Source organism: Streptomyces sp. NBC_00203, from assembly GCF_045206325.1.
Lineage (GTDB): Bacteria > Actinomycetota > Actinomycetes > Streptomycetales > Streptomycetaceae > Streptomyces > Streptomyces lutosisoli.
Map to the genome: position 1 here is coordinate 7035805 of NZ_CP108126.1, position 114085 is coordinate 7149889.

The 114085-nt window shown below is 69.8% G+C and carries 102 protein-coding genes, 2 tRNA genes and 1 riboswitch; of the genes, 62 read left to right on the forward strand and 42 right to left on the reverse strand.

What is annotated here, in order from left to right:
• The first annotated feature begins 7 nt into the window (after positions 1 to 7).
• The 4 genes from OG975_RS31575 (at position 8) to OG975_RS31590 (ending at position 3371) form a co-directional block, all read left to right on the forward strand.
• Positions 8 to 1120 (forward strand): SDR family oxidoreductase, encoded by a 1113-nt coding sequence (locus OG975_RS31575; RefSeq protein ID WP_330307181.1) that lies wholly within the window; start codon positions 8 to 10, stop codon positions 1118 to 1120.
• Positions 1121 to 1398: 278 nt separating this feature from the next.
• Positions 1399 to 1860, forward strand: coding sequence for a molybdenum cofactor biosynthesis protein MoaE (locus OG975_RS31580; protein ID WP_327431580.1), 462 nt, complete (start codon positions 1399 to 1401; stop codon positions 1858 to 1860).
• A gap of 113 nt (positions 1861 to 1973) precedes the next feature.
• Positions 1974 to 2177: a hypothetical protein gene (locus OG975_RS31585; RefSeq protein ID WP_406332729.1), complete on the forward strand. Its 204-nt coding sequence runs from the start codon at positions 1974 to 1976 to the stop codon at positions 2175 to 2177.
• Positions 2178 to 2273: 96 nt separating this feature from the next.
• A complete protein-coding gene (locus OG975_RS31590; protein WP_406332730.1) occupies positions 2274 to 3371 on the forward strand; it encodes a PDZ domain-containing protein in 1098 nt (365 codons plus the stop codon).
• A 90-nt stretch (positions 3372 to 3461) separates the two neighbouring features.
• Here the strand turns inward: OG975_RS31590 and OG975_RS31595 are convergent, their stop codons facing one another.
• Positions 3462 to 4004 (reverse strand): PPA1309 family protein, encoded by a 543-nt coding sequence (locus OG975_RS31595; RefSeq protein ID WP_406332731.1) that lies wholly within the window; start codon positions 4002 to 4004, stop codon positions 3462 to 3464.
• A 163-nt stretch (positions 4005 to 4167) separates the two neighbouring features.
• Here OG975_RS31595 and OG975_RS31600 point away from each other — a divergent pair, with 163 nt between their 5' ends.
• The 4 genes from OG975_RS31600 (at position 4168) to OG975_RS31615 (ending at position 9762) form a co-directional block, all read left to right on the forward strand.
• Positions 4168 to 7143 (forward strand): UPF0182 family protein, encoded by a 2976-nt coding sequence (locus OG975_RS31600; RefSeq protein ID WP_406336553.1) that lies wholly within the window; start codon positions 4168 to 4170, stop codon positions 7141 to 7143.
• Positions 7144 to 7186: 43 nt separating this feature from the next.
• Positions 7187 to 7260, forward strand: a tRNA-Met gene (locus tag OG975_RS31605).
• A 315-nt stretch (positions 7261 to 7575) separates the two neighbouring features.
• Positions 7576 to 9435: a sel1 repeat family protein gene (locus OG975_RS31610; RefSeq protein WP_406332732.1), complete on the forward strand. Its 1860-nt coding sequence runs from the start codon at positions 7576 to 7578 to the stop codon at positions 9433 to 9435.
• Between the two features lie 253 nt (positions 9436 to 9688).
• Positions 9689 to 9762 (forward strand) — tRNA-Met (locus OG975_RS31615).
• Positions 9763 to 9875: 113 nt separating this feature from the next.
• On the opposite strand, the gene OG975_RS31620 is transcribed toward OG975_RS31615, so the two are convergent.
• Positions 9876 to 10292, reverse strand: a complete 417-nt coding sequence (locus tag OG975_RS31620; protein ID WP_406332733.1) for a Fur family transcriptional regulator — start codon at positions 10290 to 10292, stop codon at positions 9876 to 9878.
• Between the two features lie 126 nt (positions 10293 to 10418).
• On the opposite strand from OG975_RS31620, the gene OG975_RS31625 reads away from it, so the two are divergent.
• Entirely contained in the window at positions 10419 to 11888 is a 1470-nt protein-coding gene (locus tag OG975_RS31625) for a catalase (protein ID WP_406332734.1), read from the forward strand.
• Positions 11889 to 11985: 97 nt separating this feature from the next.
• Here OG975_RS31625 and OG975_RS31630 read toward each other — a convergent pair whose 3' ends face one another.
• Both OG975_RS31630 and hisN read right to left on the reverse strand, forming a co-directional pair.
• Positions 11986 to 12378 (reverse strand): cyclic nucleotide-binding/CBS domain-containing protein, encoded by a 393-nt coding sequence (locus tag OG975_RS31630; RefSeq protein WP_406332735.1) that lies wholly within the window; start codon positions 12376 to 12378, stop codon positions 11986 to 11988.
• Between the two features lie 173 nt (positions 12379 to 12551).
• A complete protein-coding gene (hisN, locus tag OG975_RS31635; RefSeq protein ID WP_406332736.1) occupies positions 12552 to 13352 on the reverse strand; it encodes a histidinol-phosphatase in 801 nt (266 codons plus the stop codon).
• Between the two features lie 464 nt (positions 13353 to 13816).
• Between hisN and OG975_RS31640 the strand changes: the two genes are divergently transcribed.
• On the forward strand, positions 13817 to 14425 hold the full coding sequence (locus OG975_RS31640; protein WP_406332737.1) for a TetR/AcrR family transcriptional regulator: 609 nt from the start codon (positions 13817 to 13819) through the stop codon (positions 14423 to 14425).
• A gap of 4 nt (positions 14426 to 14429) precedes the next feature.
• Here OG975_RS31640 and OG975_RS31645 read toward each other — a convergent pair whose 3' ends face one another.
• Positions 14430 to 16118 (reverse strand): ABC transporter family substrate-binding protein, encoded by a 1689-nt coding sequence (locus tag OG975_RS31645; protein ID WP_406332738.1) that lies wholly within the window; start codon positions 16116 to 16118, stop codon positions 14430 to 14432.
• A gap of 197 nt (positions 16119 to 16315) precedes the next feature.
• Between OG975_RS31645 and OG975_RS31650 the strand changes: the two genes are divergently transcribed.
• Genes OG975_RS31650 through OG975_RS31660 form a run of 3 tightly spaced genes read left to right on the forward strand, consistent with a single transcriptional unit; the run spans position 16316 to position 19997 of the window.
• Complete coding sequence (locus OG975_RS31650; protein WP_406336554.1) at positions 16316 to 17302, forward strand: ABC transporter permease; 987 nt, start codon at positions 16316 to 16318, stop codon at positions 17300 to 17302.
• On the forward strand, positions 17299 to 18201 hold the full coding sequence (locus tag OG975_RS31655; protein WP_406332739.1) for an ABC transporter permease: 903 nt from the start codon (positions 17299 to 17301) through the stop codon (positions 18199 to 18201). The genes OG975_RS31650 and OG975_RS31655 overlap by 4 nt, the downstream gene beginning before the upstream one ends.
• Positions 18198 to 19997, forward strand: a complete 1800-nt coding sequence (locus tag OG975_RS31660) for a dipeptide ABC transporter ATP-binding protein (protein ID WP_406332740.1) — start codon at positions 18198 to 18200, stop codon at positions 19995 to 19997. The genes OG975_RS31655 and OG975_RS31660 overlap by 4 nt, the downstream gene beginning before the upstream one ends.
• Before the next feature lie 19 nt (positions 19998 to 20016).
• Here OG975_RS31660 and OG975_RS31665 read toward each other — a convergent pair whose 3' ends face one another.
• The 4 genes from OG975_RS31665 to OG975_RS31680 all read right to left on the reverse strand — a co-directional run bounded on the left by OG975_RS31665 (position 20017) and on the right by OG975_RS31680 (position 23757).
• Complete coding sequence (locus tag OG975_RS31665; protein ID WP_327431592.1) at positions 20017 to 20340, reverse strand: multidrug efflux SMR transporter; 324 nt, start codon at positions 20338 to 20340, stop codon at positions 20017 to 20019.
• 168 nt (positions 20341 to 20508) lie between these two features.
• Complete coding sequence (rsgA, locus tag OG975_RS31670) at positions 20509 to 21519, reverse strand: ribosome small subunit-dependent GTPase A (protein ID WP_406332741.1); 1011 nt, start codon at positions 21517 to 21519, stop codon at positions 20509 to 20511.
• A gap of 16 nt (positions 21520 to 21535) precedes the next feature.
• Entirely contained in the window at positions 21536 to 22876 is a 1341-nt protein-coding gene (gene aroA, locus OG975_RS31675) for a 3-phosphoshikimate 1-carboxyvinyltransferase (RefSeq protein WP_330307192.1), read from the reverse strand.
• A 158-nt stretch (positions 22877 to 23034) separates the two neighbouring features.
• Positions 23035 to 23757 carry a M50 family metallopeptidase gene (locus tag OG975_RS31680; RefSeq protein WP_406332742.1) on the reverse strand — a complete coding sequence of 241 codons (723 nt, stop codon included), beginning with the start codon at positions 23755 to 23757 and terminating at the stop codon, positions 23035 to 23037.
• 50 nt (positions 23758 to 23807) lie between these two features.
• Here OG975_RS31680 and OG975_RS31685 point away from each other — a divergent pair, with 50 nt between their 5' ends.
• The 10 genes from OG975_RS31685 (at position 23808) to OG975_RS31730 (ending at position 34134) form a co-directional block, all read left to right on the forward strand.
• Complete coding sequence (locus OG975_RS31685) at positions 23808 to 24623, forward strand: SOS response-associated peptidase (protein ID WP_406332743.1); 816 nt, start codon at positions 23808 to 23810, stop codon at positions 24621 to 24623.
• A gap of 1 nt (position 24624) precedes the next feature.
• Positions 24625 to 25275 (forward strand): alpha/beta family hydrolase, encoded by a 651-nt coding sequence (locus OG975_RS31690; RefSeq protein WP_406332744.1) that lies wholly within the window; start codon positions 24625 to 24627, stop codon positions 25273 to 25275.
• A gap of 255 nt (positions 25276 to 25530) precedes the next feature.
• Positions 25531 to 26214 carry an RNA polymerase sigma factor SigR gene (sigR, locus tag OG975_RS31695; RefSeq protein WP_327431598.1) on the forward strand — a complete coding sequence of 228 codons (684 nt, stop codon included), beginning with the start codon at positions 25531 to 25533 and terminating at the stop codon, positions 26212 to 26214.
• On the forward strand, positions 26211 to 26513 hold the full coding sequence (gene rsrA, locus OG975_RS31700; RefSeq protein WP_327431599.1) for a mycothiol system anti-sigma-R factor: 303 nt from the start codon (positions 26211 to 26213) through the stop codon (positions 26511 to 26513). Before sigR ends, rsrA begins: the two co-directional genes overlap by 4 nt.
• 180 nt (positions 26514 to 26693) lie before the next feature.
• Positions 26694 to 28067: an HD-GYP domain-containing protein gene (locus OG975_RS31705; protein WP_406332745.1), complete on the forward strand. Its 1374-nt coding sequence runs from the start codon at positions 26694 to 26696 to the stop codon at positions 28065 to 28067.
• Positions 28064 to 29356: an HD-GYP domain-containing protein gene (locus OG975_RS31710; protein ID WP_406332746.1), complete on the forward strand. Its 1293-nt coding sequence runs from the start codon at positions 28064 to 28066 to the stop codon at positions 29354 to 29356. The genes OG975_RS31705 and OG975_RS31710 overlap by 4 nt, the downstream gene beginning before the upstream one ends.
• Positions 29357 to 29509: 153 nt before the next feature.
• A complete protein-coding gene (locus tag OG975_RS31715; protein ID WP_406332747.1) occupies positions 29510 to 30490 on the forward strand; it encodes a tetratricopeptide repeat protein in 981 nt (326 codons plus the stop codon).
• Positions 30491 to 30675: 185 nt separating this feature from the next.
• The gene (gene def / locus OG975_RS31720) at positions 30676 to 31326 is read left to right on the forward strand and encodes a peptide deformylase (RefSeq protein WP_327431603.1); all 651 of its coding nucleotides are present in this window, start codon (positions 30676 to 30678) and stop codon (positions 31324 to 31326) included.
• Between the two features lie 352 nt (positions 31327 to 31678).
• Complete coding sequence (gene cyc1 / locus OG975_RS31725) at positions 31679 to 32764, forward strand: epi-isozizaene synthase (RefSeq protein WP_406332748.1); 1086 nt, start codon at positions 31679 to 31681, stop codon at positions 32762 to 32764.
• Positions 32761 to 34134: a cytochrome P450 gene (locus tag OG975_RS31730; RefSeq protein WP_406332749.1), complete on the forward strand. Its 1374-nt coding sequence runs from the start codon at positions 32761 to 32763 to the stop codon at positions 34132 to 34134. Before cyc1 ends, OG975_RS31730 begins: the two co-directional genes overlap by 4 nt.
• A 59-nt stretch (positions 34135 to 34193) precedes the next feature.
• On the opposite strand, the gene OG975_RS31735 is transcribed toward OG975_RS31730, so the two are convergent.
• The 10 genes from OG975_RS31735 to OG975_RS31780 all read right to left on the reverse strand — a co-directional run bounded on the left by OG975_RS31735 (position 34194) and on the right by OG975_RS31780 (position 47570).
• Positions 34194 to 35159, reverse strand: a complete 966-nt coding sequence (locus OG975_RS31735; protein WP_406332750.1) for a GlxA family transcriptional regulator — start codon at positions 35157 to 35159, stop codon at positions 34194 to 34196.
• A gap of 217 nt (positions 35160 to 35376) precedes the next feature.
• The gene (locus OG975_RS31740) at positions 35377 to 35856 is read right to left on the reverse strand and encodes a hypothetical protein (RefSeq protein ID WP_406332751.1); all 480 of its coding nucleotides are present in this window, start codon (positions 35854 to 35856) and stop codon (positions 35377 to 35379) included.
• 137 nt (positions 35857 to 35993) lie between these two features.
• Positions 35994 to 38075 carry a putative Ig domain-containing protein gene (locus tag OG975_RS31745; RefSeq protein WP_406332752.1) on the reverse strand — a complete coding sequence of 694 codons (2082 nt, stop codon included), beginning with the start codon at positions 38073 to 38075 and terminating at the stop codon, positions 35994 to 35996.
• A gap of 404 nt (positions 38076 to 38479) precedes the next feature.
• Positions 38480 to 39493 carry a ribonucleotide-diphosphate reductase subunit beta gene (locus tag OG975_RS31750; protein WP_406332753.1) on the reverse strand — a complete coding sequence of 338 codons (1014 nt, stop codon included), beginning with the start codon at positions 39491 to 39493 and terminating at the stop codon, positions 38480 to 38482.
• A complete protein-coding gene (locus OG975_RS31755) occupies positions 39493 to 41892 on the reverse strand; it encodes a ribonucleoside-diphosphate reductase subunit alpha (RefSeq protein ID WP_406332754.1) in 2400 nt (799 codons plus the stop codon). The genes OG975_RS31750 and OG975_RS31755 overlap by 1 nt, the downstream gene beginning before the upstream one ends.
• 143 nt (positions 41893 to 42035) lie before the next feature.
• A riboswitch (cobalamin riboswitch) is annotated at positions 42036 to 42128 on the reverse strand.
• 171 nt (positions 42129 to 42299) lie between these two features.
• Positions 42300 to 43910 carry a monocarboxylate uptake permease MctP gene (gene mctP / locus OG975_RS31760; RefSeq protein ID WP_406332755.1) on the reverse strand — a complete coding sequence of 537 codons (1611 nt, stop codon included), beginning with the start codon at positions 43908 to 43910 and terminating at the stop codon, positions 42300 to 42302.
• Positions 43907 to 44170: a DUF3311 domain-containing protein gene (locus OG975_RS31765; protein ID WP_406332756.1), complete on the reverse strand. Its 264-nt coding sequence runs from the start codon at positions 44168 to 44170 to the stop codon at positions 43907 to 43909. Before OG975_RS31765 ends, mctP begins: the two co-directional genes overlap by 4 nt.
• Positions 44171 to 44298: 128 nt before the next feature.
• Positions 44299 to 44520: a YbdD/YjiX family protein gene (locus tag OG975_RS31770; RefSeq protein ID WP_406332757.1), complete on the reverse strand. Its 222-nt coding sequence runs from the start codon at positions 44518 to 44520 to the stop codon at positions 44299 to 44301.
• Positions 44492 to 46675 (reverse strand): carbon starvation CstA family protein, encoded by a 2184-nt coding sequence (locus OG975_RS31775; protein ID WP_406332758.1) that lies wholly within the window; start codon positions 46673 to 46675, stop codon positions 44492 to 44494. Before OG975_RS31775 ends, OG975_RS31770 begins: the two co-directional genes overlap by 29 nt.
• Before the next feature lie 130 nt (positions 46676 to 46805).
• Positions 46806 to 47570, reverse strand: coding sequence for a GntR family transcriptional regulator (locus tag OG975_RS31780; RefSeq protein ID WP_327431614.1), 765 nt, complete (start codon positions 47568 to 47570; stop codon positions 46806 to 46808).
• A 404-nt stretch (positions 47571 to 47974) separates the two neighbouring features.
• On the opposite strand from OG975_RS31780, the gene OG975_RS31785 reads away from it, so the two are divergent.
• From OG975_RS31785 to OG975_RS31800, 4 genes are all read left to right on the forward strand, one after another.
• Positions 47975 to 49258 (forward strand): extracellular solute-binding protein, encoded by a 1284-nt coding sequence (locus OG975_RS31785; RefSeq protein ID WP_406332759.1) that lies wholly within the window; start codon positions 47975 to 47977, stop codon positions 49256 to 49258.
• Positions 49259 to 49413: 155 nt separating this feature from the next.
• Positions 49414 to 50400: a carbohydrate ABC transporter permease gene (locus tag OG975_RS31790; RefSeq protein ID WP_406332760.1), complete on the forward strand. Its 987-nt coding sequence runs from the start codon at positions 49414 to 49416 to the stop codon at positions 50398 to 50400.
• 5 nt (positions 50401 to 50405) lie between these two features.
• Positions 50406 to 51272, forward strand: coding sequence for a carbohydrate ABC transporter permease (locus OG975_RS31795; RefSeq protein ID WP_330310283.1), 867 nt, complete (start codon positions 50406 to 50408; stop codon positions 51270 to 51272).
• A gap of 9 nt (positions 51273 to 51281) precedes the next feature.
• Positions 51282 to 52793, forward strand: a complete 1512-nt coding sequence (locus OG975_RS31800) for a glycoside hydrolase family 3 protein (protein ID WP_406332761.1) — start codon at positions 51282 to 51284, stop codon at positions 52791 to 52793.
• A gap of 183 nt (positions 52794 to 52976) precedes the next feature.
• Here the strand turns inward: OG975_RS31800 and nagB are convergent, their stop codons facing one another.
• Positions 52977 to 53762 (reverse strand): glucosamine-6-phosphate deaminase, encoded by a 786-nt coding sequence (gene nagB, locus OG975_RS31805; RefSeq protein ID WP_406332762.1) that lies wholly within the window; start codon positions 53760 to 53762, stop codon positions 52977 to 52979.
• Between the two features lie 163 nt (positions 53763 to 53925).
• Positions 53926 to 54678: an SDR family oxidoreductase gene (locus tag OG975_RS31810; protein WP_406332763.1), complete on the reverse strand. Its 753-nt coding sequence runs from the start codon at positions 54676 to 54678 to the stop codon at positions 53926 to 53928.
• A gap of 96 nt (positions 54679 to 54774) precedes the next feature.
• Here OG975_RS31810 and OG975_RS31815 point away from each other — a divergent pair, with 96 nt between their 5' ends.
• Together OG975_RS31815 and OG975_RS31820 are read left to right on the forward strand one after the other, a co-directional pair.
• Positions 54775 to 55467 carry a TetR/AcrR family transcriptional regulator gene (locus tag OG975_RS31815; RefSeq protein WP_406332764.1) on the forward strand — a complete coding sequence of 231 codons (693 nt, stop codon included), beginning with the start codon at positions 54775 to 54777 and terminating at the stop codon, positions 55465 to 55467.
• Positions 55468 to 55890: 423 nt separating this feature from the next.
• Complete coding sequence (locus OG975_RS31820; RefSeq protein ID WP_330310284.1) at positions 55891 to 57357, forward strand: PAS domain-containing sensor histidine kinase; 1467 nt, start codon at positions 55891 to 55893, stop codon at positions 57355 to 57357.
• A 218-nt stretch (positions 57358 to 57575) separates the two neighbouring features.
• Here OG975_RS31820 and OG975_RS31825 read toward each other — a convergent pair whose 3' ends face one another.
• Together OG975_RS31825 and OG975_RS31830 are read right to left on the reverse strand one after the other, a co-directional pair.
• A complete protein-coding gene (locus OG975_RS31825; RefSeq protein WP_006380970.1) occupies positions 57576 to 57833 on the reverse strand; it encodes a WhiB family transcriptional regulator in 258 nt (85 codons plus the stop codon).
• A gap of 318 nt (positions 57834 to 58151) precedes the next feature.
• Positions 58152 to 59120: a diacylglycerol kinase family protein gene (locus tag OG975_RS31830; RefSeq protein WP_327431622.1), complete on the reverse strand. Its 969-nt coding sequence runs from the start codon at positions 59118 to 59120 to the stop codon at positions 58152 to 58154.
• Positions 59121 to 59301: 181 nt separating this feature from the next.
• Between OG975_RS31830 and OG975_RS31835 the strand changes: the two genes are divergently transcribed.
• Positions 59302 to 59754, forward strand: coding sequence for a hypothetical protein (locus OG975_RS31835; RefSeq protein WP_406332765.1), 453 nt, complete (start codon positions 59302 to 59304; stop codon positions 59752 to 59754).
• Positions 59755 to 59770: 16 nt separating this feature from the next.
• Here the strand turns inward: OG975_RS31835 and OG975_RS31840 are convergent, their stop codons facing one another.
• The 3 genes from OG975_RS31840 to OG975_RS31850 all read right to left on the reverse strand — a co-directional run bounded on the left by OG975_RS31840 (position 59771) and on the right by OG975_RS31850 (position 61931).
• Positions 59771 to 60922 carry an RNA polymerase sigma factor SigF gene (locus tag OG975_RS31840; protein ID WP_406332766.1) on the reverse strand — a complete coding sequence of 384 codons (1152 nt, stop codon included), beginning with the start codon at positions 60920 to 60922 and terminating at the stop codon, positions 59771 to 59773.
• A complete protein-coding gene (locus OG975_RS31845) occupies positions 60919 to 61332 on the reverse strand; it encodes an anti-sigma regulatory factor (protein WP_406332767.1) in 414 nt (137 codons plus the stop codon). Before OG975_RS31845 ends, OG975_RS31840 begins: the two co-directional genes overlap by 4 nt.
• A gap of 338 nt (positions 61333 to 61670) precedes the next feature.
• On the reverse strand, positions 61671 to 61931 hold the full coding sequence (locus tag OG975_RS31850) for a UBP-type zinc finger domain-containing protein (RefSeq protein WP_406332768.1): 261 nt from the start codon (positions 61929 to 61931) through the stop codon (positions 61671 to 61673).
• Positions 61932 to 61992: 61 nt separating this feature from the next.
• Between OG975_RS31850 and OG975_RS31855 the strand changes: the two genes are divergently transcribed.
• The gene (locus OG975_RS31855; protein ID WP_406332769.1) at positions 61993 to 63588 is read left to right on the forward strand and encodes a Na+/H+ antiporter; all 1596 of its coding nucleotides are present in this window, start codon (positions 61993 to 61995) and stop codon (positions 63586 to 63588) included.
• Between the two features lie 72 nt (positions 63589 to 63660).
• Here OG975_RS31855 and OG975_RS31860 read toward each other — a convergent pair whose 3' ends face one another.
• The 3 genes from OG975_RS31860 to OG975_RS31870 form a co-directional block, all read right to left on the reverse strand.
• Positions 63661 to 64605 (reverse strand): 1-aminocyclopropane-1-carboxylate deaminase/D-cysteine desulfhydrase, encoded by a 945-nt coding sequence (locus tag OG975_RS31860; protein ID WP_406332770.1) that lies wholly within the window; start codon positions 64603 to 64605, stop codon positions 63661 to 63663.
• A 114-nt stretch (positions 64606 to 64719) separates the two neighbouring features.
• A complete protein-coding gene (locus OG975_RS31865; protein WP_406332771.1) occupies positions 64720 to 65310 on the reverse strand; it encodes an N-acetylmuramoyl-L-alanine amidase in 591 nt (196 codons plus the stop codon).
• A gap of 134 nt (positions 65311 to 65444) precedes the next feature.
• Positions 65445 to 65678: a hypothetical protein gene (locus OG975_RS31870; protein ID WP_327431630.1), complete on the reverse strand. Its 234-nt coding sequence runs from the start codon at positions 65676 to 65678 to the stop codon at positions 65445 to 65447.
• Between the two features lie 264 nt (positions 65679 to 65942).
• On the opposite strand from OG975_RS31870, the gene OG975_RS31875 reads away from it, so the two are divergent.
• From OG975_RS31875 to OG975_RS31910, 8 genes are all read left to right on the forward strand, one after another.
• Complete coding sequence (locus tag OG975_RS31875) at positions 65943 to 67349, forward strand: family 2B encapsulin nanocompartment shell protein (RefSeq protein WP_406332772.1); 1407 nt, start codon at positions 65943 to 65945, stop codon at positions 67347 to 67349.
• 112 nt (positions 67350 to 67461) lie between these two features.
• Entirely contained in the window at positions 67462 to 68628 is a 1167-nt protein-coding gene (locus OG975_RS31880) for a family 2 encapsulin nanocompartment cargo protein polyprenyl transferase (RefSeq protein WP_406332773.1), read from the forward strand.
• 378 nt (positions 68629 to 69006) lie between these two features.
• The gene (locus tag OG975_RS31885) at positions 69007 to 69615 is read left to right on the forward strand and encodes a GNAT family N-acetyltransferase (protein WP_406332774.1); all 609 of its coding nucleotides are present in this window, start codon (positions 69007 to 69009) and stop codon (positions 69613 to 69615) included.
• A 72-nt stretch (positions 69616 to 69687) separates the two neighbouring features.
• On the forward strand, positions 69688 to 69888 hold the full coding sequence (locus OG975_RS31890) for a hypothetical protein (protein ID WP_406332775.1): 201 nt from the start codon (positions 69688 to 69690) through the stop codon (positions 69886 to 69888).
• Positions 69889 to 69993: 105 nt separating this feature from the next.
• The gene (locus OG975_RS31895; protein ID WP_406332776.1) at positions 69994 to 70419 is read left to right on the forward strand and encodes a YciI family protein; all 426 of its coding nucleotides are present in this window, start codon (positions 69994 to 69996) and stop codon (positions 70417 to 70419) included.
• Between the two features lie 5 nt (positions 70420 to 70424).
• Positions 70425 to 71651: an RNA polymerase sigma factor gene (locus tag OG975_RS31900; RefSeq protein ID WP_406332777.1), complete on the forward strand. Its 1227-nt coding sequence runs from the start codon at positions 70425 to 70427 to the stop codon at positions 71649 to 71651.
• 10 nt (positions 71652 to 71661) lie between these two features.
• Positions 71662 to 72015, forward strand: coding sequence for a DUF952 domain-containing protein (locus OG975_RS31905; protein ID WP_406332778.1), 354 nt, complete (start codon positions 71662 to 71664; stop codon positions 72013 to 72015).
• Positions 72015 to 72266 carry a hypothetical protein gene (locus OG975_RS31910; RefSeq protein WP_406332779.1) on the forward strand — a complete coding sequence of 84 codons (252 nt, stop codon included), beginning with the start codon at positions 72015 to 72017 and terminating at the stop codon, positions 72264 to 72266. Before OG975_RS31905 ends, OG975_RS31910 begins: the two co-directional genes overlap by 1 nt.
• Before the next feature lie 21 nt (positions 72267 to 72287).
• Here OG975_RS31910 and OG975_RS31915 read toward each other — a convergent pair whose 3' ends face one another.
• From OG975_RS31915 to OG975_RS31935, 5 genes are all read right to left on the reverse strand, one after another.
• Positions 72288 to 73040 (reverse strand): VOC family protein, encoded by a 753-nt coding sequence (locus OG975_RS31915; RefSeq protein WP_406332780.1) that lies wholly within the window; start codon positions 73038 to 73040, stop codon positions 72288 to 72290.
• Between the two features lie 15 nt (positions 73041 to 73055).
• Entirely contained in the window at positions 73056 to 73910 is an 855-nt protein-coding gene (locus OG975_RS31920) for a hypothetical protein (protein WP_406332781.1), read from the reverse strand.
• Positions 73911 to 73987: 77 nt separating this feature from the next.
• Complete coding sequence (locus OG975_RS31925; RefSeq protein ID WP_406332782.1) at positions 73988 to 74404, reverse strand: VOC family protein; 417 nt, start codon at positions 74402 to 74404, stop codon at positions 73988 to 73990.
• A gap of 10 nt (positions 74405 to 74414) precedes the next feature.
• Positions 74415 to 74840 carry a helix-turn-helix transcriptional regulator gene (locus OG975_RS31930; RefSeq protein ID WP_330307234.1) on the reverse strand — a complete coding sequence of 142 codons (426 nt, stop codon included), beginning with the start codon at positions 74838 to 74840 and terminating at the stop codon, positions 74415 to 74417.
• 77 nt (positions 74841 to 74917) lie between these two features.
• Complete coding sequence (locus OG975_RS31935; protein ID WP_406332783.1) at positions 74918 to 75886, reverse strand: LysR family transcriptional regulator; 969 nt, start codon at positions 75884 to 75886, stop codon at positions 74918 to 74920.
• 123 nt (positions 75887 to 76009) lie between these two features.
• On the opposite strand from OG975_RS31935, the gene OG975_RS31940 reads away from it, so the two are divergent.
• Positions 76010 to 77296 carry an MFS transporter gene (locus tag OG975_RS31940; RefSeq protein ID WP_406332784.1) on the forward strand — a complete coding sequence of 429 codons (1287 nt, stop codon included), beginning with the start codon at positions 76010 to 76012 and terminating at the stop codon, positions 77294 to 77296.
• A gap of 45 nt (positions 77297 to 77341) precedes the next feature.
• Here OG975_RS31940 and sodN read toward each other — a convergent pair whose 3' ends face one another.
• The gene (gene sodN / locus OG975_RS31945; RefSeq protein ID WP_023546844.1) at positions 77342 to 77737 is read right to left on the reverse strand and encodes a superoxide dismutase, Ni; all 396 of its coding nucleotides are present in this window, start codon (positions 77735 to 77737) and stop codon (positions 77342 to 77344) included.
• A gap of 145 nt (positions 77738 to 77882) precedes the next feature.
• Between sodN and sodX the strand changes: the two genes are divergently transcribed.
• The gene (gene sodX / locus OG975_RS31950; RefSeq protein WP_406336555.1) at positions 77883 to 78317 is read left to right on the forward strand and encodes a nickel-type superoxide dismutase maturation protease; all 435 of its coding nucleotides are present in this window, start codon (positions 77883 to 77885) and stop codon (positions 78315 to 78317) included.
• Here the strand turns inward: sodX and OG975_RS31955 are convergent.
• Complete coding sequence (locus OG975_RS31955) at positions 78221 to 78850, reverse strand: CGNR zinc finger domain-containing protein (RefSeq protein ID WP_406332785.1); 630 nt, start codon at positions 78848 to 78850, stop codon at positions 78221 to 78223. The genes sodX and OG975_RS31955 overlap by 97 nt on opposite strands.
• 100 nt (positions 78851 to 78950) lie before the next feature.
• On the opposite strand from OG975_RS31955, the gene OG975_RS31960 reads away from it, so the two are divergent.
• The 3 genes from OG975_RS31960 (at position 78951) to OG975_RS31970 (ending at position 81122) form a co-directional block, all read left to right on the forward strand.
• Positions 78951 to 79727 carry a class I SAM-dependent methyltransferase gene (locus tag OG975_RS31960; protein WP_406332786.1) on the forward strand — a complete coding sequence of 259 codons (777 nt, stop codon included), beginning with the start codon at positions 78951 to 78953 and terminating at the stop codon, positions 79725 to 79727.
• Positions 79728 to 79854: 127 nt separating this feature from the next.
• Positions 79855 to 80343 carry a sigma-70 family RNA polymerase sigma factor gene (locus OG975_RS31965; RefSeq protein WP_406332787.1) on the forward strand — a complete coding sequence of 163 codons (489 nt, stop codon included), beginning with the start codon at positions 79855 to 79857 and terminating at the stop codon, positions 80341 to 80343.
• On the forward strand, positions 80340 to 81122 hold the full coding sequence (locus OG975_RS31970; RefSeq protein WP_406332788.1) for a hypothetical protein: 783 nt from the start codon (positions 80340 to 80342) through the stop codon (positions 81120 to 81122). Before OG975_RS31965 ends, OG975_RS31970 begins: the two co-directional genes overlap by 4 nt.
• A 71-nt stretch (positions 81123 to 81193) precedes the next feature.
• Here OG975_RS31970 and OG975_RS31975 read toward each other — a convergent pair whose 3' ends face one another.
• Genes OG975_RS31975 through OG975_RS31985 form a run of 3 tightly spaced genes read right to left on the reverse strand, consistent with a single transcriptional unit; the run spans position 81194 to position 83910 of the window.
• Positions 81194 to 81955 (reverse strand): amino acid ABC transporter ATP-binding protein, encoded by a 762-nt coding sequence (locus OG975_RS31975; protein WP_406332789.1) that lies wholly within the window; start codon positions 81953 to 81955, stop codon positions 81194 to 81196.
• Positions 81955 to 82920 (reverse strand): amino acid ABC transporter permease, encoded by a 966-nt coding sequence (locus tag OG975_RS31980; RefSeq protein WP_406332790.1) that lies wholly within the window; start codon positions 82918 to 82920, stop codon positions 81955 to 81957. Before OG975_RS31980 ends, OG975_RS31975 begins: the two co-directional genes overlap by 1 nt.
• Positions 82921 to 82947: 27 nt before the next feature.
• A complete protein-coding gene (locus OG975_RS31985; protein WP_406332791.1) occupies positions 82948 to 83910 on the reverse strand; it encodes an ABC transporter substrate-binding protein in 963 nt (320 codons plus the stop codon).
• A gap of 541 nt (positions 83911 to 84451) precedes the next feature.
• Here OG975_RS31985 and OG975_RS31990 point away from each other — a divergent pair.
• Positions 84452 to 85675 (forward strand): NADP-dependent malic enzyme, encoded by a 1224-nt coding sequence (locus OG975_RS31990; RefSeq protein ID WP_406332792.1) that lies wholly within the window; start codon positions 84452 to 84454, stop codon positions 85673 to 85675.
• Positions 85676 to 86032: 357 nt separating this feature from the next.
• On the forward strand, positions 86033 to 86998 hold the full coding sequence (locus tag OG975_RS31995; protein ID WP_327431653.1) for a zinc-binding dehydrogenase: 966 nt from the start codon (positions 86033 to 86035) through the stop codon (positions 86996 to 86998).
• A 103-nt stretch (positions 86999 to 87101) separates the two neighbouring features.
• Here OG975_RS31995 and OG975_RS32000 read toward each other — a convergent pair whose 3' ends face one another.
• On the reverse strand, positions 87102 to 88214 hold the full coding sequence (locus OG975_RS32000) for a helix-turn-helix transcriptional regulator (protein WP_406332793.1): 1113 nt from the start codon (positions 88212 to 88214) through the stop codon (positions 87102 to 87104).
• Position 88215: 1 nt separating this feature from the next.
• Positions 88216 to 89187 carry a DUF4097 family beta strand repeat-containing protein gene (locus tag OG975_RS32005; RefSeq protein ID WP_406336556.1) on the reverse strand — a complete coding sequence of 324 codons (972 nt, stop codon included), beginning with the start codon at positions 89185 to 89187 and terminating at the stop codon, positions 88216 to 88218.
• Between the two features lie 165 nt (positions 89188 to 89352).
• On the opposite strand from OG975_RS32005, the gene OG975_RS32010 reads away from it, so the two are divergent.
• The gene (locus OG975_RS32010; RefSeq protein WP_406332794.1) at positions 89353 to 90192 is read left to right on the forward strand and encodes a hypothetical protein; all 840 of its coding nucleotides are present in this window, start codon (positions 89353 to 89355) and stop codon (positions 90190 to 90192) included.
• Positions 90193 to 90404: 212 nt separating this feature from the next.
• Here the strand turns inward: OG975_RS32010 and OG975_RS32015 are convergent, their stop codons facing one another.
• Positions 90405 to 90590, reverse strand: coding sequence for a DUF6104 family protein (locus OG975_RS32015; RefSeq protein WP_018102711.1), 186 nt, complete (start codon positions 90588 to 90590; stop codon positions 90405 to 90407).
• Between the two features lie 163 nt (positions 90591 to 90753).
• Between OG975_RS32015 and OG975_RS32020 the strand changes: the two genes are divergently transcribed.
• From OG975_RS32020 to OG975_RS32090, 15 genes are all read left to right on the forward strand, one after another.
• The gene (locus tag OG975_RS32020) at positions 90754 to 91209 is read left to right on the forward strand and encodes a CU044_2847 family protein (protein ID WP_406332795.1); all 456 of its coding nucleotides are present in this window, start codon (positions 90754 to 90756) and stop codon (positions 91207 to 91209) included.
• A complete protein-coding gene (locus OG975_RS32025; RefSeq protein WP_406332796.1) occupies positions 91206 to 93473 on the forward strand; it encodes a trypsin-like peptidase domain-containing protein in 2268 nt (755 codons plus the stop codon). The genes OG975_RS32020 and OG975_RS32025 overlap by 4 nt, the downstream gene beginning before the upstream one ends.
• A gap of 157 nt (positions 93474 to 93630) precedes the next feature.
• Entirely contained in the window at positions 93631 to 94659 is a 1029-nt protein-coding gene (locus OG975_RS32030) for an AAA family ATPase (RefSeq protein ID WP_406332797.1), read from the forward strand.
• 7 nt (positions 94660 to 94666) lie between these two features.
• Positions 94667 to 98077 (forward strand): SAV_2336 N-terminal domain-related protein, encoded by a 3411-nt coding sequence (locus OG975_RS32035; protein WP_406332798.1) that lies wholly within the window; start codon positions 94667 to 94669, stop codon positions 98075 to 98077.
• Positions 98078 to 98129: 52 nt separating this feature from the next.
• Positions 98130 to 98315: an FxSxx-COOH cyclophane-containing RiPP peptide gene (gene fxsA, locus OG975_RS32040; protein ID WP_327431661.1), complete on the forward strand. Its 186-nt coding sequence runs from the start codon at positions 98130 to 98132 to the stop codon at positions 98313 to 98315.
• Between the two features lie 205 nt (positions 98316 to 98520).
• Entirely contained in the window at positions 98521 to 99720 is a 1200-nt protein-coding gene (locus OG975_RS32045) for an FxsB family cyclophane-forming radical SAM/SPASM peptide maturase (protein WP_406336557.1), read from the forward strand.
• Positions 99720 to 101246, forward strand: a complete 1527-nt coding sequence (locus OG975_RS32050) for an aKG-HExxH-type peptide beta-hydroxylase (RefSeq protein WP_406336558.1) — start codon at positions 99720 to 99722, stop codon at positions 101244 to 101246. Before OG975_RS32045 ends, OG975_RS32050 begins: the two co-directional genes overlap by 1 nt.
• Positions 101247 to 101501: 255 nt before the next feature.
• Positions 101502 to 104513, forward strand: a complete 3012-nt coding sequence (fxsT, locus tag OG975_RS32055; protein WP_406332799.1) for an FxSxx-COOH system tetratricopeptide repeat protein — start codon at positions 101502 to 101504, stop codon at positions 104511 to 104513.
• 131 nt (positions 104514 to 104644) lie between these two features.
• Positions 104645 to 105061: a CU044_2847 family protein gene (locus tag OG975_RS32060; RefSeq protein ID WP_406332800.1), complete on the forward strand. Its 417-nt coding sequence runs from the start codon at positions 104645 to 104647 to the stop codon at positions 105059 to 105061.
• Positions 105058 to 106002 carry an AAA family ATPase gene (locus OG975_RS32065; protein ID WP_406332801.1) on the forward strand — a complete coding sequence of 315 codons (945 nt, stop codon included), beginning with the start codon at positions 105058 to 105060 and terminating at the stop codon, positions 106000 to 106002. The genes OG975_RS32060 and OG975_RS32065 overlap by 4 nt, the downstream gene beginning before the upstream one ends.
• A gap of 8 nt (positions 106003 to 106010) precedes the next feature.
• Positions 106011 to 107912, forward strand: a complete 1902-nt coding sequence (locus OG975_RS32070) for a magnesium chelatase (RefSeq protein ID WP_406332802.1) — start codon at positions 106011 to 106013, stop codon at positions 107910 to 107912.
• 43 nt (positions 107913 to 107955) lie between these two features.
• Positions 107956 to 109218, forward strand: coding sequence for a CHAT domain-containing protein (locus OG975_RS32075; RefSeq protein WP_406336560.1), 1263 nt, complete (start codon positions 107956 to 107958; stop codon positions 109216 to 109218).
• 617 nt (positions 109219 to 109835) lie between these two features.
• Complete coding sequence (gene fxsT, locus OG975_RS32080; protein WP_406336562.1) at positions 109836 to 112784, forward strand: FxSxx-COOH system tetratricopeptide repeat protein; 2949 nt, start codon at positions 109836 to 109838, stop codon at positions 112782 to 112784.
• Between the two features lie 131 nt (positions 112785 to 112915).
• Complete coding sequence (locus OG975_RS32085; RefSeq protein ID WP_327431664.1) at positions 112916 to 113362, forward strand: nuclear transport factor 2 family protein; 447 nt, start codon at positions 112916 to 112918, stop codon at positions 113360 to 113362.
• A gap of 50 nt (positions 113363 to 113412) precedes the next feature.
• Positions 113413 to 114045, forward strand: a complete 633-nt coding sequence (locus OG975_RS32090) for a nuclear transport factor 2 family protein (protein ID WP_406332803.1) — start codon at positions 113413 to 113415, stop codon at positions 114043 to 114045.
• Positions 114046 to 114085: the final 40 nt, after the last annotated feature.

The following is a 114085-nucleotide window of genomic DNA, read 5'->3' on the forward strand; positions in this document are numbered from 1 at the left end:
ACGCCCGGTGAGTTCCCCAGATCCGCAGGTTCGCGCAGCGCGAAACCACTCAACCAGCTCGCTCCCGCGCGGGCCCGTCGTCGCGGTCACCGGCGCCGCGTCGGGCGTGGGCGCGCTGCTCACCGAGCGGCTGGCCGCCAGCGAGGAGATCAAGCAGGTCATCGCCATCGACGAGCGGCGTGGCGAGTGCGCGGACGCGACATGGCACATCCTGGATGTGCGGGACCCCGCGATCGCCGAGAAGCTGCGCGGGGCCGATGTCGTGGTGCATCTGGCGCTCGATCTCGACCTGGAGACGGACGCGGCGGCCCGGACGGCGTACAACGTCCGGGGGACCCAGACCGTGCTCACCGCCGCCGCCGCGGCCGGGGTCCACCGGGTGGTGCTGTGCACCTCGGCCATGGTCTACGGGGCGCTGCCCGACAACGAACTGCCCCTCTCCGAAGACGCCGAATTGCGGGCGACGGCCGAGGCCACCGGGGTCGGTGACCTGCTGGAGATCGAGCGGCTGGCGCGCCGCGCGCCGCGGGCCCATCCGGGACTTAATGTCACCGTTGTGCGGCCCGGTGTGCTCGTCGGGGGTACCGATACCGCTCTGACCAGGTATTTCGAGTCGCCTCGGCTGCTGGTGGTGGCGGGGTCCCGGCCCGCCTGGCAGTTCTGCCACGTCGAGGATCTGTGCAGTGCTCTGGAGTACGCCGTCGTCGAGAAGGTGGAGGGGGAGCTGGCCGTCGGGTGCGACGGGTGGCTGGAGCAGGAGGAGGTCGAGGAGCTGAGCGGGATTCGGCGGATGGAGCTGCCGTCCGCGGTCGCTCTCGGGGCCGCGGCTCGGCTTCACCGGATTGGGCTCACTCCTTCGCCCGCCGGGGATCTGGCGTACACGATGTATCCCTGGGTGGTGAGTGGGAGCCGGCTGCATGACGCCGGGTGGCGGCCGCAGTGGACCAATGAGGAGGTTCTGGCGGAGCTGCTGGAGGAGGTTGCCGGGCGGCATACGGTGGCTGGGCGGCGGCTGGGGCGGAAGGATGCGACTGCGGCGGGGGCTGCGGGGGCGACGGTGGCTCTGCTGGGTGCGGCTGCGGTGGTTCGGCGGGCTCGGAAGGCTCGGCGGCGGATCTGAGTGCGGGTTGGGCCGGACAGGGGTTTTCGCCCCCGCCGCCCCTACCCGTCCCATCGCCCAGGGGCTCCGCCCCTTCGACCCCGTTCGGTTGTGTTTTGGCTGCGGGACGGTGGGGGCTGGTCGCGCAGTTCCCCGCGCCCCTGAAGGCTCGGGGCTGCGCCCCGTCGCCCCCGCTTCGGCCTGAACGGGCTCGTTGTAGGAGGCTCCAAAGGTCTACGTGTCCGTGCCGGGGGAAAGGTCTATTTCCTGTTGTCAGTGGGGTGGGGCACGATGGGTTCATGGCACCCATGAACGACCATCCCGGTGAGCAGGCGGCGCAGGACGCGATCAAGTTGATCGGCATTCGTGAGACGCCGCTCTCGCTGGACGAGGTGTTCAAGGCGGTGGGGGACGACGCCGCCGGGGGGACCGCGCTGTTCGTGGGGAGTGTGCGGAATCACGACGGGGGCGCTGACGTCGATGAGCTCGGATATTCGTGTCATCCCAGTGCCGAGGCCGAGATGCGGCGGATCGCCGAGAAGGTGGTCGCCGAGTATCCGGTGCGGGCGTTGGCCGCTGTTCACCGTGTGGGTGAGCTGGCCGTCGGGGATCTCGCGGTCGTCGTCGCTGTTTCGTGCCCGCATCGGGGTGAGGCGTTCGAAGCCTGTCGCAAGCTCATCGATGACCTGAAGCACGAAGTGCCCATCTGGAAGCACCAGAAGTTCTCCGACGGTACGGAGGAGTGGGTCGGCGCTTGTTGAGCCGCACCCGCCTTCCGGTTGCGTAACCAGGGCCCTGCCGCGAGCGTTAACAATGCGGATGGTTAATCTGCTGATCAGTCAGTTGCGGTCGCTCATGGGGTTGGGAGGTCGACATGGCGGCGCTTGCCTGGTTGCTGATTCCGCTCATGGCTGCGATCGGTGCCGGACTGTGGGGCAGTTGGGCCGGCCGGAATCGCAAGGCGGCGGGAGACGGCGTCGAGCTCGCGGGCTACACGCGCTTCCGTGAAGCCATGGAGAAGGCCGAGGCCATGGAGAGGGCCCAGGTGAGGGAGAAGTCCCACTCCGACGCCGTCTGAGGCCTACGGGCTCCGGTCCCGTACGCAGGGTCCCGGCCGACCCCGTACGGACGGCCCCGAGGGTGCGCTGACAGCACCGTCCCGTACTGTCGTTCCATGCCACGCCGCACCGCGACGATGCTCGCCTCCACTCTGATCCTGATCGCGCTCCTGTGCGCGGGAGTGTTCATCAAAGTGCCCTACTCGGAGATGTCACCGGGCCCCACGGTGAACACGCTGGGCGATCACGACGGCGAGCCGGTGCTGCAGATCACCGGGCACAAGACGTATCCGGCCACCGGGCACCTGAACATGACCACGGTCCGGGTCACCAGCGCCGACTACAACATGAATCTTGTCGAGGCGGTCTATGGGTGGCTCGCGCACGACAACAAGGTCGTGCCGCACGACACGCTCTACCCGGACGGCAAGACCGAGGAGCAGTCGACGCAGGAGAACGCCGAGGAGTTCAGCCAGTCCCAGGAGAGCGCCAAGGTGGCCGCTCTGAAGGAGCTGGACGTCCCGGTGAAGTCCTGGGTGATCGTCTCCACCGTGCTCAAGGACTCCCCGTCCGAAGGCAGGCTGCATGCCGGAGACGTCATCAAGGCCGTCGACGGTACGACGGTGAAGGCGCCCGACGACGTCGCGAAGCTGGTCACCAAGCACAAGCCGGGCGACAAGGTCGTCTTCACGATCGTGCCCGCCAAGGAGCAGGCCGCCGCCGAGAAGGAGAACAAGACGGCGACCGCGACCAAGGACGTGACCATCACGACGACGAAGTCCGACGACAGCGGTACTGATCGGGCGATCGTCGGGATCTCGGCCGGCACCGATCACACGTTCCCGTTCACCATCGACATCAAGCTCGCCGATGTCGGCGGACCGAGCGCGGGCCTTATGTTCGCGCTCGGCATCGTGGACAAGATCACCCCGGGGAACCTCACCGGCGGCAAGTTCGTGGCCGGCACCGGCACCATCGACGACGACGGCAAGGTCGGCCCCATCGGTGGCATCGAGATGAAGACGGTCGGCGCGCGCGAGAAGGGCGCCCAGTACTTCCTGACGCCCAAGGACAACTGCGCGGCCGCCGCGAAGGACACCCCCGACGGGCTCACGCTCGTCAAGGTCAACACCATCGACGACGCGATGAGCGCCCTCAAGGACATCAGCTCGGGCAAGACGGCCGACCTCCCGAAGTGCACCACCAAGGGCTGACCGCGCCGGCTCCGAGCTCGTACGTCGATGGGGGCGCACCCGACACCGGGTGCGCCCCCATCGACGTAGAAGAAAGCCTTGTACGAGAGATCAGTCCGCGAACGTCGTCGACAGTGCCTCGGCCAGGCCCGGCACCAGGTTCGACCCCGTGAGCACCTCCGTCGGCGCGTCCTTCTCGCGCAGGCGGAGCGCCGAGTCGCGGGTACCGTCGCGCAGGACGCCGACCGTCATGCGGACCTCCTGGCGGGCGGGGTGCTCGGCGACCCACTTGGTGAGCTTCTTGCCGCTCAGGCCCGCCGGGACGGACGCCTCCGCGGACGGCGGCAGCATCAGCCGCTCCACCGTGAGCGCGCAGCCGACCACGGCGTCCGGCCAGGCGATGGTGCCGAGGAACTCGTCCAGCGGCTTGTCGGCAGGGATCTCGTCCTGCTCGATGGGGGTGAGACCGGTGGTCTCCGGCTCGTCCTGCAGGCCGAGCTGGGCCGCGAGGCCGGGTTCCTGGGCCCGCAGTCGCGCGGTGTCTACGAGGGCGAAGAGGCGAGCGGGCTGGTCCCAGCCGAGGCCGGAGGCGTACTCGTCGATCTCGAGTACGGCCCGGGTGAGCGGGCTCGCTGCCATGGGAGTGTTGGACATGGTCACAATCCTGCCTCGTTAGTACCCGGAACCGGGAACCGAGTAAAGCGTGAGTAAGTTGCATAGATGAGGCTCCACGATCACGGAGCCTTGCGGACGGTCCACCATCACGGGGGCCTGACGGATCAACAGCGACTTCGAGGTGCGCACCTTGGCTTTCCAGATGCCGGACCGCGGCGGAGGCCCGACGGGGCCACGGATCAGAGTGGGCCGACCGTCCCGGCGTGTCCGGACCCTGCTCATGACGCTGGGCGTACTGGCCGTGCTGGCCATGGCCTTCGTCATGTTCGCGGGGTTCTGGACGGACTGGCTCTGGTACCGGTCGGTTCACTATTCGTCCGTCTTCACCACCACTCTGTGGACCAAGATCGGACTCTTCTTCGTCTTCGGCCTGCTGATGGCGGCCTCGGTCGGCGTGAACATCTGGCTGGCTCACCGGCTGCGCCCGCCGCTGAGCGCCATGTCGATGGAGCAGCAGAGCCTCGACCGGTACCGGATGGGCATCGCGCCCTACAAGAAGTGGCTGCTGCTCGCCATCACCTCCCTGGTCGGGCTGATCGCCGGCGCATCAGCCTCGGGCCAGTGGCGTACGTGGCTGATGTGGGTGAACGGGGTTCCCTTCCACCAGAAGGACCCCCAGTTCCACCTCGACGTCAAGTTCTACGCCTTCGACCTGCCCTGGTACCGCTTCCTGCTCGGCTTCGGCTTCGCCGCCGCGGTGCTCTCGCTGATCGCCGCCGCGCTCACGCACTACCTGTACGGCGGGCTGCGGGTCACCAGCCCGGGGGCGCGTGCCACGGCTGCGGCCACCGGTCATCTCTCTGTGCTCCTCGGCATCTTCGTCGCGCTGAAGGCGGTCGCCTACTGGCTCGACCGGTACGGACTCGCGGTGAAGTCCAGCGACTTCAAGGCGACCGGCAACTGGACGGGCCTCAGATACGTCGACGCCCACGCGTATCTGCCCGCCAAGACGATCCTGTTCTGCATCGCCGTCATCTGCGCGCTCCTGTTCTTCGCCACCCTGTGGCGGCGCACCTGGCAGCTGCCCGTCATCGGCTTCGGCCTGATGGTGCTCTCGGCGATCCTCATCGGCGGCCTGTACCCGGCGATCGTGCAGAAGTTCCAGGTCCAGCCGAACGAGCAGGCCAAGGAAGCGCCGTACGTCGAGAAGAACCTGAAGGCGACCCGCGAGGCGTACGGGATCGACGGTACCCAGGTCTCGGAGTACGCGGGCACCAGCGACACGAAGGACAAGACCAAGCTGCGCGAGGACGCCGACACCACGGCGAGCATCCGTCTGCTGGACCCGAACATCGTCTCGCCGACGTTCCAGCAGCTGCAGCAGATGAAGAACTACTACGCGTTCCCGACCAATCTGGACGTCGACCGGTACAGCAAGGACGGCAAGGACCAGGACACGGTCATCGGTCTGCGCGAGCTGAACCTCAACGGCATTCCGAAGAACAACTGGATCAACGACCACTTCCGCTACACCCACGGATACGGCGTCGTCGCCGCCAAGGGCACCACGGCGACCTCCGGCGGCCGGCCCGTGTTCACCGAGTCCGACCTGCCGTCCAACGGCGACCTGGGGACGTACGAGCAGCGGGTCTACTACGGCGAGAAGACCACCCAGTACTCGATCGTCGGCGGTCCCCAGAAGGAGATCGACTACTCCGACGACAACGGTGAGAAGACCACCAGCTACAAGGGCAAGAGCGGGATAAGCCTCTCCAGCCCGATCAACCGGGCCGCGTACGCCGTGGCGTTCGGTGAGCCGCAGATCCTCTACTCGGGCGCGATCGGCGAGGGTTCCCGGATCCTCTACAACCGCACCCCCAAGGACCGCGTCGAGGCGGTGGCCCCCTGGCTGACCATCGACGGCGACGCCTACCCGGCCGTGGTGGACGGGAAGATCCAGTGGATCGTCGATGCCTACACGACGACCAACGGCTACCCGTACGCCTCCCGCACCACCCTGGGCGACACGACCGCCGACTCGCTCACCGCGACGAACAACCAGCGCGCGGTGGTGGCGCAGCAGAACCAGGTCAACTACATCCGCAACTCGGTGAAGGCGACCGTCGACGCGTACACCGGCGAGGTCAAGCTCTACCAGTGGGACACCAAGGACCCGGTCCTCAAGACCTGGATGAAGGCGTTCCCGAACACGGTGCAGCCGAAGACCGCGATCTCGCAGTCGCTCATGGACCATCTGCGGTACCCGCAGGACCTGTTCAAGGTCCAGCGCGAGCTGCTCACCCGCTACCACGTGAAGGACGCGCAGACGTTCCTCAGCGGCAGCGAGGTGTGGCAGGTCCCGGACGACCCGACCAACAAGTCGGGCAACGCGGTGCCGCCGTACTACCTGAGCATGAAGATGCCCGACCAGAAGGCCCAGACGTTCTCGCTGACGACGACGTTCACGCCGAACGGCCGCGACAACCTGAGCGCCTTCATGTCGGTCAACGCCGAGGCGGGCACCAGCGATTACGGCAAGATCAGAATCCTGAAACTGCCGACAAGCGAACCCGTCGACGGGCCTAAACAGGTCCAGAGCCAGTTCAACTCCGAACAGGACATCGCCGAGTCGATCAGACTCCTCAAGGGCGGCGACTCGGACATCGAGTACGGCAATCTGATGACGATCCCGCTCGACGGAGGACTGCTCTACGTGGAGCCCGTCTACGTACGCGGCAATCAGCTGAAGTACCCACTGCTGCGCAAGGTGCTGGTGACCTACGGAGGCAAGACCGCCTTCGAGAACACGCTCGACGCGGCGCTCAACAAGGTCTTGGGAGAGGACGGTTCGACCGCCCAGCCACCGGGCGAGGGGACCACGACTCCGCCCACGTCGAGCAATCCGACGGTCCAACAGGCGCTGAACGACGCCCAGAAGGCCTTCGATCAGGGCCAGGAAGCCCTGAAGAAGGGCGACTGGAAGGCGTACGGCGTGGCACAGAAGGATCTTGAGGACGCGCTGAAGCGGGCCGAGGAGGCGCAGGCCAAGGCCGACAAGACCAGCGGCAGCAGTGGCAGCGGCGGTAGCAAGAGCAGCGACAAGAGCAGTCCCAGCAGTAGTCCCAGCAGTACTCCCAGTAGCAGCCCGAGCAGCGACAAGAGCTCCGGCAGCGGCTGAGTCAGGGGCACCCCCGCGCCGTGGTACGGTTGCAACACAACGGCGCGGGGTGGAGCAGCTCGGTAGCTCGCTGGGCTCATAACCCAGAGGTCGCAGGTTCAAATCCTGTCCCCGCTACTGAAGTCGAAGGCCCGGATCCTGATCATGGATCCGGGCCTTCGACGTGTGTGTCCGGGGCCTTCGGTGTGTGTGTCCGGGGCCCAGGGGTGCGTCTGCGGGTTCTTGAGGTGTGTCTCTGGGCTCTCGGGGTGTGCGAACGCCGCGCCGAGGCGCCCGTGGTGACCTGGCGACTCTTGTGAAGTGCTGCGCCATGCGGGGGGAGTTGGGAAATCTGTGTTTGACTTGTCTCTCTGTGGGCATGTCGACAAAACGCTGAAGTGACCTCACTGGCTGCGGTATACCAGGTGTACCCAGGTTGCAGGTGGTGCGACGATGGACGTTATGGGGGACAAGGCAACTCTGTTGGATACAGGGCGGTTTGCGCAGTCTGCCGACTTTGCGCGGCCTGCGGATTTCACGCAGCCTTCCGACCGGGACGAAACCGGCGAGGCTGCCGAGGAAGCACGCCAGCGGCTCGCCGCCGAAGCCGGCGACGTCGAGGCGATGAGCGTCCTCGGAGCCATGCTGCTGCGCCGCGGTGATCTCGACGGAGCCGAGCCTCAGCTGCGCGCTGCGACCGCCGAAGGCGATCGCGCCGCCGCCAACAACCTGGGTGTCCTCCTGCACCAGCGCGGGTACGCCGACGACGCCGCCGGATGGTGGCGGATCGCCGCCGTCGCGGGCTCCGCGGCCGCCGCGCACGCGCTCGGGCGCCACCACCGCGAGCGCGGCGACGAGCCCGCCGCCGAGTACTGGCTGCGCCAGTCCGCCGAGCAGGGGCACGCCCTCGGCGCGTACGCGCTCGCCGATCTGCTGGAGCACCGCAGTGACGTGGGCGCCGAGCAGTGGATGCGGGCCGCCGCCGAGCGCGGGCACCGTGAGGCCGCCTACCGGCTGGCGCGTGCGCTTGATCGCAAGGCCGTGGACGCGGGCGAGATCGGCGGCGACAACGGTGTCATCGGAGTGATCGGTGCCGCCGGCGAAGACGCCGAGCAGTGGTACCGGCAGGCCGCCGCGCGCGGGCACCGGCGGGCCGCGCTGCATCTCGGGGCGATTCTGGAGAAGCGCGGTGAGCTGAGAGAGGCCGGGCGCTGGTATCTCACGTCCGCCAAGGACGGGGAGGCGCGTGCCGCTTGTGCGCTCGGATTCCTGCTGCGGGACGCGGGGGACACCGAGAGCGCGGCCGTGTGGTGGCTGCGGGCCGCGCAGGACGGTGACGGGAACGCCGCCAACGCGCTGGGAGCGCTGCACGCCGAGCGCGGTGAGACGCAGACCGCGGAGCGGTGGTACCGGGCCGCGATGGACGCGGGCGATGTGAACGGGGCGTACAACCTCGGGCTGCTCTGCGCCGAGCAGGGGCGGACCGCGCAGGCCGAGCAGTGGTACCGGCGGGCCGCGTACGCGGGGCACCGGGAGGCGGCGAACGCGCTGGCCATTCTGCTGCTTCAGGTCGGGGACTCGGCCGGGGCCCAGCCGTGGTTCTCCAAGGCCGCGGAGGCGGGGAGCGTCGACGCCGCTTTCAATCTCGGGATCCTGCATGCCGGGCGGGGGACCGAGGAGGACGACGCGGCCGCGCTGCGGTGGTACGAGCGGGCCGCCGCCGACGGGCACACCGAGGCGGCGCTTCAGGTCGCCATCGCCCGGTTGCGGGAGGGGGACGAGCGAGGGGCTGAGCGGCATCTGCGGTGTGCGGCGGGGGGTGGCAGTGCCGAGGCCGCGTACCGGCTTGCGGCGGTGCTTGATGCCCGGCGGCCGCCGTCGCCCGCGCATGAGCTGGGGGAGCCGGCGCAGGAGAAGAGCGAGTGCGAGGAGTGGTACGAGCGGGCGGCGTCCCAGGGGCATCGGCGGGCGCAGGTGCGGGTCGGGATGCTGGCCGCTGCGCGGGGCGATGTGGTGGAGGCGGCTCGGTGGTACCGGGAGGCCGCGGAGGCCGGGTCTCGGAACGGGGCGTTCAATCTCGGGCTGCTGCTGGCTCGGGAGGGGAGTGAGCCTGAGGCGGCGCTGTGGTGGGCTCGGGCCGCCGATGCGGGGCATGGGCGGGCGGCGCTTCGGCTGGCGCTTGTGTATGCGCGGCGGGGGGAGTTGGCGGAGGGGAAGCGGTGGGCTGACCGGGCCGTTTCTCTTGGGCCTGCGGAGGTTTCTGAGCGGGCGGCTCGGTTGCGGGACGCTCTGCGGGAGGAGCTGTCTGCGTGACGGTGGCTCTGGGGTGGGGGCTGGCGTGGAAAGGGTTTCGCCCCCGCCGCCCCTACCCGTCCCATCCCGTTCCTGGGGCTCCGCCCCAGACCCCGTTCGGTTGTGTGTTGGGTGCGGGTGGGTGGGGGCTGGTCGCGCAGTTCCTCGCGCCCCTTTCTGGGGGCTGCGCCCCCAGACCCCGCTGTCGGTCTGAACGGCGGAGGTAAGGGATTTGCGCTGGTCCACACGGTTGACGTAGTGTTCAGTTTGTCGACGCGGGGTGGAGCAGCTCGGTAGCTCGCTGGGCTCATAACCCAGAGGTCGCAGGTTCAAATCCTGTCCCCGCTACTGAAACCGAAGGCCCGGATCCTGATCATGGATCCGGGCCTTCGGTGTTTGTTGGCGTTCGGTGGTAGCGAAAAGCCCCGGCACCCTCAGGTGCCGGGGCTTTCGTGGAGTTTTTAGGCCGCCGCGCAGTTCGGGCAGACGCCGCGGTACGTCATTTCGACGTCCGAGACCGTGAAGCCGAAGCGCTCCGAGTCCGGGAGGTCGGCGAGGGGGTTGCCGCTCGGGTGGACGTCGCGGATCGCGCCGCACTGGGCGCAGACCAGGTGGTGGTGCGGGCGGTGCGCGTTCGGGTCGTAGCGCTTGGCGCGCTTGTCCGTGGCGACTTCCAGCACCTCGCCGAGCGAGACCAGCTCACCCAGCGTGTTGTAGACGGTCGCCCGGGAGATCTCGGGCAGCTTGACGACGGCCCGGGCATGCACCTCGTCGGCCGTCAGATGGACGTGATCGCCGTCGAGGACCTCGGCCACGACACGCCGCTGCGCGGTCATTCGCCATCCGCGTCCGCGCAGTCGTTCCAACAGGTCACTCATACAGACCAGCCTAACAGCAAGGTGACCAGATCCCGAACAGGTGTGAATTTGGAAGTCCACTTGACTTAGATATTGTCCATTGTAGGATCTAGTTCGATATTGGGTGATGGGCAGGACTGGGCAGGAATGACGCAGGAGGCGCACGTGACGCAGGGACCGCTTACGACGGAGGCCGGCGCGCCGGTGGCCGACAACCAGAACAGCGAGACCGCGGGCGTCGGCGGGCCCGTCCTCGTTCAGGACCAGCTGCTGCTGGAGAAGCTCGCGCACTTCAACCGTGAGCGCATTCCGGAGCGGGTCGTGCACGCACGGGGCGCCGGTGCGTACGGCACCTTCACGCTGACCCGTGACGTCTCGCAGTGGACCCGTGCCGCGTTCCTCTCCGAGGTCGGCAAGCAGACCGAGACCTTCCTGCGCTTCTCGACCGTCGCCGGCAACCTCGGCTCCGCCGACGCCGTGCGCGACCCCCGCGGCTGGGCGCTGAAGTTCTACACCGAGGAGGGCAACTACGACCTCGTCGGCAACAACACCCCGGTGTTCTTCATCAAGGACGCCATCAAGTTCCCCGACTTCATCCACACGCAGAAGCGCGACCCGTACACCGGGTCGCAGGAAGCCGACAACGTGTGGGATTTCTGGGGGCTGTCCCCCGAGTCCACGCATCAGGTGACCTGGCTCTTCGGTGACCGCGGGATTCCCGCCTCGTATCGCCACCTCAACGGGTACGGCTCGCACACGTACCAGTGGAACAACGAGGCCGGCGAGGTCTTCTGGGTCAAGTACCACTTCAAGACCGACCAGGGCATCAAGAACCTCACCCAGGACGAGGCCAACAAGCTCGCCGGTGAGGACCCCGACTCCCACCAGCGCGACCTGCGCGAGGCCATCGAACGCGGTGACTTCCCGTCCTGGACCGTGCAGGTGCAGATCATGCCGGCGGCCGAGGCGGCCACGTACCGCTTCAACCCGTTCGACCTCACCAAGGTGTGGCCGCACGAGGACTACCCGCCGGTCGAGATCGGGAAGCTCGAGCTCAACCGCAACCCGGAGAACGTCTTCGCCGAGGTCGAGCAGAGCATCTTCTCGCCCGCTCACTTCGTACCGGGTATCGGGCCCTCGCCCGACAAGATGCTCCAGGGGCGGCTCTTCGCCTATGGCGACGCCCACCGCTACCGCGTCGGCATCAACGCCGACCACCTGCCGGTGAACCGGCCGCACGCCACCGAGGCGCGCACCAACTCGCGTGACGGCTTCCTGTACGACGGGCGCCACAAGGGTGCGAAGAACTACGAGCCCAACAGCTTCGGCGGTCCCTTCGAGACGGGCAGGCCGCTGTGGCAGCCGGTCGCGGTCACCGGATACACCGGTGACATCGCCGCCCCCGTCCACTCCGAGGACGACGACTTCGTGCAGGCGGGCAACCTCTACCGGCTGATGTCCGAGGACGAGAAGGGGCGTCTGATCGAGAACCTGGCGGGCTTCATCGCCAAGGTCTCCCGTGACGACATCGCCGAGCGCGCGATCGACAACTTCCGCCGGGCGGACGGCGACTTCGGCAAGCGGCTGGACGCCGCGGTCCAGGCCCTGCGCGGCTGACAAACAGCACTGGAACGCTTGTCGTGGCCGGCGGGCCGGTTCCCTTTTGGGGTCCGGCCCGCTCGCACGTGGGTGTGGGTGTGGGTGTGCGGAGGGTCTACGCCGGTACGTGCTGCCGTACCGGGGCCCAGCAGCGGATGATGTCGCGGACCGAGACGATGCCGACCGGGCCGTTGCCGTCGAGCACGATCAGATGGCGGAAGCCGCCGTGCGACATCGCCGTCGCGGCCTCATCCAAGGTCCAGGCGGGTGCGGCGAAGACGACGTCGGTGGTGGTGTGGGTGCCTGCGGTCTCGGTGTCCGGGTTCTGGCCCAGGGCGAGTGAGTTGAGGATGTCGCGCTCGGTGATGATTCCGAGGCCGCTGGAGTCCTCGTCGTGGACGACGGCCGCGCCTACGCGGCGTGCGGACATCAGGCGGGCCGCCTGGCGGAGGGTGTGTGCCGGGCCGATGGTGAGGACCACCGTGCTCATGGCGTCGCGGACGAGCATGGACGGAGCCACCTCCTACGAATCCGATGGGCTTGTCCCACGGGGTGGGCTTGCGCACGGATTCACAAGTTCACAAGTGGGGGGACTCTCAGAGTCGCAGTTAAAGGGAGGGTCAACAAGGGGGCGCGTGCGGTGAGTTCGGGGGCGCCCGGAGGTGCCCCGGGAACCCCAGCTCAGTACCGCTGGTTCAGGTAACCCAGCAGTTCGTCGTGGAGGATGCCGTTCGACGCGGCCGCGTTGCCGCTGTGCGGGCCCGGGCGGCCGTCCAGGCCGGTGAAGGAGCCGCCCGCCTCGGTCACCACGATCGCGGTCGCCGCCATGTCCCAGAGCGAGAGCTCGGGCTCCGCGCAGATGTCCACCGAGCCCTCGGCGACCATCATGTACGGCCAGAAGTCGCCGTATCCGCGGGTGCGCCAGACGGCCTTCGTGAGGTCGAGGAAGCCGTCGAGGCGGCCCTGGTCCTCCCAGCCGGACAGGGACGAGTACGCGAAGGACGCGTCGGCCATGCGGGAGACCTTGGAGACCTGGAGGCGCGAGGCCGAGGTGAGGCTGCGGCCGGTGAACGCGCCGTGGCCCTTCGCGGCCCACCAGCGGCGGCCCAGGGCGGGCGCCGAGACCACGCCGACGACGGGCTGGTAGCCGCCCTCGCCCGCCTCCATCAGGGAGATCAGCGTGGCCCAGACGGGGACGCCGCGTACGTAGTTCTTGGTGCCGTCGATCGGGTCGATGACCCAGCGGCGGGGGCCCGTGCCCTCGATGCCGTACTCCTCGCCGAGGATCGCGTCGCGTGGCCTCGCCCGCTGGAGCTGGCCGCGGATGAGCTCCTCGGCGGCCTTGTCCGCCTCGCTCACCGGCGTCATGTCCGGCTTGGTCTCGACCTTCAGGTCGAGTGCCTTGAACCGGGCCATCGTCGCGGCGTCGGCGGCGTCCGCGAGGACGTGGGCGAGACGCAGGTCATCGTGGTAGTCGGGCATGAGCGAACCGTATCTGCCCGTTCTGGGATCGGGCCACAGGGGCCCGGGATCATCCCGGTTTCGGTTCCGCCCCGTTTCGGTTCCGGGTTTTGGCTGCTGCTCACCGTTTTCGGCTGCGGGCCGTCTTGGGTTCGCGCGCGGATCGTTGTCGGTTCGCCTGCGGGCCGTCGTGGGTTCGCCTGCGGATCGTTGTGGGGCGGGGCCGGGTCGGAGGTATCCGTCCTCGGTCTGGCACGGAATCGGTTGGGTTCCGAGGAACCGGCGTTGACGCGCCATCCGCTGCGGGCGGACACCTCCGCCCCGGCCCCTTCTCGCCGTTCGCGGGCACCTGTTGTCGGGGGCTTGCGTTCCGGATTGGGTGCGTGCGAGCCGTTGTTTGCGCCCCTTGGGGCCGCCGCGAACCCTTGACAGTGCCTCTGCGCGCGTCAAATCTGAGCTGCAGAGCCGCTCGCCCCAGGGAGGCGATGATGCCTGCAGCGCGGGAATCCCTCTTGGACGCCGCATATACGGCGCTCGTGCGTCGTGCTTGGTCTGCCGTACGGATGGTCGATGTGGCCGCCGTGGCCGGAGTGTCACGTCAGACGCTCTACAACGAGTTCGGGAGTAAGGAGGGGCTCGCGCGTGCCCTTGTGCGGCGGGAGGCCGATGGCTATCTCGCGGGGGTCGACCGGGCCCTGGCCGCTCATGCGGATGCGCGGGAGCGGCTGGTCGCCACCGCTGAGTGGACCGCGTCGGCCGCGCGGAGCAACGTCTTGGTGAGGGCGATGCTGACGGGGTGCTGGAGTGAGCGGCTGCCCTCGCCGACGTTGTCGGCGGTGCCTTCGTCTTCCGCGGTGCCCGCGCAGCGACGGGCCGACGGGCCGTTGCCCTCGCCCTCCGACTTCGTGGCGCTGGTACGGGACCGGGCCGCTGCCGCGCTCTTCGGCTCCAAGGCGGACACGTCCGAGCTGGTCCGCTCCTGCGAGCTTGTCGCGCGTATCGCCTTGTCCTGTGTGTCGGCGCCGCCCGGTGAGGGCGGGGTCACGGATCTGGTGAAGGCCGCGTTGACCCCGTCCCACCGGCTCGGCGTGTAGAGGGTTACTTCTTCTTGAGCCAGCCGACCTTGGTGAAGTCGTCGTCCGCCAGTCCGCCCGCGCCGTAGTTGGCGAGGTTCGAGCGGACTGCCAGGACCTGGGGGCGCTGGTAGAGCGGGATGGAGTGGCCGAGGGCCCAGATCTTGGTGTCGGCCTCGTTGTAGAGCTTGGCCTGTTCGGTGGTGTCTGTGGTCTCGCCCGCCTTCTTGAGGAGGGCGTCGATGGCCGGGGAGCCGACCGAGCCGTAGTTCTCGTACAGGTTCTTGCCGGACGTCTGGCGGTAGATCGGGTACGCCTCGGAGCGGAAGGTCTGGTCGACCCAGCGGAAGCTGACCAGGTCGAAGTTGCCGATGGTGACGTACTTGGAGAAGTAGTCGTTCGTGGGGACCTTCTTGATGGAGACCTTGATACCGATCGCGGCCAGCTGTGCCTGGATCAGCTCGGCCTGGTCCTCCTGGGCCGACGTGCTGCCCGCGCTGAGGGTGTAGGTGAGGGCGAGCTGCTTGCCGTTCTTGGCGCGGGTGTCGCCCTTGAGCTTCCAGCCGGCCTCGTCGAGGAGTTTGCCGGCCGCCGTCACGTCGTAGGTGCCGTACGTACCGGAGTTGTCCTGGTAGCCCGCCTGGTTGGGCATGAAGAAGTGGCTGCCGTACGTCTTCAGCTGGACCGGGAGGTCCTTGCCGAAGGCAGTGGCGATGGACTTGCGGTCGATGGCGTGCTGGATCGCCTGGCGGACCTTGACGTCCTTGAGCGGGCCGCGGGCGCCGTTGAGGGTGATGTGGACCTCGTCCCAGCGGGCGCCGGTGCGGATGTCCGTGTCGGCGGCCTTCGCCAGGCGCTTGTAGTCCTCGGGGAGGATCGCGGAGGCGTAGTCGATCTCCTTGTTGAGGTACGCGTCCGTCCAGGCCGTGTAGTCCAGTGCGCGGAAGACGACCGAGTCCAGCTTGGGCTTCGTGCCCCACCAGTTGGGGTCCGGGACCGCGGTGATCGTCTGGGCCGTTTTGTCGTACGAGGAGATCTTGAAGGCTGCGCCTGTGACCGGGATCTTCTCCGTCCAGCCCTTGTTGAACTTGGCGGGGGTGTCGATGCCCGCGGCGGGGAGGAGGGGGTCGAAGAGGCGCTTCCAGTCGGCGTACGGGGAGGAGAAGGTGATCTTCACCTGGTGGGCGTCGGCGCCCTGTTCGACCGCGCTGATCTGGTCGTAGCCGGAGGTGTTGGCTGCCTCGTAGTCCTTGTTCGTGCCGTTGGTGGCCTTCCAGAGCGCGTTGAAGTCGCGCCAGCTCAGCTGTTTCCCGTCGGACCACTTGGCTTTGGGGTTCAGCTTGTATACGACGGTCTGGGGGCTGGTGGAGGTCACCGCGGCGGAGAGCAGGAAGTCCGTGCTGGGGTGGACCTCGCCGCGTGCGTCGGCGGTGAAGAGGCTGGGTTCGACGAGTTCGTTGATCGAGGCGGCGTCGCCCTGGTTGCCGTTGGCGGTGTAGCGGTTGAAGTCCGCGATCCACTGGGAGATCGCGAGCTTGAGGGTGCCGCCCTGCTGGATGTCGGCGAGCGGGTGGGCGTTGATCTGCTGGCTGCCGGCCGGGGCGGCGCTCTTCTGTGCCTGGGGCTTGTCGTCGCCGGACGAGCCGCAGCCGCTCACCAGCAACGCGGCGGCCGCGGTGGCGGCGACCAGGGCCCCGGCGGGGGTTCTGCGCATGTCGGTGTCCTTTGTGGGATGTCCCCATGGGGCCCAGGAGGGGTGTCCCCGGGGGCTCCTGCGGGGTCCGGCGGGAGCCGGTGGTCATCGGTGAATGCGCCGAACGTAGAACGGCTACGGCAGTCGGGGGAGCCGTTCTGGACTGCTGTCATGTTCTCTTCATAGTGGTGCAACAGTGGGGCGGAAGGATGCGTGATGTGCCTGCCTATCTGGCCAAACGCCTCGGCTACTACGCCGTCCTGCTGCTGGCCGCCGTCTGCCTCTCCTATCTGCTGGCCTCGTTCGCGCTCGACCCGCGCGAGTACTACGAGGGCCGGCAGCCACCCGTCTCCGCGAGCGCGGTCGATCACCATCTGACCGAGATCGGGGTGAACGACCACGAGCCGCTGCTCACCCGCTTTCTGCGCTGGGCGGGGCACGCGGTGCGCGGTGATCTGGGGAGGACGATCGACGACACGTCCGTGAACGCGGAGTTCGGGCGGCGCATCGGCGTCAGCCTGCGGCTGCTGCTCGCGGGGACCGTGCTCGGTACGGTCGCCGGTGTGCTGGTCGGGGCCTGGACCGCCGTGCGCCAGTACCGCTTCAGCGACCGGGCCGTGACGCTCGCGTCGTTCGCGCTGCTGTCGACCCCCGTGTTCCTGCTGGCGATTCTGCTCAAGACCGGCGCCATCTGGTTCAACCAGACGACGGGGACGGATCTCATCCAGTTCACGGGGGAGAAGAGCCCGGGGCTGGGGGGCGGGTTCTGGGCCGTGCTCAAGGACCGGGCCGTGCATCTGCTGTTGCCGACGCTGTCCGTCGCGCTGTTCGCCATCGCCAGTTACAGCCGGTATCAGCGCAACACCATGCTCGACGTCCTCGGGTCCGACTATCTGCGCACGGCGCGGGCCAAGGGGCTCGGCCGCCGGACGGTGCTGCTCAAGCACGGGCTGCGGACGGCGCTCATCCCGATGTCGACGTATTTCTCGTACGGCTTCCTGGCGCTGTTCACCGGTGCCACCTTCACGGAGACGATCTTCGGCTGGCACGGGATGGGGGAGTGGTTCGTCTCCTCGATCGGCAAGAACGACGTCAACTCCGTCGTCGCCGTCAATGTGTTCGCCGCCGTGACCGTGCTGCTGTCCGGCTTCCTCGCCGACGTGCTGCACGCCGCCCTCGACCCGCGTATCCGGCAGGCGTCATGACCACGATCACTGCCGCGGTGGTACGTCCGGTGGGCCGCGGGTCCGTCGTGCTGCGCCGCTTCCTGCGCAACCGGGGCGCGCTCGCCGGAGCCGTCGTCCTCGTGCTGCTGTTCCTGCTGGCCTTCGTCGGACCGTACGTCACCCCGTGGTCGTACAGCCACATCGACTACACCGCGCTGCGGTCGGGGCCCAGCGCCGAGCACTGGTGGGGGACCAACCGGATCGGGCAGGACGTGTTCGCGCAGACCGTGCGGGGGCTTCAGAAGTCCTTGCTCATCGGGTTGCTGGTCGCCGTCTTCTCCACCGGGCTCGCCTCGCTCGTCGGTGCGTGTGCCGGGTACTTCGGCGGGTGGGCCGACCGGGCGCTGATGTTCTTCGTGGACCTGCTCCTCGTCTTCCCGTCCTTCCTCATCATCGCGATCATCTCGCCGCGGCTGCGCAGTGGCGGCTGGTTCGCGTTCGTGGGCCTGCTCGCCGTGTTCGGGTGGATGATCACCGCGCGGGTGGTGCGGTCCATGACGCTGTCCCTGAAGGAGCGGGAATTCGTGCGAGCGGCGCGGTTCATGGGGGTCGGGCCGTTCCGGATCATCTGGCGGCATGTGCTGCCGAACGTCGCCTCCTTCCTGATCATCGACGCGACCATCGCGGTGGGCGGGGCCGTGATGAGCGAGACCGCGCTGTCGTACTTCGGGTTCGGGGTGCAGGCGCCGGACGTCTCACTGGGGACGCTCATCGCCTCCGGGACCGGGGCGGCAGTGACGTACCCCTGGATGTTCTTCTACGCGGCCGGGCTGCTGGTCGTGTTCGTCCTGGCGGTGAACCTGGTGGGGGACGGGCTGCGGGACGCGCTGGACCCGACCGCGCGCAGCCGTCCACGGAAGAAGGGGGCGAGGCGGTGACCCGGCCGGTGCTCGAAGTGGCCCGTCTCGACGTCGACTTCGACGGCAGGCCCGCCGTCCGTGACGTCGGCTTCTCGCTGGCGCGGGGCGAAGTCCTCGGCCTGGTGGGCGAGTCGGGGTCGGGGAAGTCCGCCACCGCGCTCGCCGTTCTCGGGCTGCTGCCGGACAACGCGGCCGTACGAGGGTCCGTACGGCTCGACGGACAGGAGCTGATCGGCGCCGGTGAACGGGAGTTGACCCGGATCCGGGGCCGGCGGATCTCGATGGTCTTCCAGGATCCGCTGTCCGCCTTCACGCCCGTGTACCGGATCGGCGAACAGATCGCGGAGGCCGTACAAGCCCATCAGGACGTGTCCCGGGAACGCGCCCGGGAACGCGCGGGCGAACTGCTCGACCTCGTCGGCATTCCCGCGTCCCGGGCGCGGGCCTTCCCGCACGAGTTCTCCGGCGGAATGCGCCAGCGCGCGATGATCGCCATGGCGATGGCCAACGAGCCGGACATCATCCTCGCCGACGAACCGACCACCGCTCTCGACGTCACCATCCAGGCCCAGGTGCTCGACGTGCTGCGCACCGCCCAGCGGGAGACCGGCGCCGCGCTGCTGCTGGTCAGCCATGACCTCGGAGTGATCGCCGGGATGGCGGACCGGGTGGCCGTCATGCACGAGGGGCGGGTGGTCGAGGCGGGGACAGCGGTCCAGGTCTTCGGGCGGCCCCAGGAGCCGTACACGCAGAAGCTCCTCGGCGCCGTGCCCCGGCTGGACGACGCGCGGCCCCGGGCAGAAGTCCCCGCCGGTGAACCCGTGTTGAAGGTGCGCGGGCTCACCAAGACCTTCCCCCTGCTCAAGGGCGGCGCCTTCAAGCGGCGGGTCGGGAGCGTGTACGCCGTCGACGGCGTCGACCTCGACATCCGGCGCGGGGAGACCCTGGCCCTTGTCGGGGAGTCGGGGTCCGGGAAGTCGACGACCCTGTTCGAGCTGCTCGAACTCGCCGCCCCCGAGGGCGGATCCATCGAGCTGTTCGGGCAGCGGATCGGGGACCTGACCAAGGAGGAGGTGAAGGCGGTCCGCAGGCGTGTGCAGATCGTCTTCCAGGACCCGATGGCCTCCCTCGACCCGCGCATGCCGGTCGGCGACATCATCGCCGAGCCGCTGCGCACCCAGGGCGCGGACCGGGCCACCGTCGCCCGGCGCGTGCCCGAACTGCTCACCCAGGTCGGGCTCGAACCGGGGCACGCGGAACGCTTCCCGCACGAGTTCTCCGGCGGTCAGCGCCAGCGGGTCGGTATCGCGCGGGCGCTGTCGGTCGAGCCGGAGCTGCTCGTGCTCGACGAACCGGTGTCGGCGCTCGACGTCTCCGTGCAGGCGGGTGTCCTTGAACTGCTGGACCGGCTGAAGGCGGAGCTCGGGCTCGCCTATCTCTTCGTCTCGCACGACCTGTCCGTCGTCCGGCACATCGCGGACCGGGTCAGCGTCGTCTACCTCGGGCGGACCGTGGAGTCCGGGCCGGTCCAGGAGGTCTTCGAGCGGCCCCGGCACCCGTACACCCAGGCCCTGCTGTCCGCCGTACCGCTGCCCGATCCGGAGCGCGAGCGGGAGCGGCAGCGCACACGGATCCTGCTGGCCGGGGACCCGCCGAGCCCGACCGAGCGGCACGAGGGGTGCCGGTTCCGGGCGCGCTGCCCGCTGTACGCCGAACTCGCCGAGGAGGAGCGCAAGCGGTGCGCCCACGATGTGCCCGTCCTCGAAGGGGACGGTGCGGCCTGCCACTTCCCGCGGGTACGGGAGGTGATCTAGGGAGTTCGCCGGACAGGCCCTAGTGGGCCGAGCCCGACAGCTGGAGGCCGATGACCCCGATGATGACGAAGCTGATCGAGACGATCTTGAGCGTCGAGACCAGGTCGCCGAGGAAGATCATGCCGTAGATGGCCGTGCCCGCCGCGCCGATGCCGGTCCACACCGCGTACGCCGGGCCGACGTCGAGCTTCCTGAGCGCGAGGGTCAGCAGGCCGAAGCTGCCGAGCGCGAAGACGCAGAACGCGACCGTCGGCCAGAATCTGGTGAAGCCGTGCGAGAGCTTCAGACAGACGGCGAAGCCGGTTTCGAGGAGCCCCGCCACAACGACCAGCAGCCACGCCATGTCTTGACCTCCCGCGTCCGCACGTCGACTGCTTCGTCTGGCTTTTCTGGCTTGGAGCCGGCTTGGTGTGATTATGCATTTACCGACCGGAGAAGCACTTACCGACGGGCCGCGTACGCAAACAACGCGGAGGTCAGGACGCGGAGGGAGGCCTCCCTCCCGCGGGGATCAGTCACCTTCCTTGCGCTCGCGCGTGGCCAGCAGCCTGCGCAGGGAGTACAGCCGCTGCGGGTCCGCGTGACCGTCCGCCACCCACTGGTCCAGGGCGCAGTCCGGCTCGTCGTGGCTGCACGCGCGCGGACAACCCTCGGTGCCGGGTTCGAGGTCGGGGAAGGCCTTGATGACACGGGACGGGTCCACGTGGTGCAGGCCGAAGGAGCGGACGCCCGGGGTGTCGATGACCCAGCCGGACTCGCCGGGCAGCGGGATCGCGCGTGCCGACGTGGTGGTGTGCCGACCGCGCCCGGTGACGGCGTTGACGACTCCGGTGCTGCGCCGCCGCTCCAGCGATACGAGCGCGTTGACCAGGGTCGTCTTGCCCACACCCGAGTGGCCGACGAACGCCGTGATCTTGCCGTCCAACTGCTTGCGTACGCGCTCGATCGCTTCGCCGCTCTCCAGCTCCTCGCGGCTGGTCACGACATAGGGGACGCCCAACGCCCCGTACAGCTCCAGGAGTTCGTCCGGGGAGGCCAGGTCCGACTTGGTGAGGACCAGGAGCGGGGTGAGGCCGCCGTCGTACGCGGCGACCAGGCACCGGTCGATCAGGCGCGGGCGCGGCTCGGGGTCCGCGAGGGCGGTGACGATGGCGAGCTGGTCGGCGTTGGCGACGACCACGCGCTCGTACGGATCGTCGTCGTCGGCCGTGCGGCGCAGGACCGAGGTGCGCGGCTCGATGCGGACGATGCGGGCGAGGGTGTCCTTCTCGCCGGACAGGTCGCCGACGATGGCGACATGGTCGCCGACGATCGCGGCCTTGCGGCCCAGCTCGCGGGCCTTCATCGCCATCACGAGGCGATCCTCGACGAGGCAGGTCAGACGGCCCCGGTCGACGGTGACGACCATGCCCTCGACCGCCTCCTCGTGCTTGGGGCGGATGTTCGTACGAGGCCGGTTGCCCTTGCGGTTGGGGCGCTGGCGGATGTCGTCCTCGTCGGTGTGCTTGCCGTAACGGCGCATGATCCCGGTCCGCCCGTCAGTTCCCGAGCATTCCGGTCCACATGTCCGGGAAGTCCGGCAGGGTCTTCGCCGTCGTCGCCACGTTCTCGATCCGCACGCCTTCCACCGCCAGCCCGATGATCGCGCCGGCCGTGGCCATGCGGTGGTCGTCGTACGTGTGGAAGACGCCGCCGTGCAGCGGGCGCGGGCGGATGTGCAGGCCGTCGGCGGTCTCGGTGACGTCACCGCCGAGCTCGTTGATCTCCTTGGTGAGCGCGGCCAGCCGGTCCGTCTCGTGCAGGCGCAGATGGGCCACGCCCCGCAGGGTCGAGGGGGAGTCCGCGAGGGCGGCGACCGCCGCGATGCCCGGGGTCAGCTCGCCGACCTCGCTCAGGTCCACGTCGATGCCGTGGATGGCGCCCGAACCGGTGAACTCCAGGCCGCTGTCGGTCAGTTCGCAGGAACCGCCCATCTCGGTGAAGATCTCCCGCAGCTTGTCACCGGGCTGGGTGGTGCGCGCGGGCCAGTCCGGGATGACGACCGTGCCGCCGGTCACCAGCGCCGCCGCGAGGAACGGCTGCGCGTTCGACAGGTCCGGCTCGATGATCAGGTCGCGGCCGAGCAGGGCGCCCGGCGTGACCCGCCAGACGTTCGGCTCGCCGCCCGACTCCGGGGTGTCCACCTGGGCGCCGACTGCGCGCAGCATGTCGACCGTCATCCGGATGTGCGGCATCGAGGGGAGCGCCGAACCGATGTGGCGGACCTCGACGCCCTGGTTGAAGCGCGGGCCGGAGAGGAGCAGGGCCGACACGAACTGCGAGGAGGACGAGGCGTCGATCTCCACCGGGCCGCCGTCCAGGGCGCCGCCGCCGTGCACGGTCAGCGGCAGCGCGCCACGGCTGTCGTCATCGATCCGGGCGCCGAGCAGGCGCAGCGCGTCGATCACGCCGTTCAGCGGGCGCTCGTACGACCGCGGGTCGCCGTCGAAGCGGATGGGGCCGTCCGCGAGGGCGGCGACCGGGGGCAGGAAGCGCATCACGGTGCCGGCGTTGCCGACGTCGACCGCGGCCGGGCCGTGCAGGCCCGAGGGGATGACCCGCCAGGCCTCGCCCGAGGCGTCCGGGCCCGCGGCGACCGTGGAGCTGGACGCCACCGTCTCCTCGATGCCGACGCCCATCGCGCGCAGCGCGCCCGCCATCAGCAGCGTGTCGCGGGAGCGCAGCGGGCGGCGCAGCCAGCCCGGCTCCGAGGCCAGCGCGGCGAGGACGAGGGCGCGGTTGGTGACCGACTTGGACCCCGGCACGTGGACCGTCGCGTCGACGGCTCCGCTTGCGTGCGGGGCGGGCCAGAGGGCGGTGTGGGCGGGGTTCGCGGTCATGGGCTCCACTTTAGTGGGGGTTCGCTCCGCGGCTCGCTGCGCTGGGTCTGGCCGTTGAATGCGGGTCGTTATGTGGCTGCGGGTGCGTTGTGGCTGGTCGCGCAGTTCCCCGCGCCCCTAAAAGACAGGGGCGCGTCCCTGAAGCGGGGTCTCGACAGTCAGACCTGCAGCAGCCAGCGGCCGCCGCCTATCAGCGAACACAGTGACACTGCGTGGAAAAGGAACAGCCACAGGCCCGCCGGGACGTGTGTCAGTCGTGACAGCTGGTCCGCGTCCGAGTCGCCCGCGCCGCCCCGGCTGCGCTTGGCCTGGAGTTCGAAGGCCGGGCGGACGCCGCCGAGCAGGAGGAACCACACCACGGCGTAGGCGAAGGCGGCCTGGACCTGGGGGCCGGCGAGCCAGGACACCAGCAGGAACATGCCGCCGGTGAGGACCACGGTGAGTGCGCCGTACGCGTTGCGGATCATCACCAGCATGGCGACGAGCAGGGCCGTGGCCAGCCACAGCAGCAGGGTGATGCGGCCCGCGCCGAGCAGCGCCGCGCCGCCGAGGCCGAGCAGTGGCGGAGCGGTGTAGCCCGCGGCGGCGGTGAGGATCATGCCGAGGCCGGTGGGCTTGCCGCGGCTGACCGTGAGGCCGCTGGTGTCGGAGTGCAGCCGGATGCCGCTGAGACTGCGTCCGGTGAGCAGCGCGACCAGACCGTGGCCGCCCTCGTGGGCGATGGTGATGGCGTTGCGGGAGACGCGCCAGACACCGTGCGGGACGATCACCGCCAGCGCCGCGACGATTGTGGCGATCACCACCCACAGATCGGGGTCCGGCTGGGTGCCGGAGACCTGGTCCCAGAGGGAGGCCAGCGAGGTGGATGCGGTGCTGTCCATTGTCGGCTTGGGCTCCCTCGGGTCGCGCGGAATCTGGCAGTGTGGCACGTATGTGCGGACGGTATGCATCGAGTCGTAGGCCCGAGGATCTCGCAGGAATCTTTGAGATCGAGAAGTGGGAACCCGAGGAGACCCTGGCACCCGATTTCAACGTGGCCCCGACCAAGGAGGTCTACGCGGTCCTGGACCGTCCCGTTAAGGACGCCGAAGACCCGAGCCCGGTTCGCCAGCTGCGCAAGCTCAAGTGGGGGCTCGTCCCGTCCTGGGCCAAGACGCCCGAGGGCGGCGCCCGGATGATCAACGCACGCGCCGAGACCGTGCACGAGAAGCCCTCGTACCGTCGCGCCTTCACCGCCCGGCGCTGCATCCTCCCCGCGGACGGCTACTACGAGTGGGTCACCGGCGCCGCCGAGCGCGATCTGGAGGTCGAGGGCAGGAAGAAGCGCCCGCGCAAGCAGCCGTACTTCGTGACTCCGGCGGACGGTTCGGTCTTCGCGATGGCCGGGCTGTACGAGTTCTGGCGCGACAAGACGCTCCCCGACGACCATCCGCAGGCGTGGTGGGTGACGTGCTCGGTCATCACGACCGAGGCGGAGACCTCGCCGCTCGCGATCGCGCCCGCCGAGGGCCCGCACGCCCTGGCCGACATCCACCCCCGGATGCCCCTGATGCTCACCCCGGACCGCTGGGACGCCTGGCTCGACCCGGCCCGCACCGACGCCGACGGCCTGCGCGAGCTGCTCGCGGCGCCGCCCGCCGGGCTGATGCGCGCGTACCCCGTCTCCACGGCGGTCAGCAACGTCCGCAACAACGGGCCGGAGCTGCTGAAGGAGCTGGAGGGGCCCGAAGAGGGCACACTCTTCTGACGTGACGAATGACGTGACGAATGACACGACGGAGAGCGTCGAGACGGACGCCGGTACCGCCCGCGTCACCTGGCACCGGGCGAGGAAGGCGCGGCTCGTCCTCGCCCTCAGCCATGGTGCGGGCGGTGGCATCGAGGCGCGGGACCTTCAGGCGCTGGCGGAGGTGCTGCCCGGCCAGGGGGTGAGCGTCGCGCTCGTCGAGCAGCCCTGGCGGGTGGCCGGCAAGAAGGTGGCGCCCGCGCCGAAGACGCTGGACGTGGGGTGGCGGGGGGTGTGGCCGGTGCTGGCGAAGCCCGGGCTGCCCGTCGTCTCCGGCGGTCGCAGCGCCGGTGCCCGCGTCGCCTGCCGTACGGCGACGGAGCTCGGCGCCGCCGCCGTGCTCGCGCTCGGCTTCCCGCTGCACCCGCCGGGCAAGCCCGAGAAGTCCCGCGCCGACGAGCTGCTCGGCTCCGGGGTGCCCACACTCGTCGTCCAGGGCGGCAACGATCCGTTCGGGAAGCCGGAGGAGTTCCCGAAGGGCTCGTACGAGCTGATCGAGGTGCCGTACGGCGATCATGGCTTCGCCGTCCCGAAGCGGGCGCCGCTCGATCAGACCGACGCGCTGAAGATCATCACGGACGGTGTCGTGCAGTGGACCGCGTCACTCGGGTGACCCCCGGGAATGTTGCCTGACGGACGACTGTTGTGCCGAGCAGACAGCACGGACCGTGCTGGACCGTTCGTACGAGAGGAAGTCCGCCGCATGGGTTCGACCATCTGCCCGAGCCGCAGCAGCCGCGCTGACCTGGACTGGACGGTGCTGCACGCAGGCAAGAACGCCCCTATTCGGGCGGCGGGTGGGCCTGATGTTCGTCTATCCTCCGATTCCAGTGGGACCGGTCTCGGTCTCACGACAACGCTGGAGGAGGTGGGTCCGGTACCTGGGACCGACGCAGGGACCGATCACGGCCAGGCGGAGCAGCCCGAGGGCCAGGGCACGAGCACGGAGTCGTCCGCCGAGCGCACCGCGCGCTTCGAGCGGGACGCGCTCGAATTCCTCGACCAGATGTACTCGGCCGCCCTGCGCATGACGCGCAACCCGGCCGACGCCGAGGACCTGGTGCAGGAGACGTATGCCAAGGCGTACGCGTCCTTCCACCAGTTCCGCGAGGGCACCAACCTCAAGGCATGGCTGTACCGCATTCTCACCAACACCTTCATCAACTCGTACCGCAAGAAGCAGCGTGAACCCCAGCGCTCCGCGGCCGAGGAGATCGAGGACTGGCAGCTCGCGCGCGCCGAGTCGCACATGTCGACGGGTCTGCGCTCCGCCGAGTCGCAGGCGCTCGACCACCTGCCCGACTCGGACGTGAAGCAGGCGCTGCAGGCGATCCCCGAGGAATTCCGCATCGCGGTCTATCTCGCCGACGTAGAGGGCTTTGCGTACAAGGAGATCGCGGACATCATGGGGACACCCATCGGTACGGTGATGTCCCGGCTGCACCGGGGCCGCCGTCAACTGCGCGGCATGCTCGAGGACTACGCGCGTGACCGCGGGCTGGTTCCGGCCGGTGCCGGAGAGTCGAACGAAGCGAAAGGCTCGGGCTCATGAGCTGCGGAGAGCCGCACGAGACGGATTGCAGTGAGGTACTCGACCACCTTTACGAGTTCCTCGACCATGAGATGCCGGACGCGGACTGCACCAAGTTCGAGGTGCACTTCGAGGAGTGCTCCCCCTGCCTCGAGAAGTACGGCCTGGAGCAGGCCGTGAAGAAGCTGGTCAAGCGCTGCTGCGGCCAGGACGACGTGCCGACCGATCTGCGCGCCAAGGTCATGGGCCGTATCGATCTGATCCGCTCCGGGCAGGTCGTGCCGGAGCACGATGTGACGGCGACGCCCCAGGAGTCGTAAGACACCCGGGCGGGCCGTAAGACACCCGGCGAGTCGTAAGACCGCCCGGACGAAGATCGTCCGTTTATCACCCGAACGTGCTAATCCGCGGGCTCTGAGCCCGCGGATTCAGCCATACCCGTCCCCGTGCCGCCCCCGCCGTTCTAGGCTCCGGAGCCTGAAGTCGGGGAGGGGACGAGGATGGGGTCGGTTCCGGCGTGGGCCCGTGTGTACGTGGCCTGTGTCGTCCTCGCCGCCCTGGCCTGCATGGCCCCCCTGCCGCACCTCCACGTTCCGTGGTGGGTCGTCGCGCTGCTCGCCGTGCTGTACGCCGGGTGCGAGCGGATCACGCTGCCGCGTGGAACGAGGGGAGCGGGCGCGCCCGGCCGGGACGCCCGTGACGCCCCGAAGGGCATGGGCACCTTCCTCCCCGTGCTGCTGGCCGGCGCCTTTCTGCTGCCGCCTCCCGCCGCCGCGCTCGTCGCGCTGCCGGGGGCGCTGCTCGCCCGGGTCGAACAACGGCCGCGGTGGCTGCGCCGGGTCTGGCGCGCGGCCCAGCTCGCCGTCGCGATCTGGGCGACCTCCCGGGTGCACTGGGCGCTGGGCGGCCGGGACGCGGTGGTCGCCCCCCACTTCCCGTACGCGCTCGTGCCCGCCGGCGCCGGAGTGCTCACGTTCTGCCTCGTGCTGACCGTCCTCGACGGGGGGATCCTGGCGCTCGCCGACCGGGTGCCGGTGCGCGGCGCCTGGCGCGGGCTTTTCGCCCGCTCCCTCGCACCCGTCGCCGTGCACGGGCTCGCGGGGCTGATGATGGCGGTGCTGTGGCGCAGTCCGTACGGGCCTGTCGCCGCGTTGCTCGTGCTGTTGCCGATGTACGTGTCCTCGTGGGTGTTCGCGCAGTACCACCGGGAGCGGGCCGCCCACCAGGCCACGATTCGCGCGCTCGTCCAGGCCGTCGACATCAAGGACGGGTACACCCGCGGGCACAGCGAGCGGGTCGGGCAGGCGTCGATGATGATCGCGCGGGAACTCGGCATGGACGACGAGCGCGTGGAAGTGCTGCGGTTCGCCGGGATCCTGCACGACGTGGGCAAACTCGGTGTGCCCACGCGGTTGTTGCGCAAGGACGGGCCGCTGACGCCCGAGGAACGGCGGGTCATCGAGCTGCATCCCGAGTACGGGCACGAGATGGTGCGCGGCATCGGTTTTCTGGGGGAGGCGCGGTCGGCGATCCTGCACCACCATGAGCGACTGGACGGCAGCGGGTATCCGTACGGGCTGGTGGGGGCGCAGATTCCGGAGTTCGCGCGGGTGGTGGCTGTCGCCGACGCGTTCGACGCCATGACGTCCACGCGGTCTTATCGACGGGCTCGGCCTGTCGATGTGGCCGTGGAGGAGCTTGAGCGGTGTGCGGGGGCGCAGTTCGATCCGGGGATGGTGGGGGCCCTTGTGCGGGCCTTGGACCGATACGGCTGGCATCCCGCCGTTACCGCCGATCTTTACCCGCCCACTCCACCCGTTTCCAGCACGCTACAAGGGGACCTACAAAAATCCGTCGGGCGGAGGGCTCCATGAGTGCCCTCACCTCCCGGTTCGTCATCCGGTCCGGCCGTGTTCAGTGGCAGGCAGGTCTCTCCGTCCCCCTCACCCTCGTCCGTTCCCTCACCCTCCTCCTCACCCTCGTCGCCCTCGCCGACACCCTCTGGCACGGCCTCGACGAACGCGGTACCGCCCTCGCCTTCGGCATCCTCATCACGGTCGGCGAACTCAGCCGCTGGTCCGGTGCCGAAGAGCGGGAGTCGGCTCCGCTCGGGGCCGCGGCGGCACTGTCGTACGCGCTGCTCGGGGAGCAGGCCGGACGGCCCACCCATCACGGGGTTCTCCAGGTCGTCGCGGTCGTCGCCGCGGCGGCCCTGCTGGGATGTGTGCCGCATGTGGCCAGGGGACGGGGGCCGACCGTCGACCACCTCACCCGGCGCGTTCTCACCGTCGCCTTCGCCGCTGTCTGCTTCCAACCGCTCTACAACCAGGGCCGGTTGCTGGAGTGGGGCGGCCCGGCGTACGCGCTGCTGCTGATCGCGCTGCTCGTGCTCACCGCGCTGTGCGACGCCGTGCTCGCGGCGGCGCTGGCGCACGCGCGCACCCGGTGGCCGTTCGGGCCGCTGCTGTGGGACGAGCTGCGGGCCACGCTCGGCATCGGGTCGGCCGTGTGTGCGACCGGGGCCGTGATGTCGCTCGCCGTGGCGGTCGTAGGGCTGTGGGCGCTGCCGGTGTTCTCGCTGCCCCTGCTGCTCACCCAGCTGTCCTTCCGGCGGTACGCGGCCGTGCGCGTCACCTATCGGCAGACCATCGCCTCACTCGCGCGGGCGACCGAGATCGCCGGATACACGCCGGCGGGGCACGCGCGACGGGTGGCCGCCCTCAGCAGGGCCGTCGGGCGGGAGCTGGGCCTCTCCGAGCCCGATCTGACCGTTCTGGAGTACGCGGCACTGATGCACGACATCGGGCAGCTCAGCCTTGTCGATCCCGTCCCCGCCGGGGCCACCTCCGCGCTCGCCGCCGACGAACAGCGGCGGATAGCCCTCCTCGGCGGCGCCGTCGTACGCCAGACCGGGGTGGATGCCGAGGTCGCCGTGGTGGTGGAGCGGCAGGCGGACCCGTACCGGGAGCAGCCGGTCACCGCGCGGATCGTCCGGGCCGTGAACGCATACGAGGAGCTGGCCCGGGAAGCAGGGCCGGGAGGGACCCTGACCGCACTGGAGAAGCTGCGCCTGGCCACCGCCCGCGACTATCAGCCGGAGGTCGTGGAGTCGCTGGCCAGGGTGCTGTTGCGGGGTGGCCTTACCCTGCCCCAGGCTGGGTAACCCATGGGTAATGAGCGCCCGTCCGACGGTACGTGGTTGGATGCGAGGAAGAGGGTGTTCGGGGGCACGGGCCAGCCCGGGGCTGCGCTGTCTTCAAGGGACTCTTCAAAGGACCGGCAGGCGGGAATCGTAAGGAACTGGCAGGCGGGAATCGTGAGGATCTTCGGCAAGGGACGACACCGGCCCTCCGCCTCATGGCGGCAGGCCACCGACCGTGCGTTCACGCTGATCGGCGACGGCCGGTACGAGGACGCGGGAGCGCTGCTGACGCGCGCCGCGGACCTGGAGCCGTGGCTGTCCGAGTCCTGGTTCAACCTGGCCCTGCTGCACAAGTTCCGGCACGACTGGGAGCAGGCCCGGGCGGCCGGTCTCCGGGCCGTCGCGCTGCTCGACCGGGAGACCGGCGCACCTGACTGGTGGAACGTGGGCATCGCGGCCACCGCCTTGCAGGACTGGCCACTGGCCCGGCGCGCCTGGCAGGCGTACGGGCTGCGGGTGCCCGGCGGCGCCGCCGTCCCCGGGGAGCCGGTGGGCATGGACCTGGGCAGTGCGGCCGTACGGCTGTCTCCGGAGGGTGAGGCCGAGGTGGTGTGGGGGCGCAGGCTGGATCCCGCCCGCGTCGAGGTGCTGTCCATTCCGCTGCCGTCGTCCGGGCGGCGCTGGGGCGAGGTCGTGCTGCACGACGGGGTGCCCCACGGGGAGCGGACGACCGCGGCCGGGCACGCCTATCCCGTGTTCGACGAGATCGAGCTGTGGGCGCCGTCACCGGTGCCTACCTGGGTGGTCCTCCTTGAGGCGGCCACCGAGGACGACCGGGACGCGCTGGAGCAGCTGGCCGCCGATGCCGGGTTCGCCGCGGAGGACTGGTCTTCGTCGGTGCGGTTGCTGTGCCGGATGTGTTCCGAGTCGCGGATGCCGTCCGATGAGGGTGACGGTGAGCATCTGGATCCCCATGACCACAGTGAGCCCGGGCATCCTGGGCCGCTGGGGCACCGTACGGATGGGCAGCTGTGGGTGCCTGAGCGGGAGTGTGGGGTGGCTGCGCCGGCTGGGCTGGTGCGGGGGTTGTTGGACGGGTGGGTTGCCGACAGTCCGGATTCCCGGGACTGGCGGGATTTGGAAGAGGTCTGCTGAGGGCTGTGGGTTCGCTGTGGGCCGGTGGGGGCTTGTCGCGCCCACGCGGCGGAGCCGCATATGGACACAGCCCCGCGCCCCTTTCGGGGCGCGGCTGCCCCACCGCACGTCTGAAGGGCGCCGGTCGGTCCCCGTACCCTGTATGAGCACCACACCCCTGGTTTCGAGGAAGGCGTACGTCGGTCATGGCGCAGCAGGACACCGATCAGCAGCACGTGGGCGTGCTCCCCGTGGACGACGAGGGCTTCGTCATCGACACCGAGGACGGCGAGGAGCGTGAGGCGGCCTACCGTGAGCGTGGGACCTCGCGGCCGATCACGGTCGTCGGGAACCCGGTGCTGCACAAGGAGTGCAAGGACGTCACCGAGTTCGGGGACGAGCTGGACCAGCTGGTCGCCGACATGTTCGCCAGCCAGCGCACCGCCGAGGGCGTGGGCCTGGCCGCGAACCAGATCGGCGTCGACCTGAAGGTCTTCGTCTACGACTGCATGGACGACGAGGGCAAGCAGCACGTGGGCGTCGTCTGCAACCCCGTGCTCGTCGAGCTGCCCGCCGAGCAGCGTCGCCTGGACGACAGCAACGAGGGCTGCCTCTCGGTGCCGACGGCGTACGCGCCGCTGGCCCGCCCCGACTACGCCGAGGTCACCGGGCAGGACGAGAAGGGCAACCCGATCAAGGTGCGCGGCACCGGCTACTTCGCGCGCTGCCTCCAGCACGAGACGGACCACCTGTACGGCTACCTGTACATCGACCGGCTCTCCAAGCGCGAGCGCAAGGACGCGCTGCGGCAGATGGCCGAGAACGAGCCCCGCTACGCGATCGTCGCGAACGACTGACGTAGCACAGCGGCCGTTGTCACGCACGGCTGTGACAGAAAATGACCGGTGGGGTTCTCGATCTCTCGTGAGTCCCGTTCGTTGATCTCCTCGTACGGCGTCTGGACAGGTACCTCCTGACCAGGCGCCGTTCGTGTGTACGTCGCACGTTCGATCCCTTGTGCTCCTCTAGTGATCCATATTCAGTCATACGAGGGGAGATTCTCGGCACCATGGGGTAGTGAACGATGCAAATCCGTTCCCAGAACGGTCAGTTGTGGTGCTGAATGGGAAGTGCGGGGGTACGCAACGGCGCACGCCCGGCACAGCGGGAGGGGTGTAGCGCCAACAGGCGGCTGAGAGGGGTTTGTTCGTGCATGCTTTCTCACAGAGCACTTCATCGACACCGACAGCGGTCGCGGTACCACCGGCGCTCTCTCTCCCGGTGATCGAGGCAGCGTTTCCCCGTCAACTGCACCCGTATTGGCCCAGGCTCCAGGAGAAGACCAGGGCCTGGCTGCTCGAAAAGCGGCTCATGCCGGCGGACAAGGTCGAGGAATATGCCGACGGCCTGTGCTACACCGACCTCATGGCGGGCTACTACATTGGCGCCCCCGACGAGGTCATGCAGGCGATAGCGGACTTCAGTGCGTGGTTCTTCGTCTGGGACGACCGCCACGACCGCGATGTCATCCACGGCCGGACGGACGCCTGGCGGAGGCTCAGGTTCCAGTTGCACGCGGCCCTCGACTCCCCCCGGGACCATCTGCGCCACCGGGATCCCCTGGTCGCGGCGTTCGCGGACAGCATGGTGCGCCTGTACTCGTTCCTCAACAAGAAGTGGAACGAGCGGTTCGCGCTCCACTTCCACGCGGTGATCGAAGCGTACGACCGGGAATTCCGGAACCGTTCCTCCGGCACCGTCCCCACAGTCGAGGAGTATCTCGAACTCCGCCGGCTGACGTTCGCGCACTGGATCTGGACCGACCTGCTGGAACCGAGCGCGGGCTATGAACTCCCCGCCATGGTACGGAATCACCCCGCATATCGGAGGGCGGCACTGCTCAGCCAGGAATTCGCCGCCTGGTACAACGATCTGTGCTCGCTACCCAAGGAAATAGCGGGCGACGAATTCCACAATCTCGGAATCAGTCTCATTCACCATGAAGGGCTGACTCTCGAAGAATCCGTCGTAGAAGTACGACGACGGGTCGAGGAATGCATCAACGAATTCCTCGTCGCCGAACTGGACGTATTACGGCTCGCCGACACCCTCGCGGACGGGACAGTGCGGGGAAATGCGGCGAGCGTCGCCGTGACGGCGTGCCTCGGCAATATGCGGAACTGGTTCAGCTCCGTGTACTGGTTCCACCACGAGTCGGGCCGGTACATGGTCGACAACTGGGACGACCGCGCCACACCCCCGTACGTCAACAATGAAGCGGCAGGTGAGAAATGACCGTCGAGTCTGTACGTCCCGAGGCGCCTCAGGTGCTGGAGCCGCTGTCCACCCCGCCCCTCGCGGGGGGCGGAATACCCGGCCTCGGACACGGCTGGAAACTGGTCCGCGACCCGCTGGGCTTCCTGGCCCAGCTGCGCGACCACGGCGACGTCGTCCGGCTCAAGCTGGGCCCCAAGACGGTGTACGCCGTCACCACCCCCGAGCTCACCGGAGCGCTGGCGCTCAGCCCCGACTACGAGATCGGCGGCCCGCTGTGGGAGTCCCTCGAAGGGCTGCTCGGCAAGAAGGGCGTCGCGACGGCCAACGGGCCGCTGCACCGGCGCCAGCGGCGGACGATCCAGCCCGCGTTCCGGGCCGACGTCATCCACGAGTACGGGTCGATCATGGAGGAGGAGGCGCGCGCGTTCGCGGCGCGCATGGTGCCGGGGAAGACGATCGACTGCACGTCGGAGTCGTTCCGCGTCGCCGTCCGCATCGCGTCCCGCTGTCTGCTGCGCGGCCAGTTCATGGACGAGCGGGCCGAGCGGCTGAGCATCGCGCTCGGCGACGTGTTCCGCGGCATGTACCGGCGCATGGTCATCCCGGCCGGGCCGCTCTATCGGCTGCCGCTTCCGTCCCACCGCCAATTCGACCGCGCATTGGCCGATTTGCATGACATCGTCGACGAGATCATCGACGAGCGGCGGGCATCTGGTCAAAAGCCGGACGATTTGCTGACGGCATTGCTGGAAGCGAAGGACGACAACGGCGCCCCCATCGACGAACAGGAGATCCACGACCAAGTCGTCGCGATACTCACCCCCGGCAGCGAAACCATCGCGTCCACGATCATGTGGCTCCTGCAAGCACTCACCGAACACCCGGAACAGGCGGACAAGGTGAGCAAGGAGGTCGAATCCGTCACGGGCGGCCGGCCCGTCGGATTCGACGACGTCCGGAGGCTGTCGCACACGAACAATGTCGTCGTCGAGACGCTGCGTTTGCGCCCCGCCGTTTGGATATTGACGCGGCGCGCGGTGACCGAAACCGACCTGGGCGGCTATCGCATTCCGGCCGGTGCCGACATCGTCTACAGCCCGTACGCGATCCAGCGCGATCCCCGGTCGTACCAGCAGCACCTGGATTTCGACCCCGACCGCTGGCTTCCGGAACGGTCCAAGGACCTGGCGAAGTACGCGATGCGCCCGTTCAGCGTGGGCAACCGGAAGTGCCCGAGTGACCACTTCTCGATGGCCCAGCTCAGCCTGATCACGGCGACCGTGGCGTCCAGGTGGCGCTTCGAGCAGGCGTCCGGCTCCAACGACGCGCCCCATGTCGGCATCACCCTGCGGCCGCACGAACTGCTGCTCAAGGCAGTGCCCCGCTAGCACCTCTCCGGCATGCCGCGCCGGAAAGGCCCTGGCCCCGCGCGTCTACTGGCGCGCGTTCAGGCAGCCCGCGGGCCCCTGAACGTGCGCCGGTACGCCTGCGGGGTCGTCCCCAGACTCCGGACGAACTGATGGCGCAGCGCGGCCGCGTTCCCGAACCCGGTGCGGCCCGCGACCGCGTCCATCGTCTCGTCCGAGGACTCCAGCAACTCCTGGGCCAGCAGCACCCGTTGACGCAGGATCCAGCGATACGGCGTGGTGCCGGTCTCCTGCTGGAAACGGCGCGCGAAAGTGCGCGGGGACATATGGGCGCGGGCCGCGAGCTGCTCGACGGTCACCTCCTCGTCGAGGTGCTGCTGCATCCACACCAGCACCTCGCCGACCGTGTCGCAGGGGGAGCGGGGCAACGGGCGCTCGATGTACTGGGCCTGGCCGCCGTCGCGGTGCGGCGGTACGACCATGCGGCGGGCGATGGCGTTGGCGACCTCCGGGCCGTGCTCCTTGCGCACCAGGTGCAGACAGGCGTCGATTCCGGCCGCGGTGCCCGCCGAGGTGATCACCGGGTCCTCGTCGACGTACAGCACGTCCGGCTCGACGATCGCCCGCGGATACTGCCGGGCGAGCGCCTCCGCGTGATGCCAGTGCACCGCGCAGCGCCGCCCGTCGAGCAGCCCGGCCGCGCCCAGCACGAAGGCGCCGGAGCAGACGCTGAGCACCCGGGCGCCGCGCTCGACGGCGCGGCGCAGCGTGTCGAGCAGTGCGGGCGGGTAGTCGCGCACGGCGTAGGTGTCCCCGGCCGGCACGACGACGAGGTCGGCCTCGTCGAGCCGGTCGAGGCCGTGCGGGGTGGAGACGGTGAACCCGGAGACATGGGTGCCGAGGGTCGGGCCCTCGGCCGAGGCGATCGCGAAGTCGTACACGGGCAGCCCCTCGTCGCTGCGGTCGAGGCCGAACACCTCGCAGACGACGCCGAGTTCGAAGGGATGCACACCGTCGAGCAGCACTGCGGCCACGTTCTTCAGCATGTTCTCCAGTGTGCCTCGGAAGTGGCAGTAATTCGAGGGTGTGCGGCAGTCCTGCCACTGCCGGTAAGGAGTCATCGGCGCGACAGTGGTGTTCATGGAGACGCTGATGAACCACCACGACACCATCGTCGGACTACTGACCGTCCTCGGGATCTTCGTGGTCCTGGCTCTGCCGGCGCTGGTCGGCCTGGCCCGCGAGCGGCGCGTCGACCGTCAGCTAGGGCTTCGTGACCACCACGGTGACCGTCCACTCCTGAAGGCCTTTGCACGAGATCCGGGCCGGGTCGCTGGGGCACAGCGGACGGGACGACGTCAGGTGGGCCGTACCGGCAGAGACCGCCTTGAAGGCGGCGGACGCGTCGCCCGCCTGAAGGACGATGCCGCTGTTGGTGGCTGCTAGGCCGCCACCGTCGGCCTTGACCGGTGACCAGGGCTTGCTGGTCGTGCCGTCGAGGCTGATGCGGAGCACCTCGCCCGTCGTCAGGCAGAAGGTGTGGCCGGTGTCGGCGGCGCCGAGCTCCGCCTTCGCCTCCGTACAGCCCTTGTGGGACGTCGTGGGGGACGGCGACACGGTGCCGCTGCCGCCCGCGTCGCCCCCGCTCTGGGTGCCGCAGCCCGCGAGAAGAAGCGTTACGGCGGCGAGGGGTGCCACCGCGAGGGCGAGGGTCCGGCGGTGGATCGTACGGTGCAAGCGCATGGGGGGCCTCCTTGCGGCTTGGACGTGCCACCCGCCGATCAGGATCCCGTCGTGATCCTTTTTCTCGATCCCTTTTCTGGATCCTCTTCCGGGCGCGGAAAGGCCCTGACCGCCGTGGCGGCCAGGGCCTTCGTGCGTCAGCTGGTCGTGACGGCGGTGTCGTCGACGACGAAGCTGGTCTGGAGCGAGGAGTCCTCGACACCGCTGAACTTCAGGGTGACGGTGGACCCGGCGAACGAGGACAGGTCGAACGTCTTCTGGGCGTAGCCCGAGGCGGCGTTGAGGTTCGAGTACGTCGCCAGAGTGGTCGATCCGGCGGTGACCGTCAGCTTGTCGTACTGGCTGCTGGTGGTCGTCTCCGCCGTGTCGATGTGCAGGTAGAAGGTGAAGCTGGCCTTGCAGCCGGACGGGATGGTCACCGACTGGGAGAGCGTGTCGGTGTGCGTCGAGCCGTAGCCGTCCAGCCAGGCCTTGTACGAGCCGGCGTGGGCGGCCTCACTGCTGGAGCTGGTGATGACACCGCTGGTGGCGGTCCATGTGATGTTGCCCGACTCGAAGCCCGGGTTGCCGAGCAGCTGCGCCGAGGTGCAGGTGCCGCCGCCGGAGGTGCTGACGGTCCAGGTGAAGGAGGCCGAGCCGGAGGCGCCCGTGCTGTCGGTCGCGGTGACGGTGGTGCTGTAGGTGCCCGCCGTGCTCGCGGTGCCGGAGATCAGGCCGGTGGAGCTGCTGATGGACAGCCCGGTCGGCAGGCCGCTCGCGCTGTAGGTGAGGGTCGCGCCCGCGCTGTCGCTGGCCGAGATCTGCAGGCTGACCGAGCCGCCGGTGGCGGTGGACTGGCTGCCCGGGTTGGTGACGGTCACCGTGTTGCCGGTGCTGGTGCCCGAGGTGAAGGCGGCGGTGCCGTTGGGGGTGCCCCAGCCGGTCGGGCCGTCGTAGCCGGTGGCCGCGGTGCAAAAGTACGAGGTGGAGCAGGAGCCGTTGTTTCCGCTGGTCACGTCGTACAGGTTGGAGGTGTGCGAGTACGGGTACTTCGCCGGGTAGTCGCTGGAGCCCGGGGTGCCCGCGAGGGCGTACACACCCGCGATGATCGGCGCCGAGGCACTCGTACCGCCGTAGACGGCCCAGCCGGAGCCGCCGTAGGTGTCGTAGACGGCCACGCCGGTGGCGGGGTCGGCGACCGCGGAGACGTCGGACTCCATCCGCTTGGTGCAGCCGGTGTCGGTCTGCCAGCTCGGCTTGGCGTCGTACGCGGAGCAGCCCGAGCCGGTGCCCTCGGTGCTGCTGGTCTTCCAGACCGACTCGCTCCAGCCGCGGGTGGTGGAGGAGGTGGAGAGCGCGGTGCCGCCGACGGCGGTCACGTACTGGGACGTGGCCGGGTACTCGGCGCCGTAGCCCGAGTCACCCGAGGAGACGGTGATGGCGACGCCCGGGTGCTTGAAGTACGAGGTGTCCTCGCTGGTCTGGGAGGAGGACTCGTCACCGCCCCAGCTGTTGGAGACGAACTTCGCGCCCAGGGTCACGGCCTCGTTCTCGGCGGTGCCGAGGTCCGAGTCGGTGGCCGAGTTGGCCTCGACGAGGATGATGTTGCAGTTCGGGCAGACCGCGCTGACCATGTCGATGTCGAGCGCTTCCTCGCCCGCCCAGCCGGTGTCGTTCGTCGGCAGGGAGCTGGTCGAGCCGGTCTGGCTGACCTGCTTGAAGCAGCCGTTGGCCTTGGTGCAGGCCGACAGGCCGAACTGCGAACGGTAAGTCGCCAGGTCCGACTCGGCGTTGGGGTCGTTGTACGCGTCGACCACGGCGACGGTCAGGCCGGAGCCGCCGGTCGAGGGCAGGTTGTAGGCGCTGTGCAGGTTGGCCGGGCTGAGGCCGGACACCGCGGCGGCCGCGTTCGGGGAGACGGCGGCGGCCAGCTTCTGCGCGATGTCGGTACGCCGCTGCGCGAAGCAGGACATCTGGCCGGGCTTGGCGGTCTCGGCGCACAGGTGCTTGGTCGCGACCTTCTGGCCGGCTTTGCCCGTCGAGTGGACCGCCTGCCGGGCGGGATCGGTGAGGGCCTTCGCGTTCTGACTGGTCCGGGAGACGTGCGCGGCGGGCGCCGGCTGCGCGTCCGCGGGCGGGGCCGCGGCGAATCCGGCGACGCCGAGGGCGAGGGCCGGGAGCGCGGCGGTCAGAAGTCTTCGCAGGCTCCGGGCGGGTCTGTTCGGGGGTATCTCGCGCATGGGGGGTGCTGCCTCCATCGGTTGAGGCCGGTGCCGCGAAGGCCTGGGTGGGGCCGTACACGACTCCATGGCCGGGAGTGGGGTTCTCGGCGCACAAGTGGCAGGCCCGTGACGCGCGTAGCGTCGAGACAGCGGAGCAGCCGCCATGGACCGTTCTGGGCTGTCGTGGGCATGACACTTCGATCGTCCTGTGACGCCGTTGTGTACGTGACGCGGCGGGACGGCCAGAACGTAGCCCCGTCCGATGGCGTGCGAACAGGCGTGCCGGAAGAACTTTGCCGCCCCATGGCTGCTCCATGGACGGCGCATAGCCGCCTCATGGGCGGGACGCGACGACGCCGGGCCGCACATGCGGCCCGGCGTCGTCGGTGATGCGCCGTCAGAGTCCCTGTGGGACGGGCGGTCTAGAAGTCCTCGTCGAGGTCGACCGTGCCCTCCACCGCGACCTGGTACGCGGACGGGCGCCGCTCGAAGAAGTTGGTCAGCTCCTGAACACCCTGGAGCTCCATGAAGGAGAAGGGGTTCTCGGAGCCGTAGACCGGTGCCAGGCCGAGGCGTACCAGGCGCTGGTCGGCGACGCACTCGAGGTACTGGCGCATCGACTCGGTGTTCATGCCGGGCAAGCCTTCGCCGCAGAGATCGCGACCGAACTGGAGTTCCGCCGCAACCGCTTCCTTGATCATGTCGGTGATCTGTCGGCCGAGTTCCTCATCGAAAAGGTCGGGCTCTTCCTTCCGTACGGTGTCGACGAACGCGAACGCCGCGTCCATGTGGCAGCTTTCGTCACGGAAAACCCAATTCGTCCCCGTCGCCAGGCCGTGCAGCAGACCCCGGCTGCGGAACCAGTAGACGTACGCGAAGGCGCCGTAGAAGAAGAGGCCCTCGATGCACGCGGCGAAGCAGATCAGGTTGAGCAGGAAGCGGCGGCGGTCGGCCTGGGTCTCCAGGCGGTCCAGCTTCTCGACCTCGTTGATCCACTTGAAGCAGAACTCGGCCTTCTCGCGGATGGAGGGGATGTTCTCGACGGCGTCGAAGGCGGCGGCGCGGTCGTCCGGGTCGGGGAGATAGGTGTCCAGCAGGGTCAGATAGAACTGGACGTGGACCGCTTCTTCGAAGAGCTGCCGGGAGAGATACAGGCGCGCCTCGGGGGAGTTGATGTGCTTGTACAGCGTCAGCACGAGGTTGTTCGCCACGATCGAGTCGCCCGTCGCGAAGAACGCGACCAGCCGTCCGATCATGTGCTGCTCGCCCTGCGAGAGCTTCGCGAGGTCGGCGACGTCCGAGTGGAGGTCGACCTCCTCGACGGTCCAGGTGTTCTTGATCGCGTCCCGGTAGCGCTCGTAGAAGTCGGGGTAGCGCATGGGGCGGAGGGTGAGTTCGAAGCCCGGGTCGAGCAGGTTCTTGTTCTCGCTGGTCATTACTGGCACGCCTCGCAGGACTCGGGGTTCTCAAGGGAGCAGGCGACGGCGTCGGGGTCGGCCGCCTGCTGGACGGGGATGGTCTTCTCGGGCTGCGTCTGCGCCTGGGCGGCGCGGGCGATGCGGGTCGCCGGGCGCGAGCGCAGGTAGTACGTCGTCTTCAGGCCCGACTTCCAGGCGTAGGCGTACATCGAGGAGAGCTTGCCGATGGTCGGCGTCTCCAGGAACAGGTTCAGCGACTGGGCCTGGTCGAGGAACGGGGTGCGGGCGGCGGCCATGTCGATGAGGCCGCGCTGCGGGATCTCCCAGGCCGTGCGGTACAGGTCGCGGACGTCCTGCGGCACCCAAGTGAAGCCCTGCACCGAGCCGTTGGACTCGCGCAGCGCCTCCCGGGTCTGCGCGTCCCACACGCCGAGCTTCTTCAGCTCGGCCACCAGGTAGGAGTTGACCTGGAGGAACTCGCCGGAGAGCGTCTCGCGCTTGAAGAGGTTCGAGACCTGCGGCTCGATGCACTCGTACACGCCCGCGATCGACGCGATGGTGGCGGTGGGGGCGATGGCGAGGAGGAGCGAGTTGCGCATGCCGACCGCGGCGATACGTTCCCGCAGGGCCGTCCAGCGCTCCGGCCAGGTGAGTTCCACGTCGAAGTGGTCGGGGTGGAGGACTCCGCGGGCCGTACGGGTCTTCTCCCAGGCCGGGAGCGGGCCGCCCCGCTCGGCGAGGTCCGCGGAGGCCTCGTACGCGGCGAGCATGATGCGCTCGGCGATACGGGTGGAGAGGGCCTTGGCCTCGGGGGAGTCGAAGGGGACGCGCAGCTTGAAGAAGACGTCCTGGAGGCCCATCGCGCCGAGGCCGACCGGGCGCCACTTCGCGTTGGAGCGGCCCGCCTGCTCGGTCGGATAGAAGTTGATGTCGACGACGCGGTCGAGGAAGGTGACGGCCGTGCGGACCGTCTCGTCCAGGCGGTCCCAGTCGATGTCGCCGGCCGCCGTGTCGACGAACGCGCCCAGGTTCACCGAGCCCAGGTTGCAGACCGCCGTCTCGCCGTCGTCCGTGACCTCCAGGATCTCGGTGCACAGGTTCGAGGAGTGGACGGTGTGGCCCGGCTCCGCCGTCTGGTTGGCGGTGCGGTTGGCGGCGTCCTTGAAGGTCATCCAGCCGTTGCCGGTCTGCGCGAGGGTGCGCATCATGCGGCCGTACAGGTCGCGGGCCGGGATGGTCTTCTTGGCGAGGCCCGCCTCCTCCGCCTTGCGGTACGCGGCGTCGAACGCGTCGCCCCACAGGTCGACCAGCTCGGGCACGTCGGCCGGGGAGAAGAGGGACCAGACGCCGTCCTCATTCACCCGGCGCATGAACTCGTCCGGGATCCAGTGCGCGAGGTTCAGGTTGTGCGTACGGCGGGCGTCCTCGCCGGTGTTGTCGCGCAGCTCCAGGAACTCCTCGATGTCGGAGTGCCAGGTCTCCAGGTAGACCGCGGCCGCGCCCTTGCGCCGGCCGCCCTGGTTCACGGCGGCGACCGAGGCGTCGAGGGTCTTCAGGAACGGGACGATGCCGTTGGAGTGCCCGTTCGTGCCGCGGATCAGCGAACCGCGCGAACGGATACGGGAGTACGACAGGCCGATGCCGCCCGCGTGCTTCGAGAGGCGGGCGACCTGGTGGTAGCGGTCGTAGATGGAGTCCAGCTCGTCCAGCGGGGAGTCGAGGAGGTAGCAGGACGACATCTGGGGGTGCCGGGTGCCGGAGTTGAAGAGCGTGGGGGAGGAGGGGAGGTAGTCGAGGCGGCTCATCAGGCTGTAGAGCGCCGCTACTTCGTCGAGGGCCCTGGTGGTGTCGTCCTCGGCGAGGCCCGATGCCACACGGAGCATGAAGTGCTGGGGCGTCTCGACGACCTTGCGGGTGATGGGGTGCCGCAGGAGGTAGCGGCTGTGCAGGGTGCGCAGGCCGAAGTAGCCGAAGCGGTCGTCGCCTTCGGTGTCGATCAGGGCGTCGAGACGAGCCGTGTGCAGCCGGACGAACTCGGCGGTGCGGTCGGCGATCAGGCCCTCGCGGTGGCCCGTGGTGATCGACTCGGAGAAGGTCGTGACGCCCTGGGAGGCGGCCTCGGCCGCGATGCTGATCGTCAGCAGCCTGGCCGCCAGCTTCGAGTAGGCGGGGTCCTCGGAGATGAGGCCCGCGGCGGCCTCCGTGGCCAGTTCGCGCAGTTCCGTGTCGTCCGCGCGGGCGGAGCGGCCGCGCAGCGCGGCGGCGGCGACCCGGCCGGGGTCGGCGTCGGGGAGGTCGGCGGTGAGGTCGGTCAGGGTACGCAGCAGCGTGGTACCGGGACCGTCGTTCTCCACCGGGGCCTGCACCGGGGCCTGCGGCACGGAAACTGAAGCCGGATCGGCTGGCGCGATGGTCACTTGGGGCTCTCCCTCGCTCGGCACGGGGCCAGGGGAAAGCGGCGGGGCACACGAGCGCGCACGGCGTCGCGTCCACCGGCCCATTCCGCGAGGCCCGGACGTCGTCGGCGCCCGGGCCGGGTGGCCGGGGCGCGCTGTCGGCAGGTCCTCGGACTGACGCGAGTATGTGCGCGCAGATACGCGAACACACACAAGTACACCGTTGCGGGACAGTTCCGGATTCGCACCGGATTCCCCTGCGGCGACAGCGAGCATGAGCATACATCTTGTGCCGGGCTGCGGGAGCACCACCACATGTTGTGTCGCGTCGGTGTCGGGGAGTGCTACTTCGGCTGCGGGTAAAAGATTGCGCAGTTCCCCGCACCCCTAAAAGGGGCGCGGGGAACTGCGCAATTTTCAGCGGGAAGCTAGTGGGTCGCCTCCGCTGTTGCCGCCGGCAGCTTCGCCGCGGCGTTCGGGGCGTCCGCGTCCGCCGTGTAGTCCTCCGGGGACGTCTCGTCCACGCCGTCGGGGGCGTTGAAGGCCCGGAAGGCGAAGGTGAGGACGACGGTCACGACCACGTTGAGGACGAACGCCGTGAAGCCGATGTAGCCGATCTCCCCGATGCCGGGGATCTCCTTCGAGTTGCCGCCGAAGTGATCCTGGGTGGGGGAGGCGATCCCGTACGCGGCGAGCGTGCCGTAGAGCATGCCCACGGCCCAGCCGGCGAGGAGTGCCCAGCGGTGGAACCAGCGGGTGAACAGGCCGCCCACCAGGGCCGGGAACGTCTGGAGGATCCAGATGCCGCCGAGGAGCTGGAAGTTGATCGCGACGGTCTTGTCCATCGTCAGGACGAAGACCAGCGCGCCCACCTTCACCAGGAGCGAGACCAGCTTGGAGACCTTGGTCTCCTGCTGCGGGGTCGCGTCCGGCTTGATGAAGTCCTTGTAGATGTTGCGGGTGAAGAGGTTCGCGGCGGCGATGGACATGATCGCCGCGGGCACGAGCGCGCCGATGCCGATCGCGGCGAAGGCCACGCCCGCGAACCAGTCCGGGAACATGGTCTCGAAGAGCTGGGGGATGGCGAGCTGGCCGTTCGTGACCTTCACCCCGGCCGCGATCGCCATGAAGCCGAGGAGGGCCAGCAGGCCCAGCATCAGGGAGTAGAGCGGGAGGATCGTGGTGTTGCGGCGGATGACGTTGCGGCTGCGGCTCGACAGCGTCGCCGTGATCGAGTGCGGGTACATGAAGAGCGCGAGTGCTGAGCCCAGGGCGAGGGTGGCGTACGTCCACTGGTTCGCCTCGGCGGGGACGATTCCGCCGGCGCCCGCCGCCGTGTACTTGTCGTTCGCCGCCTTGAAGATCTCGTCGAAGCCGCCCAGCTTGATCGGGATGTAGATGATGGCCACCGCGATCACGATGTAGATCAGGGTGTCCTTCACGAACGCGATCAGCGCCGGGGCGCGCAGGCCCGAGGAGTAGGTGTAGGCCGCCAGCACGCCGAAGGCGATGAGGAGCGGGAGGTCCTTCACGAACCAGTTCGTGTTCTCGCCGCCGCCTACGCCCATCACGTCCAGCACGGCCTGGATGCCGACCAGTTGGAGCGCGATGTACGGCATGGTGGCCAGGATGCCGGTGACGGCCACGGCGAGGGACAGGCCCTTGGAGCCGAAGCGGCCGCGCACGAAGTCCGACGTCGTCACGTATCCGTGCTTGTGGGAGACCGACCACAGGCGGGGGAGGAAGGTGAAGATCAGGGGGTAGACCAGGATTGTGTACGGGACCGCGAAGAAGCCGGCCGCGCCCGCCGCGTAGATGGCGGCCGGTACGGCGACGAAGGTGTACGCCGTGTAGAGGTCGCCGCCGAGCAGGAACCAGGTGATCCAGGTGCCGAACGACCGCCCGCCCAGGCCCCATTCGTCGAGGCTGTGCTCGTCGTCCGCCTTGCGCCAGCGCGCGGCCAGGAAGCCCATGACCGTGACGGCCAGGAAGAAGAAGATGAAGACGGCGAGTGCCACGCCGTTCACGCCGTCCTTCATGCTTCGACACCGTCCTTCGCGGCGGCGCGGGCCCGCTGGTCACGCTGCCACAGCTGGTACGCGGTCATCGTGAGGGCGGTCGAGATGATCACCCAGAGCATCTGGTACCAGTAGAAGAACGGGATGCCTATGAAGGCCGGGTCCGTCTTCGCGTACGAGCCGACCCACAGCATCGCCACGAACGGTGCGAACAGACAGAGGGCGATCACTACACGGACCGGCGTCACCACCGGTGGCTTCACTTCAGGCACATCTGACATACGGCGGCTCCGTCCCCTCACTGATCACCTGTGTAACGCGCAGGCAATCTAGGCGACGGTTCCGCCTTTATGGAACCCCCGTCCGCATAGCGGATGTGGAGGGTTCGTGTAGGCGGCCGGTGTTGGCCTCAGCAGCAGCGGAACCCCTGGCGTGGGTCCCGCTCCTGACGGTCCGTCCGCCATCGTTCGAACTCGCGGCGCGAGGGTACGGGTGTGTCCGGATCGTCCTTCCGTAGGTGGGTGACATGGCGGTCGTAGGCGGATTCGTCGGTCAACTCCCTCACGTACCAGCGAATTCCGCGTATTCCCCTTCCCGCGCGGCTAACCGCCCGTTTCAGCGCCGACCGCATCGCGCTCCGCCTCCTCCGTCTGCTCCGTCTTCTCCTCCCTGGTCGGGATCAGCCCGGCCGGAGCGACGATCCTCGACTCCACGTACGGCGCCTCGCTGAGCGTGGACAGTGCCGGGCGGCGTATGTGCCGGACGCACACCCGGGCCGCGTCCGCGATCACGACGACGACGAGGACGGCAAGAATGGCCGAAAGAATGCCGTCCACCGTGGAGTTGGTGACGACGGTGTGCATGTCGTCCATGCTCTTGGCGGGTGGCAGGACCTTTCCCGCGTCGATGCCGTCCTGGTAGACCGAGCGCTGCTTGAAGAAGCCCACGCGCGGGTCGCTGGAGAACACCTTCTGGTAGCTGGCCGTGAGGGTGACCGTGGCGTCCCAGAGGAGTGGAACACCAGTGATCCAGGCCCACTTGAGGCGGCCCGACTTCACGAGCAGGGTCGTGCAGACGGCCAGGGCGACCGCCGCGAGCAGCTGGTTGGAGATGCCGAAGATCGGGAAGAGCTGGTTGATGCCGCCGAGCGGTTCATGGACGCCGACCCAGAGGAAATAGCCCCACAGGGCGGACACGATGGCGCTGGTGATGACGAGTCCGGGTTTCCAGCTGACGTTCTTGAAGGGGCGGTAGACGTTGCCCAGCATGTCCTGGAGCATGAACCGCCCCACGCGGGTGCCCGCGTCGAGTGCGGTCAGGATGAACAGGGCCTCGAACATGATCGCGAAGTGATACCAGAAGGCGCGCAGACCTCCCCCGGTGACCTTGGAGAAGATCTCCGAGACGCCGACGGCGAGGGTGGGCGCTCCGCCGGTGCGGGAGAGCAGGGTCTGCTCCTCGACCTGGTGGGCGGCTTTCGCGAGGTCCGCCGGGGAGATCGTGTAGCCGAAGCCCGCGACCGCGTGCGACGCCGACTCGACCGTGGTGCCGATGACTCCGGCCGGCGCGTTCATCGCGAAGTACAGGCCCGGGTCGATGATGCACGCGGCGACGAGGGCCATGATCGCGACCGACGACTCCATCAGCATGGAGCCGTACCCGATCATCCGGACCTGCGTCTCCTTCTGGATCATCTTGGGTGTCGTGCCGGACGCGATCAGCGAGTGGAAGCCAGAGAGCGCACCACAGGCGATCGTGATGAAGACGAAGGGGAAGAGCGAGCCCGCGAAGACCGGCCCGTTGCCGTGCCGGGCGAAGTCGGTGACCGCGTCCATCTTCAGCGTCGGCAGCGCGATCACGACGCCCAGCGCGAGCAGCGCGATGGTGCCGATCTTCATGAAGGTGGAGAGGTAGTCGCGGGGGGCGAGGAGCATCCAGACCGGGAGAATGGATGCGATGAAGCCGTACGCCACCAGCCAGATCACCAGGGTGGAGGGGGCGAGGGTGAAGGCGCCGGCCCAGGACGACTCGGCGACCCAGCGTCCGGCGACGAGGGCGAGCAGGAGGAGCGCGACGCCGATCAGCGACACCTCGGCGACGCGTCCCGGCCGCAGTACCCGCAGGTAGAAGCCCATGAGCAGGGCGATCGGGATGGTCATCCCGATCGAGAAGGTGCCCCACGGCGACTGCGCCAGCGCGTTCACGATCACCAGCGCGAGCACGCCGAGCAGGATGATCATGATGGCGAAGGTGGCGAGCAGGGCCGCGGCGCCGCCGAACGGGCCGATCTCCTCGCGGGCCATCTGCCCGAGCGAGCGGCCGTCCCGGCGGGTGGAGAAGAACAGCACCACCATGTCCTGGACCGCGCCCGCGAAGATCACGCCGACGATGATCCAGATGGTGCCGGGCAAGTAGCCCATCTGCGCGGCCAGTACGGGTCCGACCAGCGGGCCCGCGCCCGCGATCGCCGCGAAGTGGTGACCGAGCAGCACGCGCCGGTCCGTCGGGTGGAAGTCGATGCCGTTGTTCAGCCGCTCCGCGGGGGTGGCCCGGGTCTTGTCGACCTTGAGCACCTTGTACGCGATGAACTTCGCGTAGAAGCGATAGGCGATGGCGTACGAGCCGAGGGCCGCGGCCACCATCCAGGCGGCCGAGACGTTCTCGCCGCGGGCGAGCGCGAGCACGGACCAGCCCGCGGCGCCGACCAGCGCGACGAGGGTCCAGATGACGATGGTGCGGGGAGTTGCCTTGCGAGCGGATGCTGTTCCAGGGCTTTCGGTGCGCACGGGTCGTCCTCCCGTCCATGGGTGACGGGAGGACCGTAGAGCAGGAAGAGGAGCTGCGCTACACCACGTGCACTACCTCAAGTGGCTTATTTCTGAGGGCACTTGAGTAAGGCGGCCCACCAGAGGCCCCCTAGTCCTGCGGGCGCTTGAGCCTCGCCACGAACTTGTACCGGTCGCCCCGGTACACCGAGCGCACCCACTCCACCGGCTCGCCCTGCCTGTCCAGCGAGTGCCGGGAGAGCATCAGCATGGGCAGGCCGACGTCGGTGCCGAGCAGTCCGGCCTCGCGCGGGGTGGCCAGCGAGGTCTCGATGGTCTCCTCGGCCTCGGCGAGATGGACGTCGTACACCTCGGCGAGCGCGGTGTAGAGGGAGGTGTACTTGACGAGAGACCTGCGCAGCGCGGGGAAGCGCTTGGCGGACAGGTGGGTCGTCTCGATGGCCATCGGCTCGCCGCTCGCGAGGCGCAGCCGCTCGATGCGCAGCACCCGGCCGCCGGCCGAGATGTCGAGCAGCCCGGCGAGGGTCTCGTCGGCGGTGATGTAGCCGATGTCCAGGAGCTGCGAGGTGGGTTCGAGGCCCTGGGCGCGCATGTCCTCGGTGTACGAGGTGAGCTGCAGTGCCTGGGAGACCTTGGGCTTGGCCACGAAGGTGCCCTTGCCCTGGATGCGCTCCAGGCGGCCCTCGACGACCAGTTCCTGAAGGGCCTGCCGCACGGTGGTGCGCGAGGTGTCGAACTCGGCGGCGAGGGTGCGCTCGGGCGGTACCGGCGTGCCGGGCGGCAGTGTCTCCGTCATGTCGAGCAGGTGCTTCTTCAGGCGGTAGTACTTGGGCACGCGCGCGGTACGGATGGGCGCCCCACCCTCGTTCTCCGCACTGCTGACGTCGGTGCTCATGCTCTGCCTTCCCGGCTCCGGATGCCGAAGCGACCGACATCCCCATCGGCCACGGCTCACATCGTGGCACGGCTTCGTGTGCGAGTGTCCCCCCGCACGCTCCGTGATCCCCTCTATATACCGTCGCCGTACCCGTTGGTCTAGTCCACCGCGCGGAGGCGCGTCGCACATGGTGCGCGAACTGGGCTGTCCGTTATGCCACTTACCTAATTAAAGGTCCTTTCATATGTAGGTCCCATAACGGACGGTCGGAGTGCCTGTGAACGCCTTGACACCCCTCTAGGTCTAGGCCAAGCTCCCCGTACTGGTCTACACCATTGGTCCAGTCCCGGCCCCACGGGCGGTACGCGTCGTATGTCACCGCAGGGAGCAGGGGGGTTTATGGCATCCCTGAGGAGGGTGGCGTGAAGCGCAAGCTCATAGCCGCGATCGGTATCGCGGGCATGATGGTCTCCATCGCGGCGTGCGGGAGTGACGACAAGTCCGGGGGGTCGGACAAGGGTGCGGACGCCAAGGAGCTGACCGTCTGGCTCACCGTCGACGCGCAGAACAACTGGCCCGAGCTGGTCAAGGCCGCCGACACGGCGATCAAGGCGAAGCACCCCGGAATCAAGATCAACCACGAGTACTACGGCTGGCCGGACAAGAACACCAAGCTCGACGCGGTCCTCGCCACCGACAAGGCCCCCGACGTGGTCGAGATGGGCAACACCGAGATGCTCGGCTACATGGTCAAGGGCGCCTTCGCTCCCCTCGACGCCTCGAAGTTCGAGCAGTCGGACGCCTGGCTCGACGGCCTCAAGGCCTCGGTCACCTACGACGGCAAGACCTACGGCGTCCCGTACTACGCCGGTGGCCGCGTCGGCAACTGGCGCAAGGACCTCGCCGCTTCGGTCGGCGTGAAGTCCGCCCCGAAGACGTACAAGGAGCTCACCTCCGCCCTGGACAAGATCCAGAAGAAGGAGGGTGACAAGTTCAGCGCCTGGTACCAGCCCACCCGTGACTGGTACGCGGCCATGTCCTTCGTCTACGACGCCGGCGGCTCCATCGCGAAGGAAGACGGCGGCCAGTGGAAGGCCAACCTCTCCTCGCCCGAGTCCATCAAGGGCCTCACCGAGTTCAAGAACGTCGTCGACAAGTACATGCACGGCGACAAGACCAAGGACGAGTCCGACCGTTACATCGTCTACGGCCAGGGCAAGTCCGAAATGATCTTCGGCGCGGCCTGGGAGGGCGCGACCTCCGAGGACCCGAAGAACGACAAGACCGGCAAGCTCAAGGGCAACCTCGAGAACTTCGTGATGCCCGGCCCGTCCGGGAAGAACCTCCCCGTCTTCCTCGGCGGCTCCGACCTCGCCGTACCGGTGAAGTCCAAGGCGCAGGTCGTCGCCGCCGAGTGGATCAACGCGTTCACCGGCGCCAAGGGCCAGAAGGGCCTGATGGGCAAGGGCAACCTGCCCAACAACAAGACCGACCTCGCCACCCTGAAGAACGACCCGGCGACGGTGGTCCCGGCCACGGCGGCCGAGTCCAACTGGTTCGTCCCGATGGCACCGGGCTGGGGCCAGGTCGAGAAGGCCCAGGTCCTGCAGACCATGCTGCAGAACATCGGCACCGGCAAGAAGTCGGTCGCGGACGCCGCGAAGGATGCGGACGCCGCGATCGACAAGGTCATCAACACCAAGTGACCTGAGAGCAGGGCCCCGTCGGTCCTCCCTCGCGGAGGCGCGGGGCCCTGCTCCCCGTACGACCGGGGGGTGAGCCTCCCGTACGACCCGGTCGCGGGCGGGACTTGCTTCCCGTACGACCCGTACGACCTGAGGTACCGCTGAGGAGCGCGCGGATGAGTGCCGCTGAAACGACCACTGCCAAAGTGCCGCCTGCGCGGCAGTCGCCACCACCATCGGCCGCGCGGGAGCAGCCACGGAGAAAGCGGACGAACGGCGGGGCAGCCGTCCCCTGGGCCCTGCTCGCCCCTTGTCTGCTGATTCTCGCGCTGGTCCTCGGCTATCCGCTGGTCCGTCTGGTCACGCTGTCCTTCCAGAAGTTCGGGCAGTCCCAGCTCTGGGGCTTCCAGCCGGCCGAGTCGGTCGGCTTCGACAACTTCAGCAAGGTGCTGGGGGACAGCGAGTTCTGGGCGGTGGTCGTCCGGACGATCGTCTTCGCGGGCGGCTCCGTCATCTTCACGATGGTCATCGGCATGCTGATCGCGCTGCTCCTCCAGCGGGTCTCCGGCTGGGTGAAGACACTCATCAACGTCGTGCTCGTGGCCAGCTGGGGCATGCCCATCATCGTGGCCACCACGGTCTTCAAGTGGCTCTTCGACTCCGACTACGGCGTCTTCAACGCGCTGCTCAGCAAGTTGCCGGGCGTCGACATGGTCGGCCACAACTGGTTCGCCAGCGGCACCCAGGGCCTGGCCGTGATCATGCTCCTGGTGGTGTGGGGCGCGGTGCCGTTCGTCGTCATCACGCTCAGCGCGGGGCTCACCCAGGTGCCGGCGGAGCTGGAGGAGGCGGCGCGCCTCGACGGGGCTGGCGCCTGGGGCGTCTTCCGTTACGTGACGCTGCCGATCCTCAAGCCGATCATCGTGATGCTCACGACCCTCTCCGTCATCTGGGACATGGGCGTCTTCCCCCAGGTCTTCGTGATGCGGGGCGGCCACCCGGAGGCCGAGTTCCAGCTGCTCACCACGTACTCGTACGACCGTGCGTTCGTGGTCAACGACTACGCGCAGGGATCGGCGATCGCCCTGCTGACCGTGCTCCTGCTGCTGGGCGTGGTCGCCGTGTACATGCGTCAGATGCTGAAGATCGGAGAGGTCGAGTGAGCGCGATCACCACCTCGGGGCGTACGTCCTCCGGACCCCGCAAGTCCTCCGGACCCCGCAAGTCCAAGCTCGGCTGGAACCTGCTCGGCCTGCTCGTCTTCGTCACCGCGGGTTTCCCCGTCTACTGGATGTTCAACACGGCCTTCAAGCCGGCCAAGGACGCCATCGACTCGGATCCGAGCCTGTTCCCCACGGCGGTGACGCTCGACAACTTCCGCCGCGCGCTGGACATCGCCGACTTCTGGGGCCCGGTGGGCCGCAGCCTGATCGTGTCCCTGTCGGTGGTCGTGATCGGCATGGTGGTGGGGCTGCTGGCCGCGCTGGCCATCTCCCGCTTCGCCTTCCGCGGCCGGAAGATCGTGATCGTCGGCATCCTGGCGGTCCAGATGGTCCCGCTGGTCGCCATGATCATCCCGATCTTCCTGCTGCTGAACGACCTCGACCAGTACGACAAGCTCTCCGGTCTGATCATCACGTATCTGACCTTCATCCTCCCCTTCACGGTGTGGACGCTGCGCGGCTTCATCGTCAACATCCCGAAGGAGCTGGAGGAGGCGGCGATGGTCGACGGCTGCAGCCGCACGGGCGCCTTCGTCCGCGTGGTCTTCCCGCTGCTGGCACCCGGCATGGTCGCCACGTCCGTGTACGGCTTCATCCAGGCGTGGAACGAATACCTCTACGCCCTCATGCTGTTGAGCCAGAAGAACCAGACCGCCACCGTCTGGCTCGGCAACTTCACCACCAAGCACGGCACCGAGTACGCCCCGATGATGGCCGGTTCCACGATGATGGCCGTGCCGATCGTCGTCCTGTTCCTCATCGTCCAGCGCAAGATGGCCGCGGGGCTGACCGCGGGCGCCGTGAAGGGATAACGCCACCCGATGACGACACTCGCCAGTGGGACGGACACCATCACGCGTGACGCGCTCACCGTCCTCCAACCCGGTTTCACCGGAACCACGGCCCCCGATTGGCTGCTCCGCCGCCTCGGTGAAGGCCTCGCCTCGGTCGGCCTGTTCGGCCGCAACATCGACTCGCCCGAGCAACTCGCCGCCCTGACGGCCCAGTTGCGCGCCGAACGCGACGACGTGCTCGTCGCGATCGACGAGGAGGGCGGTGACGTCACCCGCCTGGAGGTGCGTACGGGGTCCTCGTTCCCCGGCAATCACGCGCTGGGAGCGGTGGACGACATCTCGCTGACGGAGGAGGTGGCCGCCGAACTGGGCCGCCGCCTCGCCGCCTGCGGCGTCAACCTCAACTGGGCCCCGTCCGCCGACGTGAACTCCAACCCCGACAACCCCGTCATCGGCGTACGGTCCTTCGGCGCCGACACCGACCTGGTGGCCCGGCACACGGCCGCCTACGTCACCGGACTCCAGTCCGCGGGGGTCGCCGCCTGCACCAAGCACTTCCCGGGGCACGGCGACACGGCCGTCGACTCGCACCACGCGCTGCCGCGCATCGACGCCGATCTGTCGGTACTGGAGTCCCGCGAACTCGCCCCGTTCCGCGCCGCGATCGCCGCGGGGACGCGCGCCGTGATGAGCGCGCACATCCTCGTCCCGGCGCTGGACCCCGACCGCCCGGCCACCCTCTCCCGCCGCATCCTCACGGGCCTGCTCCGCGAGGAACTCGGCTACGACGGTCTCATCGTCACCGACGGCATGGAGATGCAGGCCATCGCCGCGACGTACGGCATCGAGCGGGGCAGCGTCCTCGCCATCGCGGCCGGCGCGGACGCGATCTGCGTGGGCGGTGGCCTCGCGGACGACGACACGGTACGCCGCCTCCGCGACGCCCTCGTCTCAGCCGTCCGCACCGGCGAACTCCCCGAGGAACGCCTCGCGGACGCGGCGAACCGGGTACGGGCGCTGGCACGTTGGACAGCGGTAGGCGTGGGTGCGAGTGCAGCTGCGGGGACGAGTGCGGGTGCGGGTGCGGGTGATCGTGCCGACGTCGGTCTGGTCGCCGCCCGTCGCGCGCTCACGGTGACCCACGCCGAGACGTACGCCCCGCTCACCGAGGCCCCGTACGTCGCCGCGCTCACCCCGGTCGCGAACATTGCCGTCGGTGACGAGACCCCCTGGGGCGTGGCGGCGGAACTGGCCCGACTGCTCCCCGGCACGGAAACCGGCAGCTTCACCGGCGAGAGCGCGGGCGCCCTGGCCCTCGCCGCCGCGGGCACCCGCCGGATCGTCGCCGTCGTCCGCGACGAACACCGCCACCCCTGGATGGCAGCCGCCCTCGACACCCTGCTCGCCGCCCGCCCCGACACCGTCGTGGTCGAGATGGGCGTACCGCAGTCCCCGCCCCGGGGCACCCTGCACATCGCCACCCATGGCGCGGCACGCGTGTGCGGCCGGGCGGCGGCGGAGGTCATCGCGGGGGAGTAGCGCGGCAGCGATCACCTGACCGCCTGACCGCCTGAACGAAAAGGTGCCGGGCCTCCCTGGGGGAGGCCCGGCACCTTCGTGTGGTCGCTCTGCGTCCGTGACGATCTCTGCCCGTGACGCTCTGCGACCATGGCGATCTGTGCCCGTGACGCTCTGCGACCATGGCGATCTGTGCCCGTGCCGCTAAATCCCCTGCCAGTCCGGCTTGTTGGCGAACGTGTGCCGGAAGTAGTCCGCGAGCTTCAGCTTGGAGGCCGCCGCCTCGTCGACGACGACGGTCGCGTGCGGGTGGAGCTGCAACGCCGACGCCGGGCACACAGCGGCCACCGGCCCCTCGACCGTCGCGGCCACCGCGTCCGCCTTGCCCTCGCCTGTGGCGAGCAGCACCAGGTGCCGTGCCTCCAGGATCGTGCCGATGCCCTGGGTGATGACGTGGTGCGGCACCTGCTCGATGTCGCCCTCGAAGAACCGCGCGTTGTCCACCCGGGTCTGCTCGGTCAGCGTCTTGATGCGGGTCCGCGAGGCGAGCGAGGAGCACGGCTCGTTGAACCCGATGTGCCCGTCCGTCCCGATCCCGAGCAACTGGAGATCGACGCCGCCGGCCTCCGCGAGCGCCTTGTCGTACGCCTCGCACGCGGCCCGCACGTCCTCCGCGGTGCCGTCCGGGCCGATGAACGCGTCCATGCCCAGCCCCAGCGGCTCAAGCACTTCGCGCCGCAGCACCGACCGGTACGACTCGGGATGCTCGGCCGGCAGCCCCACGTATTCGTCGAGCTGAGCGATCCGCGCGCCCGAGGTGTCCACGGCGCCGGAGCTCACCTTGGCCGTCAGCGCCTGGTAGATGGGCAGCGGAGTCGAGCCGGTGGCCACGCCGAGCAGGGCGTCGGGCTTGCGTCGGAGCAGCTCCGCCATGGCCTCGGCGATCAGCTCGCCGCCCGCCTTGGCGTCCGGGACGATGACAACTTCCACGCTGGGCCTGCCGATCTGGAGAGGGACTCAGGGACTCAAGGACTCAGGGGACTCACTGGAACCCTAAAAGGGACACATGTGGTATAGACCAATCTAGCAGAGCCCCTCCCTGTCGTCGCCCTAAGCCCCCGCGATGGCGCCCGGGCCACTGAAGGCGCCCGCCTCACATGAGCGAACCCCCCGTCGCGTCCACCCAGCTCCCCGTGATCCACCGCCCGTCGTCCGACGCCAGGAACGCCACCACGTCCGCCACATCCGCCGGCGCCCCCACCCGGCCCAGCGCCGATATCGCGGAGGCCTGCGCCCATCCGTCCTCGGTCCCGTGCAGGAACTCGGCGGTGTTGTCGGTGTCGATGATGCCCGGGGCCACCGAGTTCACGGTGATCCCCCGGGGGCCCAGCACCTTGGACAGGTCCCGGGTGAAGACGTCCAGGGCGCCCTTCGTCATCGCGTACGCCATCTTGTCCGGCATCACGGCGTTGCGGGCGAGGCCCGAGGAGATGTTGATGACGCGCCCGCCGTCCCGCAGGCGGGAGGCGCCGAGCCGGGTGATGAAGTGCGGTGCCCTCACGTTCACCGCGAACACCTTGTCGTACTCCGTCTCGTCGATCTCGTCGAACGAACGCGACGTACCGATCCCCGCGTTGTTCACCAGGATGTCCAGCCCGTCCGCCTGCCGGTCGAAGGACTCCCACAGGGCCTCCGCGTCGCCCGGCAGCCCGAGCTCCACCCCGATCGCGAACGCCGATCCGCCCGCCGCCTCGATCGCGGCGACCGTCTCCTTCGCGGCCGCCTCATTGCTGCCGTAGTGCACGGCCACCCGCGCCCCGTCCCGTCCGAGCCGCTCGGCGATGCCCCGCCCGATGCCCCTGCCGCCGCCCGTGACGAGTGCCGTCCTGCCGGTGAGCACGCCCATGCCGACGCCCCCTTCGCATTTCACTAGTGGTCGCTACAGAAAAACCGTACAACAGCCCACCGACGTTTCTCTAGCAGCCGCTATAAAATCCATCCCATGGTGAGCAGGCAGCAGACCGAGCCGGGGACCGCCGCACCCGAGGACGCCAGGGTCCTGACCAAGCAGCGCGGCCGTCCCCGTTCCTTCGACCGTGAGACCGCGCTGGAGAAGGCGATCCTCGCGTTCTGGGAGCACGGGTACGAGGCGACCTCCGTCTCCGACCTCACCCGCGTCATGGGCATCGGCGCCCCGAGCCTGTACGCGGCGTTCGGTGACAAGCGGTCGCTCTTCGACGAGGTGGTCCGCGAGTACGGCACGAAGTACGGCTCGTTCGGCGAGCGCGCGCTGGCCGAGGAGCCCACCGCCCGCGGCGCGGTCGAGCGGATGCTGCGCGAGGCGGCCGTCGAGTACACCGACCCGGGCCACCCGCACGGCTGCCTGGTCATCCACGCGGCCACCAACTGCAGCTCGCCCGAGGTCGAGGAGTCCCTGCGCGAGCGGCGCAATGCCAACATCGCCGTCTTCGAGAGCCGTATAAAGGCGGGGATCGCCGCAGGTGAGCTGCCCGCGGACACTGACGCGGCGGCCCTCGCCCGGTACACCGGGGCGGTCATCCAGGGCATGTCCCAGCAGGCCCGCGACGGCGCCACCCGAGAAGAACTGGAGGCGCTGGCGGAACTCGCCATGGCTGTCTGGCCCCGCTCCGCCGCCGATCCGGTCCGTTCATCCGTCAATCCGGCCCGTTCATGAACCGAAGCGGGTTAGTCTGCGTGATGGATGCTGTTGGATGTTGGATAAGCCGACAACAATAAACATCCCCCGGTGCATGGACAGATGATGCGTGGACGCAGGACCATGGTCTAGTCCACAATGCTCGGGTATCGCAATGCTTGAGTAACTGAACAAGCCTCCGTCTTCCCCGCACAGGAAGGCGGACCGAGGAACCGGCGCTCTCTGCCCTGACTGCTCCGGCTCCTCTCTTCGGCCATCGGGACCGCACACCCCGCGGCCGTTGTTGCTCCGGGCTGCGGTGCCGGGAGGGTTGAGGGTCCCTCCCAGGCGCCGCGGCCCGCGGGTGTTTCCGGGCCCGTGCGAAGCCTCCGCGGGACCCGTGCGAGTGGCTGATTTCGGGGCCTGTCGTATCCGCCGGGTACGCTCGCACACGTGCCCTCCATGAACGACCTCGTACGCCAGCACACCGCTCTCGGTGACTCCGATCTCGAGTGGCTGCATCTGCTGGTCTCGGAGTGGCAGCTGCTCTCCGACCTCTCCTTCGCCGACCTCGTCCTGTGGGTGCCCACGCGCGACGGCACCCGCTATGTGTCCGTGGCTCAGATGCGGCCCAACACCGGCCCCACCTCGTACCAGGACGACATGGTCGGCCACCTCGTGCCGCGCGGCCGCCGCCCCATGCTGGATGCCGCGCTCGACGAGGGCCGGATCGTGCGCGAGGGCGACCCGGAGTGGCGCGAGGAGGTTCCGGTACGGGTCGAGTCCATTCCCGTACGACGTGAGGGGCGCGTCCTCGGGGTCATCGCGCGCAACACCAACCTGCTCACCGTGCGTACGCCGAGCCGCCTTGAGCTGACGTACCTCCAGAGCGCCTCCGACCTCGCCCAGATGATCGCGGCGGGCTCCTTCCCGTTCCCGAACCAGCAGGTCGACATGGACGCCTCGCCGCGGGTGGGCGACGGACTGATCCGCCTCGACGCGGACGGCATCGTCCAGTACGCCTCTCCGAACGCGCTGTCGGCGTACCACCGCCTCGGCCTCGCCGCCGACCTCGTGGGCCACAACCTCGGCGTGACCACCGCCGAACTCGCCCCGTCGCGCGGCCCGGTGGACGAGGCGCTGTCCAAGGTCGCCAGCGGCTGGGCGCCCCGCGAGTTCGAGATCGAGAGCGGTGACGGCGTGATCCAGCTGCGCGCGATCCCGCTCAAGCCCAAGGGCACCCGCGTGGGTTCACTGGTGCTGCTGCGCGACGTCACCGAACTGCGCCGCCGCGAGCGTGAGTTGATCACCAAGGACGCGACCATCCGGGAGATTCATCACCGGGTGAAGAACAACCTCCAGACGGTGGCGGCCCTGCTGCGGCTCCAGGCCCGGCGCATCGACTCGGACAAGGGCCGGGAGGCCCTGGAGGAAGCCGTACGCCGGGTCGGTTCGATCGCGATCGTGCACGAGACGCTCTCCCAGAACCTGGACGAGCGCGTGGAGTTCGACGAGATCGCCGACCGGGTGCTCGCCATGGTCGCCGAGATCTCGCCCGGCAAGGTCACCGGCCGGCGCACCGGCCGTTTCGGCATCCTGGACGCCGAGGTCGCGACCCCGCTCTCCATGGTCCTCACGGAGATCCTGCAGAACGCCCTGGAGCACGGCTTCCGTGAGGGCGACCGGGGCACCGTCGAGGTCTCCGCGGTGCGCGGCGGCACCACCAAGGACGCCCGCCTCCTGGTCACCGTCCAGGACGACGGCGTCGGACTTCCGGAAGGATTCGATCCGCACCGCTCGGGCAACCTCGGTCTGCAGATCGTACGGACGCTGGTGGAGGGCGAGTTGGGCGGCACCTTCGACATGGTGGCGGCTCCGGAGCGCGGGACCCAGGTGATCCTGGACATCCCGGTGCTGGCTCACAAGTAATCGGCACCCGTACGCGGCCGGCGCCCACAAGTAATCCACAGACATGCACAGGTAATCCACGCGGACGCAAACAGCAATGAGCCCCGGACCACTTGGTGGTCCGGGGCTCACGCTCACGTTGCTATGCGCATCGGGGGTACTGCGCGCTGCGGCTCGGGGGCGGGAGATGCGTACTCGCTGTACGCGCCGCCAAGCTCAGGCTCGTGCGGGGTGGGGTGTCAGGCGGTGGCCTGACGGGCCCGGTTGCGGGCGGCGCGACGCTTCATGGCACGGCGCTCGTCCTCGCTGAGGCCACCCCAGACGCCGGAGTCCTGGCCGGACTCGAGCGCCCACTGCAGACACTGCTCCATGACGGGGCAGCGGCGGCAGACGGCCTTGGCTTCCTCGATCTGCAGCAGCGCAGGACCGGTGTTGCCGATGGGGAAGAAGAGCTCGGGGTCTTCCTCGCGGCAAACGGCGTTGTGACGCCAGTCCATGGCTGCTACCTCTCCTTGGTATTACATGCAAGTTGCTTGTGAATGTGAACGCTTTCACGAATCCCTCAACAAGTGAAGGGCCGACTGTCAGATGACCTGACGTGGTCCTGTGATTTGAGGAGGGGTTCTGGCTCTCTGTGGGGCCGATGTTGCGGGCCGTCCCGATCGCCACGTAGAGACTCGCAAACCTCAGCGGCGGATACAACCCCTTCTGGAAAGTTTTTTTTGATTCCTCGGTGTCGACTAGGTCACAGCCGTACTTCCATGGGGTGGACCCTGGTCTAAACGTTCGAGTGAAAGGACTTTGGGCCCTTCCGCTCACACAATCACACGCAGTGCACGGCGTACGCCTGTGAACGTCACGCTGGTGCGCAGTCCGAGGTGGTCACCGTCCATCTGAAGGGGGAGCGGCACCTTCGAATGCAAGGTGAAGTCCGTCAGATCGTGCAGGGACACCGCATGCTTGCCATGGGGTCCGCGCTCGGGGGACGAAGTGAGCAACTGCGTGGCATACCGGGCAACCGCGGGCGTCGACATGCGGCTGAGACCGAGTACGTCGAGTCCGGTATCGAACGAGGCCTTAGGTGAGGCGTACACCGGACGATTGCCGAGAAACGTCCACGGCGAGGTGTTGCAGATTATGGACAGGACCAGATCGGTGACCGGGTCCGCGCCGGGGCGCTCCAGCGTGATCGTTCCGTGCCGGCGGTGAGGTTCGTCCAAAAACTGGCGTACCGCTTGGCGGAGATACAGCGCATGCGTGGAGCGCCGGCCGCGCTCGCGCTGCTGTTCGACCCGGCCGATCACGCCCGCGTCGAAGCCGAGGCCGGCGCAGAAGGTGAACCAGCGGGAGGGCACGGCTTCGTCCTCCGTGCCGGGTGTGCCCGCGGCGAGGCCGAGGCCGATCGTGCGCTCGCGCTCCTCGCGCAGCGCGTCCAGCAGGGCGCCGGTGGCCTCCACGGCGTCGTTGGGCAGGCCGAGAGCGCGCGCGAAGACGTTGGTGGAGCCGCCGGGGACCACGGCGAGGCGGGGCAGGCGCTCCGGGTCGGGGCCGTGGTGGAGCAGGCCGTTCACGACCTCGTTGACCGTGCCGTCGCCGCCGAGGGCCACGACCAGGTCGATGTCCTTGCTCTCCGCGGCCTGCCGGCCGAGGTCCCGGGCGTGCCCGCGGTACTCGGTGGTGACCGCCTCCAGCTTCATCTCGCTGGCCAGTGCGTGGATCAGTACGTCACGCGTACGCGCACTTGTGGTGGTTGCTGCCGGATTGACCACGAGAAGTGCACGCATGAGATGCAGCGTACCTACTGGGTGGTACTGATCCCAGGCCGAGGTAGGGATCAGGTAAGAGCTCGGGCGTGACGCTGCGCACGCGGAGCGGCCGGCTCCGGAACGTGCCCCGGCGTCCCCGCCGCCCGGAGGCGGCCCCCGGGCCCATCGGCCGCCGGTGGCCGACGGCTACTCTTCGGGGGTGAGCCCTGAGCAGAATCCCACCCCCGACGCCCCCGCCGCAGTACCCCGCCCCGGGCGGCTGACCGCCGCGGCGGCGCTGGCCGCGCTGGAGGGGCTCGCGCTCGTCGCCGGCGGCGTCTACATCCTCGTCCTCGGCCTCACGGGTGCCCCCGACGACCGTCGGCAGGCCGTCACGGGCGGTGTCACGCTGATCGTGCTCGCCCTGCTGCCGCTGCTGGCCGCGCGCGGCCTGCTGCTGCGCCGCGGCTGGAGCCGGGGCCCGGCCGTCATCACCCAGATCATGGCGCTGCCGGTGGCCTACAACCTGCTCCAGGCCGACAGCATCGCTATCCCCGCCGGCATCGCCCTGGCTGTCGTCGCGGTCGCGGCCCTGGTACTGCTCGTGAACCCGGCAACGACGCGGGCCCTCGGAATCCGAGGGCCCGGCGGCGACGTGCAGGATCAGAAGTAACCGACAGCAATCGGTCCTACTCCTCCACGAGCAGCTTCTCGCGCAGCTGGGCCAGCGTGCGGGCCAGCAGTCGCGACACGTGCATCTGCGAGATGCCGACCTCCTGCGCGATCTGCGACTGCGTCATGTTGCCGAAGAAGCGGAGTAGCAGGATCCGCTTCTCTCGCGGCGGCAGATCCTCCAGGAGCGGCTTGAGGGACTCGCGGTACTCGACGCCCTCCAGGGCCTCGTCCTCGGCGCCGAGGGTGTCCGCGACGGCCGGGGACTCGTCGTCCGTGTCGGGGACGTCCAAGGACAGCGTGGAGTACGCGTTGGCGGACTCCAGACCCTCCAGGACCTCCTCCTCCGAGATCCCCAGCTTCTCGGCCAGCTCATGGACGGTCGGGGAGCGGCCGTGCAGCTGCGAGAGCTCCGCGGTCGCCGTGGTGAGCGCCAGCCGCAGCTCCTGAAGACGGCGCGGTACCCGCACCGCCCAGCCCTTGTCCCGGAAGTGCCGCTTGATCTCGCCGACGACGGTCGGGGTCGCGTACGTCGAGAACTCGACGCCGCGCTCCGGATCGAAGCGGTCGACCGACTTGATCAGGCCGATGGTGGCGACCTGGGTGAGGTCGTCCAGCGGCTCGCCGCGGTTGCGGAAGCGGCGCGCGAGATGCTCGACGAGCGGGAGGTGCATGCGGACCAGCTGGTTGCGCAGCTCCGCGTACTCGGCGCTGCCCTCCTTCAGCTTGCGCAGCTCGATGAACATCGCCCGCGCCCCGCTGCGGTCCTGCGGGTCGTGCCGGATGTGCTGGGCGCTCGGCCCGTGCTGCGCGCCCTGCACGCTCTGCGCCCCTGGCTTGTCGTGTCGCTCGTGCTCGCTCATAGTCCCGCCCGTCACCAGCCGCCGCCCTTCCGAGGACGTGCTCAGCGCGGCACCCTCCGGATCCCGTTGCCCGTCGCTCTGGCCGGAGAGCTTCTCCCGTTCGTCCTCGTCGACCGGCGCTGCCTCTGAAGACGCTTCGGCGGCCGCCGAGGATGTGCTGTCCTCCGGGTGCGGCCGGGCCTGCTCGGGGATGCCGTCGACGCCGTCCGCCGTGCGCCGCGGCCCGCCGAGGCCGTCGACGCGCTCGGCGGGAAGCTCCCGTGTGCCGCGCTCTTCGTCCCGCACCGGCCCGTCCCCGTTCCTCACGCCGACCCGGGTCCCGCGCCGCGCTGTTTGTAGAGGCTGATGTAAACGGTCTTGTCCTCGGCGACGGTCGAGTCGACCTTGCCTGCGAGAGCCGAGAGGACGGTCCACGCGAAGGTGTCCCTGGCGGGGGCGTGACCGTCCGTGGTCGGGGCCGAGACCGTGACCTCCAGCGAGTCGTCGATGAGCCGGAAGACACAGCTGAGCACCGAGCCGGGCACGGCCTGTTGCAGCAGGATCGCGCAGGCCTCGTCGACCGCGATGCGCAGGTCCTCGATCTCGTCGAGGGTGAAGTCCAAACGGGCCGCAAGCCCGGCCGTGGCCGTGCGCAGCACCGACAGGTAGGCACCCGCGGCCGGCAGCCGGACTTCCACGAAGTCCTTCGTCGCGGGCTCGCCTGCGATCTGGGACACCCTCACCTCCATGGTGGTACAAGCTCTTTCGAGCTCTTACGGGGCCGAGGGTCGCCCCCCGGGGTAACGCGCTACGTGGTTCAGCGGTGACGCTACCGCGCTCTGAAGTTTCCTGTCCCGGGGACCCCGTCCCTTGCTGTCACTCATAGTAAGCCTATGAGTACGGACAGTGGCTAGGGGTCTGCGGGCCCAAATAGGAAGAGCGCGCGCCGGGTTGACGTACCCAGGCGTCAGACGGTCGAACCGTCCGGATCGAGGGTCGCACGCGTACGTGATCCACGGGTCCTCTTCAGTATGCCGCCGCCGGATACCGTCGACGCGTCATACGCGTGCATGCGTCATACGAGTACGTGGTCGACGAAGCACCAGCGCCAACTCTCCCCGGGCTCGAAGGTGCGCATGACCGGGTGTCCGGTGTCCTTGAAGTGCTCCGTCGCATGACGCAGCGGAGAGGAGTCGCAGCAACCCAGGTGCCCGCACTCCAGACACAGGCGAAGCTGCACCGGGTGCGTGCCCGCCGCCAGGCACTCCACACAGGTCTCGCTCAGGGGCTCGGGTTCGGGGTGCGGCAGCGCGTCGGCGTGCGTGCACTGTTTCATGATTGCCAGGTTACGTCGGGTGTGCGGGAAGCCGCGCGAAAACGAGGGCGGGCGGAAGACGATGCACGTTTTGCCACTGCTGTTGCTGGTCGCGGGCAGTGCGGCGGTCGCCGGGGCCGCCCGCCGCACCCCGGTCCCCGCACCGCTGCTGCTCGTCGCCGCGGGCCTGCTGATCTCGTACGTCCCCGGGGTGCCCGCGTATGAACTCGATCCCGAGGTCGTGCTCCCGCTGGTGCTGCCCCCGCTGCTGTACACGGCGGCCACCGACAGCTCGTACCTCGATCTGCGGGCGCAACTGCGGCCCGTCGCGCTGTTGTCGGTCGGGTACGTCCTCTTCGCGACCCTCGTGGTCGGATGGGCCGCGTATCTGATCGTGCCGAGCCTGCCGCTGCCCGCGGCGCTGGTCCTGGGCGCGGTGGTGGCGCCGCCGGACGCGGTCGCGGCGACGGCGGTGGCGCGCCGGGTGGGGCTGCCCTCGCGGATCACCACGATCCTTCAGGGCGAGTCCCTGGTGAACGACGCGACCGCGATCACCGCCTACAAGGTGGCGCTCGCCGCGGCGGTCGGCGAGGGCGCGACCTGGGCGGGCGGCATCCGCGAGTTCCTGCTCGCGGCGGTCGGCGGTGTGCTCGTCGGGCTCGTCCTGATGATCCCCATCCACTGGCTGCGCACCCACATGAAGGAGGCGCTTCTCCAGAACACCCTCTCCCTGCTGATTCCCTTTGTCGCGTACGGGATCGCCGAGCAGCTGAACGCCTCCGGGGTGCTCGCGGTGGTGGTCGTCGCGCTCTACCTCGGACACCGTTCCTGGGAGGTGGACTTCGCGACCCGGCTGCAGGAGGAGGCGGTGTGGAAGATGGTCGCCTTCGTCCTGGAGTCGGCGGTGTTCGCACTGATCGGACTGCAACTGCCGGTCGTCCTCAAGGGGCTTGGGGAGTACTCGGGCGGTCGTGCCGCCTGGTACGCGGTGGCCCTCTTCCTCGTGGTGGTCGCGACCCGGTTCGTGTGGGTGTATCCGGCGACGTTTCTGCCGCGTCTGCTGTCGGCGCGGATCCGGGAGCGCGAGCCGGACCCCACCTGGAAGGGGCCGTTCATCATCAGCTGGGCCGGCATGCGAGGTGTGGTCTCGCTCGCCATCGCCTTCTCCATCCCGCTCACCGTGCACGGCGGCGGGGCCTTTCCCGATCGCAATCTGATCCTCTTCCTGACCTTCACGACGGTCATCGGGACCCTGGTCGTGCAGGGGCTGACACTGCCCCCGCTGATCCATCTGCTGAAGCTGCCGGGACGCGACCAGCAGGCCGAGACGCTCGCCGAGGCCAACGCCCAGGCGCAGGCCTCCAGGGTCGCCGAAGAACGCCTCGACGAACTCCTCACCGACGAGCGCAACGCCCTGCCCCCGCCCCTCGCCGAGCGCCTGCGCACGGTCCTGGAGCGGCGCCGCAACGCCGTCTGGGAGCGCCTCGGCGCGGTCAACCCGGTGACCGGCGAGACCGCCGACGACACCTACCGGCGGCTCTCCCGCGAGATGATCGGCGCCGAGCGCGAGGTCTTCGTCAAGCTCCGGGACCACCGCTACATCGACGACGAGATGCTGCGCACGCTGCTGCGCCGACTGGACCTGGAGGAGGCGGCGGCGTATCGGGAGGCGGCCTGAGAGCCGCTTGGGGACAGCGTCCCTTCAGGAGAGCGCCCCTTCAGGAGAGCGGCGCTCCAGGAGGGCACCGCTTCAGGAGAGCGGCGCTCCCGTGATCACCGCCGCCACCGTCGTCCCGCGCGGGAACGCGCCCTCCTCCGCGAGGGCGACAAGTCCGTACAGCATCTTGGCGACATAGAGACGTTCGACGGGCAGCCCGTGGCGGTGCTCGAAGTCCTCGGCGAAGGCTTCGAGTTCGGGGGTGGTGCGGGCGTAGCCGCCGAAGTGGAAGCGGTCGTCGAGGGACCAGGTGCCGCGACGGGCGCCGAAGGCGGCCTGCTGGAGGGCCTGTATGTCGGCGCTCAGGAAGCCGCCCTTGAGGACGGGAATGCCGAGGGCGCGCTGGTCGGGGGCGAGTCCGGCGGCCAGGCCCGCGAGGGTGCCGCCGGTGCCGCAGGCGAGGGCGACGATGTCGGCGTGGCCGCGCAGCTCCGCGCCGAGCCCCTGACAGCCGCGTACGGCAAGGGAGTTGCTGCCGCCCTCGGGCACGACGTACGCGTCCTCGGCGCCCACCGCACGCAGGATCCCGGCCAGCGTCTCCGGTTCCGCTTTGCGGCGGTACGTCGATCTGTCGACGAAGTGCAGTCGCATGCCGTCCGCCGCGCAGCGGGCGAGCGAGGGGTTGAGGGGGCGCCCGGCCAGCTCCTGGCCGCGGATCACGCCGAGGGTGGACAGGCCGAGGAGGCGGCCCGCGGCGGCCGTGGCGCGCAGATGGTTCGAGTAGGCCCCGCCGAAGGTGACCACCGTGCGGCCCGCCGCCGCCTCCAGGTTCGGGGTGAGCTTCCGCCACTTGTTGCCGACCAGCTCCGGGTGGATCAGATCGTCCCGCTTGAGCAGCAGCCGGACGCCGAGGCGCGCGAAGCGCTCGTCCGCGGCCTCCCGCAGCGGCGACGGAAGTCGCGGCCGCAGGCCGGCCGGGCCGAGCGCTTCGGGGACGTCGGGGACGTCAGGGCTGGTCACCCCACCATTGTCGGACATTCGTCCGGGGGGTGGGCGCTTACGGGTGCGCGCCGGATGCCCGCCCCAGGGGCACGCTACGGATGACCGCTACGGATGCCCGCTACAGGAGCACGCCACGGATGCCCGCTCTCGTCACTTCAGACGGTCGCGGACGCGCTCCCGCAGGGAGTCCATCGTGAATCCTCTCGGGTCCACCTTTCCGGGCTGCCATTCGAGGTGGCCGATGACCGAGCGTTCCGTCCAGCCGTGATGGCGGCAGATCGCCGCGGAGACCTTCTCGATGGTCTCCAGCTGTGCCTCGGGCCAGGGGTCCTCGCCGTCGCCGAGGTTCTCGCACTCGAAGCCGTAGAAGTGGCGGTTGCCGTCGGTGTTCGCCTCGTTGTCGTGCGGGAGAGCCTTCTCCGCGATCACCGCGCGCAGGACGTCGTCGTCGCCCAGGCCCGCGTGGTTGGCCCGGCCGTAGCCGACGATGTGGAGGACGCCGTCCTTGGTGATGACGCCGTGGCACAGCGGTCCGGGCAGGTCCGTGTAACCCTCACGGCAGATCTCGACGGTGCGCTCGCTGCCCGAGGTCACCGTGTGGTGGATCATCACGCCGTACACCGGACCCCAGGGGCCCTTGTGATTGCGGTTGTGATGCTCCCAGTCGCCGACTTCGACGACGGTGATGCCTGCCTCCCTGAGCCGGTCCAGGAAAATGCCCGCGGACATGGGTGGGGCCATGACCGCCTCCTTCGTGCTGCGCGCCGGCCACCTCTCGTGGCCGTCTCGTACCGCAGCTGTACCCGCAACCGGGCGCCCGGGCCTACTCGTTCGCACAGCGTGCGAGCCGATCCGGACAGGAGGGGAGGAAGCGGTCAGGAGTGGAGGAACGTGTCCCCGTGCGTCGCTATGTGGCTCTCCAAGGCCTGTAGGGCCTGTTGTGTCGCCTCGGGGGAGCCGGTGCCCCGCCGCTCCGCGTAGTACGCGGCGCCCAGCTTCTTGAGGAGGTCGCCGCCGGCGCGCTGCGCCTGCACCTCGTCGATCTTCTGCTTGCCCTGCGTGAGGCCGCGCTGCGCCTGCTCTTTGGCACGGTCCAGGAAGCCTGCCACTGACGTCTCCTGTCGTTGTCCGTAGTCGCTGTCCGCTGTCGTTGTCCGTCGTGGGATCAAACGGATGGCCGGATCTTGGAGTTCCCGCCCGCGTCGTTCGACGGGTCGGTCAGCCATGGCACGGGCGTTCGGCAGGTCGACAGAACGTCGTCCTGTGCCCACTCCCAGTTGATCCATTCCCGCTCATTCGTGTAATAGCACCGGCACGCTCCGTGATGGAAGGCTGATCCCGCGAATCAGCGCACGACTGGGAGGGCAATTTTCATGTCGGTAGGCGAAGAGGTCCGCGCGGAGCAGGGCAGGCCGCAGCAGAGTCTCGGCACATCCGCCGCGCGGAACCTGGCCACCACCACCAAGTCCGCACCCCAGATGCAGGAGATCAGCTCCCGCTGGCTGCTGCGCATGCTTCCGTGGGTGAACGTGCAGGGTGGCACGTACCGCGTGAACCGGCGGCTCAGTTACTCCGTGGGCGACGGCCGCGTGACGTTCGTGAAGACCGGGGACCGCGTCCAGGTCATCCCTGCGGAGCTCGGCGAGCTGTCCGTACTGCGGTCGTACGAGGATCAGGAGGTGCTCGGCGAACTCGCCCAGCGCTGCCAGCAGCGGGAGTTCGCACCGGGGGACGTGCTCGCCTCGTTCGGCAGCCAGGCCGACGAGGTGTTCCTGCTCGCACATGGCAAGGTCGAGAAGATCGGCACGGGTCCTTACGGGGACGACGCGGTGCTCGGCACCCTCGCCGACGGCGCGTACTTCGGGGAGCAGGCGCTCATCGATCCGGAAGCCATCTGGGAGTACACGGCCCGCGCGGTCACCGCGTGCACCGTGCTGACGCTGCCCCGCAACGACCTTGAGCAGGTCGCGGAGCGCGCCGAGTCCCTGCGCGACCACCTCACGGCGCTGCGGGCGATTCCGGAGCAGCGCGCCAACAAGTACGGCGAGAAGGAGATCGACCTCGCGGCCGGCCACACCGGAGAGCCGGACATCCCCGGCACCTTCGTCGACTACGACGCCGCGCCGCGCGAGTACGAACTGAGCATCGCCCAGACCGTACTGCGCCTGCACACGCGCGTGGCCGACCTCTACAACCAGCCCATGAACCAGACCGAGCAGCAGTTGCGGCTCACCGTCGAGGCGTTGAAGGAGCGCCAGGAGCACGAGCTCATCAACAACCGGGAGTTCGGACTGCTCAACAACTGCGAGTACGACCAGCGGCTCCAGCCGCACGACGGTGTGCCCAGCCCCGACGACCTCGACGAACTGCTCAGCCGCAGGCGCGGCACCAAGCTGTTCCTCGCCCACCCGCGCGCGATCTCCGCGTTCGGCCGCGAGTGCAACAAGCGCGGACTCGTCCCCGAGAGCGTCGAGATCGCGGGCAACCGCATCCCGACCTGGCGCGGAGTCCCGATCTACCCGTGCAACAAGATCCCGGTCAGCGACACCCGTACGACCTCGATCATCGCCATGCGTACCGGCGAGGCCGAGCAGGGCGTGATCGGGCTCCAGCAGGCGGGCATCCCGGACGAGATCGAGCCGAGCCTGTCGGTGCGCTTCATGGGCATCAACGAACAGGCGATCATCTCCTACCTGGTGACGGCGTACTACTCGGCCGCGGTGCTCGTGCCGGACGCCCTCGGCATCCTGGAGAACGTCGAGATCGGCCGCTGGCGGTGACGGTGACCTTCCGCGAGCCGGTGGTCGCCGTGTTCCCGCCCTTCGGGGCGGGTACATCGAGGGGGTACGCGCCCAGCGGCCGCGGAAGCGCCACCGTCCGGGGACTGAGTTCATGACGGAGACCACGCAGAGCCCGACCGAGGTCCTGAAAGGGCGGAGCCCCATCGGGAGGTCCATGGAGCCCAGGGAAAGGCAGGGGCCGGCAAGCCCAAGGTGGGGGTCCCCCCGCTCGACGAGCGAAGCCGACAACGGGGGAGGGCAGGAAGCGGCGGGGATCCTGGAGCGCGCCCGGGAGTCCGTCGACCCCGAGCTGCGCAGGGCCATCGATTCACTGCCCGGCTCGATGCGCCGGATCGCGCTCTACCACTTCGGCTGGGAGCACGCGGACGGCACTCCCGCGGCGGGCAACGCGGGCAAGGCGATCCGGCCCGCGCTCGTCCTGACTGCCGTCCGGGCGCTCGGCGGACAGCAATCGACGGCCGTACGGGCGGCCGCCGCCGTGGAGTTGATCCACAACTTCACCCTGCTGCACGACGACGTCATGGACCGCGACACCACCCGCAGGCACCGCCCCACCGCGTGGACCGTGTTCGGCGACGCCGACGCGATCCTCGCCGGGGACGCCTTGCAGGCGCTGGCCCAGCGGCTGCTCGCCGAGGACCCGCATCCGGCGTCCTCGGCGGCCGCCGCCCGGCTCGCGGCCTGTGTCGTCGAGCTGTGCGCGGGGCAGCACGCGGACACGGCCATGGAGAGGATGGGCCCCCACGAGGTCACCCTCGACGAGGTGCTCGCCATGGCCGAGGCGAAGACGGGCGCGCTGCTCGGCTGCGCCTGCGCGCTCGGGGCGCTGTACGCGGGGGCGGGGGATGCGGACGTCGAGGCCCTCGACGCGTTCGGCCGGGAGGCCGGGCTCGCGTTCCAGCTGATCGACGACGTGATCGGGATCTGGGGGGACCCAAGCCGCACCGGCAAGCCGGCCGGGGCGGATCTCATCGCCCGCAAGAAGTCGCTGCCCGTGGTCGCCGCGCTTGCCTCGGGCACCGCGGCGGCGACCGAACTCGCCGAGTTGTACGGGGTGCCCTGCGAAGGAGGGGACGCGGGGGAGCTGGAGCGCACCGTGCTGGCTGTTGAGCGGGCGGGTGGTCGCGACTGGGCGCAGGTTCAGGCGGCGGATCGTATGTCACGGGCGATGCATGAGCTGGCCCGGGCGGTTCCCGATCCGGAATCGGCGGGTGGGCTGCTTGCGCTGGCGGAGTTTGTGACGCGGCGCAGCAACTGACTCCGTCGGTTGGGCGGTTGTAGACCCCGGGGCTTCGGGACCGTACGGCACCTGACCTCCGTACGGCATCGGGCTTCGGCTGGGCGGGTCCCGCACATCCCCACGGTGTGCGGGGCCCGTTCTTTTCGCCCCCGCCGCCCCTACCCGTCCCATCCCCCAGGGGCTCTGCCCCTTCGACCCCGGTCGGGTTGTGGGTCGGGTGCGGGTGGGTGGGGGCTTGTCGCGCAGTTCCCCGCGCCCCTGACGGCTCGGGGCTGCGCCCCGTCGCCCCCGCGCTCCTTCCGGGGGCTGCGCCCCCAGACCCCGATTCGGCTGGGCCGCCCAGCTAGGCTGCCAACCGCCATACGATCAACGTCAGTTGAGGTGAAGGGGCGGGGCATGGGTGTGGTGATCCGGGCGGCGGACGAAGGCGACAGAGAGCTGGTTGTGCGGCTGCTGGATGAGGCCTTTCAGGGGGATCCGGTGAGTGGGTGGGTCTTTCCGGACGAGGGGCATCGGCGGGCGACGCACCACAAGCTGATGGCAGCCTTTCTCGATGTCGTGCTGGCGGAGGGGCGCGTCGACCTGACCGAGGACGGGACGGCGTGTGCGCTGTGGCTGGCCGTTCCCGCTGAGGAGCACGCGGACGTCGACGGGCCCGTGCAGTTGCGGGAGGCCGTCGATCCGGACAATGAGCGTGTTGAGCTGATCGGGCGGCTGACCGCGGACATTCACCCTGTGGGCCGCGCCCACGAGTATTTGTGGATGATCGCCGTGGCACCGGAGCGCCAGGGCGAGGGGCTCGGCACCGCGCTCATCCAGTCGGTCCTGGACCGCTGCGACCGCGAGGATCTGCCCGCGTATCTGGAGGCGAGCAACGCCCGCAGCCGCAAGCTGTACGAGCGTCTCGGCTTCGGCCTTGTCGAGCGTCCGCTCGACCTGCCGGACGGCCCGCAGATGTGGCCCATGTGGCGCGAGCCGAGGGCGGGGCAGGAAGACACCCCCTGAGCGCCGGTGGACGTGGCTCGTGCGGACGTATCGCAGGAAGCGCTGAACCCTCTGCCGCCCTACTCTGAAGGCATGGGCACCGATGAGCATGTCTGTCCAGCTTGCGGGCAGCCGGTCGCCACGGTTGTGCAGCGCTACAAGACGCTGGGCGCGTGGGTCCCCCGGTGGGTGGCCGGCCCCTGCTGGAACCCGAAGTGTGAGGCGTACGCCGGCGAGGCCGAGTACGTGCCCCGTGAGCGGCCGGAGGAGCCCGCCCCCACGGAGAAATCCTGACGGAGTACGCGCGGCCGTGTAGAGAAACGCGGTCCGGCTCCGACGTCCCCTGTGAGAGCCGCCCGGTACGGGCGGTCCGAGCCGAGGAAGCGAAGGAGCGGACTCATGAAGTACCTCGTGATGGTGCAGGGCACACAGGCCGACTACGAAGGCATGCGCGGCAAGGCGTCCGCGCAGGCCCCGGCCTGGAGCGAGCAGGAACTGCAGGCCATGTACGCCTACATGGGCGCGATCAACGACGACCTCGCCGAGTCCGGGGAGCTGGTCGACGGGCAGGGGCTGGCCGAGCCCGTGCGGACCCGGCTGGTCGCCCTCGGGCAGGACGGCAAGGCCGTGATCACCGACGGGCCGTACAGCGAGACCAAGGAGCTGATGGCCGGCTACTGGGTCCTGGAGTGCGCGAGCCTGGAGCGGGTCACCGAGATCGCCGAGCGCGTCGCCCGGTGCCCCGGCCCCGAGGGGCTCACCGACTACCCGGTGGTCATCCGGCCCATCCTGGACGGCGCCGGAGACATCTGCGCGGACGTCTGAGCAGTATGAGAGGCACGACCGAGGTCGAGGACCTGCTGCGCCTGCACGCGCCGCAGGTCCTCGGCGCGCTCGTACGCCGGTACGGGCACTTCGACGCCGCCGAGGACGCCGTACAGGAGGCGCTGCTCGCGGCGGCCGGGCAGTGGCCCCTCAAGGGCGTGCCCGACAATCCGCGCGGCTGGCTGATCAAGGTCGCCGCGCGGCGGCTCGTGGACTCCCTGCGGGCGGAGGAGGCGCGGCGGCTGCGGGAGGAGCGGGTGGCGGCGCTCACGCCCCGGGACGCCTTCACGGCGCCGCCGCCGGGGGCGGGCCGTGCGCCGTCGGAGGACGACACGCTGTCCCTCCTCTTCCTCTGCTGCCGGCCGGAGCTGACCCCGCCCGCGCAGATCGCGCTCACCCTGCGGGCCGTCGGCGGTCTGACCACCGCAGAGATCGCGCGGGCGTATCTCGTGCCCGAGGCGACGATGGCCCAGCGGATCAGCCGGGCCAAGCAGCGCGTCAAAGGGGTGTCCTTCGGGCGCCCGGACCACTGGGAGGAGCGGCTGCCCGCCGTCCTCCACACCCTGTACCTGATCTTCAACGAGGGCTATACGGCCACGTCCGGAGCGGCGCTCCAGCGGGCCGAACTCGCGGGGGAGGCGATCCGGCTGACCCGTATGGTCCACCGGCTGCTGCCCGAGGACCTCGAAGTGACGGGCCTACTGGCGCTGATGCTGCTGACCGACGCCCGGCGCTCCGCGCGGACCGGCCCGCACGGCGAGCTGGTGCCGCTCGACGAGCAGGACCGCGGCCTGTGGGACAAGGCGGCGGTCGAGGAGGGCGTGGCGCTGGTGACGGCGGCGCTGTCGCGGGGGCGGGCGGGTCCCTACCAGCTGCGTGCCGCCATCGCCGCCGTGCACGACGAGGCGCCCTCGGCGGCGGAGACCGACTGGCGCGAGATGCTCGGCCTGTACGACGTGCTGGTCCGCCTGGTCCCGGGCCCCGTCGAACGCCTCAACCGGGCGGTGGCGGTGGCCATGGTGCACGGGCCACGGGCCGGGCTGGCCGAACTCGGCCCGCTGGAGGACGAGCCGGTGGCCGGACACCGACTGGACGCGGTCCGCGCGCACCTGCTGGAACGCGCCGGCGACACGGCGGCGGCCCGGGCGGCCTACGAGTCGGCGGCCCGCAAGACGCTCAGCCTCCCCGAACAACGCTATTTGCACGCGCGGGCCGCACGCCTGAAGCCGTAGCGTTCGCGCTATGTCCGAACCTCTGCTGCACCTCACCGAACGCTCCCTCTGGGACGCGGCCCGCGCGTCCGGCACCTACGAGATGTCCACCCGTGGCCGCACCCTCCAGGAGGAGGGCTTCATCCACTGCTCCCTGCGTCACCAACTCGCGGGCGTGGCCGCCTTCTTGTACGGCTCCTCCACCGGCCCCGACGACCTGGACCTGGTGGTCCTCGTCATCGACGCCGAACGGGTCGGGGTGCCGGTGCGGTTCGAGGCGATGAAGCCCGGGGGCGAGGAGTTCCCGCACATCTACGGGCCGATTCCGGTGGACGCGGTCGTGGACGTGGAGAACTGGGACCAGGGCGGGGTGACGTCGGAGTGATGGCGGCGGGGGGACGGCGCCGGTTATGGCGATGGGTGCTGGCGGTGTGGACGGTCACCGTGGTCGTGGGCGGCGGCCTCACCCTCTGGCTCCAGGACTCGGCCGAGCCGCAGCGGCCGTCCGGCTGGGAGGAGAACGAGGAGAACAAGGATTCCCCGGCCCCACTCCTGCGCCTGGACGACCTGCCGTCCTCTTGCCCGAGCATCAAGAAGGGGGAGGACGGTCTCTGCTTCATTCGCCACCGTCCCTAGACCTGATCCGCCGGACAGGCCCTAGCGGAGGCTGCCCGTCCCGGGATCCCGAGGCGTCAGGCAGTACGTGCCGCCCGCCGGGTCCCGCATCACCGCCCAGCGCGCGCCGTGGTTGACCAGCGCGGCGCCCAGGTCTTCGTGCCTGGCCCGAACCGCCTCGATGTCCGAGCAGGCGATGTCGAGGTGCGCCGAGGTGGGGCGGTCGGTGTCGAGGCGTTGCAGGAGGATGCGGAAGGGGAGTGCGGCGGGGGGCTTGACCAGGTGGAACTCCGGGAGCGCGCCGGGGTGGGACGCCCAGCCGGTGAGCTCGCTCCAGAAGGTGATCTCGGTGTCGTACACGGACGGTGCCAGGTCGATGCTCACCTGGTCGAGCCGGCTGGTCGCGCCGCTCGGTCCCTCGACGACGGGCGGCCGCGTCGACTCTCCGTGCCAGGGCACCGCGCAGAACAACTGACCGCCGGGGGACCGCAGTACGGCCCACCCCTCGTGGTCGGCGACGACCTCGGCGCCCAGCCGCAGCGCCGACTCCACCAGCGCCGGTACGTCCTCGACGGCGAGGTCGAGATGCGCGCCGCCGTCGCCCGCCCCGACACCCTGTGCCTTCACGCACGCGTCGGCGCCGTCGTGCAGCAGGGTCACGAACTCGCCCTGGTCGCCGCGGGGTTCGGACAGTCGCGTCCCCGTGACCGCAGTCCAGAAGTCGGTGGCAGGGCCGAACTCCTTGATGGGGCGGTCGATGAAGGCGTAGGTCCACCGGATCGGTTCAGCGGTCATCGGGGGCGCTCCCAGTCAGACGGTCGGTACGGCTCGTACCGTCTCCTGCCCGATCAGTCCGCGCAACGAGGTTTTCACGCCCGCGACGAAGGCGTCCCGCACGCCGGGGGAGAGGACGTCCAGGGACAGATACGGGTTGAGGTCCTCCAGCTCTACGAGGAGCAGCTCACCGCTCGGCGCCCGGCAGGCGTCCACGCGCTGGATCCCGTACGCGATGTCGTTCCAGTCGACGAACCGCCGCGCGAACTCCAGGTCCTCGTCGGTCGGGTCGTACGGCTCCAGGGCCCACCGCTCGTCCGGGCGGGGCGCGTACAGGGCGTACTGGAAGGTGTGGTCGACGAAGTAGAAGGACACCTCGTAGCGGAAGTCGATGCGCGGCTGGACCAGGACATCGCCGTACGCCAGCTCGGTGAGCCGCGCGCGGGGCACGAACTCCAGGCCGATCGAGTCCGCTCCCAGCTTCGGCTTCACCACGTATTGGTCCGCCTCGGGCAGCAGCCCCAGGTCCTCCGCGCGGTCGACCGTGGGAATGACCGGGTAACCGGCGGCGGTCAGCTCCAGCAGGTAGTGCTTCCCCGCCATGTCGCCCTTGCCCGACAGCTGGTTGTACACGCGCACACCGGCCGCGACCGCGCGCTCGCGGAACGCGTCGTACTCCGCCTGGTAGTTCAGCACCGGCCCGCTGTTGCGTACGACCACCACGTCGAAGCCGTCCATCAGCGCGGCCGCGTCCAGCGGATGGCACACGGCGACGTCGAACTCCTCGCGCAGCCGTGAGGTGAGGAAGATGTCCTCGTCGCAGTACCGGCGCCCCTTGGCCGGATAGGCCAGGTCACTGACGTAGAGGATGCGAGGACGTGCGGACGGCATGGGTGGCTCCCGGTGGTGGTGATCAGCCGATGGTAGTTCCGGCGCACCGGGGGAGGCGGAGGCCGTCCGCGGCGCGGTCAGCCGCCGGAGGGCTGGTTGAAGCGCAGCATGTTGCCCGCCGGGTCGCGGAAGGCGCAGTCGCGGACGCCGTAGGGCTGGTCCATGGGTTCCTGGAGGACTTCGGCGCCGGAGGCGCGGACGCGTTCGAAGAGGGCGTCGCAGTCGGCGGTGGTGAAGATGACGCCGCGCAGCATGCCCTTGGCCAGCAGCTCGGCCATGGCCTGCCGGTCCGCGGGAGAGGCGTCCGGGTTCGCCCCCGGGGGCTCCAGGACGATCTCCACGTCCGGCTGGAGCGGCGAGCCGACCGTCACCCAGCGCATCCCCTCGAACCCGACGTCGTTGCGGACCTCCAGGCCCAGCACGTCCTGGTAGAACGCGAGCGCTTTGTCGTGGTCGTCGACGGCGATGAAGCACTGGGAGAGTTTCACGTCCATGGTGCTCACCCTAGAGGCGCGTCCCCGGTTCCGCTTCCGGGTTGCGGTGGCGGGCCGGACGGGTCAGATGCCGGGCTATGCAGGACGGGATGGGGGCGCCGTGGTCGTGCGGGCGGGCCCGGTACGCGCTCGGGGTCTCGCCGACCAGTTCCGTGAAGCGGGAGCTGAAGGAGCCGAGCGACGTACACCCCACGGCGAAGCACACCTCCGTGACCGTCATGTCGCCGCGGCGCAGCAGGGCCTTGGCGCGCTCGATCCTGCGGGTCATGAGATAGGTGTACGGCGTCTCGCCGAAGGCCGCGCGGAAACTCCGCTGGAAGTGGCCCGGCGACATCAGCGCGCTGCGCGCGAGCGTGGCCATGTCCAGCGGCTCCGCGTACTCACGGTCCATACGGTCGCGGGCCCGGCGCAGCCGGACGAGGTCCTCCAGGGTCACCACACAAGAATGGCACGGGCCACTGACAGCCGTCCCTGACACCAGCGCACCGGTGCTCGCTCTGCTGGAAGCGGCCGTCAGCGTCGCGTGGGTTCGATGGTTTCGTCGCCGTGGCGCGGTGTCGTCGCCCAGGAGGGGAGCCAGGCCGTCTGGGGGAGCGGTGCCAGGCTTCCGAAGTGGTTGATGATCGCCCGGAGTCCTGGGTGTGGATTCGCTCGGGGGAGGATGAGCGAGAGCGGGTACGCGAGCGTCGGATTCACGATCGGGATGCGGCGCAGGTCGTGGTTGGTCGGCCAGATGTACCGGTCGCGCGAACCAACGAAGGTTGCCACGTCCGCGGAGTCCGCGAGGATGTCGAGGAGTACCTCGTTGCCGAAGTTCGGGCCCGCGGCGTCGATGCGGAGGTCGAAGGCGGTGGCCAGCTGATCGTAGAACTCCGCCCATTCGCTTCGCGGCGCGATACCCGGCACCCAGATCCGGTGCCGGCGCAGCTGGGACGGTGTCAGTGTCCGTGCGGAGGCGAGCGGGTGCCGCGGGCCGACGAGGAGTTCCAGCGGGGAGTGGAACGCGTGGATCATCCGCACGTCGCGCGGCAGTGTGGCCGGGTCGGTGACCGAGCGGAACGAGGCGTCGATCTCGCCTGCCTGGACGGCGGCGACCGCCAGGCGCGGGTCGTTGACCCTGAGGGTCACCACGTCGAGGTCGGTTTCGGGATGCGACCGCCAATAGTCGTGCAGGACGACGGCCTGCGCGGATCGCAGGCCGAGAACGTCGATCCGAAGGGCCCGCGAGCCCGGTCTGATCGCGGTGACGGCGCGATCGACGCCCGTGACGATGCTCCGGGCGTGCGGGAGGAAGGCCTGGCCGTCGAGTGTCAGCTCGACCCCTCGGGCGGTGCGGGTGAACAACCGGACGTCGAGTTCGCGCTCAAGGGCTGCGATCCGCTTCGACACGGCCTGTTGCGTGACGCCGAGCTCGTCGGCCGCGTGCTGCAACTGTCCGAGCTCGGCCGCGCGGACGAACGATCGCACCGCCTCGGTATCCATTGATCCAGCGTAAACGTGCCCAACTGATGGTTGTGGCTCGCCCGGGAGCCGGTTGTTTGATCCCGTGACGGTGCGGCCGGTGTGATGTGGAGACCCGAACATCGGTTGTCGCTAGGGAGTCGCATGCGCGTGCGGTTGGGGCGCGGTTTCGGTTGGCTGTGGTCGGCCTACGCCGTCAGTACATACGGCACATGGATCGCCTTCGGCGCGTTCCCGCTGATCGCGGTTCGAGTCCTGCACTCGCCGGCGTTCGCCGTGTCGCTCCTGGAGGCGGCCGGGCTCGCCGTCGCGGCGATGGTCGCGTTCTCGCTCGGGCCGTGGGTCGAGCACCGGGCCAAGCGTCCGGTGATGATCGCGATGGACCTGATCCGGTTCGCCGCGATGGCGAGTGTCCCGATCGCGTACGTCCTCGGCCTGCTTTCCTACGGCCAGCTACTGGTCGTCTCGGTGATCTCCGGGACCGCGGGCATCGCCTTCAGTGCCGCGTCCGGCGCGTATCTGAAGCATCTCGTCCCTGGCGACCACCTCCTGGTGGCGAACGGGAGATTCGAGGGCACGAGCTGGGTGGCGACCGCGGTGGGCCCGCCCCTCGGCGGTGCGCTCATAGGGTTGCTCGGCCCGGTCGTCACGGTCATGGCCGACGCCCTCAGCTACCTGCTGTCCGCGCTCGGGGTCCTCCGCATCCGCGGAGTCGACGTCGCGGCACCCCGCGACCGGGCCACCAGATCGCGCGGGGCCGACCTTCTCGGCGGCTGGCGGTTCATCCTCCGCGACCGCGCACTGAGGCGCCTGTTCCTCAACTCAATCCTGGTCAGCGGCCTCATCATGGCCACCGCCCCGCTCCTGTCCGTCCTCCTGCTAGGCCAGTACCACTTCCCGGCCTGGCAATACGGTCTTGCCTTCGGCATTCCGGCACTCGGCGGCTTCGTGGGCGCCCGCCTCTCCGCGCGCCTCGTGACCCGCTACGGCCGGCACCGGGTCATGATCGTCTCCGGCTGGCTGCGATCGCTCTTCCCGCTCGGCCTCACGTTCGTCCGTCCCGGTATCCCCGGACTCCTCACCGTGATCATCGTCGAGGGCCTGCTGATCACCAGCATGGGCGTCTTCAATCCGATCTACGCGACAGAACGCCTGCGACGGACTCCCGCGGATCTCACCGCCCAAGTCCTCAGTACGTGGAGTGCCATCAGCAAACTCCTGCAAGCTGCCCTGATGGTGATCTGGGGCGTTCTCGCCACCCTCACCGGCCCGCTCGCCGCGATCACCATGTCCGGCGTTCTCCTGCTCGCCACCCCGATCCTGCTGCCCAAGCGGATCCATTTGTCCGCACCTGGCAGGGAGAACAAGACCGCACCCGGACCGTCAGGGACGCCGAGTTCGGCGGCCTGCGGACCGGGTGCGGGCAGGTAGACCAGGCGACCGAAAAAATCGCAGGTCAAGCGGCATGATCGAAGATCAGGCCTTCTTGGTCTCCCAGAAGATCTTGTCGATCTGGGCGATGTAGTCCAGCGCCTTCTGGCCCGTCGCCGGGTCCGTGGACGCCTTGGCGGCCGAGAGGGCCTTCAGGGCGTCGTTGACCAGCTGGTGCAGCTCCGGGTACTTCTCGAAGTGCGGGGGCTTGAAGTAGTCGCTCCAGAGCACCGAGACGTGGTGCTTGGCGAGCTCGGCGCGCTGCTCCTTGATGACCGTGGCGCGAGCCTGGAAGTGCGGGTCGTCGTTGCCGGCCATCTTTTCCTGGACGGCCTTCACCGACTCCGCCTCGATGCGGGCCTGGGCCGGGTCGTACACACCGCAGGGCAGGTCGCAGTGTGCGCTGACCTTGACCTTGGGGGCAAACAGGCGGGAGAGCATTGAGCTGTCCTTCCTCGTGATCGTCTTCTCAGGTGGGACATTACTCCGTAGGAGACGTCTTTTCGCGAGTGCCCCCATGGGCTTAGGACAAAAGTCCAGGGTGAAACTGGGACTCGTGGAGGATAGGACCGGGGAGGTGCCGGTGATGCCGGAGCTGTCGCAGGAGACCGAGCGTGGGAGGGCCGTCTTGCCGTTTGGGGCGGCCGAGGTGACGGGACCGTCCATGGTGCCCACGCTCCAGCACGGGGATCGGCTCGTCGTGCAGTGGGGGGCACGGGTCCGGCCCGGGGACGTGGTCGTGCTGCGGCATCCGTTCCAGCAGGATCTGCTGGTCGTGAAGCGGGTCGCCGAGCGGCGGGACGGGGGCTGGTGGGTGCTCGGGGACAACGCGTTCGCCGGGGGCGACAGCACTGACTACGGAACCGTGCCCGAGGAACTCGTCCTCGCGAAGGTGCGGTTCCGGTACCGGCCCCTGAAGGGCGGTCAGCGCTCGCCGGCCGCCGTCGTGCGGTGGGTGTTCGGGGCCGCCAGGCCCGTGCTGTCCGACCGGTCCGCCTCCAAGCGCTTGCGGGCGCGGTAGGCCGCCACGTTGGCGCGGGTCGCGCAGCGGTCCGAGCAGTAGCGCCGGGAACGGTTCGTCGAGGTGTCCAGGTAGGCGTTGCGGCAGGGCGCTGCCTGGCACAGGCCCAGCCGGTCGACGCCGTACTCGGTGAGGTGGAAGGCGAGACCCATCGCGGCGATCGCCGCGAAGCCCGCCGTCGCGTTCGACGGATGGTCCGCCAAGTGCATGTGCCACAGGGGGCGCCCGTCGTCGTCCCGGTGGTCGTGCCCGGAGATCTGCGGGCTCACCGGGAACTCCAGCAGGAGTGAGTTCAGCAGGTCCACGGCGAGGGTCTCGTCGCCGCCGTCCGCCGACTCGAAGACCGCCCGCAGTCGGGCTCGTACGGAACGGAAGCGGGTGACGTCCGCGTCCGTGGCGCGGCGGGCCGCCTGGGCGTTGCCCCCGAAGAGGTCGCGGACGGCCTCGACCGAGGTCAGTGAGTCCTTGCCCCGGGCCGGCTCCTCGCTGTTGACGAGACGTACAGCGTAATCCGAGTAATAGGCCAGTTCCACTTGTAGTCCTTACGAGGGCGCTCTATCGTCGTGACTGCGGTCAGGTAACAGATGATCGTGCTTCCAGGGTATTACGAGGCGTGGCGAAGAAGGGGCTTCCATGACCACGACGACCGGAACGAGCACCACGACCGCACCCGACTGGCCCGCCTGGCAGGAGAGCTGGGACCGGCAGCAGGAGTGGTACATGCCGGACCGCGAGGAGCGTTTCCGGGTGATGCTCGACATGGTCGAGGCCCTGGTCGGGCCCGAGCCGCGCGTCCTCGACCTCGCCTGCGGCACCGGCACCATCACGGCCCGGCTGCTCGCCCGCTTCCCGAAGGCCGTCAGCACCGGCGTCGACCTCGACCCCGCGCTGCTCACCATCGCCGAGGGCACCTTCGAGGGCGACGACCGGGTCTCCTTCGTCACGGCCGACCTCAAGGACCCGCAGTGGACCACGCTGCTGCCGTACGACTCGTACGACGCCGTCCTGACCGCCACGGCCCTGCACTGGCTGCACAGCGAACCCCTCGCGGCCCTCTACGGTCAGGTCGCGGAACTCGTCCGCGACGGCGGTGTCTTCATGAACGCCGACCACATGATCGACGAGTCGACGCCCAGGATCAACGCGGCCGAGCGCGCCCAGCGCCACGCCCGCATGGATCAGGCCAAGTCGGACGGCGCCCTCGACTGGGCCGAATGGTGGGAGGTGGCCGCGAAGGACCCCGTCCTCGCCGCGCCCACCGCCCGCCGTTTCGAGATCTACGGTGAGCACGCCGACGGTGACATGCCGTCCGCCGACTGGCACGCGCGCGTACTGCGCGAGAAGGGCTTCGGGGAGGCCCGTCCGGTGTGGCGCTCACCCTCGGACGCGCTGGTGCTCGCCGTCAAGTAGCCACGGGGGTACGCGTTTTCGGAGGCGGTACGGAAATTCCGTACCGCCTCTTCTGCAACCCCCCGGGCATCCCGCCGCACTGGAAGGGTGAGACGGCCCGCGACCGCGGGCCGGGGAAGGGGGCGGGATGACGCGCGGCGAGGAAGCCGCTCTGCACGCCTTCGTGGAGGGCAGACGCACGGCGCTGTTCCGCAGCGCCTATCTGCTGTGCGGCAACCGCGACGAGGCGGAGGATCTCGTTCAGACGACCCTGGTGAAGGTCGTCCTCGGCGCGCGCCGGCACGGACGCCTCGACAACCTCGAGGCCTACGCGCGCAAAACGCTGGTCAACACCTTCATCTCCGCCCGCCGCCGGTTCTGGCGGCGTGAACAGGCGTACGGCGAAGTGCCGGACGTGGCGGGGCGGTCGGTCGACAGCGACACCGGACTCATGGTGCGGGCCGCCCTCGCGGAACTCGCGCCCAGGCAGCGGGCCGTGCTGGTGCTGCGCTACTGGGACGACCTGAGCGTGGCCGCCACCGCTCAGCTGCTCGGGATGCGGGAGAGCACGGTCAAGAGCCATACGGCCAGGGGACTCGCGGCGCTGAGGGCCGCGGTGCGGGAGGAATACGTATGAATCAGCTGAATCAGCGGGAAGTTGAGGCGGAACACGTCAAGGAGCTGCTCGGGCGGGCCGTGGACACCGTGCGGGCGCCGGGGAACCGCGGCAGCGAGGCCGTCTTCGCGCAGGCCTCGCGGGTACGGCTGAGGCGGCGCGCGGCGGCCACGGGCGTCGCGGCGGCGACCGTCGCGGCGGGTCTGGTCCTCGGGCCTGGGCTGATGAGCGACGGCCAGGGGGCGAGGGTGGCCAGTGCGCCCACCGCGGGGGACTTCACCACCAGGGCGGGCACGTTCGAGAAGCTGCTGCCCGACGGGACCGGCAAGATCAGCGAGGTCTCGCTGCTGCGCCTGGTCAAGCAGGTGCCGAAGGCCCCGCTGCGCAAGCCTGTCGGGCCGTACGACGGTGACTACGCCGTCGGCCGGGACGGCGGTGTCGGATACATCTCGGTGACTCTGGCCACCCGCAAGGAGGCTCAGGCCAAGTCGGACGGCAAGGGCATCGAGGACCCGTGCAAGGACGCCCCCAAGGACGGGCGGGTGGGCTGCACCTCCCAGAAGCTGTCCAACGGCAACCTCCTGGGCATCTGGCAGGAGGGCGAAGCGGATGCCGGCTCGTACCCGACCTGGGGCCCGACGTTCAGTGCCGTCCTGAAGCTGACGGACGGCAGGGTCCTGCATGTCCGGGACACCGGCGGCTTCCTGGGCAAGGGCCAGCTGGGCCCGCTGCTCAAGACCCCGCCGCTGACCCGGGATCAGCTGCACAAGCTGATCCTGAACCCGAAGCTGCTGCCGTAGCGGGCGGGGCATGAAGAAGGGGCGGTACGGGAGAGATCCCGTACCGCCCCTTCATCAGTGACGCAGAAGGCTCACAGCACCTTGGACAGGAACGACTTCGTCCGCTCGTGCTGCGGGTCCGTCAGGACGTCGCGCGGGTTGCCGGACTCGACCACCACACCGCCGTCCATGAAGACCAGCGAGTCGCCCACCTCGCGGGCGAAGCCCATCTCGTGCGTGACGACGATCATCGTCATACCCGACTCGGCGAGGTCGCGCATGACGTCGAGGACGTCACCGACCAGCTCCGGGTCGAGCGCCGAGGTCGGCTCGTCGAAGAGCATCAGCTTCGGGTCCATGGCCAGCGCACGGGCGATGGCCACGCGCTGCTGCTGGCCGCCGGAGAGCTGCGAGGGGTAGTTCTTCGCCTTGTCGGCCAGGCCCACGCGCTCCAGCAGCTGGCCCGCGCGCTCCCGCGCCTGGGCCCTGCTGACGCCCTTGACCTGGACCGGCGCCTCCATGACGTTGTCCAGCGCCGTCATGTGCGGGAACAGGTTGAAGCGCTGGAAGACCATGCCGATGTCCCGGCGCTTCAGCGCGACCTCGCTGTCCTTGAGCTCGTACAGCTTGTCGCCCTTCTGGCGGTAGCCGACCAGCTCGCCGTCGACGTACAGGCGACCGGCGTTGATCTTCTCAAGGTGGTTGATGCACCGCAGGAAGGTCGACTTGCCGGAGCCGGACGGGCCGATGAGGCAGAACACCTCGCCGGTGTTCACCTGAAGGTCGATGCCCTTGAGGACCTCGACGCTGCCGAAGGACTTGTGGACGCCCTCGGACTTCACCATCGCGGTCATCACACGGCTCCCCTCGGGCTGCCCTTCGAGAACAGGTTGGCCCTGATCTTCTGGAAGACGGTCGGCGGCAGACTCCGGCTGGAACCCTTCGCGTAGTAGCGCTCCAGGTAGTACTGGAAGACGCTGAACACGCTGGTCATGGCCAGGTACCAGATCGAGGCGACGAAGAGCATCTCCATCACAGCGTACGACGTGGAACCGATGGCCGATGTGGAGCGCAGCAGCTCGTTGTACGTGACCGCGTACACCAACGACGAGGTCTTGAGCATGTTGATGAACTCGTTGCCGGTCGGCGGCACGATCACACGCATCGCCTGCGGGATCACGATCCGGCGCAGGGTCTTGGTGTGGCTCATGCCCAGGGCGTGCGACGCCTCCGTCTGGCCCTCGTCGACGGCCAGCAGGCCGGCGCGGCAGATCTCCGCCATGTACGCGGCCTCGTTCAGGCCGAGGCCCAGGAGGGCGCACATGAACGGGGTCATGACGTCGGTCATCTCGTTCTTGTAGATCGGACCGAGATTGAGGACGGGGAAGATCAGCGCCAGGTTGAACCAGAGCAGCAGCTGGACGTAGACCGGGGTGCCGCGGAAGAACCAGATGTACAGCCAGGCGACGGTGCTGGTCACCGGGTTCTTCGAGAGGCGCATCACCGCGAGGAGGATGCCCAGCACCACACCCACGATCATGGCGAGCACGCTGATCAGCAGCGTACGGCCCGCGCCCTTGACGACGCTGGACTCGAAGAGCTGGTCACCGACCGTGTGCCACTGGATGTCGCCCTGCGAGAACGCGTAGATGAGCGCGACGAGAAGCGCGACGACGATGATGCCGCTGGCCCACCGGCCGTAGTGCGGCACCGGGATCGCCTTGATGGCCTCCGGGTTGGTTCCGGACGCCGAGGTCTTGGAGACCGGGCCTCCCGGAGGCGGGGTGTCCTCGGGGGACTTGTCGAGATTGTCAGTCACGTGACTGCCCTTCAGTGGTGCGCCGGCTCACTTGCCGCCGTTGATCGCGGACTGCTCGATCGCGCCGGACTCCGCGCCCCACTTCTCAAGGACCTTCTGGTACGAACCGTCCTTGATGATCGCGTCGACGGCTTCCTTCAGCACGTCACGCAGCTCGGTGTTCTGCTTGTCGAGGATGATGCCGAACGGGCCGGCGTCGTACTGCTTGTTGATCACCTCGTAGGCGTTGCCGCCATCGGCCTTGCGGGCCAGGTCCAGGGCGACCGGGTAGTCGTTGATGCCGGCCACCGCGCCGCCGGACTTCACGCGGGTCTGGGCCTCGGTGTCGTTGTCGAACGACTCGATGTTGATGGCCTTCTTGCCATCGGTCGTGCACTTCTTCGACTGGTCCTTGAGCGCCTGCTCGTAGGTGGTGCCCCGCTGCACGGCAGCGGTCTTGCCACAGAGGTCCTCGATGCCCGTGATCTTCTCCGGGTTGCCCTTCTTGACGTAGATGGCAGTACCGGCGGTGAAGTAGTCGACGAAGTCGACGCCCTCGCCGAGCTTCTTGCCCTTGTCGTCCAGGCCCTCCTGGCGCTGCTTGTTGTCCGTGATGGACGACATCGCGATGTCGTAGCGGCCCGAGTTCACGGCGGTGATCAGACCGTCGAAGGAGCCGGAGGTGAACTGGAACTTCACGCCGAGCTGCTTGGCGAGCGCGTCGGCCAGGTCCGGGTCGACGCCGACGATCTTGCCGCCCTCGGTCGACTCCATCGGGGCGTACTCGGCGTTCGTGCCGACCTTGATGACGCCCGCGTCCTGGATCTTCTTCGGAAGCTTGGAGAAGAGGGGAGCGCTGTTGGACTTGGAGGACTCGGTGGAGCTGCTGCCTCCACCGTTCGTCTGGTCACCGCAGCCGGTGAGGATCAGGGCGCCCGCGACCGCGATCGCGCCGACCGCTGCTGTCCGGGAGCGCATGGCGGTCGTACGACGGGTGGTGCCTGCGGTCATTTGGGGTTCCTCCGGCGGATGAGGGAGTAGCCGATAGGTCGACGAGAACACACACCTTCGGGTGTCGCGACCTTGTGTGATGACGGCATCTTGCCATTCGGACCAAGGCATTCAGGGGACTCGCTATGTCAAAATCGGATAACGGGTGACCCCCGAACCGCTACCAGCCGGTACATCAAGGCCGGACCTTATGCGGGAATCCTTCCTTCCGACCGGAAGATCTTCGGCGCATCTCAGGATGCGGGCGGCCGCTACTCCGCACCTGCGGTGACATGTGGGCAAGTCGTGGACTTGTCCACATATTCGGCTATGAGTCATGTCACCGGCGTGTGACCTTGGCGTTATGGACTCGTCGTCAGCACCATCCGTCCGGTAAGAAGGTTCTTTACACCCCTCATCCGGGGCTCAGGGCGCGTGTGCGGCGCGCCCGTCGCGCAAACGCCCGTACGCAACCACGGCGGCTGGGCTTGCGCGGTGCCCGCCCACCCCTCAACCAGGAGTGGTCACCCTCAAACATTAAAGACTTAAGGGGTAAAACAAAGTGGCAGCGGAGATCGTCAATCCTCGCAGCGACAGCAGTACGGATCGGGAAGGCGGGGCCGAGCCCCTCGATTCCTTCGATCCGGCATTCGCGCTGCACCGCGGCGGCAAGATGGCCGTGCAGGCCACCGTGCCCGTCCGCGACAAGGACGACCTGTCCCTGGCGTACACGCCCGGCGTCGCGAAGGTGTGCAGCGCGATCGCCGAGCAGCCGGAGCTCGTCCACGACTACACGTGGAAGTCGTCCGTCGTGGCTGTGGTCACGGACGGAACGGCTGTGCTGGGCCTGGGGGACATCGGTCCCGAGGCCTCCCTTCCGGTCATGGAAGGCAAGGCCATCCTGTTCAAGCAGTTCGGTGGGGTCGACGCGGTGCCGATCGCGCTCGCCTGCACCGGCGTCGACGAGATCGTCGAGACCGTGGTCCGGCTCGCGCCCTCCTTCGGAGGCGTCAACCTGGAGGACATCTCGGCACCGCGGTGCTTCGAGATCGAGCGGCAGCTCCAGGAGCGCCTGGACATTCCCGTCTTCCACGACGACCAGCACGGGACCGCGGTCGTCACGCTGGCGGCCCTGCGGAACGCCGCGAAGCTGACCGGGCGGTCGCTGGGCGACCTGCGCGCGGTCATCTCCGGCGCGGGTGCGGCCGGCGTCGCCATCGCCAAGTTCCTGCTGGAGGCGGGGCTCGGGGATGTCGCCGTCGCGGACCGCAAGGGCATCGTGTCCAAGGACCGGGACGACCTGACGGACGTCAAGCGGGAGCTGGCCGAGATCACCAACAAGGCGGGGCTCTCGGGCTCGCTGGAGTCGGCCCTCGCCGGCGCCGACGTCTTCATCGGGGTCTCCGGCGGTACGGTGCCGGAGCCGGCGGTGGCTTCGATGGCGGAGGGCGCCTTCGTCTTCGCGATGGCCAACCCGAATCCCGAGGTGCATCCCGACGTCGCCCACAAGTACGCGGCCGTCGTCGCGACCGGGCGGTCGGACTTCCCGAACCAGATCAACAACGTGCTGGCGTTCCCCGGGATCTTCGCGGGGGCGCTGCAGGTTCGGGCCTCTCGGATCACTGAGGGGATGAAGATCGCGGCGGCTGAGGCGTTGGCCGCGGTGGTCGGGGACGACCTTGCCGCGGACTATGTGATTCCTTCGCCGTTCGATGAGCGGGTGGCGCCGGCGGTTACTGCGGCGGTGGCTGCGGCTGCTCGGGCCGAGGGTGTCGCCCGACGCTGACGCGGTGTCTCTGACGCGGTGTCTCTTGTGGCCCCGCCGGGATTGCTTCCCGGCGGGGCCATTTTTTGCTTTCGGGGGCGGCCGGGTGGGTGGTTTTTCGCCCCCGCCGCCCCTACCCGTCCCATCCCCAGGGGCTCTGCCCCTTCGACCCCGGGATGGGTTGTGTGTCGGGTGCGGGTGGGTGGGGGCTGGTCCAAAAGATTGCGCAGTTCCCCGCGCCCCTTTTAGGGGCGCGGGGAACTGCGCGAGCAACCCCCACCGGCCCGCAGACGACGAACCACCCCTTTCTTTGAGGGGGACGTGTGTCACAGGGGGACTTGGTTCCGTCTGGCGCGGGCGGAGCCTATCGTCGGGATCATGTTCGCTGCCTATGCCGCCCGAATCGACCGTGACCAGCCGCTGAACGGCCTGGAGTTGGGGGAGCGTCCGGCCCCGGAGAAGAGGCCGGGCTGGACGACCGTGAACGTACGGGCCGCCTCACTCAACCATCATGACCTGTGGTCGCTGCGCGGAGTCGGCCTGGCCGAGGACAAGCTGCCGATGATCCTCGGCTGCGACGCCGCCGGAATCGACGAGGACGGCAACGAGGTCGTCCTGCACTCCGTCATCGGACAGACCGGCCACGGGGTCGGCCCCAAGGAACCCCGGTCCATTCTCACCGAGCGCTACCAGGGCACCTTCGCCGAGCAGGTCTCCGTACCGACGTGGAATGTGCTCCCGAAGCCCAAGGAACTGTCCTTCGAAGAAGCCGCCTGTCTGCCCACCGCCTGGCTGACGGCGTACCGCATGCTGTTCACCAACGCGGGGGTACGGCCTGGAGACTCCGTTCTCGTGCAGGGCGCGGGCGGCGGCGTGGCCACCGCCGCGATCGCGCTCGGGAAGGCCGCCGGGCTGCGGGTGTTCGCCACCAGTCGCGACGAGGCCAAGCGGAAGAGGGCCGTCGAGCTGGGGGCCGTGGAGGCGTTCGAGTCGGGCGCGCGGCTCCCGCAGCGGGTCGACGCCGTCATCGAGACGGTGGGTGCCGCCACCTGGTCGCACTCCATCAAGTCCCTGCGGCCCGGCGGCACGCTGGTCATCTCGGGTGCGACCAGCGGTGACCGGCCGTCCCATGCCGAGCTGACCCGTGTCTTCTTCCTCGAACTCAAGATCGTCGGCTCCACGATGGGCACCAAGGACGAGCTGGAGGACCTGCTGTCCTTCTGTGCCGCCACTGGCGTACGGCCCGTCATTGACGAGGTGCTTCCGCTTGACCGGGCCCGCGAGGGGTTCGAACGGATGGAGACGGGCGATCAGTTCGGGAAGATCGTGCTTACTGTCGGCTGACGGCTGACGGCTGACGGCAGTACGGCAGTACGGCAGGTGTGGCGGGCTCGGGGTTCCGGGCCCGCCGTGCGTGTGTCCGCGCCGGTGCCGGTGTCCGCTCCCCTCAGCCGGAGGCGCGAGGGGCTCCACCCCGGCCGGAAGTGTCGCGCAGTGCCACGCCGATGTGTGCCGCCGCTGTCGACAAGTGGCGGCGGGTTTCGCGTAGTTGGTCTTCCGTTACGCCGTGGTCTCGGGCCGCGTCGCGGATGTCGTCGCGGAAGCGGTCCAGGAGGCGGTCGAGGTCGCGGGCGGGGTTGCCGGTGGAGTCCTCGTGGGCCCAGGAGGGTTCGTAGTCGGCGGGGAAGTCCTCGGGGGTGACCGTGTACTCCGGGTCCGCGGTCGAACCGGCTGCCGTGGCGGTGCGGCCGAAGCCGAAGTCCTTGCCGAAGTCCTTGCCCAGGTCCTTTCCGAAGTTCTTTCCGAAGTCGCCGAATTCCTTGGCCAGTTCGGTCAGTCCCTCGCGCACGCCCGTCGGCCAGTCGCCTCGGGCGAAGTGGTCCTGGACCTGGTCCTGGACCCGCTTGGCCATGCGCTGCATTTCCTCCTGGGCCTGGGCGCGGGCCCTCTCCTGGGCTTCCTTGGCCTGGCGGCGGGCACGCTGGGCCTCGTCACGGGCGCGGCGGCTCTCGTCCTTCGCGCGGCGGGCCTGTTCCTTCCACTCCTGCCGGACGCGCCGCATCTCCTCCTTCGCCGCCCGCCACGACTCCTTGTCGCGATAGTCCTCGAAGCCACCGAACTCGCCCGGGGCGGCTTCGTGTTCCTTCGCCCCGGCGCCGCCCTTGGAGCCCCGCCGGGCCTCCGTGGCCGCGGCGCGCATCTCGCGGCGCAGGTCGCCCGCCGCGCCGCGTACGTCGGCGCGGATCTCGGCGGCGAGCTCCGACACGGATTCGCGGATCTCCAGCTCCAGATCGGCCAGTTCGCCGCTGCGGTCGGCCAGTTCGGCGCGGCCCGCGTCCGTGATCGCGTACACCTTTCGGCCGCCCTCGGTGGTGTGCGTGACGAGTCCCTCGGCCTCCAGCTTGGCCAGCCGGGGGTAGACGGTGCCCGCCGAGGGCGCGTACAGACCCTGGAAGCGCTCCTCCAGGAGCCGGATCACCTCGTACCCGTGGCGCGGCGCCTCGTCCAGCAGCTTGAGGAGGTAGAGGCGCAGGCGTCCATGAGCGAAGACGGGGGGCATCTCAGAGAACCTTCCTGTCGGTCGCGCCCTCGGTAGCGGCCTCGGTCGTGTCGGCGGTCGAGTCAGCGGTCGACTTGTCCATCGATTCGGCCGTCGGTTCGTCGCGTGGGGTGTCGGTCGCGGCTGCTTCCTGCGGTTCGGGGGCTTCGTCGTACGGCTCGTCCTCCGTCGGTGGCCTGCGGAGGAGGGCGATGGAGCCGGAGGCGGTCATCGCCTTCAACTTGCCGTTGCCCGCGCCCAGTCGGCCGGTGATCTTCTTGGCGCCCCACTGCCCGCTGATCCGGAGGTCCTCGAAGGCGCTGGAGACGGTGCCGCTCGCGGTGTTCGCCTCCACCTCCGCGTCCGCCGGGTGGGGGAGGCGGATGGCGATCTCGCCCGAGACGTTCGACAACTGGACGTCGGTCGGGATGCCCGTGGTGTCCAGGTCCACGATCATCGAGCCGGTCACCGACTCGGCCCGCACGGAGGAGCCCGAGCCCTCGACGACGGTCAGGTCGCCGGAGACGGAGTTGAAGCGGAGGTCGCCGGTGACGGCCTGGGCCTCCAGGTTCCCGGAGACCGTGTTCACCTGTACGGGACCGGCGACGCGGACGAGTGTCGTGTCGCCGGTGACGCCCTTGACGTCCACGCGTGCGTCCATCCCGGAGACCACGGCGGCGGCGCCGACCACGCCGACCTCGACCCGGGTGCCGGTGGGAACGGCCAGGGAGACCACCACGGAACGGCGCCAGCCCTTGCGGTCGAGCCACTTGAGGAAGCCCTTCCAGGGCAGGTCCTCATACGCGACCGTGAGGGTGCCGTCCTTCTGGGTCACCTGGAGTGGCGGGCCCTCCAGATCGGCCACTTCCAGCCGGGCGGAACCTTCGTCGGTGCCCACGATGTTCACAGTTCCATTGACGACACGTACGTGCAGCGCCGTCACGGGGTCGTCGAAGGTGAGCTTTTTCGGCTCTGCGACGGACCACTCGGACATGGTGCAGACCTCCTCGACCGGGCCGGACCCCCACGTGAGCCCGAACTTGACGCGCCATATCGCGTCTTCCATCAATCACGATATATCGCGGATGTCGAAAGTCAAGACACCCATTCTGGGGATCATGGGGGGATTGAAGTGGGCAAATCGTCCTAAAGTGTGACTATGTCGACTGCCTCCGGTGAGCCCTCCGACGACCTCCCGGCCAAGGCCCCCGGCGCCCTGCTCCTGTGCCGGGCGCACCCCGAGTCCGTCGGTCCCGCCGCCCAGCTGCTGCGCGAGCGGATGCTGCTCGCCGGGGCCGGTCCCGAGTGGAGCGTGCTGGTTCCCGAGGGCAAGCCCTGGCAGCACGGCGTGGAGCCCGTCGACCGCGTGCTCACCGGCTGGGCCGGCGCCCTCGCCGTCAGTGCCCCGTGGCCCGTACTCGCCCTCTGGTGGGACCCCGATCGCAGTGGCTTCACTCTCGCCTCGGGGTTCCGCCGCACCGTCGGCTACGAATGGCTGGCGAACGGTACCCCCGTCGGCGAGGACGAGGCGATGCGCACCTTCGCCGCGCGGCTCGGGCTCGATCCCGTGCTCGACATGCAGTCTCTGGAGCAGTTGACGAAGGCCGACCCCGGTGCGGACTCGCGGGCGCGGCTGCGGGGGCTGATCGCTGTCCTCACGCGTGCGGGGGTGATGCTTCCGGCCGGGCTCAGTCCTGGTGAGTCCGCCGACCGGCTTCGTGAGGTGGCGCGGATTCAGCCGGGGGCCGAGCAGGTCGAGTGGACGGGGTGGCGGGCTGCCGTGCGGGCGGAGCTTGATGTCGTGGAGGGGAGTGCGGTGGGGGCCTGGGTGCGGGGGTCGAGGGCTGGTGTTCTTGCCACGGTTGAGCTGGCTGCCGGGGTTCCGCTTGTTGTGTGGGGGGTGCGGCGGCGTAGTGGTGGGTGGATCGCTGCCGGGGTGCTGCTGGCGATCCATGGTGCGCTCGGGGTCGCGTATGACCGGCTGCGCGCCTTCGATTGACGCCCCCGCCGCCCCTACCCGTCCCATCCCTGGGGGCTGCGCCCCCAGACCCCCCTGGGTAGTTCGTCGGCTGCGGGTGGGTGGGGGCTGGTCTGAAAGATTGCGCAGTTCCCCGCGCCCCTAAAAGGTGGGGGCTGGTCCAGAAGATTGCGCAGTTCCTCGCGCCCCTAAAAGAAGACTGCGCAGTTCCCCGCGCCCCTGAAGGGCTCGGGCTACTCGTCCTCGTCCTCGTCGTCGTCCAGGCGGGCCAGCCAGGTCGCCAACCGTTCCACCGGCACCTCGAAGTCCGGGTTGAGGTCGACAAACGTGCGCAGCTGCTCGGCGAGCCACTCGAAGGTGACCTCTTCCTCGCCGCGCCGCTTCTCCAGTTCCTCGATGCCACGGTCGGTGAAGTACATGGATGGTGCTCCGTCGGTGAAAGTGAAGTGGAACGCTGGGGAAAAGGATAAGTGGGTGCGCGGGGTGCGCGGGGTGTCCGGAGGTCCTCTGTCGTGGGCGGCCCCCTGCGGCTAGCCTGCAAGGCCGGCGGGACCACGGGGGCGTGGGGGAACGGGGGATGTCATGGGTGACGAGGTGACCCGGATCGCACGGATCGAGATGCCGGACGGGACGCCGGTGTGGGCGCGGATCTCGGGGGCCGATGAGCTGGAGGGCTCCGGCGGGCTGTCGTTCACGGACACCGGGTTCGGGGATCGGGTCGAGGCGCAGGTCGAGAGTCTGCAGTCGGTGATCACCAGTGTCGCGCGCTCGCTGGCCGCGCCCTTGCGTGCCGTGCGGCCCGACGAGGTGAGTGTCGAGTTCGGGATCGAACTGACGGCCAAGGCGGGCAAGGTGGTCGGCCTTCTTGCCGATGGTGAGGCCAAGGCCGGTATCACCGTCACGCTCACCTGGAACGGCGGTCCACCGGACCTCGACCCTCCTGAAGGCACCGTGCCAGCGCATCCGGCGCCCGGCGCGCGGACCGGCGCCCCGGCGCACGGCGGCTCCGGTGACTCCTCCGTCGGGGGCGGGGCATGACAGAGGGGTACGCCCGGGGCGCACCGGGCGGCCCGCAGAACGCTCACCGTGCGCTGCGTGATCTCACCATGGCGGCGACCGTACGCATCCATCGCGCGGGGGCCGGGTATGCCCTGGACGAGCCCGGCACGTTCCTCGGGAGTGGGTTTTTTGTCGCCCCCAACTGGGTTCTGACCTGCGCGCATGTGGCACTGAGCGGGGAGGGGGGCGAGGTGACCGTGGTCTATGAGACAGGTCCGGGCCGCGGTACATCCGCTGTCGCGGGCGAGGTCGCGACCGTCCTCCCGGAGCACGTCGAGCGGGCCGTATGGGGCAGCTGGCCGGCCCCCGACCTGGCGCTCGTGCGGCTGCGCGAGCCCGTGATCCACGACTGCGCCTATGTCACCGAGCGCCCGGCGGCGTACCACGGAGAGCCGGTCGTCTTCTACTCCGGCTGGTCCGTGGTCGGCGGCGAGCTCCGCCGGCTGAACGGGACCTGCACGGTCCAGGGCACCCTCGGCTGGTCGGACGACGAGCAGATCCGGCTGGGCGGCGACATTCTGCCGCCCGGCGTCTCGGGCGGGCCGGTGGTCGATCCCGTACGCGGTGAGGTCGTCGGCGTCCTGAAATCGCAGGTGGACAGGGGGATCGGCGGTACGTGCACGGGGGTGGAGCAGTTACGTGCCCTGCCGGTGCCGGCCAGTGCGGTGCGGGCCGAGCACGACGACAGCTACCAGGCCGTCTTCCACGGCCACGACCGCTACCACCGGGACCGGCAGCGCCATCCCGACACCACCCGCAGCACCTGGACCGACGTCCAGAGCCGGCTCGGCGCGCGGCCCGGACGCGCCCTCAGCCCGGAGGAGCGGACCCAGCTGCTCGGCAGGCTCGCCGACCTTCCGCCACCTGTCAGCACGCGCGTGCTGCTCGACATCCTCGAACTGCTTCTCGGCGGCCCGGCCGCGATCCGGCATCCCGCGCCGCGCGGCTGGCGTGACGGTCTGGGCGCGCTGTACGAGAGCTCGCACCACGGCGCCATGCTGGACCTCGTCCTCGCCTACACGATGCTGGTGCTGTCCGCCGACCGCCCCTTCGGCACCCCGGGTACCCGGGGTGCGGAGCAGGCGTTGTGGCAGTGGGTGCGGAACGCGGCGGAGGGCATCGACCCCACACACCGTGGCCGCTTCGCGCAGCAGTGGACGGACCTGCTCCGGCGGCGGCAGGACCCCGGCACCCCGCCCGCGGAAGCTCCGGGGGAGGACGGGCCGGACCCCGCGGCGGCGACAGCCTCCGGGGCGCCGTCGGCCCCGTCGGCGCCGATCGGGTCACCGACGGGAACACCGGTCACCCCGCCGGGTTCCGGACAGGTCTCGGTGGCGACCCTGAGTTCCTTGGTGCGTATGAAGCTCCGGCAGACGCACGGCCCCGACCGGGGGCCCGGCCCGTCCGCCCTGATCGAACTCGCACAGCGGGGCTGGGAGCCGGACCGCTGCGACTGGCGGGTCTGCGTGGTACGGCCCGACGGAGATGTCGAACGCCTCCACGAGGCCGAGCGCACGCCCCTGGCCGAGCTGCCCGGCCCGCTGGCCGCCCCCCTGGCGGAGGCGTTCCGCCGTTGCGATCAGCCAGGACGGCCCGCCGCCCTCCAGGTCGCGCTGCTCCATCCGCTGCTCGGACTGGCGGTGGACGAGTGGCGGTTGGGCCCGGTCGAGCCTCCGATCGGCGTGCAGCGCCCCGTCTATGTGCGCTTCGCCGGCCGTGAACAGCCCTTGGAGCAGGGCGAGTTCTGGCCGTTCGGCGCGGAGCGGCCCGCGGCCGAGGCGGAGTCCCAGGAGCGGGTGGCCCGCTGGAAGTGGATTCACGAGCACGAGGCCAAGGCCGAAGTCCTGGACTGCGACGACGGATTGCGGATACCCGTCCCGCTCGTGGAGGTGCTGCGGGGACTGCCGTACAGGACGGTCCCGGTGCTCTGCCGCCATGGCGACCAGCGCTTCGAGGACGACCCGATGGCGCTCGTGCGGATCGTGCACGGCGGCTACGGCGTCGCCCTGTGGCGGCGTTGGCACGGCCGGCCCGAGGCGGTGTGCGGGGAGTTCCACCGGCAGGTGGGCGACGCCGTGGCGGGCCCGGGCAACGTGGTGCGGCTTCCCGAGCTCGTCCACGCGTTGAGAGCGGGGCTGCACGATGGCCGGACGGAGGCGTTCTGGGCCGATGGAATCGCCCTGCTCTACGACGATCCGGGCCGGCCGCTGCCCGGTACCGGGGACCTGTTGGAGGCGCCATGACCGGATCGTCCGGCGATCGGCCGTACAGCGCGCGTGCGAGGCCCAAGTGGCCCGTTATGAGCCCGTCTTGGGACCTTACGAGGCCCCCCGAGGATCGATACCGTGATGCAGGTTCGGACGGCTGCCGTGGTGGACGAGTGACGACGAGGACTGGGCAATGACCGAATCCAGCGAGTGGCTCATCTACCGAGGTGCCGGTGAACCCCACGACGGCATAGACCGCCTCCCGGCCCCGCCCCCCTGGCGCGACTTCGCGAGCCGGGACGCGGCAGGGAGGGGCGCGGACGGTTCCGAGGACCGGCGGCTGGGCGCGCACCGGCATCTGGCCGAACTGCACCGGCCGGGCGCCGAGGAACTGGAGATGATCAACGCGGCGCTCTATCTGCGCCGGCCCCTGCTCGTCACCGGCAGCCCGGGTGCGGGCAAGAGCACGCTCGCGCACTCGGTGGCGTACGAACTGGGTCTGGGCAACGTACTGCGCTGGCCGATCGTCAGCCGGTCCACGCTTCAGGACGGGCTGTACCACTACGACGCGATCGCCCGGCTCCAGGACGTGCAGATCGCCGCGCCGCAGGGCACCGAACCCGCCACTCCCGGGGCCCCCGGCTCCGTCGAGGGTATCGGCAGCTACATCCGGCTCGGCCCCCTCGGCACCGCGCTGCTGGCGTCCGACACCCCGCGCGTGCTGCTCATCGACGAGCTGGACAAGAGCGATATCGACCTGCCGAACGACCTGCTCAACGTGCTGGAGGAGGGCGAGTTCGCCATTCCCGAGCTGGAGCGCGTCGCCGACCGGCTGCCCGGCGGCGTGGCCGAGGTGCTCACCGCCGACGGCACCAAGGCGCGGGTGCGTGACGGCCGGGTGCGCTGCCGCGCCTTCCCGTTCGTGGTGCTCACCAGCAACGGGGAGCGCGACTTCCCGGCTCCGCTGATGCGCCGCTGCATCCACCTGGAACTGGGGCGCCCCGACCACACGCGGCTCGCCACCTTCGTACGCGCTCATCTCGGTGATGAGGCCGCGCGGGCCGGAGACGATCTCATCACCCACTTCCTGGAGCGCTCGCGCAGTGAACTGGTCGCCGCGGACCAGCTGTTGAACGCCATCTACCTCACCGACGCGGCCGCCCCGCCCAGTCGCGACCGTCTCGCGGACCTCCTCATCCAGCGACTCGACCGCCCGAGGTGACGCGCTGATGCCTGACGCCGCGGCGCGCCACGGGCCCGATTCCGACCCCGACCCCGGTCCCGGTCCCGTCGAACCCTCCGGGAGCCATCAGACGGCTTCCGGCGGTGACCCGATCGCCGAACTCATCGCCGGGATGCGGCAGATCGGGCTCGACCCCGACGCCGAGCAGCTCTGTGACACCCTCTGGCTGGCCCGCTGGGCGCGCCCGACGGACGCCGCCGAGGGCGAGGAGGCGGGGCGGGGGAGCGTGCCGCCGTCCGGAGCGCCGGTGACCGGACGTGACCCGGTTCCCGAGCGTCCGGATCCGCGGGGTGCCGCTCCGGTGCCACCCGGCGACCGGCCCGGGCCGCCGCAGCGGGACGGGGCGGCGGACCGGCGTGTGGCGCTGTACCCGGTGCCGCGGGGCGGCGCGCCACGCGGCCACGGGCAGGGCCGGGTGACGGTGCTGCCGATCGGGGTGCCCGCCGCGCCCGCGTTCCCCGCCCCGCTCGAACTCCAGCGCGCCTTACGGCCGTTGCAGGGGTATCGGACCGGCGCCCCGCCCCTGCGCACGACCCTCGACGAGACGGCGACCGCGGAGCTGAGTGCCCGGGCGGGCGGTCTGGTCCTGCCGGTGTTCCGCGGGGTGACCCGGGCCGACGCGGCGCTCCAGCTGGTGATGGACGCCTCCTCGTCGATGCGGGTGTGGGACCGGATGTTCGCCGAACTGGAGCAGGTCTTCGGCCAGTTGGGCGCCTTCTGGGACATCGAGGTCAGCCATCTGCACCAGGCCCCGGACGGAGAGCCCGCCGTCAGCCGCAGCCCCGAGCCGCGCGCGGCCCCGCTGCACTCCGCCGACCGGCTGAGCGACCCCACCGGCCGCCGGATCACCCTCTTCGTCAGCGACTGCGCGGGCCCCCTGTGGCACAGCGGCCACGCCCACCGACTGCTGTACCACCTGTCCCGGCAGGGCCCCGCCGCCGTGATCCAGCCGCTGCCCCAGCGCATGTGGAACCGCACCCGACTGCCCGTGTCGTACGGCGAGCTGACGCGCGGCGAGGCCCTCGCGGGCGCGGCCACGCTGAAGGTCCGGCTGCCGGCCGGCACCCCGCCGGAGGCGCACGCGGGTGCGCTTCCCGTGCCCGTCCTGCCTCCCGAGCCCGCCGCGCTCGGCGCCTGGGCGCGGCTGCTGTCCGGGGCGGGCGCCGGGCCCGTGGCCGGTGCGGTCGGCTGGGTGCGCCACAACCATCCGCCCGCCCCGGCCGCCCGCCCCGGGCGCCGGCTGTCCGCGCTCGAACTGGTCAGCCGGTTCCGCTCCAACGCCTCCAAGACGGCGGGACGCCTGGCCGGCTATCTGGCGGCGGCGCCCCTCAGCCTCCCCGTGATGCAGCTCGTCCAGCGCACCATGCTGCCCGACTCCGGACCTTCCGAACTGGCCGAGGTCCTGCTCAGCGGCCTGGTCTCGCGCGCCAAGGCGGAGGACTACGGGGCGGACGGCGCCCAGTGGTACGAGTTCGCGCCCGGCGTGCAGGAGGCCCTCCTGTCGCCGCTGGGCCGCGACGAGGCCATGCTGGTGCTCAAGCACTGCTCGGAGTACATCGAGTACCGCTTCGGCAAGGGCGGCCCCAACTTCCCGGCTCTGGCGCTCGCGCAGCTCGGCGACGGCGGCTCGGGGCGGCCGTACGCGCCCGGTGCCGCATACCCGGGCGAGAACGGCGACAACGGCGGGGCCACGCTGGTCCCGCAGCCCTTCGCCGAGGTCGCCGTACGGGTCCTGGAACGCTTCATGCCGCTGCCGGAACAGTTCGCGCTGGTCGCCGGCCGGGGGCGCGACGACCCGCCCGAAGAGCGGCCGACCCACGCGGCGGTGATCCGGGCCCGCTCCCTGGTCGGGCAGTTCGACACCGACGGCATGGTGCAGGACCTCATCGACGCCGTACAGCTGCTGCGTGGCGCGACCGAGCACGAACGGCCCGCGGGCGCCGACCCGGCGCTGTGGGCCGAGTACGCCAGCTGTGTGCTGCGGCTGTGGGAGGTGCAGGGCGGCGCCGAGCTGCTGCGCGAGGCGGAGACGGCCGCCGAGCGCGCCGTCGCCCACCCCAGGGCACTGCGCGAACGAGCCGTACTGGCACGGGTGTTGCACGCCGCCGCCACCGACCGCAGGCGCCGCGGCGACCGGCGCGGCGCGCTCGACCTGCTGCAACGCGCCGACCGTGAGTACGCGGTGGCCTGCGCCGCGCCCGACCTGGACGACCGGGAGGAAGCCCTGCGGCTCACCCTGGAGCGGGTGCGGGCGCTGGAGGCACAGTGGCGGCTCGGCGGCGACAGCGCGCTGCTCCAGGGTGCGGTCGGCATGCTGGAGGCCTTCGCCGACGCGTGGCCCGACCGGCGGCAGCGCCCGCCCGAACTCCCGCTGGCCCACGGCCGCGTCCTGCTGCGCCTGTCGGGAGCCACGGCCGACCAGGAACAGGCCCGGCTGTACGCCGAACAGGGCGCGCACTCCCTGCGCGCCGCCCTGGAACCCGGCTCCGGGCCGGTGCTCCCCACGGCGGGTGAACCCTCCCGCGTCCGTATCCTTCTCGACCTCGTCGACGCGCTCCTGAAGTCGGGCGGCGCGCTGGACGACGCCCAGGCACACGTCGACGAGGCACTGGGCCTGACGCGTGAACAGGGCCTGCGCTCCCAGCTGTTGGTCCGCGCCGGGCGCATCGGCGTGGCGCGATACGCCGAGTCGGGCGACCCGCGCGAACTCCAGGACGCCGCCGCACGGTTCGAGCAGGCCTCCCGGGGCGTGCCCAGGGACGCCCCCGCGCACGCGGACGTCCTCGCCGAATGGGGTGAGGCGCTGCTGCGCCGGGCGGTGCCGGCCCATGGCCCCGGTTCGCGCGAGTCGCTCTCCCAGGCCATCCGGGTGCTGCGCGACTGCCGTACCGAAACCCCCGCGGGCAGCGGCGAGCTGGCGCACCGCCTGCTGCTGCTCGGCCGCGCCCTGATGCTGCGCTACCGCGCCCGGGGCGACCGGGTGGATCTGCGGGAGGCCGAGCACCTCTTCGGGCTCGCGGCGCTGGAGGCCGGTGAACCGCTGACGGCCGCGCGCTGCCGGCTGGAGCTCGGGCAGGCGCAGTTCGAGGCGTACCAGAGCCTGGGCAGGCCCGCGCGGCTCGACGAGGCGGTCGACGCCTTCCGCGCCGCGGCCGAATCGGCCCGCGCGGCCGAGGAGGAGGCGGAGACGGACCGACGGCGCCAGGAGGCCATGGAGCTGGGTGCGCAGGCGCATCACTGGCGGGGTATGTCCTACGAGGCGGCGGCACGCCCGCGTGCCGCACGCGAGGCCTACCGGGCCGCACGGGCCGAGTGGTCCAGGCTGCCGGACGGCGCCGTGAGCACGGGCGAGCCGACGGCCCGGCAGACGGCGCAGCGGCTGGCCGAGCTGGAGTGAGGGAGTGCCTCCCGGCGGCCGCCGGGGCGGAGTGAGGGAAAAGGGGGAGAACATGGGTGCACGGGACGACGCACTGAATGCCGACATCGCCGCGGGGCGGCTGCCGGATCTGCTGGAGCTGGACCTCGCGGACCTCAGGACGGTTCAGCACCCAGTGCTGACCGAGGTGCTGGAGGAGCTGCGGGAACGGGCGGGGCAGCCGAGCGAGATGCTCTGGGGGTTCAACAACTCCTTCTGAAGGAGCAATCTGACTGGTCAATTCTTCATCGCAAGGCGTCAGTTCCGGTCTGACTTGTCGTTGAACCGGACAAGTTCGATCGTGCCGCGTTTGTGTCGGGCCCCCGCCCGGGAATGCCGCCCCGTACGGGCAGGGGGCCGTGGCGCGGACCGTACCGTGGGATCACGGGGCCTAACAGCATGGGGGTGCCGGAGTGTCTGAAGAGGTGACCCCGGCGACCTCCGCCACCTCCGCGACCTTCGTCCGGTTGCCAGAACAGCCCCTTCCCTTCCGGCAGTTCATCGTCAAGATGCACGGCCGCTGCAACCTCGCCTGCCGCTACTGCTACCTCTACGAAGGACCCGACCACACCTGGCGCACCCGCCCGGCCGCCGCCCCGCCCGGCGTCCTCGACCGGACCGCGACGCGGATCGGTGAGCACGCGCGCGCCCACGGCACGACGGCGCTCTCCCTCGTCCTGCACGGCGGAGAGCCGCTGCTCGCGGGCGTGGACACGCTCGCCCGCTTCACCACTCTCGTACGCGACCGGGTTCCGGACTCCTGCACGGTCCACGCCACCGTCCAGACCAACGCCACCCAGCTCACCGAGCAGCGGCTCGCCGTCCTGGCCCGGTACGGCATCCGCGTCGGCATCAGCCTGGACGGCGGCCTGCCCGCGCACAACGCGCTGCGCACCGACCGCGCCGGGCGCCCGTCCTGGCCCGCCGCCTCGCGCGGCGCGCGGCTGATCGCCGACCGCTTCCCCGAGGCGTACGCCGGGATCCTCACGGTCGTCGACCCCACGACGGACCCGGTCGAGCTGTACGAGTCCCTGCTGGCCCTGCGGCCACCGGCGATCGACCTGCTGCTGCCGCACGGCAACTGGTCGGCGCCGCCGCCGCACGGGGGCGGCACGGATGCCCCGTACGGGGACTGGCTCTGTGCCGTCTTCGACCGCTGGTGGGGGGCCGGGCGGCGGGAGACGCGGGTCCGGCTCTTCGAAGCCTGCGTCGCGCTGCTGTTCGGGCTGCCCGCCGCCACCGAGTCGCTGGGCCTCGCGCCCTTCGACGCCGTGGTCGTGGAGACCGACGGGTCGATCGAGCAGGTCGACTCCCTGAAGTCCTGTTACGAGGGGGCGGCGGAGACCGGCCTCGACGTCTTCCGGCACAGCTTCGACGAGGCACTGCGCCACCCCGGTGTCGTGGCCCGGCAGACGGGCGCCGCCTCGCTGGCCGCGCGCTGCCGGACCTGCCCGCTGCTCTCCGTCTGCGGCGGCGGCCACTACGCCCACCGCTACCGGGCCGACAACGGCTTCGCCAACCCTTCCGTCTACTGCGCCGACCTCCAGCGCTTCATCCGCCATGTGGCGGACAGGCTCGCCGGGGTCGCCCCCGTCTCCGCCTCTTTCGAAGGAGGCACCCCGTGATCCTTCCGGCGGTCCCGGACCGGGCCCTGACCGAACTCGGCCGCACCGAAGGCGGCCCCGAGACCCTGGGGCTCCTCGTACGCGACCAGCACACGCGGCGGCTGCTGCTGCTCCGCGCGGTGCTCGACGCCGTGGCGGCGGCCGACCCGGCGGTGTGCTCCGCCGCCGCCCGGGACCGGCTCGGGGAGGACTGGGCGCTGCTGGAGGAGGCGGACCGGACGGAGCCGCCCGTCCGCCCGGCGGCCTGGGCGGACGAGAGCGGTGCGGCACCCGCGGCCGGGTACGGCGGTTCGCCGGCACCGACGCCGTCGGCCGGCACGGGTGTCGGACCTCCGCTCTCACCGGTCCGCGCCCTCGTCCTGCACCCCTTCGTCGGCCCCTGGGCCCGGCACTGTCTGCGCGGCCTCGGCAGGGAACCCGGTCCGCGCACCGAGCGGGAGGCCCGCGAACTGGTCCGCGACCTCGCCCACTTCGGGGCGCTCGCCGCCGTGGCCGCCGTCCGGGCCGGGGTGTCCTTCGCGGTACGGCTGACCGCGCGCGACGGAGTGCTGACGCTGCCCTCGCTCGGCGCGCTGCACACGGCCGCGCCCGGGGACGCCCCGGTCGACGTCGTGCACCGCCGGCAGAGCCTGACCTTGCGGCAGCGCGGCGCGAAGGACGTCGTCGTCCACCTGCAGAGCGGCGGCATCGGCGCCTGGTCCGAGGCCGCCGCCTGGACACCCGCGCACGCCCTGCCCGGGCTGCTGCCCGGCTCCGGCCCCGTACCGCTGGACGACCTCGACCCGTACCGCACCGCGCGCGGCGGTCCCCGTCACCACGAGCTCAGCGGACCCGTGACCCTGGACGACGCCGAGCGCAAACGCTGGCTGCAGTCGTGGTCGGGCATCGCGTCCGTGCTCGGGCTGGGCGGCGAGCACCGCCTCACGGAGGCCGTCGCGCTGCTGCGCTGTCTGGTTCCGCTGTCCGCGCCACCCGGTTCGACGCCCGGCGGCCGGACCACCGGCAGTTGCAGCGGCACCCGGCGGGAGGCCTTCGGCGCCGTCCTCAGCAGCACCCCGGCCACCGCCACGACCTTCGCGGCCACCCTGGTGCACGAACTGCAGCACACCAAACTGGCCGCGCTCAGTGACATGCTCACGCTCCATCACGCGGGTCCGGGGGCACGCTACTTCGCACCCTGGCGGCCCGACCCACGCCCGTACGACGGCCTGTTGCAGGGCGCGTACTCCCACCTCGCGTTGGCGGACTTCTTCCAGCGCAGCGCCCTCGCCACCACCCATCCGGCCCGGCGGGACGCCGCCTGGGCCCAGCACGCGCGCTACCGGGAGCAGGTCGGCGCCGTCCTGCCGAGCCTCGTCGGATCGGGCGATGTCACCGCGCAGGGGCGCCGGTTCGTCGACCAGATGGTCGCGGTGTACGAGCGGCTGGGCGACCATCCCGCGCCGCGCGGACAGGCGGCTCGCGCCCAGGCGTACGTACGCGCCTCCCGCGCGCTGTGGACGCAGCGCCACGCGCCGGGCGAATGAGGCCCGCGCGTGCCCACCGGAAGCGCGACGCACGCCCGCCGAACGCGCTGTGCGCCCGCTGAACGCGCCACGCCACCCGCGCGATTGAGCCATCCTCGCCGAAAGTCGCGGGTTCCCGGACGCGGGGCGATCGGTGCGCCAAGATCGTCGCTTGAGCAGGATGAAAAGGAACCGTGGAGCAAGCGACTGGTAGCCGTCAGTGCCTTTCGCCGGACCTCGCACCGGTTCTAAAATCACGTGCGGGGAGGCCGCTGCATGTCTGGAGCTCGTACGCCGGTCGGGCCAACCGAGAGGGGGGCCGCGAAGCAGACCGTCACGATCAGCTTCGCCGGTTTCAACCGGGCCTGGGCGGCCTGGATCGGGGACCGTCTGGAGCGGCGTGGCCATCGCGTCGTGTACCAGCGCTGGGATTCCCCGGCCGAAGTGCCGCTCGTGGACCTGCTGCGCGACCTGACGCTCGCCCAGGGCCGGATCCTGATCATCGTCAGTGAGTGGTACTTCCAGCTGGGCCCGCGCACCCACGACGAGTGGAACAACGCGCTGCGCGAGGTCGTCGCCCCCGACCCGAGCCGTTTCGCGGCCGTCTCCGTCACCACCGTCCCGGTGCCGTCCGCCACCACCGTGCTCGGCGCGGTCGAGCTGAACAACATGGGCGCCGACGAGGCCGAGCGGCGCGTCCTGGACCGCCTCGACCTGCCCGCCGACCCCCTCCCGGAGTCCGCCGAAGGCATCCGCCGGGGCCCCCGCTTCCCGGCGGCCATGCCCGAGGTGTGGGGCGGAGTGCCCCGCCGCAACACTCGTTTCACCGGCCGCGAGCCCCTGCTGAACGACGCCTACCATCTGTTCCAGGGCGCCGAGTCGGGTGCCGGCGTGGTCACCCTGCACGGCATGTCGGGCGTGGGCAAGACACAGCTCGCCGCGGAGTACGTGTTCCGCTTCGGCTCCGAGTACGACGTGGTGTGGTGGGTCAACGCGGAGAAGCGGGTCACCTACCGGCGCCGACTGGCCGAACTGGCACCGCAGTTGGGCCTGTCGACAGGCGCCGAGTACGGCGAGCGGCTGCGCGCGGTACGGGACTCGCTGCGGCGCGGCGACCCGTACAGCCGCTGGCTGCTGATCCTGGACGGCGCGGACGAGCCGGACCAGATCTACGACCTCCTCCCCACCGGACCCGGCCATGTCCTGATCACCTCGCGCAACCCCGAGTGGAGCGAGCACAACAGCAAGCTGCTGGAAGTGCCGGTCTACGACCGCGACGAGTCGGTCGCCTTCATCCGCCGCCGGGCGCCCCGACTCAGCGAGCCCGAGGCCGACCAGCTCGCCGAAGCGCTGGAGGACCTGCCGCTGCTGCTCGACCAGACGGCGGGCTGGCTCAACGACTCGGACCTGTCCGTCCGGGAGTACATCGCCCTCCTGGAGGGCGGCATCGACCAGGACGTCGTCAAGATCTCCGCCGACTTTCCGGTCGCCTTCCAGACCGCCTGGTCGATACTGCTGAACAAGCTCCGCGACAGCGTCCCGGAGTCCGTCGACCTGCTCCGCCTGTGCACCTTCTTCGCGCCGGGCTTCATCCCCGTACGCCTCCTGAAGGAGATGCCGCACGACGAGCTGCCCGAACAGATCGCGGGGCTGCTCAACGACCCGCTCCTGTGGAACAAGGCGATCAACCAGCTCCGCCAGTACTCGGTCGTCCGCCTGGAGTCCCACGAGACCGCCACCGACGAGATCACGTCCTCCGGTGAGTCCCTCTACCTCCACCGCATGGTCCACCAGATCGTCCGCAAGGACATGCCCGACGAGGACCGCCGCGAGTTCATCGACGTGGTCCGCCGGGCGCTGGCCGCGGCCGATCCGCGGCGGCCCACGGACACCCGGCTGTGGAACGGCTACGCGGAGATCGTGCCGCATCTGAAGTACGCGGACGTCCTGCAGAGCAAGGACCCGGCGGTGCAGGCGCTGGTCTTCAACTGCCTGCGCTACATGTACATTTCCGGCGAGTACCGCGCGGGCATCAAGCTCGGCGAACGCGCCCTGAAGGCCTGGCGGAAGCTGCTCGGCGAGAGCCACCCCAGGATCTGGGAGCTGACCCACCACTACGCCAACCTGCTGCGCGCGGTCGGCGACTACCAGCGCACCGAGTCGATCGAGCGCGCCGCCGTCGACCATCTGCGGGAGCAGCGCGGCGAGCACGACCTGGACTACTCGCGCGCGGTCGGCGGCCTCGCCGCCGACCTGCGCGGCCTGGCCCGCTACGGCGAGGCGCTGGAGCTCTCCCAGCAGCTCCTCGTCACCTACCGCGGCCTCCTCGGCGAACAGGACTCGCGCACCCAGGGAGCCCAGAACAACCTGGCGGTGTCGCTGCGGCTGCTCGGCCGCTACGGGGAGGCGCTGAACGCCGACCGGCAGACCATGGAGGCACGCCGCCTGCTGCTGCGGGCCCGGCATCCCTGGACGCTCAACTCGGAGAACTCCTACGCCACGGACCTGCGTCTGATGGGCCGCTACACCGAGGCCACGTCGATCCAGACGAAGAACGTGCGGGAGAACCGCATCGTCATGGGTGAGGACCGGCCGCAGACCCTGGACGCCGAGCACAATCTCGCCCTGTGCCACTACCGCAGCGGGGACCGTGTCAAGGCGGGCCCGCTGCTCGCCCGCGTACTGGAGCGCTGCGAGCGCGTGCTGGGCGAGGCGGACCCGCAGACGCTGAGGTTCGCGACCAGCACCAGCTGCTTCGCGCGGGAGCACGGCGACATCGACCAGGCGCGGGAGCTCGGCGAGTCCGTCGTCGCCCGCTACGAAGTGATGCTCGCCGAGGGGCATCCCTACATCGCCGGTGTCCGCGCCAACCACGCCCTGGTGCTGCGCAGCGTCGGCGAACGGGACCACGCCCATGTCCTCATCGAACAGTCGCTGGCCGACATGACCGAGGCGGTGGGGGAGCGCCACCCCTGGACGCTGAGCTGCGCCATCAACGCCGCCGCCCTGCGCAACCTCGTCGGCGACCCCGAGGGGGCGGCCGCGCTCAGCAAGCAGGCGGTCGCCCGGGCCACCGAGGCACTCGGCCGCACCCACCCGCTGACCCTGTCCGCCCGCGTCGCCCTCGCCGCCGACCTGCGCGCCCTGCGGGACCGCCAGCAGGCCGAGAAGGTCGAGCAGGAGGCCCTCTCCGACCTCGCCGCCACCCTGGGCGAACAGCACGTCCACACCATCTCGGCGCGCTCCCGCAACCGGCCCTACTGGGACTTCGAACCCCAGTCGACCTGAGAATTCCCCGCCTGTGGCTGAGGCCCGGTCCCCGGTGCGCATAACCCCTCGCGCGCCGGGGAATGACCCAGTTCTCTCTCAACAGACGTGCACTACACGGGAGTTGTATCGGGGGACGCGTGGTGATCTTAGTGGGGCCTGTCCCGGAGGGTGCGGACGGGCCCATCCCCGTCGAAGTCAACACGGATCTGGCCCCGGCCGGATACGACGACCTCGATGCCGTCTACGGCGACGAGGTGACCAGGGCCGGAGCTGCCCGGCGCGTGGTCGAGACCGCCCAGGACGCGTACAGCGACGGACTCGCCCTGGCGCGTCGCTGCGCAGCCCTGGCCGCACGGCGATTCGGGGAGCTCGAAGAGCACCTGCGGCCCGACGAGATCGAGCTGCAGCTTTCCATCAAGGTGGACGCGGGGCTGGCGGTGCTCGTCAAGAGCGGAGCGGAAGCCCAGCTCCAGATCACCTGCAAATGGCAGACCTCCGCCCCGCCGGCAGGAGCGGTGAGCGATCCGGCCGGGACGGCGGGAAGCGAGGAGGGGACCGCCTCATGAGCCGTGACGCCGGGGCTGTGCGGATCCTCCCGTACAGCCGTGTCGTAGGACAGGACGACATGAAGCTGGCGCTGGAGCTCAACCACGTCACGCCGCGCATCGGCGGTGTCCTGATGACGGGGGCGCGCGGCACCGCGAAGTCCACTCTCGTACGTTCCTTCGCCCTCATGGTTCACGGGGAACTGCCCGTCACCCTCCCCATCAACGCGACCGCCGACCGGGTCATAGGCGGCTGGGATCTCGATGCGCTGATGCGCGGTGAGGTGCGCGAGCAGCCCGGACTTCTGGAGGAGGCGGGCGCCAAGGGACTGCTCTACGTCGACGAGGTGAACCTCCTGGACGACCACCTCGTCAACATCATCCTCGACGTCGCCTCGACGGGCGTGCTGTCCGTCCAACGGGAGGGCCTCGACACGTACCAGCAGCTCTCGTTCGGTCTCGTGGGCACGATGAACCCGGAAGAGGGCGGGCTGCGGCCGCAGTTGCTGGACCGCTTCGGGCTCATGGTCACCGCGAGCGAACTGGACTCCGACGACCGCTACCGGATGATCCGTACAGTGATGGACTTCGAGGAGGAGTTCGGCAAGGAGGGGTCCGCCTGGTGCGCCAAGGCCGAACAGGACAACGTGGCGATCCGCGCCCGGCTGGAGCGCGCCAGGGACAGGGTGCCGCGGACTCAGGTTCCCGAGAACGTCCTCAGGTTGTGCGCGGACGCTGCCGCTCGGGTGCACGCCGTGGGGCAGCGCGGTGAGATCGTCGCGGTCATGGCGGCCCGCGCGCTCGCCGCACTCGACGGTGCGGGCCGGGTCGAGCCCAGCCATGTGCGGCGGGTGCTCCCCCTGGCCCTCCGGCACCGCCGGCCCGAGTCGGTGACGGGCGGGACGTTCGACTGGGGGCCGGCCGACCAGGACCGGCTCAAGGATCTGTTCGACGCCGCCTGAGCCGCATCATGCCCATCGATCCGCCGAGCCGCCGCGACGCAGACGCCGTGCCCACCCCGTCCGAGGAACCGGAAGACCTCGCGCGGCGGCTGGTCCGCGCCCTCGCCTGTTCCGCCGTCGATCCCGCCCTGAGCGGGGTGCTGCTCTTCGACTTGGACCCGCAGCTCGTCGACCCGGTGGCGCGGGTCTTCGCCGAACTCCTGGGAGGTCCCTCGGGCCGGCGGGCCACGCCCGTCATGCTGGGGGCCGACAGCCGTGACGAAGGCATGTGGACCCGGCCCGTGCTGCGTCAGGAACGCGACGGCATCACCTTCGCCATCGAGCCCGGTCCGCTCCTCGGCGCCGAGGGCCCAGGAGCCGCGCCGCCCCTGCTGGTGGTGCCGGACCTCGCGCGGCTGAGTGTCGCCGGGATGCGTGCGGCCGTCCAACTCCTGGGGGCGGACGTCGCCGTAGTGGAGCAGACGGGACTGCGCCGCACGAGCAGACCGCTGGCGCGCTGGCTGGCCGTCTGCCGATCCGCCGATGCGGGCCGGCTCAGTACTCATCTGCTGGATCGCTTCGCCATCCGGATACCGGCCGCCGGACTACGGCTGCCCGCGGACGGCCTGGGCCCCGGGGCTCTCCCGCACGCGTGGCCCGCCGCCGCGGGCGTCCCGGGCGCACCAGCCGTGCGGGCCGTCGTCACCGACGACGCCGTCAGGCGCGTACAGGAACTGCTGGACCCCGACACGAGCAACCGCAGGACGCTCTCCCTGCTGAGGCTCGCCCGGGCGCTTGCCACATGGGACGGAGAGCCGGACGCCACGCCGGAACACTGCGACGCGGCGGCCCGGCTGATCGGTCTTCCCGCCCCGCAGCCGACGGAACGTACCCCTACGGAATCCGGACCCGCTCACCCGCCCGTCGCCCCGTCGCCCCCCGATCTGGACCCGCATCGTGGCGCCCGCGACCGGACGGGGCGTGGCGGGACGCGGCGCTTCGAATCGACCACCGAGCAGCTGCTGGAGACCGAACCGGCGGAAGGGATCGGCGGTGTTCCCGGCCTCGACGAGAGCACGAGCCCCTACGCCGAGGACGAGGCGGTGCCGCTGCGGGACTTCGCTCCCCTGCGCAACCCATGGCAGCGTACGGCGGGTCCGGCCTCGACGCGTGGCGTCGTCGTCGGAACGCAAAGGGCCCGGGATCTGCGCGACCTCGCCTATGTGCGCACCGCACGAGAAGCCGCGGTGCACCAACGCATCCGTCACCACGAGGGGTTCACTGTCTCGCCCGTCGACCTGCACAGCAACGTCCGCGCGGCATCCCCCGAACGCATGCTCGTCCTGGTCCTCGACCACACCTGCCGAGGTGACTGGGATTGGCAGGACACACTCACACCCTTCCTTCAGTGGGCGTACGCCGGGCGGGCGGCGGCCCAGGTGATCGAGGTCGGAGGCGCGACGGCGAAGGACGAACTGAGGGCCGAATCCTTCGCCGCGCGCAGCGTCCTCGACCCTCGTATCGTCGATGCCCTGTACCGTCCGGCAGGCCGGGCCACTCCCCTCGCTCATGGCCTCGAACAGGCGAGGCAGGCTCTGCTGCGTGCCTTCCGACAGCACGGGAACGGCCTCGTGGAGGTCTGGCTGGCCGTCATCACGGACGGCCGCGGCAATGTACCGCTGCGCGCCAGTCACACCGGACAGCTGGAGGGACCGGTCGGCGCGGAAGGCGTCGAGGACGCCTTCAAGGCGGCGACGCGCTTCAGCACCATGGACCGCACGAGGCTGAACGTCGCCGTCGTCGACGCGGCCCGCCGACCCTACGAACACCTGCCGTTCCGGCTGGCCGAGAAGCTCGGCGGCACCGTGGTCGAGGGCCGCCTGGCCGAGGAACGCGGAACGCGTGAGGACGGGGGACATGGTGGGGGGTGAACCGCGAGGCCAGGCTCGTTGGAGGGAGCAAGCCACGTCCGTGATGCGCCGCGCGCTCATGGCCGACCTGAAGCCTGTGTCCCGCCGTGAGCCCGCCTCCGACGCCCGACTGCACCCGCCTCAGGGGCCTCCCGCCGGGATCGGAGAGAACGAGGGCCGACCCTACGACCGTCTGGAGCAAGGCTTCGCCCTGCTCAGTGTCGTACGCGCCGAGCGGGCTGACGGCCAGGACGCCTACGAGCTCAAGGGCTGGTGCGGTGACCTCACGGTGGAGGTCTCGGCTGGATCGACCCGCCTGGGTGCGCCGGGCATCAGTCTCCGCAACGCGATCCGCGGCGGGGAGTTCCCGTCCGAGATCCTGCGGGGAATCCAGCTGTGGTCCGAGAATCAGCTCGAACTGGCGGCATGGATCAACAAGATCCGCGACCACCACGGTGCCGCGCTCCGCCTCATCGTGTGGGACGACACGGGCTTCGAACTCCCCTGGGAGCTGTTCTGGGTGCCCGCCGATGAGCAACGCGGGCTGCCGGCCGGACTCTTGGGTGCCCTGCTCGTCGTGGCCCGCTGGACGACCCTGCAGGACACCGGTCAGGACCTGCCGCGCGAGACGGGGGACTGTCACGGTCGGGTACTGGGCTATCTGCACGAGGAAATGACCGACGACCGCCACGTCTTCAAGCCCTACGCGCACCACATACACCTGAGGATGACCGCCTTCCTGGAGGCGCTCAACACCCCCGCCGACCGCATCGGTCTGGTCTACATGGGCTGCCACGGCGAGTACGGCGACACCGTCCCCCGTCTCTCGCTCGGTGGCCGTACCTGGGCCGAACTCAATGACCAGACCATGCGCATCCTGCACGTGGACCGGTCCCTGGTCTGTCTCAACGCCTGCCACTCCGGGCTCTTCGTCCGCAACGGCGGACAGGGAGAGCAGGCGCTGCGCGGCTTCGCCGAACTCTTCCTGCGCAAAGGAGCGGGCGGCTGCATCGTGGCCGCGGGCCGGGTGGGTGATCAAGAGGCCCGCGTACTGGTTCGGAGCCTGGTGGGCGAGGTGGCCGCCCACCCCAACCGTCCGGTCACCGAGACCCTGCGGGCCTTCCGCGCCCGCGCCGTAGCGGAGTTCGGCCCACTGGCAGCCATCCCGACGGTGCGCGACGATGACGGGCAGGTCGACAAGTTCGGCCAGAAACGGGTTCTGCGGCTGCTGTACGCGTTCATGTTCCACTACTACGGCCACCCGCTCACCACCGTGCGGCTCACCGTGGGCGAGGGGTACGGCGCCCGGGGAGGGGGTGGGTGGTGACCGGCGATGCACCCCGCCTCCTGATCGAACCCGTCGTCGAGTGGCCACGGCACGCGGAGACGGAGTCCGATTACCTCGTCACCGTCGACCTGCGCGGTCCGCTCCCGGCGGAGGACGGTGAGCCGTCCTCGTGGCCCTATCCCGACGAGGAATTCACCTTCTTTGTCACCCTCGACGGCTCTCCGCACTTTGTGTGTACGGCCCTGAACGAACCGAGCGTGGTGCTGCACCGCTTCGGCGGCACGTACGGAGAGGCCCGCTTCCGGGTGTCGACCGGCGGCGAAACGGGGGCCGCTGCTCTGTGGCTGACCGTCAGCAATCAGTGGGGTGTGCCCGTCCGCAAGGCGGAACTGCGCGCGGAGATCCGCGAGCGCGACTCCGAGGCCGTGCGGCGCACGAGGCAGGTGGAGGTGGTGCGGGAACCGCCGCCCGCACCACCGCCCGCCCCGCCACCGCCCGCCCCGCCTCAGCGGTCGGCTCCGCAGGCCCCGGAACGTCCTGGACAAGCCCCGGAGGTCCAGGAACATCCGGGGGAGCTCACCCCGGAAGTTCAGCGGCAGCCGAGAAAGTGGCCGTGGAAGCGGACCTCCGCTCCGCCCGGACGACCGACCGTCACGATCAGCTTCGCCGGTTTCAACCGGGCCTGGGCGGCCTGGATCGGGGACCGTCTGGAGCGGCGTGGCCATCGCGTCGTGTACCAGCGCTGGGATTCCCCGGCCGAAGTGCCGCTCGTGGAGCTGCTGCGCGACCTGATGCTCGCTCAGGGCCGGATCCTGATCATCGTCAGTGAGTGGTACTTCCAGCTGGGCCCGCGCACCCACGACGAGTGGAACAGCGCGCTGCGCGAGGTCGTCGCCCCGGACGAGAGCCGTTTCGCGGCCGTGCTGGTGACGGCGAGCAGCCTGCCGGCCGCGACCGCGGTTCTCAGACCGGTCGCTCTGACCAACATGGGGGCCGAGGAGGCCGAGCGCCGTGTCCTGGACCGCCTCGACCTGCCTGCCGACCCCCTCCCGGAGTCCGCCGAGGGTACTCGTCGGGGCCCCCGTTTCCCGGCGGCCATGCCCGAGGTGTGGGGCGGCGTCCCGCGGCGCAACACGCGCTTCACCGGTCGCGAGTTGTTGTTGAACGATGCCTATCACCTGTTGCAGGGTGCTGAGCCAGGTGCCGGTGTGGTCACCCTGCACGGCATGTCGGGTGTGGGGAAGACGCAGGTCGCGTCGGAGTACGTGTACCGGTTCGGTTCCGAGTACGACGTGGTGTGGTGGGTCAGCGCGGAGAAGCGGGTCACCTACCGGCGCCGACTGGCCGAACTGGCCCCGCAGTTGGGGCTGTCGACGGGCGCCGAGTACGGCGAGCGGCTGCGTGCAGTGCGGGATTCGCTGCGGCGCGGCGATCCGTATGCCCGCTGGCTGCTGATCCTGGACGGGGCCGACGAGCCGGACCAGATCTGGGATCTCGTACCGACCGGCCCCGGCCATGTGCTGATCACCTCGCGCAATCCCGAGTGGAGTGAGCACAACAGCAGGCTGCTGGAGGTGCCGGTCTACGATCGCGGCGAGTCGGTGGCCTTCATCCGTCGTCGGGCGCCCCGCCTGAGTGAGTCCGAGGCCGACCAGCTCGCCGAAGTGCTGGAGGACCTGCCGCTGCTGCTCGACCAGACGGCGGGCTGGCTCAACGACTCGGACCTGTCCGTCCAGGAGTACATCGCCCTCCTGGAGGGCGGCATCGACCAGGACGTCGTGAAGGTCTCCGCCGACTTCCCGGTGGCCTTCCAGACTGCCTGGTCGATACTGCTGAACAAGCTCCGCGACACCGTCCCGGAGTCCGTCGACCTGCTCCGCCTGTGCACCTTCTTCGCGCCGGGCTTCATCCCCGTACGCCTGCTGAAGGAGATGCCGCACGACGAATTGCCGCCCACCTTGGCAGGGCTGTTGAGGGACCCGCTGTTGTGGAACAAGGCGATCAACCAGCTCCGCCAGTACTCGGTCGTCCGCCTGGAGTCCCACGAGACCGCCACCGACGAGGCCGCGTCCTCCGGCGAGTCCCTCTACCTCCACCGCATGGTCCACCAGATCGTCCACAGAGACATGCCCGACGACGTCCGCCGCGAGTACCTCAATGTGGTCCGCCGGGCCCTCGCCGCGGCCGATCCACGGCGTCCCACCGACACCAGGGTATGGCCCGGCTACGCGGAGATCGTTCCGCACCTGAAGTACGCGGACGTGCTGAGGAGCAAGGACCCGGCTGTGCAAGGTCTGCTCTTCAACTGCCTTCGGTACATGTACTTCTCGGGCGAGTACGGCGCAGGTATCAAGCTGGGCGGACGAGCGCTGGAGGCCTGGCGGACGCTGCTGGGCGAGAGCCACCCGAGGATCTGGGAGCTGACTCACCACTACGCCAACCTGCTGCGCGCGGTCGGCGACTACCAGCGCACCGAGGCCCTCACACGCTCGGCCGTGACGCAGCTGCGGGCGGAACGCGGACCGCAGGACCTGGATGCACTGCGAGCGGTCGGCGGCCTCGCCGCCGATCTACGAGGTCTCGGCCGCTACGACGAGGCGCTGGCACTCTCCCAGCAGCTTGTGGACACCTATCGCGAACTCCTCGGCGAACAGGACTCGCGGACCCTGAGCGCCCAGAACAACTGGGGAGTCTCGCTCCGACTGCTCGGCCGGTACCACGAGGCCCTGGACATCGACCGGCGGACGATGGAGGAACGTCGGATGCTGCTGCGGCAACGGCATCCGTGGACGCTGAGCTCGGAGCTCTCGTTCGCCACGGATCTGCGTCTCGTCGGCCGCTACAGCGAGGCCGAGTCGGTCCAGACGAGGAACGTACGCGAGCACCGCCTCGTGATGGGAGCCGACAGCCCGCAGACGCTCCAGGCCGAGCACAACCTGGCGCTGTGCCACTACCGCAGCGGCGACCGCGCCGCGGCGGGCGCGCTGCTCACCCGTGTGCTGGAGCGCGGCGAGCGTGTGCTGGGCGAGACACACCCGCTGACACTGATTTTCGCGGGCAGCATGAGCTGTTTCGCCCGGGAGCACGGTGACATCGACCAGGCGCGGGAGCTCGGCGAGTATGTCGCCGCCCGGTACGAGGTGATGCTTCCGGCAGGTCATCCGTTCGTCGCCGGTGTCCGCGCCAACCACGCCCTGGTCCTGCGCAGTGTCGGCGAACGGGACCAGGCGCATGTGGTCATCGAGCAGTCGCTGGCCGACATGACCGTCGCGGTGGGGGAGAAGCATCCCTGGACGCTGTGCTGCGCCATCAACGCCGCCGCGCTGCGCAACCTCGTCGGCGACCCCGAGTCGGCCGCCGCGCTCGGCCAGGACTCGGTCGCCCGGGCCACCGAGGTCCTCGGCCGCACGCATCCGCTGACACTCTCGGCACGCATCGCTCTCGCCGCGGACTTGCGAGCCCTCAGGGACCGGCGGCAGGCCGAAGAGGTCGAGCAGGGCGCGCTCACGGACCTCGCCGCGACGCTGGGCCCTCAGCACGTCCACACCATCTCGGCGCGCTCCCGCAACCGGCCCTACTGGGACTTCGAACCCCAGTCGACCTGAGAATTCCGCACCGGCGCGTATTCGCGGACTCCCGGAAGTGTGGGGCAAGCACTTTCAAGTTGTCGCGGTACGGCGGACTCCGGACGTTCACTGCTGAACGGGAGAACACCGCAGTGCCGAAGGGAGATGCTGTGCCGCACGAAGATGAGCCGGCCAAGCGGAATGTGGCGCTGGTCGAGCGGATGTATGAGCTCTTCAACACCGGAGACCTGAGCCTCCTGAAGGAAGAAGTCTTCGCGGCGGACCTCGTGTGGACGTTGCCCGGACGCAATCCGGTGGGCGGGGTCAAACAGGGGCCGGACGAGGTCATCGCCTTTTTCGGCGGCCTCGTGAACTCGGGGATCAAGGTCGACATCGTTCGGATCGACGCATGGGGCGACGACACCGTGGTCGAGGTGCACCGCGGATACGGAGAGTCCCGGGGCGCCACCCTCGACGCGCTGAACTGCACCCACTACCGCATTCGCGACGGGCGTATCGCGGAAGTCCAGGTCTATATGAGCGACCAGTACGCGGCCGACAACTTCTTCTGGGCCGCCTACGACCTCGCCCCCATTCCGGACAGGTGGGCCAAGTAGCCAAGTAGCAGGCCCGCACCCATAGGTCGGAACGCAGACAGGAGACACACATGCCCATCATCGAGCTGACCCTGGTCGAGGGATTCGCCGACGACGAGCAGAAGTCGGATGTCATCACCAAGCTCGCCGACGTAGTCGTCAATGTCTTCGGTGAGATCACCAAGCCGAACATCTTCTCCCTCATCCGGGAAGTGAAGCCCGGCTCCTGGTCCATCGGCGGTGTCGTCGCGGACCAGGAGATGGTGGCCGGCGGCAAGGCCATCTCCAACCAGCAGATAGCCAACCGGCTCGACGAGGCGCGCGTGATCGCCGCCTATGAGGCGCTGGCGAGCGGCGACCGTGCCGAGATCGACAAGTACTGGGATGCCGACATGACGTGGCTGGTCCCGGGCGAGGCTCCGGTCTCGGGCCTCAAGCAGGGACTCGACACCTTCCTCGCCTTCATGGGGGAGGTGGGCGCGCTCGCCGACAACTCCTTCGCCATGGAGCGTACGAACACCCTGGTCAAGGGCGACACCAGCGTCGACCTGACGCACAACACCGCCACCCGGGCCGGTGACTCGTCGCGCAAGCTCGACATCGACGTGGTGCACGTCATGCGCTGGCGGGACGGCAAGATCGTCGAGGGTCGTGGATCGATCTTCGGCACCGGGACCACCGAGTACAACGAGTTCTTCGCCTGAGCGGCGCGGCCGCACTCGCGGGGCGCGGGCGGCCGGACGG

Bases quoted from the DNA above. Each gene is read 5' to 3' on its own strand.
- OG975_RS31580 (WP_327431580.1), top strand. From the start codon at position 1,399: ATGGCACCCATGAACGACCATCCCGGTGAGCAGGCGGCGCAGGACGCG.
- OG975_RS31585 (WP_406332729.1), top strand. From the start codon at position 1,974: ATGGCGGCGCTTGCCTGGTTGCTGATTCCGCTCATGGCTGCGATCGGT.
- OG975_RS31590 (WP_406332730.1), top strand. From the start codon at position 2,274: ATGCCACGCCGCACCGCGACGATGCTCGCCTCCACTCTGATCCTGATC.
- OG975_RS31595 (WP_406332731.1), bottom strand. From the start codon at position 4,004: ATGTCCAACACTCCCATGGCAGCGAGCCCGCTCACCCGGGCCGTACTC.
- OG975_RS31600 (WP_406336553.1), top strand. From the start codon at position 4,168: ATGCCGGACCGCGGCGGAGGCCCGACGGGGCCACGGATCAGAGTGGGC.
- OG975_RS31610 (WP_406332732.1), top strand. From the start codon at position 7,576: ATGGACGTTATGGGGGACAAGGCAACTCTGTTGGATACAGGGCGGTTT.
- OG975_RS31620 (WP_406332733.1), bottom strand. From the start codon at position 10,292: ATGAGTGACCTGTTGGAACGACTGCGCGGACGCGGATGGCGAATGACC.
- OG975_RS31625 (WP_406332734.1), top strand. From the start codon at position 10,419: ATGACGCAGGAGGCGCACGTGACGCAGGGACCGCTTACGACGGAGGCC.
- OG975_RS31630 (WP_406332735.1), bottom strand. From the start codon at position 12,378: ATGCTCGTCCGCGACGCCATGAGCACGGTGGTCCTCACCATCGGCCCG.
- hisN (WP_406332736.1), bottom strand. From the start codon at position 13,352: ATGCCCGACTACCACGATGACCTGCGTCTCGCCCACGTCCTCGCGGAC.
- OG975_RS31640 (WP_406332737.1), top strand. From the start codon at position 13,817: ATGATGCCTGCAGCGCGGGAATCCCTCTTGGACGCCGCATATACGGCG.
- OG975_RS31645 (WP_406332738.1), bottom strand. From the start codon at position 16,118: ATGCGCAGAACCCCCGCCGGGGCCCTGGTCGCCGCCACCGCGGCCGCC.
- OG975_RS31655 (WP_406332739.1), top strand. From the start codon at position 17,299: ATGACCACGATCACTGCCGCGGTGGTACGTCCGGTGGGCCGCGGGTCC.
- OG975_RS31665 (WP_327431592.1), bottom strand. From the start codon at position 20,340: ATGGCGTGGCTGCTGGTCGTTGTGGCGGGGCTCCTCGAAACCGGCTTC.
- rsgA (WP_406332741.1), bottom strand. From the start codon at position 21,519: ATGCGCCGTTACGGCAAGCACACCGACGAGGACGACATCCGCCAGCGC.
- aroA (WP_330307192.1), bottom strand. From the start codon at position 22,876: ATGACCGCGAACCCCGCCCACACCGCCCTCTGGCCCGCCCCGCACGCA.
- OG975_RS31680 (WP_406332742.1), bottom strand. From the start codon at position 23,757: ATGGACAGCACCGCATCCACCTCGCTGGCCTCCCTCTGGGACCAGGTC.
- OG975_RS31685 (WP_406332743.1), top strand. From the start codon at position 23,808: ATGTGCGGACGGTATGCATCGAGTCGTAGGCCCGAGGATCTCGCAGGA.
- rsrA (WP_327431599.1), top strand. From the start codon at position 26,211: ATGAGCTGCGGAGAGCCGCACGAGACGGATTGCAGTGAGGTACTCGAC.
- OG975_RS31705 (WP_406332745.1), top strand. From the start codon at position 26,694: ATGGGGTCGGTTCCGGCGTGGGCCCGTGTGTACGTGGCCTGTGTCGTC.
- OG975_RS31710 (WP_406332746.1), top strand. From the start codon at position 28,064: ATGAGTGCCCTCACCTCCCGGTTCGTCATCCGGTCCGGCCGTGTTCAG.
- def (WP_327431603.1), top strand. From the start codon at position 30,676: ATGGCGCAGCAGGACACCGATCAGCAGCACGTGGGCGTGCTCCCCGTG.
- OG975_RS31730 (WP_406332749.1), top strand. From the start codon at position 32,761: ATGACCGTCGAGTCTGTACGTCCCGAGGCGCCTCAGGTGCTGGAGCCG.
- OG975_RS31735 (WP_406332750.1), bottom strand. From the start codon at position 35,159: ATGCTGAAGAACGTGGCCGCAGTGCTGCTCGACGGTGTGCATCCCTTC.
- OG975_RS31740 (WP_406332751.1), bottom strand. From the start codon at position 35,856: ATGCGCTTGCACCGTACGATCCACCGCCGGACCCTCGCCCTCGCGGTG.
- OG975_RS31745 (WP_406332752.1), bottom strand. From the start codon at position 38,075: ATGCGCGAGATACCCCCGAACAGACCCGCCCGGAGCCTGCGAAGACTT.
- OG975_RS31750 (WP_406332753.1), bottom strand. From the start codon at position 39,493: ATGACCAGCGAGAACAAGAACCTGCTCGACCCGGGCTTCGAACTCACC.
- mctP (WP_406332755.1), bottom strand. From the start codon at position 43,910: ATGAAGGACGGCGTGAACGGCGTGGCACTCGCCGTCTTCATCTTCTTC.
- OG975_RS31765 (WP_406332756.1), bottom strand. From the start codon at position 44,170: ATGTCAGATGTGCCTGAAGTGAAGCCACCGGTGGTGACGCCGGTCCGT.
- OG975_RS31770 (WP_406332757.1), bottom strand. From the start codon at position 44,520: ATGCGGTCGGCGCTGAAACGGGCGGTTAGCCGCGCGGGAAGGGGAATA.
- OG975_RS31780 (WP_327431614.1), bottom strand. From the start codon at position 47,570: ATGAGCACCGACGTCAGCAGTGCGGAGAACGAGGGTGGGGCGCCCATC.
- OG975_RS31790 (WP_406332760.1), top strand. From the start codon at position 49,414: ATGAGTGCCGCTGAAACGACCACTGCCAAAGTGCCGCCTGCGCGGCAG.
- OG975_RS31800 (WP_406332761.1), top strand. From the start codon at position 51,282: ATGACGACACTCGCCAGTGGGACGGACACCATCACGCGTGACGCGCTC.
- OG975_RS31810 (WP_406332763.1), bottom strand. From the start codon at position 54,678: ATGGGCGTGCTCACCGGCAGGACGGCACTCGTCACGGGCGGCGGCAGG.
- OG975_RS31815 (WP_406332764.1), top strand. From the start codon at position 54,775: ATGGTGAGCAGGCAGCAGACCGAGCCGGGGACCGCCGCACCCGAGGAC.
- OG975_RS31820 (WP_330310284.1), top strand. From the start codon at position 55,891: ATGAACGACCTCGTACGCCAGCACACCGCTCTCGGTGACTCCGATCTC.
- OG975_RS31825 (WP_006380970.1), bottom strand. From the start codon at position 57,833: ATGGACTGGCGTCACAACGCCGTTTGCCGCGAGGAAGACCCCGAGCTC.
- OG975_RS31830 (WP_327431622.1), bottom strand. From the start codon at position 59,120: ATGCGTGCACTTCTCGTGGTCAATCCGGCAGCAACCACCACAAGTGCG.
- OG975_RS31850 (WP_406332768.1), bottom strand. From the start codon at position 61,931: ATGAAACAGTGCACGCACGCCGACGCGCTGCCGCACCCCGAACCCGAG.
- OG975_RS31855 (WP_406332769.1), top strand. From the start codon at position 61,993: ATGCACGTTTTGCCACTGCTGTTGCTGGTCGCGGGCAGTGCGGCGGTC.
- OG975_RS31860 (WP_406332770.1), bottom strand. From the start codon at position 64,605: ATGTCCGACAATGGTGGGGTGACCAGCCCTGACGTCCCCGACGTCCCC.
- OG975_RS31865 (WP_406332771.1), bottom strand. From the start codon at position 65,310: ATGGCCCCACCCATGTCCGCGGGCATTTTCCTGGACCGGCTCAGGGAG.
- OG975_RS31875 (WP_406332772.1), top strand. From the start codon at position 65,943: ATGTCGGTAGGCGAAGAGGTCCGCGCGGAGCAGGGCAGGCCGCAGCAG.
- OG975_RS31880 (WP_406332773.1), top strand. From the start codon at position 67,462: ATGACGGAGACCACGCAGAGCCCGACCGAGGTCCTGAAAGGGCGGAGC.
- OG975_RS31885 (WP_406332774.1), top strand. From the start codon at position 69,007: ATGGGTGTGGTGATCCGGGCGGCGGACGAAGGCGACAGAGAGCTGGTT.
- OG975_RS31890 (WP_406332775.1), top strand. From the start codon at position 69,688: ATGGGCACCGATGAGCATGTCTGTCCAGCTTGCGGGCAGCCGGTCGCC.
- OG975_RS31895 (WP_406332776.1), top strand. From the start codon at position 69,994: ATGAAGTACCTCGTGATGGTGCAGGGCACACAGGCCGACTACGAAGGC.
- OG975_RS31900 (WP_406332777.1), top strand. From the start codon at position 70,425: ATGAGAGGCACGACCGAGGTCGAGGACCTGCTGCGCCTGCACGCGCCG.
- OG975_RS31905 (WP_406332778.1), top strand. From the start codon at position 71,662: ATGTCCGAACCTCTGCTGCACCTCACCGAACGCTCCCTCTGGGACGCG.
- OG975_RS31910 (WP_406332779.1), top strand. From the start codon at position 72,015: ATGGCGGCGGGGGGACGGCGCCGGTTATGGCGATGGGTGCTGGCGGTG.
- OG975_RS31915 (WP_406332780.1), bottom strand. From the start codon at position 73,040: ATGACCGCTGAACCGATCCGGTGGACCTACGCCTTCATCGACCGCCCC.
- OG975_RS31920 (WP_406332781.1), bottom strand. From the start codon at position 73,910: ATGCCGTCCGCACGTCCTCGCATCCTCTACGTCAGTGACCTGGCCTAT.
- OG975_RS31925 (WP_406332782.1), bottom strand. From the start codon at position 74,404: ATGGACGTGAAACTCTCCCAGTGCTTCATCGCCGTCGACGACCACGAC.
- OG975_RS31935 (WP_406332783.1), bottom strand. From the start codon at position 75,886: ATGGATACCGAGGCGGTGCGATCGTTCGTCCGCGCGGCCGAGCTCGGA.
- OG975_RS31940 (WP_406332784.1), top strand. From the start codon at position 76,010: ATGCGCGTGCGGTTGGGGCGCGGTTTCGGTTGGCTGTGGTCGGCCTAC.
- sodN (WP_023546844.1), bottom strand. From the start codon at position 77,737: ATGCTCTCCCGCCTGTTTGCCCCCAAGGTCAAGGTCAGCGCACACTGC.
- sodX (WP_406336555.1), top strand. From the start codon at position 77,883: ATGCCGGAGCTGTCGCAGGAGACCGAGCGTGGGAGGGCCGTCTTGCCG.
- OG975_RS31960 (WP_406332786.1), top strand. From the start codon at position 78,951: ATGACCACGACGACCGGAACGAGCACCACGACCGCACCCGACTGGCCC.
- OG975_RS31965 (WP_406332787.1), top strand. From the start codon at position 79,855: ATGACGCGCGGCGAGGAAGCCGCTCTGCACGCCTTCGTGGAGGGCAGA.
- OG975_RS31970 (WP_406332788.1), top strand. From the start codon at position 80,340: ATGAATCAGCTGAATCAGCGGGAAGTTGAGGCGGAACACGTCAAGGAG.
- OG975_RS31975 (WP_406332789.1), bottom strand. From the start codon at position 81,955: ATGACCGCGATGGTGAAGTCCGAGGGCGTCCACAAGTCCTTCGGCAGC.
- OG975_RS31985 (WP_406332791.1), bottom strand. From the start codon at position 83,910: ATGACCGCAGGCACCACCCGTCGTACGACCGCCATGCGCTCCCGGACA.
- OG975_RS31995 (WP_327431653.1), top strand. From the start codon at position 86,033: ATGTTCGCTGCCTATGCCGCCCGAATCGACCGTGACCAGCCGCTGAAC.
- OG975_RS32000 (WP_406332793.1), bottom strand. From the start codon at position 88,214: ATGCCCCCCGTCTTCGCTCATGGACGCCTGCGCCTCTACCTCCTCAAG.
- OG975_RS32005 (WP_406336556.1), bottom strand. From the start codon at position 89,187: ATGTCCGAGTGGTCCGTCGCAGAGCCGAAAAAGCTCACCTTCGACGAC.
- OG975_RS32010 (WP_406332794.1), top strand. From the start codon at position 89,353: ATGTCGACTGCCTCCGGTGAGCCCTCCGACGACCTCCCGGCCAAGGCC.
- OG975_RS32015 (WP_018102711.1), bottom strand. From the start codon at position 90,590: ATGTACTTCACCGACCGTGGCATCGAGGAACTGGAGAAGCGGCGCGGC.
- OG975_RS32020 (WP_406332795.1), top strand. From the start codon at position 90,754: ATGGGTGACGAGGTGACCCGGATCGCACGGATCGAGATGCCGGACGGG.
- OG975_RS32025 (WP_406332796.1), top strand. From the start codon at position 91,206: ATGACAGAGGGGTACGCCCGGGGCGCACCGGGCGGCCCGCAGAACGCT.
- OG975_RS32030 (WP_406332797.1), top strand. From the start codon at position 93,631: ATGACCGAATCCAGCGAGTGGCTCATCTACCGAGGTGCCGGTGAACCC.
- OG975_RS32035 (WP_406332798.1), top strand. From the start codon at position 94,667: ATGCCTGACGCCGCGGCGCGCCACGGGCCCGATTCCGACCCCGACCCC.
- fxsA (WP_327431661.1), top strand. From the start codon at position 98,130: ATGGGTGCACGGGACGACGCACTGAATGCCGACATCGCCGCGGGGCGG.
- fxsT (WP_406332799.1), top strand. From the start codon at position 101,502: ATGTCTGGAGCTCGTACGCCGGTCGGGCCAACCGAGAGGGGGGCCGCG.
- OG975_RS32065 (WP_406332801.1), top strand. From the start codon at position 105,058: ATGAGCCGTGACGCCGGGGCTGTGCGGATCCTCCCGTACAGCCGTGTC.
- OG975_RS32070 (WP_406332802.1), top strand. From the start codon at position 106,011: ATGCCCATCGATCCGCCGAGCCGCCGCGACGCAGACGCCGTGCCCACC.
- OG975_RS32075 (WP_406336560.1), top strand. From the start codon at position 107,956: ATGCGCCGCGCGCTCATGGCCGACCTGAAGCCTGTGTCCCGCCGTGAG.
- OG975_RS32090 (WP_406332803.1), top strand. From the start codon at position 113,413: ATGCCCATCATCGAGCTGACCCTGGTCGAGGGATTCGCCGACGACGAG.